Raw genomic sequence first — 110490 nt, 5'->3', positions numbered from 1 at the left:
GGCCATTAGGTCGAGCTCGCTATGCTTATCCAGCACGGTGCGGTAGTCGCGGTCATCGGGTAATAGAACCTTCGAAGACGGCATGGGGCGGAGCATGCTTGTGCCGGCCGCCAGTTGAGTCCTGCAACTCAAGGCCGCGCCCAGGAGGCGACCGGAATCCGATGAACGGTATTGCACCACGAGCGGGGCGTACATAGCATCGGCGTCAGTCATCGGGACTGCTGCGGGTGCGATGTCGTCGAACACGCGGTGGAACAGGGCTAGAACGTCCGCGCGTTCTGCGTCTGAGTCGGCGTGCTTGATCATGGACGTCTTGTCGCCTCGAAGTTCGTTCTTGTTACTGGGTGCGTGAGCCGTTACTTGATCGTGTCATGATCGTGGTGATTTCACGGCTGTCTGCCGGGCGTGACGTGGATGCGGCAACGTGCGAGCTGTGTTTAGAGAGCCGTAAGCTGGCCGCTTGGTTCGCTGACCAGTTCGGATCGGCGGTCGGGATCTGTCGTGATCGGAGCTAGCGCGTTATGAATCGTTGGCCGAACAATGAATGTCTTGCCGGTCCAGTCGATGGCTCGTCGGTTCAGGTTAGGAGTGGCAATCCAGCCAGGATGCTTCCCCCGACCGCCCACGCCGTCTCAAACATAACGGACACAAACTTGCGGATTCTATTAATCATAGAGCCTCCTTCGCTTCGCTTCGTAAGACCATCTGGCTGGGTGCTGCCTAGGGCCAGGCTTGCGGATCTAACAACCACGAGAACGACGAAGGCGAGGAGGAAGCAGAGCCATGTCGGAATCGAACCGAACACTCCAACCCCTAGCCTCAACCTACGAGCGAACGAATCTTCGCATAGACACTCGTTCTCGGCAAGTATCTTTCCTGGTGGCGAAGGTGAGTTCGTTGTGTTCGGGCACCTAAAATGGCGAGTGGTAAGTCGACAAATTTCGGCTCGGGCAGTCGGGATTCGTGTGAGTTTTGGTCAAGCTAGCGGCTTGCGGGTGACTTTCAAACTGTACGAAGCGTCGCTGGATAGGATGCGGTGACGAGCAGGGTGGGTAGTCGCTAGGCACGCCCGCCGACCATCCGTAACTTGGCAGTTGAGAAGACGCAGGTCTGTTGTACGAGCCGTAGCTGGTAGCAGGTGCACTATTTGGCGTGGCAGTTGTGGGTGATGCTGGCTACAGCTCGCCGGTGTTTCGGGTTTCCGGAGGCTGTTCGAGGTTTTGCTGCCGCTTCCGCTGCTCTGATTTGAGTCGGTGTACTTCTTCTACGAACTCTTTGAGTGCGATTTCCTCTGTGTCGCAGTACTTGTAGCGTCCAACGCCGACTTCAAAAGCCTCCCATTCATGTTCGATCGCGTCAGCTGTTTGCTGCAAGTAGAAGCTCCGCTCCTTGTACTTGTAGTAGCCCATGAAGCCGCTTGAGATACCGACAGCTAGCGTCACGCCAAGAACAATCCAGCGTACCGGTCCGCCTGAAGATGAGACGCCAGAAGCAGCCGTGGCGGAGATCGAACCGATGATGAGAATGCCTTGGAGGATGTTGTTCACATGACGATACCTCTTGCTATCGCCACGGAGTCGCTCGATCTCGGTATAGGCCTCGTCCTTGTAGATGAGCCGTCGCGTGTTCTGGTCGAACGTTCCATCTGCAACCTGGAGCTTTCGGGCGTCGCGCTTGGTTGCAATTAAGAGTTCGATCTCCCCCTCGGACCTTCGCCGTACGACTGTCTTACCTAGTCGATCGGTTCTTTCGGACGGGACATTTTTGGGTCCGCCCCCGGGATGGCGTGTCAAGTGATAGGCGGCTATGCCGAACGTGATCGCAATGATAAAACCTGGGACGCCCACTGCAATCAGTGCGTAGCGGTCAAGCCAGGGTAGCCAGAGTAGGGCATAAAGTACAAGAAAGAGCGCTGGTCCGAGTGCGTAGGACGCGATCGAAAGCCTTCGTCGACGCTTGGCGACAACCGCCCAGTGCTCGTACTCGCGGATTTCGGCGTTGAGGCCTAGTAATTTTGCGTTTGCAGCAAGCGCTGCGGCTTTTTCCGCCTGTGTCTGGGTGGCTGCGGTCATTGAAGCGGGTTCGCGGCCTGCTGGCGGCCGTCGCCCGCCGGGTGCACGTGTGCCTGCCATCGATGTGCGGTCCCTTCGCTACGGGTCAGCTCGCTGAGCTGGAAGGCGGTGTCAGGACGAGAACAGTGCTTGTCAGCTGCTGCATAAGGCCACGTGTGGCAAGTGTGAACGCGCTACAGAAGTCGATGAGACGCGCTGCTGTCTCGTGTTCGGACGTGGCCAGATCGAGAATGACGACGCGTCCGGCCCGCAGGTTCTCTACGACTTCTCGCGTCGACTCACGATAAGCGGACGGGCTAAGGCGAACCGCCTGCTGCAGCTGGACTGCGGGGTTAGGAGGTAGGTTCCCGCCGAGCCTGGCCAGCCACTCCGAATCCTCTAGCGCTGCCGCGAGAGGTGTGGTGCCGGCGTGCTCTGCCCAGGCGATGCCGGCCCGAAGGGCTGGCCGCTCATCTCGCTTTCGCATGTTTTCCCTGATGAGCTGCATGCCAATCATCAAAACGACGACTGTCAGCGTTGGCCAGATCAGGATCTGGATGTACTCCAGTATGATTCGCGCTCCCATCACAGAAGCATTCTATAAGCTATCCCGTGACCTGGGTTCAAGTAGTCCATTTTTGTTGATGTCCATACCGCCTAGGCCATTCGGGTGAATTCAAATAAACAAGGTTGCCGAGATGGCGCGGACTATGTAGTGGTATCGGTTGGATTCCCCTGTGTGGGTCGACTTGCAGGTCTTGCGTTCCGGGGCGACTGCTCTAACGGGGCACGGATGCAGTGCGCCTGATCAATGAGGCGTGATGTGCCCAGTCAGGCACTAGGACGAGGAGATGATGGCCGATCTCCCTTGAGCGAGTTGCAGAGAAAGTGGGCCGTCTGAACATTAGACATCTCATGCCGGCCGCCGCGAGCGAGCGGGATGACATGATCGATGGTGGCAGCCAGTGGGTGCGGAACCACGACATCCGTGCGAACTTTCTTGCCGCACAATTGACACACCCAGTTGCATTTTCGGTGCACGATCCACGGGAAGACATGTCCCGCGTAAGTGCCGCGCTGGCGGGCGTTCCGCCTTTGCCTACCTGCCCGCCGAGCGCACGGGGGTGAGCAGTAGCGATCCGCGTCGCCGCCGCGGCTGAGCTGATCAACAGTAAACCAAGTGCCGCACCAGCGGCATCGTCCAGTCACAAACGCAGAAGGTCGGACTTTCGACGCGCTGGATGGTCCTTCGGTATCGTTACTGACAGAGGTGACCGTGAGGGATGCCACGTAGGTACAGGGGAAGACCTAATGGGATGCTTGGCTGGGATCTTCGAAAAGGCGCCGGGCTTGCTCAGGCCGCTGCGACACGGGCTTGAACAGGTCCGGGAGATGCGGCTTCTGGTTGACCAAGTACCGCCGCACCAGGCGCAGACCTTGGTGTAAACGATCGATTCTCGGCGTGCCCTGGCCTGACTGTAGTAACCGACGCCGGTTTCAATCTTATAGTTGTCGCGGAACTTCTTGTTCCGATCGATGTTGAATCGACGTTTACATTCGGCGTTGCCGCACTGTCGCCGACAAGCATTGGACATGGTGACCTCGCAGTAGGGGCATGTCTTCATAAATACTTCCGAGAAAAACGAAGAATTGGCGCCTGGAGGTTGTCGCCCACCGGAAAAAAGGCTCTACGTCGCAATAAATTCAAGGCTTTCGTGAGCGAACGCTTGCCTGGCTGGAAGGGAATTTGTCGACCATCCTTGGTTGAGTGACGCGCCGATTCCCACTTGGTTGCGATGGGCGCTTCGGTGGTTCTGGGTTGTAGCGAACTGGTGATGTTATCCGTTTTCGGATCACACGATGCGTCGCGCCGAGTATCTGTCCTTCACGTACAGGTTGAAGTACTGGCCGTGGCTTGCCGCGTTCAGCAGAGCGGTCGCGGTCGCTTCTGGTACGTCGCTGTACTGGTACACCCTGCAGTTGCGAAACTCGATTTCGAGAGTGCGTGTTTGGGGGTCGTAACCGATGGAGGCGATGTTCGTCGAGGTAACGGGCTGTCTGTTCACCAGGGAACTCTCCGAAGGGGCGAAATTGTCGGTGGTGGGGGGTAGAACTGTAGTGACCGCTCGGGAGGGCAGATGACCAGGCAAGATGGTGCGGGTAGCCCGGCAGGGACTACTCCGAACGGGTGTAGGTGGTGCGGTGCTCCTGAGCGGGGACATTATCGCCGGTGGAAGCCCTCGGTCGGCTGGCATCAGTGGGCCCCGCCGACCGATGAGCAGCGGAAGACACGCATGCTCGCCCGGCGGAGTCCGACAGATCCCGGCCGCGGTGGTCTGTCGTCAGCGGCCCGCCGCATCGCGTAGTTCGCTGAAGAGCATGCGCAGGCTAGCGGGGATGTCGTCTGGGCTGTCGAGGGACAGGGCCAGATCCACCATCATGGCGGTTTTGCCACCTGGTCCGGTAAAGCTGCCGGCTTTCACCATTTCCTTTACTCCTTCACTGAACTTCGTTCCCCGGTGCGTTTCGAACTCGGCGGCGGTCCAGGGCGAATCTTCCCTGGACCACGTGCGGTTCGCGGTCTTGGCCCACTGTTCGTCGGAGAAGAGCTCTTCGAACTCGTTCACCCCTTCGTGTTCGCCCAGGTAGCTGACGTAGTCGGTGACGATCGGACCGAAGAACTGCTGAAGGTTGCTTTCCTTGAACATCGGCAGTCGCTGGCTGTCGGCGTCGATCACGAGCCTTACCTGCCGGTCGTGTCGCACCAGGTATTCCGCCAGGCGGAGTGCGCCGATGTGGCTGCCGCATCCCCACAACGCGATACCGGCGGTCTGGAGGGTGATACCCTCGGAGAGCTTGAACAGCAGGGGGAACGCGGCCATCTCTGTGTCGCCCTCGACAGCGACGAAGCAGCGCTCGTGAAGAAGAACGGAGTTGCGGAGACCGACACTGGCGGAAATTTTGCCGAGGAATCCGTCCACCTCTGCGTGGGTGTCCGTGCCGAGCTGCTCGACCACACTGGCGTCGTCGACCAGTTTGAGGTGGACGACATCGGCGATGTCTACCCCGTCGATGAGGTTCATCGAGTGAGTCGCGACGATTACATGGACGTTGTCGATAGCGCACTGATCGCGGATGAGGTCCATCACTCGCCGCTGGTTCGCGTAGTCCAGATGGGTGTCGGGCTCGTCGTAGACGATGATCGTCTGCACCGGGGACGGCGCGCTTTCACCATGCTCCTCAGGCAGGGCCTCGGTGGCGTTCTGCTCCTCGAGTTGCAGGGTCGTCCACTCCCATACCGCCAGTGACACGCGCCGTCCGCTGCCGAGGCCGGAGCGATTCAGATCGACCTGGCCACCGGTCCCGCGTGAGAAGCGCAGTTCGGTGCGCCGCAGGCCGTGGTGAAGCTGAATTTCGGGTTCCACTTTGATGTCGGTGAGGTCGGGGCAGCGCTGTGCGATGTGGTCGCAGAGGGTCTTCGCGTCGGCGCGCAGACGGTCGGAGATCTCGTCCACCACCTCGGTCAGCTTTCCCTGCAGCCCCGGGTCTTCCGAGTGTGTCTGAAACCGGGCGTTGAGCACCGACTTCACCGTCTCATTAGGGGAGTCGACGTTCCCGTCGAACAGGACGAGCCGGGGCAGACGCCCGGCCACTTGCTTGCCGGCTGGGAGCCAGTCCTCACCCACGGTGTTTCGCAGTGCATGTTCACGAAGAACCGTCAGGCTGTCGGCCTTGCGAGTCGACGTGGCCTTGAGTCCGAGCTCTTTGACGAGCGTCAGCAGTTCGGGCGCGCGCATCGAATCCAGGTCTCGCAGGCGCTCATCCGCGGGCAACGGGAGTAGGCACTCGAGCCGGCTTCCCTCGCTGTCGGCGACCCGGCGGATCCGAGCTTCGGCGGGAAGGTGAAGCGTCTCTTGCTCCCATTCATCGAGCGAGAACGTTCCCTCGATGACGGTCTCCGGACACCGCGCGGAGCGATCTTCCGGGAGGTAGGACCGATCCTGATCTTCGACCGTGCCTTCTCCCAGCAGGAAAGCGAGTGAGTCGAGAAGTGCGGTCTTCCCGCCGTCGTTGTGTCCGGCGATGATCGTCGGGGTGCTCACGGGGATGTCCCGGATGTCGGTCAGCGAACGGAAACCGCTCACCGAGAAGTGGATGAGGTGCACTAAGCCGTTGCTCCGATCGCCTCTAGCGCGCCCCGCTGCCCCGCTTCTCAAGGGGGCATGTGGCGGAAACGCTGCTGCGAAAAGACGGTACGCCTGATAGCTGACAGCGATACGTCACGACACGCGTGGTGTTGACGTTGACATCGATGTTGCAGGAAGTAACCGAAATTCTTGTCGAATATTAACCAACAGCAATAGTCCGCATAAATGTATTGCCGGACAAACATCATCCATGTTGCTTATCGGAGAGATACTGAACGCACGCTGGGGCTCGATGTCACATGATGGTGACTCATGTTGTGTCAGCGATGGCCCTGACGGTCATGACGTTGCTCGTTGCGTCTAGGCATTTGCCGGACTAACCGGAGGCCCTGGAAGTGGCCTGCAGTAAGGCGAGCGCATCGCCGCATAGGTCTGCCGACCTTTGATCATGGATTACTCATCCTGGAGGGCACATCGTAAGTGAGTCAAGGTTCTCTATGGATGGAGGAGTCATGTCGAGGCGATCCGGTGGACGGGTGTTCAAGCGGTGCGGTTGCGTTAACGAGGCTGACGGTCGGCGGTGGGGCTTGCGTTGTCCGAGGCTGAGCGAGCGGGGTCATGGACGGTGGTATTTCACGGTCGAGTTGGCGGCAGGCCGGGACGGCCGTCGTTGTCGGTTGCAGCGCGGCGGCTTTGCTTCGCGGGCCGCGGCGGAACGGGCACGAGGGTTCTGGCTGGGTGATGACGTGGATCCTGGTAGGGCGTTGGTGACGGTGGGTCAGTGGCTGGATGTGTGGCTCGCAACCAGAAGCACGTTACGGCCGTCGACACGGCGGCTCTATGGGCAGTTGATCCGGGATTATCTGCAGCCGCGGCTGGGTCGGCTTACGTTGTCGGAATTGAGCGTTGGGAAGGTGCAAGGTGCGTTCACCGCGTTGTTGCGGGCCAATGCGTTGCGGTCGCGGCCGTTGTCGCCGACCACGTTGCAACGGGTTCGTGAGGTGTTGCGAGCTGCGCTCAACGGCGCGATCCGGCGTGGATTGATCACGAGTAACCCGGCACGCTGGGTGGAGTTGCCGTCAGCGCGTCGCCCTCGTGCCGTGGTGTGGACAGATGGCAGGGTCGAGCTGTGGCGCAGGACAGGGGAGCATCCTCCGGTCGCGGTGTGGACTGCGGAGCAGACCGCGAGGTTCCTCGAGCATGTTCGTGACCATCCGCTCTACCCGCTGTATCACGTTGCGGCGCTGCTGGGGCTGCGGCGCGGGGAGGCGGCCGGCTTGCGATGGTGCGATGTCGATCTAGCGAGTCGGACGGTGTCGGTGGTGCGGCAACTCGTCGAACGAGACGGCAGAGGCGTTTGTCTGCCCAAGACCGACGCCAGCTGCCGAACCGTCGCATTGGACCGCGGTACGACGTCGCTGCTGCGCCGACTTGCCCGACGCGACCCGAACGGAGATTGGGTCTTCTCTCATGATCAGGGGCGGCCGTGGAGTCCGAGCTACGTCTCGCACGCTTTCCGGGCGCTGGTTGGAGAGGCCGATCTGCCGCCGATCAGGTTCCATGACCTGCGGCACGGCGCGGCCACGCTGTCGCTCGCGGCGGGTAACGAGCTGCGGGTGGTGCAGGCCCTTCTCGGGCATTCCAGCATCGTGCTCACCGCCGACACCTACACCAGCGTCTTGCCCTGCCTGGCGCAGCAGGCGGCGGATGCGACGGCGGCCCTCGTCCGGCGCGCGGGGTATCAGCGTGGCGCCAAGATCAACAAGGTAGTGGTGCCCCGGCAGTGCAGCGGGTCACCGCGGGCGCGGCTGGTGGCGGTCACTGACTGAATCGGGGTAGCACGTCGGCTGCACCCGGGCTGCACACAAGATCAAGCCCACCGACGGCACCCGGAAATCCGGGATAAAACCGTTGGTGGGCTTTGCTTTCTTGCTGTGCGCCATCAGGGACTCGAACCCCGAACCCGCTGGTTAAGAGCCAGCTGCTCTGCCAATTGAGCTAATGGCGCCTGCTTGTTCCGCCGCTTTGGTGTTCCCCTCGGCGACGTGGAAAACATTAACACAGGGTTGCTGGGGCCCGTTTCAGGGGGGTCCCCTTAGGCCGCCGTGGGCGTCGCGGGGACGTATTCGGCCATCCGGCCGCAGGCGTTGCGGCCGGTCAGGCAGACTATAGCCAGACGTTGGGGTTGGTACCACGCGAAACGGGCGGTGTGCATGAGGGTCTGGGGAGCGACAGGGCGGTCGCGGGTGGCGTTGGTGGCTGTGGTGGCCGGGTTCACACTCGCCTCGTGCAGCAGTACACCGTCGAGTGAATCGCCGTCTCCGGGCGGCACTCCCGGTGGTTCGCAGCAGAGCAGCGCGGCTCCTGCCCCGAAGCCCGCCGCGATGACGCTGACCCCGGCGCAGGGCGCAGCGGACGTGGCGCCCGGCGAGCCGGTGACGGTCGCCGTCGCCGACGGCAAGGTGGGCGAGGTCAAGCTGGCCGGAGCCGACGGCAAGGTCGTCGCGGGCAAGCCGAAGGAAGACGGTTCGGGCTGGGAGTCGGCGGAGCCGCTCGGCTACGGCAAGACCTACACCGTCACCGCGGCCGCGACCGGGACCGACGGCAAGCCGGTCACCGCGACCTCGACGTTCTCCACGTCCAAGCCGGGCAAGCAGATCGGTGTCTCGATCAACCTGGTCGAAGGCGAGACGGTCGGCGTCGGGCTGCCGCTGATCTTCAGCTTCACCGGCAACGTGCCTGACAAGGCGGCGACCGAGAAGGCGCTGAAGATCGTCACCGAGCCGCAGGCCGAGGGCGCGTTCCACTGGTTCGGTGAGAAGACCGTGATGTGGCGGCCCAAGGAGTATTTCAAGCCGGGCACCAAGATTTCGGTCAACGCGGCGATCTACGGCAAGAACCTCGGCAACAACACCTTCGGTCGCGAGGACAAGCCCGCCAAGGTGGTCGTCGGGGACAAGCTGGTCGCGACCGCGGACGGCGGCACGCACCAGATGAAGGTCGTGGTGAACGACCAAGAGGTCAAGCAGATGCCGATCTCGATGGGCAAGCCGTCGAGCAGCACCCCGGCCGGGACCTACACGGTGATGAGCGAGCACACCGGGTACACGATGGACTCGAGCACCTACGGCGTCCCGTCGGACAGCAAGGCCGGCTACCGGACGTTCGTGAAGTACGCGGTGCGGATGTCGAACAGCGGCATCTTCTACCACTCGGCGCCGTGGTCGGTCGGTTCGCAGGGCAAGCGGAACGTGAGCCATGGCTGCATCAACCTGTCGACCGAGAACGCGAAGTGGCTCATGGAGACTTCGAAGAAGGGCGACATCATCACGGTCGCCAACTCGGGCCCGCAGGTGCTGGAGCCGACCGACGGCTGGTCGGTGTGGCAGATGTCGTGGGACGACTGGAAGACCGGCGGCGACCGGAACTGACGCCAGACCCGGAGGGGTCCCGATAGGACGAATCCGTCCTATCGGGACCCCTTCTGCATTCCAGGACCCGCACACGACACCCACAACACCGCACCGAAACACTCACGGCACCGACGCGATGGGGGTCCGGGGGCGCAGCCCTCCGGCGGGGGCTTGGGGGCTCGGCCCCCAAAAAAGGCGAAACCCCAGCCTGTCGGGAAGGGGCCGCAAGGCCCCCGAACAGACTGGGGTAATGGGGTGAGCGACGGGTTTCGAACCCGCGACCTCCTGGACCACAACCAGGTGCTCTACCAGCTGAGCTACGCCCACCATCGCCGGGCTCGGGAAGCTTCCCCATCACCTCGGCCGCACTATATTAGCGTGCCCGTTTCCGGGGCTCGCAACGGGTTACGGTTCGTGGCGTTCCTGCACTTCAGCGGCCGCGGCCTTGGCCTGTTCGGTGGTCGGGCCGGGCTGCGGGACGAAGGCGGCGCGGCGGTAGTAGTCGAGCTCCCCGATGGATTCCTTGATGTCGGCGAGCGCGCGGTGGGCGAGGCCCTTCTCGGGCTTGGCGTAGTAGATCCGCGGGTACCAGCGCCGGACGAGTTCCTTCACCGACGACACGTCGACCATGCGGTAGTGCAGGTGCCCGTCGAGGGCGGGCATGTCCCGGGTGATGAAGCCGCGGTCGGTGGCGATGGAGTTGCCGGCGAGCGGGGCGACGTTGACCTCGGGCACGTGCGCGCGGATGTACTCGAGGACGCGCTGCTCGGCCTCCTCCAAGCTCACCGTGGAGCGCCGGACCTCTTCGGTGAGGCCGGAGCGGGCGTGCATGTCACGGACCACCTCGGGCATGCCGTCGAGGGTCTCGTCGTCGGTGTGGATGACGATGTCGACGCCTTCGCCGAGGACGTTGAGCTCGGCATCGGTCACCAGCGCGGCTATTTCGATCAACGCGTCCTTGCCGAGGTCGAGCCCCGTCATCTCGCAGTCGATCCAGACTAGGCGGTCGTTCACCCCGAAACCCTAACCCGACCCGGGGATTCACGACGTGCGACGTGCGGGTTCGGCGCGTTGCTGGCAGCGTGTGCATCCTCAGGTGAGCCATATCACAGACCAGGGAGTGACAGTGGCCGAACAAGGTCCAGCCCAGGAGATCGCGCAGGGTTACGTGAGCGAGGGAGCGGCGGTCGAGCTCGGCGCCGTCGTGATCGACGGCAAGGCCGACGCCGGTGCGGCGGTCCGCCTGCCCCTGGCGACGCTGAACCGGCACGGGCTGGTCGCGGGCGCGACCGGTACCGGCAAGACGAAGACCTTGCAGCTGATCGCCGAGCAGCTCTCGGCCGCGGGGGTGCCGGTGGTGCTGGCGGACGTGAAGGGCGACCTGTCGGGGCTCGCCGCGCAGGGCGAGAGCAACGACAAGATCGCCAAACGCGCGGAAGAGCTGGCTGATCAGTGGGCGCCCGCGGCGTTCCCGGTGCAGTTCCTGTCGCTGGGCACCGGCGGCAAGGGGTCGCCGATCCGGGCGACGATCACGAGTTTCGGCCCGATCCTGCTGTCGAAGGTGCTGGGGCTCAACGAAACCCAGGAGTCGACGCTCGGCCTGATCTTCCACTGGGCCGACCAGCGCGGCTTGGCGCTGCTGGACACGAAGGACCTCCGCTCGGTCATCACGCACTTGACCAGTGACGAGGGCAAGGAGGACCTCAAGGGCATCGGTGGCGTCTCGGCCGCGACGGCCGGGGTGATCCTCCGGGCGCTGTCCAATCTGGAGGCTCAGGGCGGCGAGGACTTCTTCGGCGAGCCCGAGCTGGACGTCCACGACCTGATGCGCCAGGTCGACGGCAAGGCGATGGTGACCTTGCTGGAGCTGGACAACCTCCAGTCGAAACCCGCGCTGTTCTCGACGTTCCTCATGTGGCTGCTCGCCGAGCTGTTCGAGGAGCTGCCCGAGGAGGGCGATCTCGACAAGCCGAAGCTGGTGTTCTTCTTCGACGAGGCGCACCTGCTGTTCAACGACGCGTCGAAGGCGTTCCTGGAGCGCATCGAGCAGACCGTGAAGCTGATCCGGTCGAAGGGCGTCGGCGTGTTCTTCTGCACCCAGCTCCCGACGGACATCCCGAACAGCGTCCTGTCGCAACTGGGCGCGCGGGTCCAGCACGCGTTGCGCGCGTTCACCCCCGAAGACCAGGCGGCGCTGACGAAGACGGTGAAGACGTACCCGAAGACGAAGCACTACGAACTGGACTCGGCGCTGACGTCGCTCGGTATCGGCGAAGCGATCGTCACCGTGCTTTCCGAGCGGGGCGCGCCGACGCCGGTCGCCTGGACCCGCCTGCGCGCGCCGCGGTCGAAGATGGGGTCCATCGGCGCCGAAGCCATCTCGGCGGCGACGGCGTCCTCGGATCTGCACGCGAAGTACGCCGAGACGATCGATCGTGAGTCGGCTTACGAGAAGCTCGCCGCGAAGGTGGCCGCGCCGCCCGCAGGCGAAGCGCCGCCGGAAGCTCCTCCGGCTCCGAAACCGGAGAAGGAAGCGCCGGGGATGGTCGAGCAGGCGATGAAGAACCCGGCGGTGAAGTCGTTCCTCCGCTCGGCGGCGAGCGCGCTCGGACGGGAGATCACGCGCGGACTGTTCGGAAACCGGAGGCGGTGAGGAATACCTGACGCGTTCTGTCAGGTATGTGCGGCAGGCTGGGCGTCATGACCAACACCGCGACAGCGTCGTTCACCGTGGACGGCTGGGATCCCCAAGCCACCGAGAAGGCCGAAGACACCGAGTTCTCCCGAGTGGTGCTCGGCAAGACCTTCGCCGGCGCCGTCGAAGGCACCAGCACCGTGGAAATGCTCACGGCGGTGAACGAGACGTCGTCGGCGTACGTCGCCTTCGAGCGCCTGGCCGTGGCCGTCGACGGGCGTAAGGGTGGCTTCGTCCTGCATCACTCGGCGGGGGAGAACGGGCATCACCTGATCGTCCTGCCGGGCTCCGGTCACGGTGACCTGGCGGGCATCACCGGAACGGCGGAGATCGTCCAGGACGACGAAGGCAACCACACCTTCACCCTCACCTACGAACTCTGAAAGCCGTGAGGGCCTCCTTCGCCGAAGGAGGCCCTCACGGACAGTGCCTGCTGGGCCGCCCCCTGACAGCGGTCCAGACGGCCGGATCAGCCGACGATCTGCTCGACGATCTTCTTCGCGTCGTTGATGGGGATCGCGAAGCCGATGCCGATGCTGCCGGTCGAAGACGGGTTGTACAGCGCCGAGTTGATGCCGATGACGTTCCCCTGCGCGTCCACCAGCGCCCCGCCCGAGTTGCCCTGGTTGATCGGGGCGTCGGTCTGGATCGCTGTGTAGCTGGGCCCGCTTTCGTTCGTGGTCCTGCTGTAGGGCGATCGCCGGTCCTGGCCGCCGCCCAGGTCGTCGAGCTTGCGGTTCAGCGCGCTCACGATCCCGGTGGTCACGGTGTTCTGCAGTCCGCCGGGCGAGCCGATCGCCACGACCTGCTGGCCGGCGACGAGCTTGCTCGAGTCGCCTAGCGAAGCCGGTGTCAGCCCGCTCGCGTCCTTCGCCTGGAGGACGGCGATGTCGGCCTTCGTGTCGGCGCCGACCACGCTCGCCTTGTACTGCTTGCCGTTCGAAAGCGTGACGGTGACGTCGCCTTGGGCGTCGGCCACCACGTGGGCGTTGGTGAGGATGCGCCCGTCCGCCGTCAGGATGACGCCGGAGCCGACGGCCTCACCCTGCGCGGTGGTCACGTTCACCTGGACGACGCTCGGCGTCACCTTCGCGGCGACCCCGCTGACGTCACCCGAGGTGTTGTTCCCGACCAGTTGCCCGTTAGCGACCGCGGACGACCCCGTGCCGGACGCCGACGACGCCGAGTCGATGCCGACGAGCGCCGCGCCGCCGACTCCGCCGATCAGGGCGGCGGCGAGCGCCGTCGCGCTGACGAGGACGGCGACCCGGCCGCCCTTCTTGCGCGGCGGCGGGACCGGCGTCGGCGTCTGGGCCTGCTGCGGCGTGAAGAGCGGATTCGGCGCGGCCTGCCAAGGGGTGTAACCGGGGTACTGCTGCTGATGCGGCGGCTGGTGCCCACCGGTGGAGGCGGGGCCGGGCCGACTCTCGTTCTCGGTCATGGAACAAGATTCGCGCCCGTACTTGTGAGCCGCCTGTGGAAAACCCCTTGGCTTTGCTGAGAAGAATCAGCTGAGAAACCTCAGCGTTTTCTCAGTCGAAGAACGCCGGCACGTCCAGTGCGCCGCCCGAAGCTTCGAACTCCTCGTGCACCGCGGCCCGGAGTTCCGCGTCGGCCAGATAATCGACGGCGGTCAGCGCCAGCCCCAGCGCGCCGTCGACGACCGCGCGATCGCCGTCCGGTGAACCGGCGGCGGCCGCGAACTCCTTGGTGTGCAAGGCGGTCGTCGGCCCGGCGATGGCGATCATCGGGTGGATCGCGGGCATCCGGTAGGAGAGATTGCCGAGATCGGTCGAACCGGTGAGGAATTCGGGCACGATCCCCGGCGGCAGCGGTTTGCGGCCGGTGTCGACCTGATGCACGGACCAGCGTCCGGCGAGCGTGGTGTTGAACCGGATCGGCAGGTACGCGGGCTGGGAGTCCCACTGCAGCTCGACTCCGCAGCCGGTCATCTCCGCCGCGCCGCGTGCGATCGCCGAAACGCGCTCGGCGAGATCGCGCAGCGTGTCCGGCTGCGCGGAGCGGAGGTAGAACAGCAGCGCCGCACGTTCGGGAACGACGTTCGGCCGCGCGCCACCGTCGGTGAAGACGCCGTGGACGCGGTCGCTGGAGGGCAGATGCTGCCGAAGCGCCGCGACGCCCTGGTACGCGGCGACGGCGGCGTCGAGCGCGTTGCGTCCCATGAACGGCTGCGCCGACGCGTGCGCGCCGACGCCGGTGAACACCATTTCGAGCTGGCGCCTGCCGAGGAACGGGTGCATGGCGATGTCGTGACTGAACGGGTGCAGCATGACCACGGCGTCGACGTCGTCGAAAACCCCCGCGCGGGCCAGGGTTTCCTTGCCGCCACCGCCTTCCTCCGCCGGCGTGCCGATCAGCGAGACCCGGCCGCCCAGTCGTTCGGCGACCGCCGCCGCGCCGAGGAATCCGCCCGCGCCCGCGGTGCAGATGACGTTGTGCCCGCAGCCGTGGCCCAGCCCGGGGAGGGCGTCGTACTCGGAGAGGACGGCGATGTGCGGGCCGCTTCCGGGAGTGCTCGCGACCAAGGCGGTGTCCAGCCCGCCCGCGCCGATGGTCACCTCGTGGCCGTGCCGCTTGAGCAGATCTCCGAGCGCGAGGACCGAGCGGTGCTCGGCGAAACCCTCTTCGGGGTGAGCGTGCAGGTCTTGGCTCAGTTCCACCAGTTCCGCGGCCAGCGCGCGGACCCCGGCCTCGACGGCGTCCCGTGTGGCGGGATCCGCACCCTCGTGCGGCGAGCCGAGGGGTTCGGCCGCGGCGACGGCGTCCGCGGTCGCCTCGACCAGCGAACGGAGGTAGCTGTCGTCGGGAGGAATCGGCGAAGCGTGCTCAGAGCGGATCATTTCCGGATGTTAACCGGTAGCTCTCCCGTGACGATCTGCGTGACGCCCGAATACCGCTCCTCCACCCGGTCGAAACCGCGCCTGAACAGTTTCAGCGTGATCTCGCCGCGGTCGAACATCCGCTGCCCGCTCAGCCTGCCGAGGAAGGTATCCGCCAGCCGCATCGGCTGATCGCTGTGCCGCGCGCTGGTCAGCATCACCAGCGAGCCGCCGGGTTTCAGCACCCGGGCGAACGAATCCAGCGCCGCGTCCGGATCGGCGAACATGTGCAGCGCGGCGAAGCAGCAGACGGCGTCCACAGTGGAATCGCCGAGCGGCAGGTCGACGGCGTCGGCGCGCAGATAGGTCACCGAAGCCGGGTTGGGCGCGGCGAGTGCCTTGTCCAGCATGGTGACCGAACCGTCGAGCCCGATCGAAAGCCCCTCCGGGCCGACGGCTTCGCCGAACGCGCGGGTGAACCTGCCGGTGCCGCACGCGACGTCCAGCGCGACCTGGCCGGGGCGCAGGCCGAGCGCTTCGACCGCGATGCGGACCTCGTCCGCCATGCTCGGGCCGTTCAGTCCTTTCGCGACCCTGCCCAGTGTCGGGCGCCAGTACCGCTCGTAGATCATCGGCACGGCGGAGGTGCGCATCAGTCGCTGCGCGAGTCCGGTCGGTGGCCCCGCCTGCGGGATTTCGCCCAGCAGATCGAGAAAACCTTCCCTGGCCCCGGCGGGTGTGGTTCCCGGCCGCAGCAGGCTCTCGAGACGTTCGCGATGGTCCGGCATGGCTGCTCCCTTCACGGTGGTCACCCGAGAATCTGCCATGACCGGCCCGTTCGCGACATTCCCGCCGCCGTGACCCGAAACTGTCGGTGGCCGTCTCTAACGTCGGAGGGAGTCGCCGTTCCCCAGCCGAAGGAGCCCGAAATGACCGGCTCGATCCTCCAGCACACCGCCACGACCACGCTGCGCATCCCGGTGCGCGGCCCGTTCGACCTCGACAAGTCCATCCGGTTCCTGACCGATTTCCCGCCCGCGTGCCGCACGGACGCCGCCGCCGAGCCGGGCACCCTGCGCTTCGCCTTCCCCGCCGAAGCGGGGTGGGAGCACGTCGGTGCGGCCGTCAGACAGAGATCGCCCGGCTCGATCGAGGTGGAGGTCTTCGCCGAAGAAGGGCTCGCCGTCGAGGTCGGCGCCCAGGTGCGGCGGATCCTTTCGGTGGACGTCGACGGCACCGGCTTCGCCAAGATCGGCACCGCGGATCCGGTGGTGCGCCGCCTTCAGCAGACGTTCCCCGGGCTGCGGCCCGTTCTGTTCCACTCGCCCTACGAGGCGGCCTGCTGGGCGATCCTGAGCCACCGGACACGGATGTCGCTGGCCGCCGTGGCGAAACGACGGCTCGCCGAGGAGTTCGGCAGGCCGGTGGACGTCGGCGGGAAGATCCTCAGGTCGTTCCCGGCGCCGGACGTCATGGCCGGGCAGGAGGCCGGGCGCGAGCTGCCGGAGATGAAGGCCGAGAGGCTGCGCGCGGTGGCCAACGCCGCCAAGGACGGTCTGCTCGACGCCGCGTACCTGCGCGCGATGCCGGTCCCGGACGCGTTGCGCTGGCTGCAGCGGTTGCCGGGGATCGGCCCGTTCTCGGCGCAGCTGATCCTGATCCGGGGTGCCGGGCATCCGGACGTCTTCCCCGGGGGCGAGCCGCGCCTGCAGGAGGCCATGCGGGCCGCGTACGACCTGCCGCTGGCGCCGCCCGAGGAACTGGAAGAGCTGTCCACGGTGTGGCGGCCGTTCCGCAGCTGGGTGGCGTTCGCCCTGCGCAACGACCGGGAGTTTCGCACGCGCGAGATCGGGGGTTCCATGACCGCCTGACACGGGACGTATCCCCCTTGTGGTGAGCTGGTGAGGTGAGCTCGTCTCCCGCCGAAACGGTTTCCGACATCGCCCAGTCCACCCCGCCCGGCACGATCACCCTGGTCACCGGTGGTCTCGCACTGCTCGTGGTGCTTTCGGGCAGGCCTTGGCGGATCGCCCGCAACCTGGTCACGCTCGTCCACGAGGCAGGTCACGCGCTGGCGGCGATCCTGGTCGGCCGTCGGCTGCAGGGCATCAAACTGCACTCGGACACCTCCGGGGTCACGGTCTCCCGTGGCAAACCGGAGGGTCCCGGGATGGCGTTCACCGCGCTGGCCGGGTACCCGGCGGCCGCGGTGCTCGGACTGGTGTTCGCCGGGCTGCTCTCGTCGGACCTGATCACCGTCGTGCTGATCGTGATGGCCCTGATGCTGCTGGGCGTCCTGGTGATGGTGCGCAACACCTACGGCGTGTTCGCCGTGGTCACCAGTTCGGTGGTGCTCGGCTTGGTCGCGCTGGTGGCGCCGTCGTGGTTCCAGGCGATCTTCGTCTACCTGCTGACCTGGTTCCTGCTGTTCGGCGGCGTCCGGCCGGTGATCGAGCTGCAGATCAAGCGGCGCCGCGGATCGGCGCGGGATTCCGACGCCGATCAGCTCGGCAGGCTCACCGGGGTGCCCGCGGTGCTGTGGGTGCTGGTGATGGCCGTGCTGACGGTGAGCTGTCTCTTCGCGGGCGGGTTGTGGCTGCTGGAGCCGACCGTCGCCTGACCGGGGCGGTGCGGCAGACTGATGGCTCGTTCCGCGCGGAGGGAGTCACCAGATGGACGAGGTCGCCAAGGCCGTCGAGGAATGCGCTCGATCGGCGAAACGGGCCGCACCGTCGCTGGCCGCCGCCTCCGCGGAGGCGATCGACGCCGCGCTGAACGCCATGGCGGGCAAGCTGGTCGAGCACGCCGACGCGGTGCTCGAGGCGAACCAGGCCGACATCGCCAAGGCGCGCGAGGACGGTATGAGCGCGGGCCTGCTCGACAGGCTCACCATCACCCCTGAGCGGCTGACCGGCATGGCCGAGCAGCTCCGCCTCCTGGCCGGAGCGCCGCACCAGGAGCGGTCCGTCGAGGTGTCCACTTTGGACGGAGGGCTGCGGCTGGTGGAACGCCGCCGCCCGGTCGGCGTGATCGGCGCGAACTACGAGGCTCGCCCGAACGTCACGGTCGACGTCGCCTCGCAGCTGGTGAAGTCGCGCAACGGTGGCGTGCTCCGCACGGGCTCCGCCGCGCTCGGCTCGGCCCAGCGCCTGCGCGAGACCGTCATCGCCCCGGCGCTCGCCGAGGCGGGCATCGACCCGGACGTCATCCAGCTGGTGCCGCGCGCCGAGCGCGAAGCGGCTTCCGCGCTAGTGCGGTTCCCCGCGCTCGTGCCGCTGGTCATCCTGCGCGGCAGCGGCGACAGCACCCGGGCGCTGGCCACCGAGGCGGCCGTCCACGGCGTCCGCACGCTGGCCCACGCCGACGGTGGCGGCGTGCTGTACATCGACGAAGCGTCTGACACCGACAAGGTGCGCGAGCTGGTCTTCAACAGCCTCGACAGGCTCGGCGTCTGCAACCGGCTGAACCTGCTGCTGATCCACGAGGCCGCCCACGACCGCGTCTGGCCCGGTATCTCCGGCGCGCTGGCCGAACGCGGTGTCACGCCGTCGCTCGCCCCGCACGAGCACGCAATCGGCTACGAATGGGCGCTCGACTCCGACCGCGAAGCGACCGTCACCGTCGCGAAGGTCGCGAGCCTGCCCGAAGCGGCGGAGATCGCCAACGAGCAGACCTCGGGCCTCGCGGCCGGCATCGCCACCGAAAGCAGCGAAGCCGCCGACGCGTTCTTCGATGCGTACACCGGCACCGGCGTCTTCTGGAACGCTCCCACCCGGCTGCTCGACGGCTTCAAGCTCCTGGCCGTTCCCGAGACCGGCATCAACCTGGACAAGGTCCCGGGCCCGCGCGGCCCGGTCACCTACACCGACCTCTACGTGCGGCAGTACGCCGTGCTGCCCGCCTGACCGGGGCGCGGCGACAGCAAAGGTCCCTTGCTCCCGCGACGAGCGAAGCGATCAGCGTCGCCGACGTCGTTTCGAGCGAGGCCGAGGCGGCAACGAGTCCGCTGTGGCGTCCTCGATCTCCTCGGCGAGCTTCTCGACGTCAGGAGACTCCGAAGCGGCGGTCCCAGGCGCCAGCCCCAGCATCTCCGCGGCGAGTTGCTGCGAAGACGCGAACATGCCCGAAGGCTGTTCCTGCGCCCGCCGCAAGGACGAAGGCCGCAGCCGGTTGTATCCCCGCACCGAAACCGGCCGCCGCGTGCGGACCTCGTACTCCGGGAATTCCGCGAGTTCGGTCGCGAGTTCCTTGTCCACCAGGATGGTGCCCGGCCGCGCGGTCGAGGTGAGGCGGGCGGCGAGGTTCACGACCGAGCCGTAGACGTCGCCGAACCGCAGGAGGATCCGGCCCGACGCCAGGCCGGCGCGGACGGCGGGCAGGGTTTCGTCGGCGTCGGCGCGCTCGGACAGCGTGAGGGCGATCTCGGCGCCGTCGACGGCGGAATCGGCGACGAACAGCACCTCGTCACCGATCATTTTCACGATCCGGCCGTGGTGCTCGGCGACCACTTCGGTGGCGACGGATTCGAACCGGTCGAGGACGGCGCTCAGCTCGTCTTCGCCGATCTGCCTGGTCAGGCGGGTGTAGCCGACCATGTCGACGAAGCCGACGACCTCGGTCCTGGCCTGGAGGTCTTCGTCCGGGAACGCGAACGCGCGTCCGGAGTAGGCGGCCAGGTGCCGCCGCCAGACGAAGTTCTGCACCTGCTCCAGTTCGGGCAGCAGCCTGTCGACGAGCCGCGCGATCTGGCGTTCGCTGGTGCCGATGTCCTTGTTCTCGGTGATCATCGTCCACAGCATGTGGACCTGCCATTCCGCGAGCCGCGAAAGGTGCTGGCCCAGCGCGCGCGTCACCGCCAGCTCGATGCCCGGGTCGATCAGGCCCGAGTTCATCAGCTGGTCGGCGGTGCGGATCGCGTCGATGTCGGCGTCGGTGAAGACGACCTCGTCGTCCTCGACGGTCGCGAAGCCCAGCGCACGCCAAAGCCGCCGAGAACGCTCTTCGGGAACGCCCGCCTTCTCGGCGACTTCGAGCCGGGTGTACTTGCGTCTGCCGCCGAGCAGGATCCGTTCGAGACGCTGCTGAAGCGCGTCGGGCGCGGGCTCGCCGGAATCGGCCATTACGTGGTGTGAACGATAAGCACGTCCACACCCGACTTCCGGGCCACTTCGGACGGCACGGAACCCAGGATGCGGCCGGCGAGCGTGTTCAGCCCGCGGTTGCCGACCACCAGCAGGTCCGCGGAGCGTTCGGAGACGACCTTGCGCAGCGCGTCGACGGGGTCGCCGACGACAGCCGTGGTCTCGATGGCCTTCGCGCCCGCCTTGCCTGCCCTGTCCCGGGCCGACAGCAGGGTGTCCTCGGCCGGGGCCGAGCCGACGACCTGGTACGCCTCGTCACCGAGGGCGTCCTGCGCCTTCTCCACGTCGCCCTTGTTGGCGGGGTAGTAGGCGCACACGATGACCAGGGTGGCTCCGGAGTCGCCCGCGACCCCCGCCGCCCGGTCGACCGCGGCGAACGAGGAATCCGATCCGTCCGTGCCCACGACCACGGTCCGATATGCAGCCATCCGCAACCTCCACCGATCTCCTCTGGCTCGCGCATGCGCGCGAGCAGCGACGATAACCGCTGGACGATCGGCCCGCAGGCCGTCGCGAAGGCGGTCGGGTGAGAAGGTTACTCGCCAGTCGGTTTCTGCGCTGCCGCAGGTCGAGGTGAAGGCTTCGCGCCGGATGTGGCCTTCGGCACATCGGCCGTCCGCAGCTGCACGGTGGCCTCCGGGTCGGAGGACGGCTTCGCCTTCAGATCCGCCGGGACGTGCGGTTCGTCGCCGAGGACGTGCGTCGCCTCGGCGAGCGCGGTCCGCGCGGTGCGGACCTGCTCGGCCAGGCTGGAGCGCACCTTGCGGAGGGATTCGACCCGTTCGGTGGCCTGGGTGATCCGCCGGTTGGACTCTTCGGTGGCCTGCCGGACGCGGCGGCGTGCCTCGTCGGCCGCTTCGGCGAGCCGGGCGTTGGCCTCGGTGATCGAGTCCTGCTTGCGCTTGTTGGCGTCGGCGACGGACTCGCGCTGACGGCGCTCGATGTCGGCCTTGGCCGCTGTCTCCTCTTCGAGCACCTTCGTGCGGATGGTGGCGGCGTCCTCGGTGGCCTCGCGGACGCGACGGGCGGCCTCGGCCTTGCTGGAGGCCTCCTGCTCGGCCAGCGCGTGCATGGCTTCGGTACGCCGCGACGCCATCGCGATCTCGAAGTCCTCTTCGACCTGCGTGCGGCGCTGCTGCGACTCGGCGTCGAGCTTGTCGCGCTCGGCCTTCGCCTTGTCGGTGATGTCCTTCGCCTCGGCGCGCGCGGTCTCCAGGACGCCGCGGTGCTCGGCCTCCATCTCCTTGCGACGGAGGTCGAGCTCGTTGAGCAGCTGCTCGTAGCGGGCCCGCATGGCGCTCGCGTCGGTCTCCGCCTTGGCGCGGATGTGCCCGGCTTCGGCTTCCGCGCGCGCCTTCGTGTCGGCGGACTCGTCCTGCGCGAGCCGCAGCATGCGCTGCAGGCGCTCGGAAAGGCCTTCGACGCTCGTCGGCGGCTGGGCGAGCCTGTCGACCTGCCCGCGCAGGTCCGCGATCTCGCCGCGCGCGGTCTCCAGCTGCCGTGCCAGGTCGCCCGCCTGCCCGATGGCGGCATCGCGATCGGCGGTGAGCATCTTCAGATCGGCGTCAAGCCGCTCGAGATGTTCATCGACCTGCGCACGGCTGTAACCGCGCTTCGCCACGTCGAAGCCGGCTCCCAGCGGCACTAGCTCCCGTTCCTCGCCAAGGCTCATCCTTCTACCGTAGTCGAGCTGGAGTCACGGAAGGGTGAGCACCCACGCAACGCGCGGCGAAAGTGCGTTCTGGCGCGCTAAACGTTCCGGAAGGCGTTGATCCCGTCGATGTGCTTTTCGCGCAGCTCGTGGTTCCGGACGCCCAGACCTTCTTCCGGCGCAAGGGCGAGCACGCCGACCTTGCCCTGGTGGGCGTTGCGGTGCACGTCCAGCGCGGCCTGACCGGTGTCTTCCAGCGAGTAGGTCTTCGACAGCGTCGGGTGGATCAGACCTTTCGCGATCAGCCGGTTCGCCTCCCACGATTCGCGGTAGTTCGCGAAGTGGCTGCCGATGATCCGCTTCAGGTTCATCCACAGATAGCGGTTGTCGTACTGGTGCATGAACCCGGACGTCGACGCGCACGTGACGATCGTGCCGCCCTTGCGCGCGGCGTAGACCGAAGCGCCGAAGGTCTCGCGGCCCGGGTGCTCGAAGACGATGTCCGGGTCCTCGCCGCCGGTCAGCTCGCGGATCTTCTTGCCGAACCGCTGCCACTCCTTCGGGTCCTGGTTGTTCTCGTCCTTCCAGAACTTGTAGTCCTCGGCGTTGCGGTCGATGATCAGCTCCGCGCCGAGCTTGCGGCAGATCTCCGCCTTCTCGGGGCTGGAGACCACGCACACCGGGATCGCGCCGCCGTTGAGCGCGTACTGCGTGGCGTAGGAGCCGAGGCCGCCCGAAGCGCCCCAGATCAGCACGACGTCGCCCTGCTTCATGTCCGCGCCGTTGCGCGAAACGAGCTGCCGGTAGGCCGTGGAATTCACCAGACCGGGGGACGCGGCCTCTTCCCAGGTGAGGTGATCCGGCTTCGGCATCAGCTGGTTCGCCTTGACCAGCGCGATCTCGGCGAGCCCGCCGAAGTTCGTTTCGAAGCCCCAGATCCGCTGTTCGGTGTCGAGCATCGTGTCGTTGTGCCCGTCCGGGCCTTCGAGCTCCACGTTGAGGCAGTGCGCGACGACCTCGTCACCCGGCTTCCAGTTGTGCACGCCGGCGCCGGTACGCAGCACGACGCCGGACAGGTCCGAGCCGACGACGTGATACGGCAGGTCATGGCGCTTCGACAGCGGCGAGAGCCGTCCGTAGCGCTCCAGGAACTTGAAGGTCGAGACCGGCTCGAAGATCGAGGTCCAGACGGTGTTGTAGTTGATCGCGCTCGCCATGACCGCGACCAAGGCCTCGCCGGGGCCGAGTTCCGGGGTCGGGACGTCGTCGACGTGCAGCGACTTGCGCGGGTCCTTGTCCCGGCTTTCGAGGCCCTGGAACATGTCGGCCTCGTCCTTGTGCACGGTCACCCCGCGATAGGACTCCGGCACGTCGAGCGACGCCACAGCGCCGAGGTCATCGTTCAGAATGGCCTGCTGGATCTCGCCGAGCTGCGTCATCGGAACCTCCGCGAATGGGGTGGGACGGCGTGTTGGCGCCACTGCGCCGATGTGGGCTCACCGGCAAAGAGTGGTTCGCCCAAATTACTCACGGGTAACCAGGTCCACAACCGTACGAGACGTGGAGCACGTACACATCCCGAAGTGTTATCGACCGGTCTTGACCGGCCGGCCAACCAAGCGGACCATCGGTAGTGGAGATCTCTCCGACCTGCAGGTTCAGCCGATTTTCGGAGGTGAGCACGCATGAACGAACCCACGACGCGCCCCTGGACACGTCCCCATGACTGGGCGGAGGTGGCCGTCGGTGTCGTGGTCGCGCTTTCACCCCTCTGGATGACCACGGACAACACCGCGATGTGGACGCTCGTCGTCCTCGGCGCGCTGATCGCCCTCGACGGCCTCGCGTCGCTCGCGATGCCTGGCATGGTCTACGGCGAGGGCATCCAGATCATCCTGGGCGCGCTGCTGTTCATTTCGCCCTGGGTGATGGGATACGCCGACTTCATGGGCGCGTCCTGGACCGCCTGGATCGGTGGCGTCCTGACCGTGGTGGCCGGGGCGGCCGCGATGCCGATCGCCCAGGCGACGCACAAGACGGCGGGACAGCACTGACGCTCAAGGAGACCACGTGAAAGAGGATTCGGCGAAACAGCGCATTCTGCGGGCCGCGGAGGCGCTTTTCGCCGAATCCGGTTTCGACGCCACCCCGACCTCCCGGATCGCCGAGCGGGCCGGGGTGCCCAAAGGGCTGGTGCACTACTACTTCCGGCGCAAGTCGGATCTGCTGGCCGCGCTGGTCGCCGAGCTGCCGGACGCCCGGATCGAACCGGCCGTCGTGGTGGTCCCCGGCGATCTCGCGGGCAGCCTGCGCGGCCTCGTCATGGAGCTCGACAGGCGGTTCAACCGGTCCCTGGCGCTGTCACACCTGTTGTGGCGCGAGGCCGACACGCACCGCGCGGTCCGCGACGCGCTGGGCGAACGGTTCCAGCAACTCGTCCGTCAGGTGAAGGCGGTGATCGTCGCCGCGACCGGCGGCGAACTCGCGGTCGCGGACGTCGATTCGGCGTCCGGCCTGCTCGCGCGGGCGGTCAGCCATCGCCACGCGACCGCGCGGCACAGCGAGGACGGGGACCCCGCCGAGATCGATCGCGAGGTCGCCTTCATCGCAGAAGCGTTGACGCGCGGTCAGTGACCGTCTTTCGCGGGCTCGACCAGTTCCACGAGCACGCCACCGGCGTCCTTGGGATGCACGAAGTTCACCCGGCTGTTCGAAGTGCCGCGCTTCGCCTCGTCGTAGAGCAACCGGAGCCCCTGCGCGCGCAGCGCCGCGGCGGCGGCGTCCACATCGGACACTCGGTACGCCAGCTGCTGCAAGCCGGGGCCGCTCTTCGCGAGGAATTTGCCGATCGCCGAGTCCTCACGAAGCGGCGCGAGGAGCTGGATCGCCGTCTCGGTCCCCGCGGTGCCCGGCGCGCGGAGCATCGCTTCGCGGACACCCTGCTCTTCGTTGACTTCCTGGTGCGCCACTTCCAGGCCGAAATGCTCGGTGTGGAAGGCGATCGCGGCGTCGAGGTCGGGTACCGCGATGCCGACGTGGTCGATGGCGGTCACGAAGGGTTTCAGCGCCTGGTTCATGCAAAGCAGGATAGGTCCGCGGGCGGGCGAACCGGCGTGCGCCGCCTCACACTGGCTCCATCAAGAGGCCCTCGCCCCGGGTATGGTCGCGAAGACCGCCTATTGCCCTTGCGCCGATGCTTGGAGGACGCCGTGTCCGGTTCCGTGATCCTGGGTGCCGCCCGTACACCGATCGGGCGATTGCTCGGTTCCCTGAAGGACTTCTCGGGTGCGCAACTGGGCGGATTCGCGATCAAGGCGGCGCTGGAGCAGGCCGGGGTCTCCCCGGACGCCGTCCAGTACACGATCATGGGCCAGGTCCTCACCGCCGGCGCCGGTCAGATCCCGGCACGCCAGGCCGCGGTCGCCGGTGGCATCCCGATGACCGTCCCGGCGCTGACCATCAACAAGGTCTGCCTTTCCGGTCTCGACGCCATCGCGCTCGCCGACCAGCTCATCCGCGCCGGCGAGTTCGACCTGATCGTGGCGGGCGGCCAGGAGTCGATGACCCAGGCGCCGCATCTGCTGCCGAAATCCCGTGCCGGCTTCAAGTACGGCGACACGACGCTCGTCGACCACATGGCTTACGACGGCCTGTTCTGCGCCTTCGACCAGGTCGCGATGGGCGCGTCGACGGAGAAGTACAACACCCGCTACGGCCTCACCCGCGAGCAGCAGGACGAGTTCTCCGCGCGCTCGCACCAGCGTGCCGCCGCCGCCATCGCGGAGGGCCGCTTCGACGCCGAGATCGCGCCGGTGTCGATCCCGCAGCGCAAGGGCGATCCGGTCGTCTTCTCGAAGGACGAGGGCGTCCGCGCCGACACCACCGCGGAAAGCCTCGCGAAGCTGCGCCCGGCGTTCGCCTCCGACGGCACGATCACCGCCGGTTCGGCCTCGCAGATCTCCGACGGCGCGGCCGCGGTCATCGTGGCCAGCCGGGCCAAGGCCGAGGAACTGGGCCTCACGCCGCTCGCCGAGATCGGCGCGCACGGCGTGGTCTCCGGTCCGGACGCCAGCCTGCACGAGCAGCCGTCGAACGCGATCCTGGCCGCGCTGGCCAAGGAGAAGCTGACCGCGGACGCGCTCGACCTGATCGAGATCAACGAGGCCTTCGCGGCCGTCGGCCTGGTCTCGGCCGAGAAGCTCGGTGTCGACGCCGACAAGGTGAACGTCGACGGCGGCGCCATCGCGCTCGGCCACCCGATCGGCGCTTCGGGCGCGCGCCTCGCCGTGCACCTGATCCACGAACTCCGTCGTCGCGGTGGCGGCCTCGGCGCGGCCGCCCTCTGCGGTGGTGGCGGCCAGGGCGACGCGCTGCTCCTCCGCGTTCCGTAAAGCCCTTGCCGGTACAGCTGGACATCGACGAACTGGTCGGTCGCGCGCGGGACGGCGTCCCCCGCGCGATCGCCCGGTTGCTGTCGCTGGTCGAGGACGCGCATCCGCAGTTGCCCGAGGTCGCGGCGAAGCTGACGCCGCACACCGGCAACGCGCGTGTCGTCGGGTTGACCGGCCCACCCGGTGTCGGCAAGTCGACATCGACGTCCGCGCTGCTCACGGCTCTGCGGGCGCAAGGTCTGCGGGTCGGGGTGCTGGCGATCGACCCGTCGTCGCCGTTTTCCGGCGGTGCCCTGCTCGGTGACCGGATCCGGATGACCGAGCACGCCACCGATCCCGGCGTCTTCATCCGTTCGATGGCCACGCGCGGACATCTCGGCGGCCTGTCGTGGGCGACTCCGCAGGCGGTCCGCGTGCTCGACGCGGCCGGGTTCGACGTCGTGCTGATCGAGACCGTCGGGGTCGGGCAGTCCGAAGTGGACGTCGTGAAACTGGCCGACACCACGGTGGTCCTGCTCGCGCCCGGGATGGGCGACGGGATCCAGGCGGCCAAGGCGGGGGTGCTGGAGATCGCGGACGTGTTCGTGGTCAACAAGGCCGACCGCGAGGGCGCCGACGCGACCGTCCACGACCTCAAGCAGATGATCTCCTTGGTGCGCCGGGAGATCCGCGGACCGAGTTGGCGTCAGCCGATCGTGCGAACGGTGGCCTCGCGTGGCGAGGGTGTCGACGACGTCGTCCGCGCGCTGGGCGAGCACCACGACTGGCTGGTCCAGCGGGACGAACTGCCCCGGCGCCGCGCGGCGCGGGCGCGGGACGAGGTCGAGGCGATCGCCGTCCAGCGGCTGCGCGCGGAGATCGTCGACCTGCGCTCCGGCGACCGGCTCGCCGAACTGGCCGAACGCGTGGTCGCGCGGAAGCTCGACCCGTTCGCGGCGGCCGCGGAACTGATCGCGGACCTTCGGGACTCGTGAGTGGTAAGGACGGTTCTAACCGTCTTTACCACTCACGAGGCCTTGTTCAGAGGATTTCGATGACGCGGACCTTCGGCGGACGATTCGGGAAACTGATATCGGTCCACCGGTTGATTCTCACGTCAGCGCCATTGCTGTCGTAATAGATCAGGTCGTTGTTCCCGGTGTAGACCCGGTCGATCCACCAACCCCCGAAACTGATCCTCCCTCGGTTGGCGTAGCAGTCGACACTGCTGCTCCCGCCGAGGTGCGACCAGATCTTCAGGAAGTTCTCCCCGTCCTTGCAGGGGATGTGGTCGATGGCGAACGAGGTCCCGGTCGGCACGAGCATGCTGAACGTGGCGGCAGCGGCGGCCGCCACGGCCAGGATGCGCCGGGCCTTCTTCCTGCTCGAGATCACAGAATTCTCCTTTAGTTAAGGGAAAAGGAGTGTGCTTCGTGCGAGATCGAGCATCTCGATCAACGGGGGCCGGTGTCAATTTCCCGGGTGCGTTGAGGCAACCAAGTCTGGCCGTCCGTGCAGCGGGTCAGAATTCCACGTACATTTTGATGTCGCCGAAGTCGCTGTCGAGATTGTCCAAATGGGCGATCGCGTCCTCTTTCCAGACTTCGAGCTGGTTCGTCTCGCCGTACGTGAGCTGTTCGCCGTCGGCGACCTTGTTGGCGTAGTTCGTGATGGTGACCGTCTGCCCCCGGCAGAACTCGACGCGTTCCAGGAACCTGTCCGCCATGTCCGGATCGAAGACGCGGCCCATCCGGACGTAGCCGTTGTTGACGTGCTCCTCGCAGTAGAAGTGCGCCGCGGCGGAGGCGATCCACTCGGTCAGCGACGGTTCGCCGGGCGGCCACTTCTCGCGGACGTGCGACTTGATCTCCCTGGCGAGGCGGATGACCCGGCGCCGTTCGAGGTCGGTCAGCCCGTCCTCCTTGCGGAAGTCGAGGATCATGTCGTCGACGATCTTGGCGAGCCTGAGGACGCGCGGTTTGTCGAGTTCGGCGGGCTTGTCCGGCGGCTGCCCGGCCATGACCCTCTCGTGCACCAGGACGTACTGCGTGTACGCGTAGAGGAAGGTCAGCGCGTTCAGCTGCCACTGGTGTCGTTCGGCGATCTCCACGGCTCGACCCTAACCGCGGACCTACTTCCGGACCTGTGTAAGCGGCGGGGATTCACCCTATGCTCTCTTCTTCGTCCACGGCTGGGAGGCAGGAACCGTGCAGAGGATCGCGAAAGTCTTTGTGGCTGTGCTGGGCGCCGGGCTGATGCTCGCGGCCGGTACCGGAACGGCGTCCGCCGAGGCCGTTCCCCCAAAGGTCACGAAGGGGCCTTGCCAGTACACGCAGACGCCGGAGGACCCGGCCGCGCGGCCGGTCCCGCTGCCGCCGGACCCCCGTCACACGCCGAACCGGGGCAAGGTGCCGGTGCAGCTGAAGACCAACCAGGGCAAGATCGATCTGACCCTCGATCGGGCGAAGGCGCCGTGCACGGTGCAGAGCTTCCTGCATCTGGCGACGCACCGGTTCTACGACCGCACGACCTGCCACCGGCTGACCGCGTACCCGACGTTGAAGGTGCTGCAGTGCGGTGACCCGAGCGGTACCGGCGAGAAGGGCCCCGGCTACAAGTACAAGGACGAACTGCCCGTCGGCCTGCCGCCCGCGCCGACCGACCCGACCGGCGAGCGCAAGGTGTACTCGCGCGGTGTCCTCGCGATGGCCAACGCGGGCCCGGCGACGAACGGAAGCCAGTTCTTCGTCGTGTACGGCGACTCCGCGCTGCGCCCGAACTACACGATCTTCGGCACCGTCGGCCACGAAGGCCTGGAAACCCTCGACGACGTCGCCGCCGGTGGCATCAAGCCGACCCCGGAGGACCCCGCCCCGGTCGACGGCGCCCCCGTCCTGAAGACCGACATCCTGCGGGCTCGCCCCTGGTTCTGCTAGGTGACTTCGAAGATGGCCTCGCACAGGGCCTGGGTGGCGCCGCCGAAAGCGTGCTTCGCGGCGGCGCCGTACCCGATGATGAGCCCTTCGCGCCGCGGCTCGCCGATCCAGTAGCCGCTGAGCCCTTCGAGCCCGATCGCCCGGCGGCGGCAGGCGGCCATCACCTCCATCTCCCGGGGGAGCTCGCCGGGGAACTGGAGCACCAGGTGCAGCCCCGCCGAGATGCCCTGCGGCAGCACGGAATCCGGCAGGGCCGCGAGCAGCCGGTCCCGCCGCGAGCGGTACTCGGCGCGACAACGGCGGATGTGCTGGTCGTAGGCGCCCGACTCGATCAGTTCGGCCATCGCCAGCTGGTCCAGCAGCGCGGGCCGGGCCCCGCTCGCCACCAGCTCCGCGCGCACCGGTTCGACCAGGAACCGCGGCAGCACCATCCAGCCCAGGCGCAGGGCCGGCGCGAGCGTCTTGCTCGTCGTCCCCACGTACACGACCCGTTCGGGTGCCAGCGCCTGCAGCGCGCCGACCTGCTGATGGTCGAACCGGAACTCGCCGTCGTAGTCGTCCTCGATGACGACGGCGCCGGTCTCCTCCGCCCATCGGGTGAGTTCCGCCCGCCGCCGAGGGGCGAGCGTGACCCCGAGCGGATATTGGTGCGCCGGGGTGACCACCACCGCCGGACTGTCCAAAGCGGACACTGCGATCCCGTGGTCGTCGACGGGGACGCCGACCACCCGCGGGCCGTTGGCCGCGGCGATGTCCCGGTAGAGGTTCAGCGACGGGTTCTCGAACGCGATCTCGTCCGCGCCGCGCGCGTGCAGCACCCTGGCCAGGATCGCCATCGCGTGCGAGAACCCGGAACACACCAGGATGCGTTCGGGGTCGGCGACCACGCCGCGGCTCCTGGCCAGATACGCGGCGAGCGTCTCCCGCAGTTCCGCCGCGCCGGACTCGCCCGGGTAGTCGAACGCCGACGCCGGAGCCTGCTGCAGGGCCCGCCGGGTCGCCGCGAGCCAGGCCGACCGGGGGAACGCGGACAGGTTCGGCCTGCCGGGACGCAGGTCCCAGCGCGGCGCCGGGTCACGGGGGACGGGCCTCGGCGGCGACGCGGGCAGCGCGCCCGCCGTTGCGACGCGGGTCGGGGCGCCCTGCGCGGTCCGCAGGTACCCCTCGGCGGCGAGATCGGCGTACACGCGGGTGACCGTTCCCCTGGCCACCCCGAGGTCCTGCGCCAAAGCCCTGGTCGAGGGCACCGCTGCGCCCGCCTGCCAGCGTCCTTCCCGGATGGCCGCGCGGATCGCGGCGGCGAGCCCGGTCCGGCCGCTTTCGGGGCGCCAGTCCAGGTGGACGTCCATTCCCGAACTGGACCATGATTCTGCCATGTGACTGGACCATACTCGTGGGCCAGTTGCCGCTAGATTCGTAGTCATGACAGAGCGAATCCACCTGGGCAAACGAGTCCCGGAGATCTACCAGGCCATGGCGAAGCTGCAGGCCGAAGTCGAGAAGGCCGCCGCCAACGCCGGCGTCGACCAGAAGCTCCTCGAACTGGTGAAGATGCGCGCGTCGCAGATCAACCACTGCGCCTTCTGCCTCGACATGCACTCCCACGACGCGGTGCAGCAGGGCGAGTCGCCGAGGCGGCTGTACGTGCTCCAGGGCTGGCGCGAGACCGAGCTCTTCACCGAGCAGGAGCGTGCCGCGCTGGCGCTCACCGAGGCGATGACCAACGTCGCCACCCTCCACGAAGTCCCGGACGACGTCTACGAAGAGGCGACCAGGGTCTTCGACGAGGCGCAGTACCGCGCGGTCGCGTGGGAGATCATCGCGATCAACAGCTGGAACCGGATGTGCGTGACCAGCCACGCGCCGCTGCCCGAGCGCGCCGAATGACCGCGGCCCGGCTGCGGGAACTCCACGTCGCGGGGACGCCGCTGCTCCTGCCGAACGCGTGGGACGCGGACAGTGCCCGCCTCGTGGAGGCCGCCGGGTTCCCCGTCGTGGCGACGAGTTCCTTCGCCATCGCCAAGGTTCTCGGGTACGACGACGGGGAGGACGCGCCCGCCGCCGAGATGTTCGAGGCGGCCGCGAGGATCGCGCGGGCGGTCTCGGTGCCGGTGACCGTCGACGCGGAATCCGGCTATGGCCTCGAAGCGGGAGTGCTCGCCGAGAGGCTGGCCGAGACGGGCGCTGTCGGCTGCAACTACGAGGACACCGACCACGCGAACGGAGGGATCCGGCCGCTGGACGAGCAGGCGGAACGGATCGCCCGGCTGCACAAGGCCGCCGGGGACGCGCTGGTGATCAACGCCCGCGTCGACGTCTTCCTGGGCGCGTCCGACGAGCGGGCGGTTCTCGACGACGCTGTCGCGCGGGCCAAGGCCTATCTCGAGGCCGGGGCGGACTGCGTCTACCCGATCCTGGTGAAGTCGCCGGAGGTGCTCGGCGAGTTCGTGAAGGCCGTCGCGCCGGGTGCGGTCAACGCCGCCCCGTTGCCGGGAGGCCCCGATCTCTCCGCGCTCGCCGAACTGGGGGTGGCGCGGATCTCGCTGGGTACCGGCCTGTGGAAGTCCGTTCGCGCGGACATCGAGGCGAAACTGGCCGGGGTGGCGGCGGGGAAGCTGCCGTACTGAAGTGGAACCGGGACGGTGCGGCCGGGGGGCGTTGGATGCCCGGCCGCACCGTCCCGGCGACTAGTGGGAAACCGCCTTTTCGGCGCCCGCGCCGGTGAGGGAGCGGACCTCCATCTCGGCGTACTTCTTCTGGTTGTGTTCCTTGGACAGCACCGTGCCGAGCCAGCCGAGGAAGAACGCCACGGGGATCGAGACGATGCCGGGGTTGTCGAGCGGGAACCAGTGGAAGTCGACGCCTTGGATCATCGAGGCGCTCTTCCCGGTCTTCGCGTCGACGGGCTTACCCGAGACCGCCGGCGAGAACACGATCAGCAGTACACAGACCGCGAGACCGCCGTAGATGCTCCACAGCGCGCCCTGGGTGTTGAACCGCTTCCAGAACAGCGAGTACAGGATGGTCGGCAGGTTCGCCGACGCCGCCACCGCGAACGCCAGTGCCACCAGGAAAGCGATGTTCTGGCCGTTGGCGAGGATGCCGCCGAGGATCGCGACCGCGCCGATCACCAGCGCGGTGATCCGGGCGACCTTCACCTCGGAAGCCGGTGACGCCTTGCCCTTCTTGATCACGTTGGCGTAGACGTCGTGCGCGAACGACGCCGACGCCGTGATCGTCAGGCCCGCGACCACCGCCAGGATCGTCGCGAAGGCGATCGCCGCGATCAGGCCCAGCAGGACCGGCCCGCCGAGTTCGAGCGCCAGCAGCGGCGCGGCCGAGTTCACGCCACCCGGCGCGGCCTTGATCGCGTCGGGGCCGACGAGCGCGCCCGCGCCGTAGCCGAGCACCAGGGTGAACAGGTAGAAGATGCCGATCAGCGCGATCGCCCAGACCACCGAACGGCGTGCTTCCTTGGCTGTCGGCACGGTGTAGAAGCGCATCAGGACGTGCGGCAGGCCCGCGGTACCGAGGACCAGCGCGATGCCGAGCGACAGGAAGTCCAGCTTGGTGGTACCGGTCTTGCCGTACTGGTTGCCCGGCCCGAGCAGCGCTTCACCGGCTTTGCCCGCCTTGTCCACGGCGCCCTGCAGCAGCGCGGAGAGGTTGAAGCCGTACATGCCGAGCACCCACAGCGTCATCGCGAGCGCGCCGGCGATCAGCAGTGCCGCCTTGATGATCTGGACCCAGGTGGTGCCCTTCATCCCGCCGATGAGCACGTAGGCGATCATGATGATGCCGACGATCACGATGATCGCGGCCTGCCCGGCCTTGCTCTCGATCCCGAGCAGCAGCGCCACGAGGCCACCGGCACCCGCCATCTGCGCCAGCAGGTAGAAGAACGACACGGCCAGGGTGGACGTCGCCGCCGCGGCCCGCACCGGACGCTGCTTCATCCGGAAGGCCAGCACGTCGCCCATGGTGAACTTGCCGGTGTTGCGCAGCAGTTCCGCGACCAGCAGGAGCGCGATCAGCCACGCCACCAGGAAGCCGATGGAGTAAAGGAACCCGTCATAGCCGTAGACGGCGATCGCGCCCGCGATCCCGAGGAACGACGCGGCGGAGAGGTAGTCGCCCGCGATGGCGACGCCGTTCTGCGGACCGGTGAACGCGCGGCCCGCGGCGTAGTAGTCGGAAGCCGTCTTCGTGTTGCGGCTGGCCCGGAACACGACGAACAGCGTGACCAGCACGAAGAGACCGAAGATGGTGATGTTGAGTGTGGGGCTGCTGCCCTCGACTCCGGCGGCGAGGGTCATTTGGTCTCACTCTCGATGTCCGTGCGGATCTTCTCCGCGAGGGGGTCGAGTTTCTTGTTCGCGTAGCGGACGTAGAGCCCGGTGATCACGAAGGTCGAAACGAACTGCAGCAGGCCGAAGACGAGCCCGACGGTGATGTTGCCGAACAGCTTCGTGCTCATGAAGCCGTGCGCGTAGTCGGCGAGCAGCACGTAAAGCAGGTACCAGACGAGGAACAGCGCCGAAACGGGGAACACGAACCGGCGCAGCCGCGAACGCAGCTCTTGGAACTCGGGGCTGTCGTGGGCTTTGTCCCAGTCCGTTTCAGGCGGACTGGGAGCGTCCGTTTCGGTGCTCATCGTGCTCTCCTTGCGCCGCGAATGTGTTCCGCGACACGTTAGGGAGGGGGCATGGGGACCGGAACCTTCAGCGGTTCAAACGCCTGCCGAGACGACGAACGGTCGACGAACGGTACTCGGACCACGACGAAGGGGTCTCGGCTGTGCGATCGTCCAGATGCAGCCGCAACATGGCGGCCGTCGACCAGGCGGGAGGCCTGCCCCGCAAGGAAACCACGATCATTACGCCGAATGCCAGCGGAACCGACCACGGCGCGGGCTGGGACACGAGGATGGCGGGCAGACCGCTCAGCGTCGGGGCGAACAGGGCCACGAGGATCGAGCCCGAAGAAGCGACGAGTCCGGTGAGGACGCCGCTGATCGCGCCCGCCGCGGTGAGCCGGTTCCACCAGATGCCGAGGACCAGCAAGGGACAGAAGGTCGACGCGGCCACGGTGAAACCCCAGGTGACGAGGACGCCCGCGTCCAATCTGGCCGACGGCAGCGCGAGCAGCACCATCACCGCCGCGGCGCCGAGCACCGACCACCGCAGTCTCCGCAGGCCACCGGGCGCCAGGTCGTGCGCGATCGCGCCGGAAATCACCAGCAGCAGGCCGAGTGACGTCGCCAGGAACGCGGCGAAGGCGCCCGCCGTCAGCAGCCCGGTGAACAGCGACCCCGCCCAGCCGTCGTCGACCTGCGCCGGCAGCGCGACGACGACGGTGTCCGTCGCGCCGGAGACGTACAGCTCGGGCACCAGCACCCGGCCGAGGACGCCGTAAACCCCTGGGAACAGGTAGAAAACGCCGAGCAGGGCGACGGTGATCGCCGCGGTCCGGCGGGCGGCGCGGCCGTCCGGGCTGGTGTGGAAGCGCATCAGGACGTGCGGGAGGCCCATCGTGCCGAGCATGGTCGCGATCAGGATCGCCCACGTGCCGAGCAGCGGATAACCGTGATCGCCGAGGTCGAGCAACGGCCGCTGCCAGTCCGGCCCGCCCAGCGGGGCGCCGCCCCGGACGGCGGGAACCGGTGCGCCCGCCGCGAATTCCAGCGTTTCGCCACTCCTGGCGATCAGTTCTCCCGGCGGCACGACGTGCCTTTCCGGGCCGAGCAGGGTGGTCGGTTCGCGCAGGGTCAGCGTCACGTCGATCTCGAAGGACAGCTGGGTGTCACGGGCGAAGTGGGTGAATTCCACCGGGTGCACCGAAGCCACCCGTTCCTCCGGGGAGACCTGGGAGACCAGCCAGATCGCGGGGACGATGAACAGCAGCAGTTTCAGCACGAACTGGAACGCCTGGACGTAGGTCGCCGCGCGCATCCCGCCGAGCGCCAGTGTCGCGCTGACGGCGGTGCCCGCGATGACGACGCCCACCCAGTACGGCGTCCCGCCGACGGCGGTCAGCACGAGCCCGGCGGTGCGGAACTGCGGTACCAGGTAAAGGGTTCCGATCACGAGGACGACGAACGCGGCGATACGGCGCAGCGCGGGGGAGGCCAGCCGGGCTTCGGCGAAGTCCGGGACGGTGAGCGCGCCGGAGCGCCGCATCGGCGCCGCGACCAGCACCAGCATCGCGATGTACCCGGCGGTGAACCCGACCGGGTACCAGAGCGCGCCGATGCCGTCCTTCACCACCAGCCCGGCGACACCGAGGAACGACGCCGCGGACAGGTACTCGCCGGAGACGGCGGCCGAGTTGACCAGCGGCGAGATCCGGCGCGACGCGACGAGGAAGTCCGACGTCGTGCGCATGGCGGCGACGCCGCGCAACCCGATCAACAGGGTGATCAGCACGACGGGGGCCACCGAGAGCGCCGCGACCACTAGTCGTCCTCGATCTTTTCCGCCCGGCGCAACTGCCACCACGACAGCAGCGCCATGGCCGGGTACGGGAGGACCGCGATCATCAGCCAGGACAGCGGGATACCCAGCAGCCGCACCGAATCCAGCCCGGGGAACAGCCCGAACACCAGCGGGAGCCCGAAGACCAGGCCGAACATCCCGGCCAGCGCGGGGAGCCCGCGACGGCGCTGGGCCCGGTAGAGCAGGTTCGCGCGTTCGGCGTCGCTCGCCGCCAGCCGGGGGACACGCCAGCGTCCCCGTGCCCGGCGTCGCGAATGCGCGAGCCGGGTCTGCGGGCTGGTGACGGCGACCCGTTTGACGCGGCTCACGGACGGCCCCCTCGGCCGAGTTCGCCGCGTTGCGCGGCGGCGAGCAACCGGTCACGCAGGTCGCGCGCGTGGCGGCGGCTCACCGGGACGTCGCCCGCTTCGGTATGCGCCAGCAGCCCTCCGGTGGTGTCGCTGCGCAGTTCGAGCACCGCGTCCACGGCGAGCAGGAACCCCCGGTGCACGCGGGTGAATCCCGTTCCCTCCCAATACTCTTCGAGCCGGGAGATGGGCATCCGCGTGACATGGACACCGGACTTCGTGTGCAGCCGGACGTAGTCGCCGTGTGCCTCGACGAACTGGACGTCGTCCCGCCGGACGTACCGCGTGCGCCCGCCGGATTCCACCGGCAGCGCGGACATCGCGTCCGGCGCGGGCCGCGGCTCGTCGCCCTGGTTGCCCGCCATCCGGACCACTTTGGACAGTGCGGCGGACAACCGTTCCGCACGGACCGGTTTGAGCAGGTAATCGACAGCGCCGATGCCGTACGCGGCGACGGCGTGGCCGTCGTGCGCGGTGACGAACACGATCACCGGCGGTTCGTTCAGCCGCGCCAGCAACGAGGCGAGCTCGAGCCCGTCGAGGCCGGGCATGGAGATGTCGAGGAAGACGGCGTCGAAATGGCTGCCCTGCAAAATCTTGAGCGCGTTGAGCGCGTCACCGGCCGCGACCACCTCGGCGACTTCCGGTGCCTCGCGCAGCAGGCTGCACAACTCGTCGAGGGCGGGCGGGACGTCGTCGACGGCCAGCACCCGGAGACCGTTCGTCACGGCAGCACCCCCGGCTGGAACCGGGGGACGCGCACCACGACCCTGGTGCCCGCGCCGGACTCGGTCTCGACCGTCAGGCCGTACCAGGGCCCGTAGACGCTGCGCAGTCTTCTGTCCACATTGGCCAGTCCGACGCCGTCGCCGCGCCCGGCCAGTATCGCCGCCGCGCGGGCGGGGTCCATGCCGGGACCGTCGTCCTCGACGCTGATCACGCAGTCGTTCCCTTCCGCCATTCCCTGCACCTGGATGAAGCCCGCCTCGGAGCGGGGTTCGATCCCGTGCCGGATCGCGTTCTCCACCAACGGTTCCAGCACGAGGTACGGCACCGCGACGGCCAGCACCTCCGGCGCCACGCGCACCTGGACCCGCAGCCGTTCGCCGAGCACCGCGCGCTGCAGCGCCAGGTAGGTCTCGATGGCGCGGAACTCCTCGGCGACCATCGTGTACTCGCCGTGCCGGGCGAGGCTGTAGCGGGTGTACTCGGCGAAGTCGAGCATCAGGTCGCGGGCGCGGTCCGGATCGGAGCGGACCAGCGAGGAGATCACGGTGAGCGCGTTGTAGACGAAATGCGGGGAGATCTCGGCCCGCAGCGCGCGCAGTTCCGCCTCCGCGGCCTGCTCGGCGGACGCCTCCAGCCGCCCGCGTTCGAGCGCGTGGACGACGAGCTCGGCGGCCTGGCGGGCGACGGTGTTCGTCCCGCCCGCGATCAGGAGGACGCCGGACAGTTCTTCGTGGACGTGGAGCGGAAGTGCCAGCAGCCCGGGTTCGGACACCGGCGTCTCGGAGTGGAGGACCTCGTCGAGCGCCGACACCACGACGTCGTCGGCCGCCGGGCGGCCGGACCAGATGAGCGAACCGGAAAGATCGGTGAGCCCGAGGCCGGGGACCCCGAACAGCCGCCGGAGGCCGTGCGTCGCGTGGCGGGCGCGGGGCCCGGCGAGGCCGTCCATCAGATCGTCGGAGACGCGCTGGGCGGCGGCGAGCACCGGCACCGGATCCACGCTCGCGGCGGGACGCCAGGGCAGACGGGTGGTCATCCGGCCTCCTCCGCGACGTCGAGGGCTAGATCCTAACGTCGGTGCGTGGTTTCGGCGGTTACGCTCCGGGCATGGTCACCGGTGATGCCGTGGTGCTGCGGTTGGACGTCGTCATGCGACGGCTCGCTTGGGCGGGCTTCGTGGCCTTCGGCGCGGGCGGTGTCGTGTGGCTGTTCTCGCAGGTGGTGTTCGGGCTTTTCTGCGTGGCTTTCGCGGGGGTGATCCTGCTCGCGCTGCGGCGCTCGGCCGCTTCTCTGGTGGTTTCGGCGACGGGGTTCTCGGTGCCGGGCGTGTTCGAGGTCCGGTGGACCGAGGTCACGCGGCTGCGGGTGTGGCGGGAGAAGCGGCGGGTGGGGCGATGGATGCACTGGTGGCACTACCGGCTCGAATGGACCGGTTCCGGGCCTGAGGTGCTGCTTGAAGACGGCGAGTACGCGTACGCGCTGGGGCACCTGGGTGGGGGCGCGGCGCTCTACGCGGCTCTCGCCCGCTTCGCTCCCGCTGGGGTGGTCGAGCTGGGCGAGTGAGTGGGTCCAGGGACGCTATGAAAGGCCCGTTACTTGCAAATTTTGCAAGTAACGGGCCTTTCATGTCACGCGAGGGACCCACCGACCGCGGCTTGCGAGCCCGGCGTCAGCAGCTCTGCTTGTAGAAGTACTGCGCGTTGGCGTCCATGTTGGCCTTGGTGATGGAGTGCAGCGAAGCGGTCAGGTTGCGCGTGACCGGCTTCCCCTCCAGCGCCGCGATGGCCTGCTGCACGCCCTGCTGTCCGATGGCGGCCGGGTCCTGCGCGATGAGGCCCTGGTACTCGCCCTTCTTCAGGCCCTCGATCTCCGACGGCGAAGCGTCGAAGCCGATCAGGTTGACCGCGCCGATCTTGCCCGCGTTCCGCAGGCCGGTCGCCGCGCCCTCACCGGTGTTGAGGTTCGTCGCGAAGATGCCGATCAGGTCCGGGGTGGACGCCAGCGCGGCGGTCACCTTGGACGCGGCCTGGTCCGGCTCGTTCTGGGTGAACTGCACGCCCGCCGACTTCAGGTTCGGGTAGTTCTTCAGCTCGTCCTCGAAACCCTTCGCGCGGGTGTTCGTGGTCGAGGTGCCCGCGATGGTGTCGAGCACCAGCACCGAACCGGTCTTGCCCGCGGCCAGTTCCGACATCGTCTTGGCGGCCAGCTTGCCGCCCTCGGCGTTGTCCGAGGAGATCGACGACTCCGCCACGCTGGTGTCCTTCAGCGCGGTGTCGACCTCGATGACCTTCGCGCCGCGGCTCTTGACCTGCTGGATCGGCGCGAGCATCGCCTGCGCGTCGGTCGGCGCGATGAGCAGCGCGGCGGGCGGGTTGGAGCCCAGCGCGTTGACCAGCTGGGTCTGCATGGCGGCGTCGAACTTCTGCGGCGCCTGCGTGGTGATCTCGTAGCCTGCCTTCTTGGCCTCGGCCTCGGCACCGCACTGCATCGAGATGTAGAACGGCTCGGCCTGCACGCCCGGGATCAGCGACAGCTTCTTGTTGTTGGTCTTCGCGGCGGAGTCACCGGAGGATGATCCGCCGACTGTGCCACCACCGCAGGCGGTCAGCAAGGCAGCTGCGGACAGGACGGCACCGGTGACGAGCAGGGTCTTCTTCATGGGGATTGCACCTCTTTGTGCGTAGGGAAATTCAGCGAGAGTTGCGGCGACGACGGCGCCGCTGGTCGAACCAGACCGCGGCGATCAGCACCGCGCCGACCGCGATCATCTGCCAGAAGTCCTGGACCTGCGTGATGTTGAAGCCCTTCTTCAGCACGGCCGGGATGAACACGCCGATCACCGTGCCCAGCACCGAACCGACGCCGCCGAAGAGGCTCGTGCCGCCCATCACCGTGGCGGCGATGGCGTTGAGGTTGTCCGTGGTGTGCGCCGAAATCGTCGTCGACGCGTAGTACGCCAGCGAAAGGAAACCGGCGACACCGGCGAGGAAACCGGTGAGCGTGTACACCTTCAGCAGATGCGCGGTCACCCCGATGCCCGCCCGCCGCGCGCCCTCGGCGTTGGAACCGACGGCGAAGGTGTAGCGGCCGAATTTGGTGGTGTGCAACAACCAGGCGCCGATCAGCGTGATCACCACGGCCACCAGCACCAGGTTCGGCACGCCGCCGAACGACGTCCCGTAGCCGAGCGTCTTGTTGAGCTCGGTCGGCACGCTGCGCACGTCGGACCCGTTGTTCAGCAGGTACGCGGCGCCGAGCGCGGCACCCATCGTGCCGAGCGTGACGATCAGCGGCGGGATGTTGGCCACCGCGATCAGGAAACCGTTGACGAGCCCCCAGATCGTGCCCGCGACCACAGCGGCCAGGAGGCCGACGAGGATGACGTCCCAGCCCGCCTTCGTCGCGTCACCGCCGGGGCTCATCGCCTCCATCGTCTTGCCCGCCACCATGCCCGCGAAGATCAGCACGGAACCGACCGACAGGTCGATGCCCGAGGTGATGATCACGAACGTCATGCCGACCGAGAGCACCAGCAGCACCGAGGTCTCGATGAGCAGCGTCTGGAAGGTGAACAGCGTCGCGAATTCGGCGGGCGCGATCGCGGTGAACACGATGATGAGCGCCAGCAGCACCAGCGCGATCCAGAACGTGTTGGCCCCGATCAGCCGCTGGCCGATCGACCGCTTGCCGAAACCACCGTCCACGGAGGACTGGATCCCGGGGTCCTTCTTCGCCGGAGTGGACACGGTCACGCCGCCTCCTCTTGTACGAGGGCGCCCGTCATCGCGGCGACCAGGTCTTCCAATTTCGTGTCGGCGCCGGTGAATCGGGCGACGCGCTTGCCGAGCCGCAGCACCTCGATGCGGTCGGACACCGACAGCACCTCGGGCATGTTGTGGCTGATCAGCACGACGGCGATGCCCTTGTCCCGCACCTTCTTGATCACGTCGAGCACGCGTTCGCGCTGCACGACACCGAGCGCGGCCGTCGGTTCGTCCATGAACACGACCTTCGACGCCCAGACGACCGACCGCGCGACCGCGACGCTCTGCCGCTGCCCGCCCGAAAGCGAGCCGATCGGGACGTCGGTGCTCTGCAGGGTCACGCCGAGCCGCTGGAACTCCTCCACGGCCTGGCGGCGCATCTCGGCCTTGTCGAGCATCCCGAGCTTGCCGAGGATCCCCTTGCGGTGGATCTCCCGGCCGAGGAACAGGTTCGCGGCCGGGTCGAGCTCCGGTGCGACCGCGAGGTCCTGGTACACCGTCTCGATCCCCATCCGCCGGGCGGTGGTGGGGGAGTCCAGGTGCGTTTCCTCACCGTCGAGCAGGATCTTGCCCGACGTCGGCTGCTCCGCGCCGGACAGGCATTTGACCAAAGTGGACTTCCCGGCGCCGTTGTCGCCGATCAGCGCGGTGACCTCGCCCGCGCGCGCCTGGAACGACGCGCCGCGCAGCGCTTCCACCGAACCGTAGCGTTTGACCAGGTCCTGTGCGTCGAGCAGGAGTTCGCTCACGACCGCTCCCTCTTCTCGGGGGCCGGCGGACGGCAGCGGATGACCGTGACGTCACCCTCCACAGTGGATTGACCGGCGTCGTGCGGGATCACGTAGGTCTCGCCCTTGCGCAAGGCGTACTCGCCGCCGTGTTCGGTGCGGAGCGTTCCCGAACCGTCCATGACGACCAGCACCGCGAAGGACGGGTCGAGTGACAACGTTGTCGCAGCACTTGAAACAACAGAGCCGGAAACAGCGGGACGGAGCTGGTCGGCACGGAAGAACGCGTCACTGCCGTCGGCGAGAAGATCCACAGTGGACGCTTCGTCGCCCGCGGTGCGCTTGACGATCGAGCCGAGCCGTTCTTCGTCCCAGCCCGAGGTGTCGAGGGTTTCGATGGCCGTCTCGAAGCCGATCCCGAGGTGTGCCTTCTCCGGGTCCGCCAGGAAGTCGCGCCATTCCAGGGTCAGCGAGAAGTCGGTCGGCTGCTGGAGTTCGACGACGAACACGCCCTCGCCGATCGCGTGCGGCAGCCCGGCCGGGATGTAGACCGTGTCGCCGGGGGTGACCGCGACGCTGTTCAGCGCCTCGAGCATGGCGGGCGCGTCCTGGGACCGGGCCCATTCGTTGACCGTCGCTTTGTCGACGGTCTCCTTGAAACCGGGGTAGACGCGCGGGTCGTCGCCGTAGGTGCCGACCACGATCCACGCCTCGGTCTTGCCGAAATGCGAGTCGAAGTGCCGCCGGGCGAACGAATCCGACGGGTGGAAGTGCACCGGCAGGCGCTGGCCCGCGTCGAGCAGCTTCACCAGCAGGCCGGTCGAGTCGCCGAGTGCCTCGACGTGCTTGGCGCCCAGCCAGGCGGAAGGGTTCTCGCGGACGGCGTCGCGCAGCCAGGCTCCGTCGGGGAGCTTGGTCAGGCCGTTGGTCTCCTGGCCGAACATCGTGGTGGCCGAGCCGACCCAGTCTTCGGGCCCGAACTTGGACTCGGAAGTGGCGCCCCGCAACGCGGCGATGGCGTCGCCGCCGCGGTAGAACTGCGGCGGCTGGTTCGCCGGCAGGCGGATCGGTTCGAGGTGACCACTCATGAGGGCGCGACCTCCCCGGAACCGCGGGCTACGAGATGCACGGGCAGAACTACCTTTCTCGGTGCGGATTGATCTCCCTGGACCCGGGCGAACAGCAGTTCCGCGGCCGCCCGGCCCAGCGCGCTCACGTCGTGCGCGATCACGGAGACCGGCGGATCCAGCAGATCCGCCAGTTCGAAGTCGTCGAAGCTGATCATCGCGGGACGCCGTTCCGCGTGCGCCAGCGCGCGCAGCAGATGGACGGCGACACGGTTGTTGCCCGCGATCACGGCGGTGGCGGGGTTCGGCCCGGTGAGCAGCCGCCGCACGGCGTCACCGACTCCTTCGGCCGTCGGCGTCCGCATCACGACGAGGCTCTCGTCGTAGGGGATCCCGTTGCGGACGCAGCCTTCCCGGAACCCGCGCAGGCGCTCGCCCGCGGTGAAGATGTCCGGGCTGTCGGCGAGGAACGCGATCCGGCGGTGACCGTGCTTCGCCAGGTGGGCGACCGCTTCGACGGTGCCGCCGATGTTGTCGACCAGCACCGTGTCGGCCACGATGTCGCCGGCGGGCCGGTCGAGGAACACCACGGGCGTGCCCGCGCGCATCTCGGGGACCAGGTAGCCGTGCTGCATCCCGGCGGGGACGACGAGGATGCCGTCGACGCGGCGGGAACAGAACTCGAGGACCAGTTCGCGTTCGCGGTCGGAGTTCTCCTCGGACGAACCGGTCAGCACCTGGCGGCCGAACGAGGTCGCGATGCGTTCGACGGCGCGGTTGAGTTCCGAATAGAAGGGGTTCCCGACATCTTCGACGATCAGGCCGATCGTCCCGGTCGTCGAGCCGCGCCGCAGGTTGCGCGCGCCGAGGTTCCGCCGGAACCCGAGCTGCTCGATCGCCGCCATGACGCGCTCCGCGGTGTCCGGATGGACGGCGGGCTCGTCGTTCACTACCCGCGAGACGGTCTTGATGCTCACGCCCGCGAGGCGGGCCACGTCACTCATCGTGGCCCGTCGGCTGGTGGTGCGGTGGCCGTTGTCCGGTCCGCTGGAAGACAACGTTGTCATAGTGGCGGGAATTGAACGCGAGCGACGCGATGATGTCAATGCCCGGTTCGTCCTGGAGACGCTTTCCGAGTTCGAACCGTTACTGCCGGGTGTATCCGATGCGGCCGTTCGCGTGGTCCTTGTCCTGAATCGGACAGGGTTTGGCGGACCTCTTGACCAAGTGGTCTGTTCTTGCCGAAGGTGAACAAGCAGCGACAACGTTGTCAGGAGGCGGCCTTTCCCATGCCCGCAAGCACTTCGACCCGCGTCGCCGGGTTGCTCATCGCGCTCACCGTCCCCGCCGGGCTGCTCGCGCCCGTCGCGGCGGCGGCGCCCGGTGGCGACCCCGTGGACGCGGTCAACACCTTCATCGGCACCAAGGACGACGGCAACACCTTCCCCGGTGCCTCGGCCCCGTTCGGGATGACGCAGGTCAGCCCGATCTCGTCGCATTACGCCGGCTACCGCTACGACGACACCGCGATCCGCGGCTTCGGGCATTTCTTCCTGTCCGGCGCGGGCTGCTGGGAGCAGGGCGGTCTCGTGTCGTCCCTGCCCACGACCGGTCCGGTCGGGCCCGGCGCGGCGTTCGACACGACCAAGGCCGACACCTTCGACCACAAGAAGTACGCCTCGCCGTACACACACGAGGGCGAGGTCGGTAAGCCCGGCTACTACAAGGTGCGGCTCACCGGCTACGGCGGCGTCGACGCGGAGACCACCGCGACCACGCGGACCGGGGTCGAGCGGTACACCTTCGCGAAATCGGGCGACGCGAACGTTTTCGTCAACGTCGGACAGGCCAACGACAAGGAACCCGTGACGGCGAGCCAGATCCGCGTCGTCGGGGACCGGACGGTCGAAGGCATGGTGGAGTCGCAGGCGTTCTGTGGCGGGAAACCGTACAAGACCTGGTTCACCACGACGTTCGACAAGCCGTTCAAATCCTTCGGCACGTGGTCGCCCGCCGGCGGCACTCCCGGCTCGAAGGAGTCCGCCGGCGGCGAGGGCCTGCGCGGTGCTTGGCTGACCTTCGGCGGCGGACAGGTCACCGCGACGACGGCGATCTCCCATGTGGACGCTTTCGGCGCCAAGCTCAACCTGGCCTCGGAGAAGGGCCGTTCGTTCGACGCGGTCCGCGACGGCGCCCAGCGGGCCTGGCGCAAGGAACTGTCCTCAGTGGACATCAAGGGCGGGGCGAAGGACGACCGCACGGTGTTCTACACCTCGCTCTACCACGCGCTGCTGCAGCCGCTGACCGGCAACGACGCCGACGGCCGGTATCGGGGGTTCGACGACAAGATCCATCGCGCGCTGGGCTGGACGTACTACGAGTTCTTCTCGTTGTGGGACACCTATCGCACGCAGAACCAGTTACTCGCGCTCTTGCGGCCGTCGCGGGCGAAGGACGTCGCGAAGTCCGTGCTCGCCATTCACGATCAGGGCGGCTGGCTGCCGCGCTGGGCCTACGCCAACCAGGAAACGAACACGATGACCGGCGATCCGGTCACCCCGTTCCTGGTCGACCTGTGGCGCTTCGGCGCGCTGTCCGGGCAGGAGCTCAAGGCGTACCAGGCACTTCTGCAGAACTCGCGGGAGATCCCGCCCGCGTCTTCGCCGTTCCAGGGCCGTGCGGGGAACGCCAGCTATCAGAAGGACGGGTTCGTCCAGTACGACAAGGACTTCCCGAAGAAGGGGCAGGACACCGATCCGGATCACGGCGCTTCGGCGACCTTGGAATACGCGCTCGCTGATTGCTCGCTGTCGATCATGGCCGCCGGTCTCGGCAAGAAGGACGACGCGAAGGCCTTGGCGGAGAAGGGACGCAGCTATCGCACGCTGTGGGACTCGTCGGTGACCGACCGCGGCTTCACCGGTTTCTACCGGCCCAAGCTCGAAGGCGGCGAGTGGTTCAGCCCGGTGGGCAAGCCGTTCAACCCGCAGAGCCAGGACGGGTTCCACGAGGGCACGTCGTGGCAGTACCAATGGCTGACCCAGCAGGACGTCCCCGGTCTCGTCGACCGCATGGGCGGCAAGGAGAACGTCGGCAAGCGGCTCGACGACTTCTTCGCATATGGGGATCTGGTCAAGGATCCGGCGAAGACCGTGCGCGAGGAATGGGTCGTCGGCCCGTACAACTACTACAACCAGTTCCGCTACAACCCGAACAACGAGCCGGATCTGCATTCACCCTGGATGTACACGCTGACCGGGCAGCCGTGGAAGACCTCGGCCGTAGTCCGCGCGGCGCACACGTTGTTCACCAACGCGCCCAACGGTGTCACCGGCAACGACGACCTCGGGACCATGTCCGCGTGGTACGTCTTCAGCGCGCTCGGCCTGTACCCGGCGGTGCCGGGCACCGGGCAGTTCGTGCTCAACGCGCCGCGGTTCGAGAAGTCCGTGGTGCGGCTGGAGAACGGCCGCGACATCACGATCAAGGCCGCGGGCGCGGATCCGTCGAAGCTCCAGTACGTCCAAGGACTGGGATCCGGTTCGCAGCGGGCTTATGTCGGGCTGGAACAGCTGACGCGAGGGACCACTTTGGACTTCAAGCTCACCGAAGACGCTGCGAAGGCGACGTGGGCGACCGGTCCCGAAGGGGCGCCGAAGTCGCCCTGCGCCGGGTGATCCGAGTGGTTTAGACCGGTTCGTGCCGGGGGTCGTGAGGAGCATCACGGCCCCCGGTGTTCCGGTGAGGGCCGTCACGCCTCACACTGGTATTACCACGTCCGACAGCGCTGTTGACGTCCCTGGCGAGTCCGCCTTGGACAGTGCTCGTCGGACGTAGTCATGTGAACACACGTAGTGGTGAGACCCCACAGGAGGAGAAAGTGTCCAGCAAGGCCGCTCTAGTATTCCGCGTGGCCGCGGTAGCCGAAGCCCTCTCCTGGGCCGGGCTGCTGGTCGGGATGTTCCTCAAGTACGCCGTCGAGCTCGGCGAGGGCGGCGTTCCCGTCCTCGGCATGGTGCACGGCGTCGTCTTCGTCCTCTACGTGCTGGTCTCCCTCTCCGTGGCGAAGCCGCTCGGCTGGCGCCCGAAGACCCTGATCCTCGCGCTGCTCTCCAGCATCCCGCCGCTGTTCACCTGGCTGTTCGAGTCCTGGGCGCTGCGCAACGGCAAGCTCGACGGCCCGCAGCGGCTGTCGCACGGCGGTGTCGGCCTGTTCGACCGGACCCCGGAACCCGCCGCCGTCTGATCTTTCCTTGATCGCGTCAAGGCCCCCTTTCCTCGGCTCAACCGAGGGAAGGGGGCCTTCACGCGCTCGCGGGGTTATTCGGTGAAGTCGCCGGTGGCCTTGCGGACCTTGGTGAGCAGATCGGTCAGCTGCTCGGTCTGCTTGCCGGTGAGCCCGGTCAGCCCGAAGTCGATCTCGGTGACCGCCTTCGTGGCCTCTTCGCGGCGTGCGCGGCCTTCGCCGGTGATCTCGACCAAGGTGGTCCGGCGGTCGGTCGGATGCGGTACGCGCTTGACCAGCCCGTCCTTCTCCAGCCTGTCGACGATGTTGGTGACGCTCGTCGGATGCAGCTGCAGCCGCTCGCCCATCACGCGCATCGGCAGGTGGGAGGCGCGGGCGAAGGTCAGCAGGACCAGCGCCTCGTACCGGGCGAAGGTCAGCCCGTGCGGCTTGAGCGCCCCGTCCACCGCGGACTGGATGATCTGCTGCACGCGCATGATCCCGGTCACCGCGGCCATGGTTTCGGACGGCCCGATGCGGGCCTCCCACAGCTGCGCCGCGCGGGCGATCGGGTCGAACGGCAACGGACGGCTCATGGCGATCGAAGTTACCAGCGGGTACCCGTGCCATGCCGCACGACCGGGTGTTATGCGTGGGAAAAGTGTCTGAACGAGGAGCAGAAGATGATCGTGGCCTTCAGTGTCAGCCCGTCCGCGACCGAGGAAGACGGCGGTGTCAGCGAAGCCGTCGCCCGTGCGGTGAAAGTGGTGCGCGAGTCCGGCCTGGCGAATTCGACCAACGCGATGTTCACCAACATCGAGGGTGACAGCTGGGATCAGGTCATGGACGTCGTCAAGCGGGCCGTCGAGGCCGCGGGTGAAGGTTCGTCACGGGTCGGTCTGGTGCTCAAGGCCGACATCCGGCCGGGCTACGAAGGCCAGCTGACCGCCAAGGTGGAGCGCGTCGAGAAGCACCTGGGCGACTAGGTCAGCGCTTCGTCATGGCAGCGGCGGGGTGAGGGAGAGCAACCACAGCTTGTCCTTGACCGCGACCGCCACCGGATAGCCGAACGCGCTGCCGTCGGCCAGTTTCCCGCTGACGGTCGCCGAAGTCGGCGCGAGGTCGTCCGGTGCGAACTTCACCGTGACGTCGTGGAAACCGCGGCCGGCCAGCGCGTCGACATAGGACTTCGCGAAGTCGCCCGCCGACGCGGGCGGATAGTCGACGAGCTCGGAGAAGGCCTCGGCGTCGTGCTCGTTGAGCGCGGCGGTGAGGTCCTCTCGAAGCTTTCCCGGGCTTTCGACGCCGGGGTCGGGCTGATGGGCGATCAGCACGGTGATGACGCTCACCCAGGTGACGGCGATGGCTATCGCGACGGCCACGGTGGCCGTCCGGCGTGTCGGAATGTCGATCACCTCCTCGCAGCGAGCCTGCCGGACCGGGACCGTCCTGCCAAGCGGGCACCCGGGGGCATGCGGTGAAACGCTCGGGTATGCGTGCCAGGATGGAACCGTGACACACCCACGCGGATCAGCAGCGAAGACGGCGGCCCTTTCCGCCGCGCTTTCCGGCGCGGTCGACCTTTCCGCGCTCAAGGCGCGTGCCGAGGCGCCCCAGAAACAGCCTCCCGCCCCACCGAGGGCTCCCGCGGCCGATGGCGCCGCACCGGCCGGTGCGGCGCCATCGGCCGGTGCCGTGATCGAGGTCACCGAAGCCACTTTCCAGACCGATGTCGTCGAGCGATCCATGCAGCAGCTGGTGGTCGTCGACCTGTGGGCCGAATGGTGCGGGCCCTGCAAACAGCTCAGCCCGGTGCTGGAGCGCCTCGCCGCCGAGTCCGGCGGCGCCTGGGTGCTCGCCAAGGTGGACGTCGACGCCAACCCGCGCATCGCGCAGCTCTTCGGCGCGCAGTCGATCCCGACGATCATCGCCATCGGCGGCGGCCAGCCGGTCGACGCGTTCTCGGGCGCGCTGCCCGAACCCGAGATCCGCAAGTGGCTCGGTTCGCTGCTCGACGCGCTGCGCGACCGGCTGCCCGGCATCAAGGCCGCCGAGGAGAACGGCGGCGGTGTCGAGGTCCCGGAGGACGTGCGGTTCACCGAGGCCGAAGAGGCCTTCGAACGCGGTGACTTCGCCGCGGCGCAGGCCGCCTACGAGCGCATCCTCGACGTCGAGCCCGCGAACGAAGACGCCAAGACCGCGCTCGCGCAGGTCAAGTTCACCGCCCGCGCCGAGGCCGCCGGCCCGGACGCGATCGCGAAGGCCGACGCCGCCCCGGCCGACCTCGACGCCCAGCTCGCCGCGGCCGACCTCGAAGTCGCCGGGCAGGAGCCCGAAGCGGGCTTCGCGCGGCTGATCGCGGCCGTGCGGCGTACCGCGGGCGACGACCGCAACAAGGTGCGGGAGCACCTGGTGGCGCTGTTCGAGCTGTTCGACTCGGCGGACGAGCGGGTCATGAAGGCGCGGCGGGACCTGGCGAGCGCGCTGTACTGACGTTTCGCCGCTCGGGTTTCGAGACCCCCGGACGCTATGAAAGGCCCGTTACTTGCAAATTTTGCAAGTAACGGGCCTTTCATGTCACTTCAGGGAGCCATGACCGGACCGGTCACGATCAGCCGTACTGCGTCGAGCACACCGAGGAGCTCTCCAGGTAGCCCTTCCGCAGCGCCTCGATCCGCTCGAAACCGTTCTCCACGCGCTTGCCGTTGACGTCGGCCGAGACCAGGCTCTCCGGGCTCAGCAGGTCCGAGATGGCCTCGTCGAGGTCACCGGCGGAAAGGCGCAGCGTCGCGCCGGGCACGGAGCTGGCCTTCGCCCACGCGCCGACCAGGCACGCGGTGCGCAGTCCCGCGTTCGCGTTGTCGATCGACGCGCCGACACCCTTCTGGATGCCCATCGCGTAGCGGGACGCGATTTCCGAGAACGCGGCGAAGTCGCCCTTGCCCTCGCTGTGCCCGCTTTCCCATTCCGCCTGCTGGTCGACCGGCTGGGCGAGTTCGCGCAGCTTGGCCATGTCGATGCTGACGGTGTTGTTCGACGGGCAGTACGACGCGGGCGGGGTGCTGGGGCCGCCGGAGCAGCTGCCATTGCCGTCTTCGGTGATCTCCGGGCCCGGGACGCCGGCGCCCTTGAAGGCGTCGTCGAGGCTCTTCTTCAGGATCCCGATGATCTCGGCGTCGAGCTTCGCGTCGCCCTTGCCCTTGTCACCCTTGTCGAACGGGCGCTCGGTGATCCGCGCCTTGATGTTCTCCTCGTTCATCGCGGCGCATTCCTTCGGGCCCTTCTCGAACCCGACCTGGAACGCGTACGTGCGGTCGAACGCCGTGCCGTGCGCGCCCTGTTTGGTCGCGCTGGTGCCCGCCTGGTCGCGGATCAGGAACAGCGACGCCATGACCTGGTTGAGGCCCTCGGAGGTGGAGACGCGGTAGAACTTGCTCTTGTCCTCGGCGACCCAGCGGAAGTAGCCGCCCGCGAAGCAGTCGGCCTGCTGCTCCTTGACGATCGACGGGGTGTTCTTCTTGATGCTGGCCTTCTCGCCGAGCCGGTACTGCACGGCGTGCCCGAGTTCGTGCGCGAGCACGACGGCGCTCGCCATCTTCCCGAACCGCTCGCGCAGCATCGGCAGCAGCACGCCACGGTCCCACGCCACCGAGTCGTCCGGCGGGCAGTAGAAGGCGTTGATGAGGCCCTTGACGCTGCCGCATTTGGTGTCTTCGTCGTCGGTCCGCGCGCTGTAGGACAGCAGCGACTTCAGCGGCTCGTACTGCTGGCCGAAGTCGCGCGGCATGACCTCGGTCCAGTAGGTCTGCGCGTCGGCGATCGCGGCGATGGCGAGCTGGTCGTCTTCGGAGCCGTCCTCGTTGCGGACCTGCAGGTCCGGCTTGGGGGCGTCCGGCTTCAGCCCGCTTTCGAAATGCGTGATCGGCAGCCCGGCGACGTCACCGGCGCCCGGCTGGCTGCCTTCCTTGCCCGCCGTCGAGCTTCCCTTGTCGTTGCACGCGCTCAGCCCGAGGGCCAGCGCCACCACGACCGCGATCAGAGCCGGGCGGCGAAAGCCCCGCACTCCCCCTTGGATCATGTTCACTCGCTTGTCGTCAGGGCCCCGACCGGGCCGCGTAAACCGGCAAGCAGGGACCCTACCCAGCGCTTATGGCCCGCGTGCAGGTAATCCCCGAAGTGGGTCTTGAGCGGGGTGGGGGCGGTCCCGATATGGTCGCTCCTCATGAGAGCAGTCCGCCGGTTCACCGTCCGCGCGAGCCTGCCGGAGTCGCTCTCCGGCCTCGGTGACCTCGCCACGAATCTGCGCTGGACCTGGCATCCGCCGACCCGCGACCTGTTCGCGTCGATGGACGCGGAGCTGTTCAACCGCGTCCGCGACCCCCTTCGGATGCTCACCGCGCTGCCCCCGGCCCGGCTCGACGAGCTGGCCGTCGACGACGACTTCCTCGCCCGCGCGCGCGAAGCCGTCGCCGATCTGGAGCGCTACCTCGCCGAGCCGCGCTGGTACCAGAAGCAGGACGACCCCGATCTCCCGCCCGCCGTCGCGTACTTCTCGATGGAGTTCGGCGTCACCGAGGCGCTGCCGAACTACTCAGGCGGTCTGGGCGTGCTCGCCGGGGACCACCTCAAAGCGGCGTCGGACCTCGGCGTGCCGATGGTCGGCGTCGGGCTGCTCTACCGCGCCGGGTACTTCCGGCAGGCGCTGTCGCTCGACGGCTGGCAGGTCGAGCACTACCCGGTCATCGACCCCAACGCCTTCCCGCTGGAACTGCTGACCGACGGCGGCGAGCCGGTGCTGGTGAAGGTCGCGATGCCCGCCGGGCGGACGCTGCACGCGCAGATCTGGAAGGCCCGCGTCGGCCGGATCCCGTTGCTGCTGCTGGACACCGACACCGAGGCCAACGACGAGGACCTGCGCGCCGTCACCGACAGGCTCTACGGCGGCGACGCCGACCACCGCATCCGCCAGGAGATCCTGTCCGGGATCGGCGGCTTCCGCGCGGTGCGGCGCTACTGCGAGCTGACCGGGCATCCGCAGCCGAAGGTGTTCCACACGAACGAAGGCCACGCCGGTTTCCTCGGGCTGGAACGCGCCCGCGAGATCATCCAGGCCGACGGGCTGGCGTTCGACGAGGCGTTGCCCGCCGTCCGCGCCGGGACCGTGTTCACCACGCACACGCCGGTCAGCGCCGGGATCGACCGGTTCCCCGTCGACCTCGTCCAGCGGTACTTCACCGACGGCAGGCTGGTTCCGGACGTCGACCCGCGCCGGGTGCTCGCGCTCGGCGCGGAGGACAACCCCGGCCTGTTCAACATGGCGCACATGGGACTGCGGCTCGCGCAGCGCGCGAACGGCGTCTCGGCGCTACACGGCCGGGTGTCGCGGCGGATGTTCTCCCGGCTGTGGCCCGGGTTCGACTTCGACGAGGTGCCCGTCTCCTCGGTCACCAACGGCGTCCACGGGCCCACCTGGGTGGCGCGCGAACTGAGTGCGCTGCTCGGGCGCAACCACGAGGAACTGGGCCTCGACGGCACCCAGGGCAGGCCGCTGCGGGACGGCGTCAGCGACGAGCAGCTGTGGGGGCTGCGGCGGGAACTGCGGGAGAAGCTGGTCGCCGAGGTGCGGCGGCGGGTGCGGGCCGCGTGGATGCAGCGCGGCGCGTCCGCGCTCGAACTCGGCTGGACCGACACGGTCTTCGACCCGGACGTGCTGACCGTCGGCTTCGCGCGCCGCGTGCCGACGTACAAGCGGCTGACCCTGATGTTGCGCGACCCGGACCGCCTGCGCGCGCTGCTGCTGGACGAGCGGCGCCCGATCCAGCTCGTCGTCGCGGGCAAGTCGCATCCGGCGGACGAGGGCGGCAAGCAGCTGATCCAGCAGATCGTCCGGTTCGTCGACGATCCCGAGGTCCGGCGCAGGATCGTCTTCCTGCCGGATTACGACATGTCCATGGCGCGCTACCTCTACCGCGGCTGCGACGTCTGGCTGAACACTCCGGTGCGGCAGCTGGAGGCGTGCGGGACCTCGGGGATGAAGTCCGCGCTCAACGGCGGCCTCAACCTCTCCATCCGCGACGGCTGGTGGGACGAGTGCTACGACGGCAGCAACGGCTGGGCGATCCCGACCGCGGACGGCGTCACCGACCCGCTGCGCCGTGACGAACTGGAGGCCGCGGCGCTCTACGACCTGCTGGGCCACCAGATCGCGCCGCTGTTCTACGACCGCGACGCCGAGGGCGTGCCCGGCGGCTGGCTGTCGATGGTGTGGCACACGCTGGAGACCCTCGGGCCGCGCGTGCAGGCCGCGCGCATGGTGCGGGAATACGTCGAATCGGGCTACCTGCCCGCCTCGCGGATGGTCGCGGAGGCGACGGGAGACGGGTACCGCGGCGCGCTTTCGCTGGCCGACTACCGGACCAAACTGGACGTTTCCTGGCCACGGGTGCGGATCTTCGACACCGAACTGCTCGTCGAAGACGCCGCGCCGATGGTCACCGGCACCGAGGTGACCATCCGGGCGCGGATCGACCTCGCCGGCCTCGAACCGTCCGAAGTGGACGTCCAGGCCGTCGTCGGGAAGGTGGGCGACGGGGACGAGCTGAGCGATCCCGTCACCGTCCCGATGTCCGGTGACGGGATCGGCGCGTTCGCGGCGCGGCTGAAGCTGCCGCATCCGGGCTCGATCGGCTACACCGTCCGAGTGCTGCCGAAACACCGCCTGCTGGCCACCCCGGCGGAACTCGCCAGGGTGGTCCACGCGTAGCTCATCCCAAGAAGGGCGGGCTAGGGCGAGGTGGGTGCCGGTAGGTCGAGACGTACTCGACGTACCGCGCGTATTCCCACGCCGCCTGCGCGAACTGGATGTTCGCCTGTGCGAACTGGACTAGTTCTGCCCGGCGTCGCTGATGCCATCGTGACGAAGCCAGCCAGGCCGACCCGGCGCCCACCAGCATCGCCAACCCGACGATCACGGCGATCTCCATCCCGTACTCCTTGTTCTCGGGCCACTCGACGCGGCCGGTGTTGCGAGCCTAAGCAGCGTGATCGTCTTCGCGCACCTATGTCGATCTCCTGGTCAGAAATTTGACAAGGACGTACGTACGGTTTTCGTTTTTGCCTCTGATTGGTCAACGCCGTTCGCCTATCCGTCAGGTGGCAAACAATTGACCAAATCGATCTTGGGGCTTGTCCATAAAATGGCAAAGATACAGGTTGGAGCGCTTTTTCCGAGGCGATCGCCGAAGTCTTTGAACGACGTTTCTCAACCCTGGGGGTGACTCGCCTATCGAATGGCGGTCGCCTAAGCTCTTCGTCCTTGGGGTCGGTAGGGGAGGAATAGAAGCTTTGGCGAGGAAGAGAGAAAAGCCGGAAGACCGCGTACATCGCATCCATGCCCGTAACGGCCTCTGGCAGGATGGGCTCGCCCAGGCGATGGGATCGGAACTGCTTGGCCGCTGGGGTATCCCCGAAGACGCCGAGGCGTCTCGCGTGCGAGAGATCGTGCTTCTGCGGCTGCACGGCGTCCTGGCCCAGTTCTCGAAACCCGAGATGCCTGCGATCGTCTGGGCCGCGTACAACCTCGGCGTCGCACCGGCCGACGAGGAAAGCGGCGTCGTCCAGCGGCTCGAGCAGTTGGTCGGGGAGGGTCGTGTCGGGTGCAGTTTCCGGACCTGTACCCGCCGGTTTTACGAGAAGTTCCTGCCTGCCGTCGAAAAGAGCTTGAGCGCCACCCAGGCGGCGATCACCGACGAGGACCTCGACTGGGCTTCGCGCTGGTTGACCGGGAACATCCGGCCCGGCGCCCGGAAGTCCGCCGCGGCCTCCGATCGGCTGTCCACGGCCATTCGACGACTGCGGGAGCCGGTGGGGCCGGTGCTGAAGATGTTCCTCGACGACACTGTCCTCGGACCCGCGAGCGGTGACGACGTCCCGCTCGCAGCGAAGCTCGGCCCCGGAGGTGAATGGTTCTGTGTCTTCACCGACGAAGGGTTGCTGGCCAGGTATCGCGAGGCCACCGGGGCGGCCTGGCCCCAGATCGGCCGGTGGACCGGTCGTGACGTGGTGCGGACCGCGGCGGGCCGGATCTTCCCGACCGGGGTGTTGATCAACCCGAGTCCGGCGCTGGGTGCCGGGATCGAAGCCACGCTGCCGCTCGAACCGGACCAGATCGCCCGGCTCGCCCGCGAGTGCTGATCGAACGACGAGGATGCCGGACATGTTCAATTTCGAGGCCGTTCCCGACGAGCTGAACCGGGCGGGAGACCGTCTCCGCGATATCGCGGAGATCTTCACCACGCAACCGGCCCTGGGATTCAAGGCCACCGCGAGCGAAGCGGGGGATCCCGTACTCGCGGAAGCGCTGGAGAGCTTTCAACAAGCTTCCGCGCACAGCGTGGCCGTGCTCGCCGAGGATGTCCGGCGGCTTGGCGATCGGCTGGGCAAGGCCGCGCGTGAGTACCGGGCAGGGGAAGAGATGGCGGTAGAGAAGGTGAAGACGATCGAGGCTGTCGAAAGCCAGGTTCGGCCTGCTGTCGCCACCTCTGACACCAAGACCATTCAGTCCGTTCTCGGCTGAACCGAAGAGGACGAACGATGGAACCGGAAGACCCGGACGGCGTGAACGTGCCGTGGACGGCGGGAATGGTCAACGTCCTCAGGAGTGAGGCCGAACGCTTTCGCGTGGTTTCCCGGTCCCTGGAGGACCACGCGGTCGATCTACGTCAGATCGATCCCCGTGGCTGGTCGGGTCGGGGACACGACGCCTACTCGGCCCGGCGGACCGAGGTGGCCGCCCAGTTCCGGATGGTCGCCGAGGAGCACGCGCGCGCGGCGCGGGCCTTGGACGACTTCGTCGCCGTTCTGGAACAGCTGACCAGGCACGCGCGATACACCGCCGATCCGTCGCTCCTGGACAGGCTTGTCGCTCAACGGGCCGAGGCGTCTGCGCGGGCGGCGAGCGCGCTGACCGCGGCGGGCAAGGAACTGGCCAAGCTGAGGACGATGCTCGGAGACTTCGGCGAGCAAGCTCCCCAGCGGTCTTTGCCTCCACTGCGGTCGGCCTCAGCGAAGCCATCGCCTCGGACGGCCGAGGCTCCCCGGCAATCAAATTCGGCTCCGGCCTTCGGCTTGGCCAACCGAATCGAGGGCGACCGGCAGATGCAGGAGCTCAGCGACGCCATCTGGCGCTTCTGGTCGAGCCCTCCCCGAAGGCCGCAAGAAAGCGTCGTAACGCGATAACGCCCTTTGTCAAGTCGGCGCCGAACAAGGGAAATCCCTAATCTTCGATTTCCGCCGAACAAAGACGAACATGCAGGTGAAATACACTCTGCCGGTGGCTTCGGCGAAGGAAACGAAAGCGTCGCGCAGGGCCAAGGACCGGCTGCACCATATCCACGCCCGAGCCGGGATCCAACAGGACGGGCTGCGCCGTGCCCTGGGGCCGGAATTGCGTGCCATCTGGGGGATCGCGGAGGACGCCGAACCCGGCCGGGTGCGCGAGATCGTCCTTTTACGGCTGAATCGCGTTCTCGAGCGATTCGCCGATCCGCTCATGCCCGAGATCGTCTGGACCGCCTACAACCTCGGCGTCGATCCGGTGAACGGCGGGGCGGGCATGGTCGGCCGGATCAGGACCATGGTCGGCCGCGGCCGGGTGGCGGTTTCCGAACGGACCTGCACCCGGCGGTTCTACGACTTCCTGGGGAGCGTCAAGAACAGCCTGGACGGCTTCCAGGAAGACCTCACCGGCGAAGACTTCAGGCTCGCCTCGCGGTGGATCACCGGCAACGTCCGTCCGGAGCGGGAGGACCCCGCCGGCGGGCTGCGCGAACCCGTCCCCTCGGTCATGCGGATGTTCCTCGACGGCACGGTGTGGGGCCCGGCGGACGAGGCGGGCGCGCCGCTCCCCGCCCGGCTCGGCACGCACGGCGACTGGCTCTGCGTCTTCACCGACGAGCGCCTGCTGGCCGAGTACCGCGCGGTCACCGGCGCGGGCTGGGTGCGGGTCCGTCACCGGACCGGCCGCGAGGTCGTGCTCGCGGCCGCCGGGCGTGACGTGGCGACGGGTGTCCTGGTCAACCCCCGGCCGGTGCGCGGCGCCGGGATCCACGCGGCCCTTCCGCTTTCACCGGACTCGATCGCCCGGCTGGCCGTCCGGCGGTAGGCGTCACGGGACGGCGGGGGTGCCGCCCTCCCGGACCGGAAGGCCGGCCGAACGCCAGGCGCGGAACCCGCCTTCGAGGTCGGTCGCGCCCGGCAGGCCGAGCCGTCGCAGGTCGGCGGCGGCCAGGCTCGACGAATACCCCTCGTTGCACACGACGATCACCGTCGAGTCCGGTCGCACCTCCGGCAGCCGCCATTCGCTGTCCGGCGCGAGCCGCCACTCGAGGTGGATCCGCTCGACGACCACCGAACCGGGGATCTCGCCCTCTTCGAGCCGGTTGACGTGCGGGCGGATGTCCACGATCAGGGCACCGTCACGCTGCAGCCGTTGTGCCTGCCCGGGCTCCGCCCGGTCCAGTCCGGACCGGGCGGCGGCCAGCAGGTCGTCGATCGCGCTCATCGGCCCAGTATCGGGGCCAGCGAGGGGATCTCGGCGGGGACGTCGGCGAGCGTGCCGTATTCGCGGGTCGCGACCAGCGGCGGCGAGTAGGCGTGGACGCTGGCGGCGGGCTCGGTGCCGATGCCGGTCACCTGGTGCGCGCGCCCCGCGCCGAAGCCGATGCCCTCGCCCGCGACGTGCGTGCGGCGCCGGACCGGGCCGCCGGGGTAGCGATACTCCTCGCCGAGTTCGCCCTGCAGCACGGTGAACGAGCCGGACGCGCCACCGTGGTCGTGCGGTTTGGTCTGCTGGCCGGGCAGCCAGGACAGCAGCCACAGCTCGACGCCGTCGGTCAGCGCGAGCCGAGCCCACCAGCGGTGGTCCTCGTCGAAGCGCAGCAGGCCGCGCAGGCCCGCGGTCAGTTCGGTGGTGACGGTGGAGGTCAGGTCTGCCAGCTCCCGCGGCGTCCAGAGCAGGCGCTCGGGGTGCAGCAGCTCCGGGAGCAGCGGGTCGATCAGCTGCGGATGGATCTCGAAGTCCTGGCGGGGCGAGACGGACGTGGTCAACTTGGGGCTCCTCGTGAGGGATCGCGGGCTCGGAAACAGGGCCGAACGCGGCGCGACACGGGTGCCGGTAAAGAGAGCGGGACTCAGCCGTGTCGCGCGGTGGTACACCCGGACGAGGCGACGAGGAGCAGGTCGATGGTGCGACGGCGCCAGAAAGAGCCCCCGATGACGGGGAAGGCGGCGGCCACGGACCTGATCACGTCTTCGATGCTGCCACAGCCCGCGCTCCGGCGGTTACTCCGGAGAGCTCCGTCCCACTCCCTGGACCAGCCGCTTTCTCCCGACCGGCGGCCCGGTGCACACGCGCGCGCGTGTGCGGACACAATGGGCTCGTGAGCGAGCCGATCCAGCCCAGCGAACTTGACGACCTCGTGGTGAGGATGACCGGTGTCGGGGTCCGCCGAACAGGCAACGACCTCCTCGCCGACCTCGACTGGAGCGTGGAACTGGACGAGCGCTGGGTGGTGCTCGGCCCGAACGGCGCGGGCAAGACCACCCTGCTCCGGCTGGCCGCGGCCGAACTCCACCCGACCTCGGGAACGGTCGACCTGCTCGGCGACCGGATCGGCAAGGTCAACATCTTCGAACTGCGCCCGCGGATCGGGTTCACCTCCGCCGCGATCGCCCAGCGGGTGCCGGGCGAGGAGCGCGTCGTCGACGTCGTGGTGAGCGCCGGGTATGCCGTCGTCGGCCGCTGGCGTGAGGAATACGACAGTCTCGACACCGACCGCGCCCGCGAACTGCTGGCCGCGCTGGGCATCCCGCACCTGGCCGAGCGCACCTTCGGCACGCTTTCCGAAGGCGAGCGCAAGCGGACCCTGATCGCGCGGTCGCTGATGACCGACCCGGAGATGCTGCTGCTCGACGAGCCCGCCGCCGGACTCGACCTCGGCGGCCGCGAGGACCTGGTCGCGCGCCTGTCCGAGCTGGCCCTCGACCCGGAGGCCCCGGCGATGGTGCTCGTCACCCATCACGTGGAAGAAATCCCGCCGGGCTTCACCCACGCGCTGCTGCTGCGTGACGGCCGCGCGGTCGCTTCGGGCCTCGTCGACGACGTCGTGACCAGCGACAACCTGTCCAAGACGTTCGACCAGGACCTCCTGCTCGAACGCTCCGGTGATCGCTTCTTCGCCCGTAGGCGCTGACGAGTCGTACTGACCGGTAGCCTGCAATCTGTCTTGGACGGTTAAGGAGGACGGCGTGGGAGAGTTCGTAAGCCTGGAGGTCGAAGGCGGGGTCGGCACGATCCGGCTGGACCGCCCGCCGGTCAACGCGCTGAACAACCAGGTGCAGGCCGAGCTCGCCGAGGCGGCCCGCGAGGCATCCGAGCGCGACGACGTGCGCGCCGTGATCCTGTACGGCGGCGAGAAGACCTTCGCGGGTGGCGCGGACATCAAGGAGATGGCCGAGCGCACCTACCCCGAGATCGCGAAGTTCGGCGCGGCGCTGACGGCGTCGCTGGCCACCATCGCGAACATCCCGAAGCCGGTCGTCGCGGCCATCACCGGCTACGCGCTGGGCGGCGGCCTCGAACTCGCGCTGACCGCGGACCGCCGGATCGCCGGCGACAACGTCAAGGTCGGCCAGCCGGAGATCCAGCTCGGCGTCATCCCCGGTGCCGGTGGCACGCAGCGCCTCGCGCGGCTCATCGGCCCGAGCAAGACCAAGGACCTCGTGTTCACCGGCCGGTTCGTGAAGGCCGAAGAGGCGCTGGCGCTGGGCATCCTCGACGAGGTCGTCGCGCCGGACGACGTCTACGCCGCCGCGCACAAGTGGGCCGCCCAGTTCGCGAACGGCCCGGCCGTGGCGCTGCGCGCCGCGAAGGCCGCGATCGACGGCGGTCTCGACACCGACCTCGCGAGCGGCCTCAAGCTCGAATCCCACCTCTTCGCCGCGCTGTGGGCGACCGAGGACCAGCGCAACGGCATGAAGTCGTTCATCGAGAACGGCCCTGGCAAGGCCACCTTCGAGGGGAAGTAAGCACGTGACCCAGGTGAACGACCCGGCGCCGAACCCGCACGCCACCGCCGAAGAGGTCAAGGCCGCCTTCGCCGACCCCAAGCTCGCCAACGTGCTCTACCACGACTGGGAAGCCGGGACCTACGACGAGAAGTGGTCCATTTCCTACGACGAGCGCTGCATCTCCTACGCGACCGACGTGTTCAACGCCGTCGCCGGTGACGACGACGGCCAGCCGTACCCGACCGCGATGGAACTGGGCAGCGGCACCGGTTTCTTCCTGCTGAACCTGATGCAGGGCGGCGTGATCAAGAAGGGGTCGGTCACCGACCTCTCGCCGGGCATGGTCCAGGTCGCGCTGCGCAACGCCGAGAACCTCGGCCTCGACGTCGACGGCCGGGTCGCCGACGCGGAGCGCATTCCCTACGAGGACAACAGTTTCGACCTCGTCGTCGGGCACGCGGTGCTGCACCACATCCCGGACGTCCGCGCGGCGTTCGCCGAGGTGCTGCGGGTGCTCAAGCCGGGCGGCCGGTTCGTCTTCGCGGGCGAGCCGACGAAGGTCGGCGACCTCTACGCGCGCAAGCTCGGCCAGTTCACGTGGTACCTCACCACCAACCTGACCAAGCTCCCGGTGCTCAACGGCTGGCGCCGCCCCCAGGAGGAACTCGACGAGTCCTCCCGCGCGGCCGCGCTGGAGGCCGTGGTCGACATCCACACGTTCGACCCGTCGGAACTCGAGCTGATGGCTCGCGGTGCCGGGGCGCAGGACGTCCGCGCGGTCACCGAAGAGTTCGCCGCCGCGCTCGCGGGCTGGCCGATCCGGACCTTCGAAGCCGCCGTGCCGCAGGAGAAACTGACCCTTCGCTGGCGTCTGTTCGCGTACCGGCTGTGGCTGCGGCTGTCCGCTTTGGACAAGAAGCTGCTCGCCAAGGTGCTGCCGCGCGAGCTGTTCTACAACGTGATGATCACCGGTACCAAGCGTTCCTAGGTGCCTTACGCGTTCACTCTCGACGACGTCGCCTTCCTGCGCTCCGGCGCGGGAAGCGCGGCGCTCGCCGAATGCTCGTCCCTGCCGCTGACCGACAAGACGCGCATCGCCGACGTCGCCGCCGTGCGCCGGATCGCCCCGGAGCACGCGGCCGCGGTGCTGGAAACGGTGGTGCTGCGGCGGAAGTCGTCGTCCAAACTGGACTCCTCAGGATCGTGGCTGTTCACCGGTGACGCCCTCCAGCAGGCCAGCGCCACCGCGGTCGCCCGGCACCGGGCCTCGCGGCTGACGGGCCGGGACGTCCACGACGTGACGTGTTCCGTCGGCGCGGACCTGATCGAGATCGCCCGCGTCGCCTCCCGTTCGCTGGGCTCGGACCTGGACGAGGTCCGGCTGGCGATGGCGCGGCACAATTCACTCGAGGCCGGTGTCGCGCCGGTGCTGGTGCGGGCGGACGCGTTGCGGCCGGTCAGCCGCTCCTCGGTCGTCGTCGCCGATCCCGCCCGCCGCGACTCGGCCGGACGGCGGGCGTGGAAACCCGCGGACTTCCTGCCGCCGCTGGACGGCCTAGTCGAGGCGTACGCGGGCCGTGAGCTGTCGGTCAAATGCGCGCCGGGCCTCGATTTCTCCATCGCGCCGTGGGCGGACGAGGTCGAACTGGTCTCTTTGGACGGTCAGGTCCGCGAGGCGTGCCTGTGGCGCGGAGTGGGCTCCACCGTGTCCCGGCGCGCGACGGTGTTGCGTTCGGACGGTACACAGTGGACGGTCACCGACGCCGATTCCGACGAGATCCCCGTGCGGGAGCCGGGTGAATGGATCATCGATCCCGACGGCGCCGTCGTGCGGGCCGGGCTGGTGCGGCATTACGCCGCGCGGCACGGTCTTTGGCAGCTCGACGAGCGCATCGCGTACCTGACCGGAGACGTCCCGCCGCCGGGAATCCGGGCGTTCCGGGTGTTCGAGCACGGACCGTACAGTGAGAAGAATCTTCGTGTACTGCTGAAAAAACACGATATCGGACGACTCGAGATCCTCGTCCGCGGTCTCGACGTAGATCCGGATGCCTTGCGGCGCAAGCTGAAACCGCGCGGTGGTGAAGAAGCTACTTTGGTACTGACCAGAATCGGCCGTTCTGGAGTAGCGTTCCTGTGCCGCGCACAGCTGACGTGAGGAGTATTTCGTGAGCCGATTCACCGGTCTGCTGAAACTGGCCGCCGCCGCGGCCGCCGGAGCCGTCCTCGCGGGCGGTGCCACCGCTGTCGCGAACCAGGACGACGCCGACTGGAGGCGGGGCCACGAGCCCGCCAACATCGGTCAGGTCAAACTCGACGTCAAGGCCTATTACGGCGACGTCGTCGGCCCCGATGGCAAACACGGGTACTCCGAGAACAGCAGGTTCGTCTCCGACACCAAACGCCAGGTCTCGGACGCCAAGCGCTACCTCACGCGGCGGCTGGACCGCGGCGTGAAGAACCCCGCCGTCGTGTTCGATGTGGACGACACCGCCGAGGTCACCTACGGCTGGGAGGTCGACAACGACTTCGGCTTCGACCCGGTGAAGCAGCAGGAAGCGATCGACAAGGGCACGTTCGTCGCGAACAAGCCGGTGCTGGAACTGGCGAACTGGGCGGCGCAGCACGGTGTCAAGGTCTACTTCCTGACCGGCCGCAACGAGTTCCAGGGCCCGCAGTCGCTCAAGAACCTCGCGAACGAGGGCTACCCGGCCCCGGCGGGCGCGTTCTTCAAGCCGAAGACCACCGCGCCCGCGTACCTGCCGTGCGGGCTCACCTGCACCACCGTCCAGTACAAGGCGGGCACGCGGAAGCACATCGCCTCGACCGGCGCGACCATCCTCGCCAACTTCGGCGACCAGTTCAGCGACCTCGAAGGCGGCTACGCGGAGTTCCCGGTCAAGCTGCCGAACCCGATGTACTACCTGCCCTGAGGGGAATATCCGCGGCCGCGGCGTTGCTGTGCCCGGTATCGGAAACCCCCGAGGGAGCTGATCCATGCCTGACAAGAAGGTGCTGAAGCCCAGCGCGTCCCACCCGATCACCGTGTCGCCGAACAAGGGACGCGTGGTCGTCACGGTCGGCGGGAAGGTCGTGGCGGACAGCGCGAACGCGCTCACGCTGCAGGAGGCGAACTACCCGCCTGCGCAGTACATCCCGCGTGCCGACGTCGACTTCGACGTGCTGGAACGGACGGACCATTCGACGTACTGCCCGTTCAAGGGCGACGCGTCCTACTACAGCATCCGCACCGGCGACGGCGTCGCCGAGAACGCCGTCTGGACCTACGAGGCGCCGCACGACGCTGTCGCCGAGATCAAGGACCACGTCGCGTTCTACCCGTCGAAGGTGGACGCGATCGACGAGCGCTGACCCCGCTTACGCGCGCTATGAAAGGCCCGTTACTTGCAAATTTTGCAAGTAACGGGCCTTTCATAGCGCGTGAGGGGGGTTCTTTCAGGTCGCGGGGTGGTGGTTGATCCGGTCGGCGTCCGCGGCGAGTGAGGTGTCGGGTTCGATCCGCCAGGCCTCCAGGCCGGGCGCCTTGAGAAGCGCGTCGATCAGACCCTCCTCGCCCGCGACGAGGGTCGAATCGAAGTCGATCTCGGTGGCCACGCACCACGCGCGGTCGTCCGGCCAGAACAGGTTGGGCGACTGCGCCTCGAACCAGTTCGGCCGCGGCCGCCAGCCGAGTTCCGTCGCCGAGGCCAGCGGCCCGCCGAACACCAGGTAGTCGCGGCCGGGATGCCGCAGGCGCGGGGCGTCGAGGTGCTCGCGGGACAACGTCGCCTCGTCGGCCCAGCCGTAACCGTCCCAAAGGCAGAACCAGGTCTCCGAAGTGGAGGTGTGGTCGCCGAGGACGGCCAGCAGCGCGGTGAGGCTGTGCGACGGCAGAGTGCCGCGTCCCGGCGGGGAGCCCCGCCAGAGCGAGCCGGTGAGGTTCACCGGATCCGGGGAGCCGACGAGCGCGTGCCACTGCATGGCGCCATGGGCGCGCCGCCCCGTTTCGGCCGCCGCTTCGCGCCAGCTCGCCCAGCCGCCGCGGTCGCGTTCGGCGGGGTGGCAGATCCGGGCGTAGGCGGCGTACCCGTGCGGGACCGTGCGGCAGGCCGCGCCGAAGGTCCCACCGAGCCTGGGGGAGATCCACTCGGCGGGGGACGGGTCGAGAACCGGCCGCAGCACGCTGGCAGTCTTCATCAAGATCAAGTGGAGCGCATCTTGTCGGCGGGCGGGGGCATACTGCCGGACGTGGGTGTTCCGCTGCGTCGGCGATCGGGCCGTTCGGTCTACCGCGAAACCACGCCGGCCGCGGCGGTGGCAAGCGTGGTCGAGAGTGCTTGGACGGGCCGGGTGGGCAGCAGCCGCCCGCTGCGGGTGTTCCCGGACGGCTGTGTGGACCTCGTCTGGGACGGACGCGCGCTCGCCGCGGTCACCTCGGTCCGCGGGGTGCTCCGGCACGACCTGCCCGCGGTGGACTGGACAGTCGGGCTCCGCCTGCGGTGCGGCGTCGGCGGCGCGGTGCTGGGCCTGCCGATGACGGACCTGACGGCGAGCGCCACCCCGTTACGCGAACTGTGGGCCGCGAGGGCCCGCCGCGCGGAATCCAGGCTGGCCGAATGCGCGACGCCCGCCGAGGCTCGCTCGGTACTGGAGGCACTGGTCGCCGAAAGGCTCCGGGATGTCGAGCCGGACAGGCTGCCGATCGAGGCCGCCCGCGCGCTGCGTGCGCCCGGCGCTCGCACCGACAGGGTGGCGGCGGCGCTGGGCGTCAGCGAGCGCGGGCTGCGGCGGCACGTGCGGCACGAAGTCGGCGTCGGCCCCAAGGAGCTGCAGCGGGTCCTGCGGTTCCACCGGTTCCTCAAGCGGATCGAGGGTGTGGCGCGAGAGCATGCGTCACTCGCCGGTGTCGCCGCCGATGTGGGGTACGCGGATCAGTCCCATCTCGGACGGGAGTGCCGGCGGCTGTCGGGCGCCTCGCCCGGTGCGCTCGTGCGGTCTTGGGCTGGCCGAAATGTTCCAGACTGAGGCGGTCTGCCGAGGTGAGGATCGGGGAGTGCTCGAACCCTTCCGCGTCACCATCGACATCCGCACCGACGACCTCGACCTCAACGGCCACGTCCGCGGCCCCGCCTACCTCGCGTACGCCGATCACGCGCGCTGGGAATGCGTGTGGGCCGCCGGAGTGGATCCGCTGGCGCTCCAGGCCGGGAACCTCGGCCCGGTCAACCTCGAAACGACGATCCGGTTCCGCCGCGAGCTGCGGGCCCGCGCGCGGATCGACGTCCTGACCCGGTTCACCTGGGAGCCGGGCAAGGTGTCGCGGGTCGTCCAGGAGTTCGTGGCCCCGGACGGCGCCGTGGTGGCCGAGGTGGAGAGTCTTTCCGGACTGCTGGACCTCGAACTGCGGCGCCTGGTCCCGGATCCCGGACGGCACTGGCGGAAGTACGCGGCGCGGCCGGAGATCTTGGGGCTGACGTGATCAGATGATGCCGGTCGCGAGGAAATCCATCTGAGGAGAACGTCGACTGCGACGCCGTCCTTCTTCTCTGGGAGGAGGCGATGCGAGCCTCGGACAGCGAGGAGTCGCCGGTATGGCTGCACGCCGATCTGATGCCCGGCAACCTGCTGGTGGACGGCGACCGGCTTTCCGCGGTGATCGACTTCGGCTGCCTGGGTGTGGGCGATCCGGTCTGTGCTGGGCGTGGACGACGCGACCTGGAGCCGTGGCCGCGGACGGACACTTTCCCAGGCGCTGATCGCACCGCTGCACTATCGGAAGATCAACCCGGCGATGGCGGATAACGCGCGGCACGTGATCCAGGAGGTGACTGTTCGGCCTATGTCCTGAGGTGCATGGTGTTGCGTCGGGGTTGGCCGGTGGGGTCGAGGTAGGCGGGTGCGGTGAATTCGGGGAGTCCGTCTTGGGCGATCTGGACTTTCCAAGTGCTGTGGTGGATCAATCGATGGTGCTTGGTGCAGAGCAGCACGAGATTGTCGATTTTCGTTTCGCCGTGGTGTCGCCAGAAAACAATATGGTGAGCCGTACAGCGAGGCACGGGCATATCACAGCCCGGGAAGGCGCACCCTCCATCGCGGATGGTGAACGCGTACTTCTGCGCCAGTGACACGGTGCGTTTGGACCGGCCGATATCCAAGGGTTCGCCCGCGGTGCCGAGGACTCCGGGGCGGACGCGGGCGTCGCAGGCGAGGATGCGGGCGTCGGTGGCGCTGATCGGCCCGACCAGATCGAGGTGGGCTTCACCGATGTCTCGGATCAGGTCCTCATACGACATGGTGACCAAAATGTGGGTGGCTTCCCCGGCCTGGCCGGGAAGGTTGCGGCTGGTGGTTTTCAACCGGACGTAGTCGGTGAAGGCGTCCCCGTAGCGTTCGTCTTGGGTGCGGGAGTCGCGGACTCCGTCGATGGCCTTGTGGGGTTTGGCCATCGGGTCCAAGTCGGACTTCAACCGTGCGTAGGTTTCCAGGTCGAGGGTGCCTTTGAGGCCGAGGGTGCCGTTGCGGTGTTTGACGAACCGTAACTCCGGTCGGGTGTCTTTGGGGTTCTCGTCGCGGGGTTCTTTCCCGTCGGGATCGAGCTTGTCCAGGAGTCTTCGTCCGGCTTGGGCGATCGTGCGGGGCCCGGCGTGCCGGGCCAGATCCACGAGAATCTTCTCCCCGCCCCGCACCTTTTCCTCCGGGACGAAAGACGGGATCCGCGCCAAGGTGCGGATGATCGCGTCGATCTGCGAACCACCGATCGCACCCTCCGCAGCGGCATCAGCGGTCAACGGAGCCAGTGGCGGTACCCGATCACCACCCACCGCCACACCGGCGTGCAACGCCAGCACCCGATCAGCACGAGCATCGGCTTCTTTGCCAGTGACGTGGAAGTCCTCGAAAATCATCGCCGACAACGTCGCATGACCCGAAGACCCACGAACCCCACGGATATTGATTTCCGCGAGAATCGCGTTCTGCTCAGCATCCAATTGACGCTTCAGAACTTCGAGTTCCTGTTTACGGGCATGCAGCGTCGCGGTATCGACACGCCACCACTCGGTGCGCGTCGTCTGGGGTCTGTTGTCGCTGGCCACGGCATCGACATTACCTGCGTTCGAACACCTGTGCTATAGCATGTTTATGTGACACGGCTTCACTCGATAGGGAGTAAGAATGCGCGGCGAAGCGCCTTTAGGGACGCTTAGGAAGAAGGTGGGTGCGGGACAAGTCGACCTTGTGCTAGCCTCGTCCCCGAGCCCCGTATGGGCCTACGCATGGAGGTAGCGGCTACTCAGCCACCAGAGGTCGGCACACACCGTCTCTCGCATTCACTCATCCCCGCTTCGTGGGATGACGCCTCCATGCGGTGTGCTCGAAAACCCCTGTGTACCAGTGGGTTGCTGTCGTCGTGCCTTCTTCCGGTGGTGGTTCCGCGCCCTCCTGTCGACACAGCGACGGGAAAGGACCGCATTGACCGGCTTCAACGACCAGGTGATCGAGGAATTCAGGCGTAACAAGGGAAAGCTCGGCGGCATGTTCGAGGGGTGGGAGCTGATCCTGCTCACCACCATCGGCGCCAAGAGCGGTAAGCGGCGGACGAATCCGTTGGGGTACCTCGAAATCGACGGCAAGACCGTCGTCGTCGCTTCGAACATGGGGGCGCCGAGGCATCCGGACTGGTACCACAACCTTCGGCACGACCATCGGGTCACGATCGAGACGGGGACCGAGAGCTACGAGGCGATCGCGGCCGTTCCGCCGCCGGTTGAGCGCGACGCGTTGTTCGCGAAGGTCGTCGCCGAGGATCCGGGATTCGCCGAGTACCAGGCGAAAACGACGCGGGACCTGCCCGTGGTGATCCTGCACCGGATCGACGACAGGGTGCGGGGGATGGGGGACTTCGTGGTGGAAGTCCACGACTGGCTCCGGGAGGAGCTCAAGACGTTGCGGGCCGGGGTCGACGACATCGTCGCGGGCCGCGCGGATTCGCTCACCATGGAGAAATCCCTGCGGGCGCACTGTGTTTCGTTCTGCGAGGCGCTGACGAAGCATCACACCGGGGAAGACCTGGGTGCGTTTCCCCTGTTGGCGCAACGGTTTCCCGCGCTCGCGCCCGCGTTGACGAAGCTCGGGGAGGATCACGTCGTCGTCGCGGCGCTGCAGAAGCGGATCCGGGACCTCGTCGAGGGTTATGTCCACGGCGAGAGTGATCCGGTCCGGTTGCGTGACGACTTCGACGCGCTCACGGGCAAGCTCGAAGCACATTTCGCCTACGAGGAGCGAACCGTCGTCGCCGCGCTCAACGTGACTGCTCCGGCGCCGGCCTTCGGCTGATCGGGGTGGACGCCCTGGGGTTTCGGCCCCAGGGCGTGTATCCTCGGAGGTGGCGACGCTCTCTCAGCGTGACGCCGATCTCAGTGCGAGCCGGGCGGAATTAGCCCCTGGCCTCGCCGCAGACCGCGAACGAGCGGTCCCATTCGAAAGGTTTCATCGTCAAAACTCACAGCACGGACAGTGCGCTGTTCAGCCACCCGCTCGACCCGCAGGACGAGCGCTACGACCCCGCGACCCCGCAGGGTGACCGATACGTGGATCTTTTTCGCGAACCCTCTTACCCCACACCGGAACCTTCGGCCGACGCCATTCGTTGACGAAGCGGTCCAACGTTTTGGGTGTCGTGTTGTCCAAGCACGCTCGCGCAGAATTCGTCGCGGGCATTGCCTTTCGTGCGCCGCGTCTTCATCAGGCCATCGACAAGAAACGGCGACATGACCTCAGTCCTAAGACCCCCGGACAGCGAAGAGCGGCAGATACCGCAACCCCTGTTGTCCGGGGAGCAGTCCAACACCGAAAACCTTCTCGTCAAGTTGTTCGCGGTGGTGCCCCTGCTGGCCTTGGCCGCTTCCGTCCCCTTCGCGTGGGGCTGGGGCCTCGGCTGGGTGGACCTCGGCCTGGCCGTCGGGTTCTACTTCCTGACCGGCCTCGGCGTGACCATCGGCTTCCACCGCTACTTCACCCACGGAGCCTTCAAGGCCAACCGCGGCCTGCGGATCGCGCTCGCGGTCACCGGCAGCATGGCGATGCAGGGCCCTGTCATCGGCTGGGTGGCCGATCACCGGCGCCACCACGCCTTCGCCGACCGTGAAGGCGACCCGCACTCCCCGTGGCTGTTCGGCACCGGCCCGGCCGCGCTGGCCCGCGGCTTCTGGCACGCCCACATGGGCTGGCTGTTCGATCGCGAGAAGACCAACGCGCAGCGGTTCGCCCCGGACCTGCTCGCCGACCGCGACATCGCCCGCGTCGATCGACTGTTCCCGCTGCTCACCGTCGTGACACTGCTCGCGCCCGCCGTGCTCGGCGGTCTGATCACGATGTCCTGGTGGGGCGCGCTGACCGCGTTCTTCTGGGCGAGCCTCGTCCGTGTCGCCTTGCTGCACCACGTCACCTGGTCGGTGAACTCGCTCTGTCACCTGATCGGCGACCGCCCGTTCGCCGCCCGCGACAAATCCGCCAACTTCTGGCCGCTCGCCATCGCCTCGATGGGCGAGTCCTGGCACAACTCCCACCACGCCGACCCGACCGGCGCCCGGCACGGAGTCCGCCGCGGCCAGCTCGACATCTCCGCGCGGCTGATCTGGCTGTTCGAGAAGGTGGGCTGGGCGACGGACGTCCGTTGGCCGAAGGCCGACAGGCTCGGCCGCAAGCTCAACCCCGGCCACTCCTTGTCACTACGACGGAGCAGCTGAGCCGGTCAGCCCACGATGGCGCCGACCAGCTCCGGCCCGGCTGAGAACGCCGGGTCGTTGTGGTCGGCGCCGGGGACCTCGATCGTCCTGGCGCCGGCCGCCCGCGCCACTTCGCGGCTCTGCTCGGCAGGGACGACGGAGTCCGAGGACCCATAGACGACGGTGACCGGGGCTGTCACTCGCGCGACGTTGTCCCGCGTCGGGAACTCGTCCCGCAGCAGCCACCGGACCGGCAGGAACGGGTAGAGCCGCTGTCCGACCGACGCGAGGTCGACGAACGGCGAGCGCAACACGAGCGCCGACGGCGGATGCTCGGTGGCCAGTTCGGTGACGACGGCCGAGCCGAGGCTTTCGCCGAAGTACACCAGCGGCACCCCGGCCTCTCGGATCAGGAAGTCCCGTGCGGCGCGGGCGTCCAGTGCGAGCCCCGCTTCGGAGGGGTCACCTGGGTTGTCGCCGTAGCCGCGGTACTCCAGGAGCAGCACCGAGAGCCCGCGTGCGGTCAGCGCGCGGGCCAGCGGCGCGCGGAACGACCTGTTCCCGGCGTTGCCCGGTGCGACGAGCACGGCCGTCTTCGCGCCGGCGACCGGGAAGTACCAGCTCGCGAGGCTCAGCCCGTCCGAGGTGGTGAGCGTGACGTCCCTGCCACCGGGCAGGATGTCGGCGGCACCGGGCGGCGGACCTCCCTCGGGGAGGTAGATCAGCTTGCGCTGGAAGGCGAACGCGCCACCGAAGACCACCCCGACGAGGGTGACGGCCACCGCCAGCGCGGTCAACACCTTCTTGCGCATGCCCCCATCATGCTCATCCCGCGTCCGGTTTGCCGTGTTCGGTGATCGCGCCGGTCACCACCGCGACCACGACGCACAACGCGATGACGACCTCGGCCCACAGGAAGGCCGTGTAGTCCAGCAGTGAGCCGATCGGTGGCGAACCCGGGGCGAGATTGCGGAATCCGGCGAGCGCGAACAGCGTCGCCGCCATGAACCCGAACGACGGCCAGACCAGGCCGCGCCGTCGCGCGATCAGATGCCGCGCGCCGAAGAACACCGCGATGGCCAGACCCCACATGGTGATCATCATGAAGAGGGCGAAGACCAGCACGCTGGTGGACCGGCTGAACCGGACGTCGAGGCCGCCTTGGTCGTCTGAGGCGCGATAGTCCTTGACGGAGAAGGAGAACAGACTGTCCACTTTGTCCAGTGTGAACAGCACGGGCGCGGGTTCCCCGTTGTGGGCGGCCGCGAACTCGATCCGCGCCTCGTAGCCGTCGAAGGGGTAGTCGGTGACGGCTCCGCCGGTCAGCGCGATCGGGAGATCGAGACTGGAGATCCGCTGGTGCGCGGGGAAGACGTGGTCGCCACGGAGGCTGGACGAGTTCAGCAGCCGCAGCTCGCCGGTCGGCGCGACGCCGTCGTCCTCACCGAACCGGCCGAGCGGGACGACCAGCACACGCAGCACGGCCTCCCGCGCGGCGGCGTCCACCTTCAATACGGAGGCGTTGACCTCGATCCGGTCCGGGTCGTGCGAGCCGACCCAGTGCCCGGTGTCGCCCGCGGTCCGGTCCGCGGCGTGCAGCCACAGGCCGAGTCCGGCGGCGATCGCCACGCCCAGCACGGTGGCGACGGCCTTGACCACCGGATTGATCTTTCGCATGGCGGCCATCGTGGCAGCCCGGGGCCGGTTCGGCCGCCGTTGTCATGCTGAGGGGTGATGTCGGCGCTCGCAGTCGACGATTGTGCCCTTACTTGGCGCGAAGCGCGGTGAGGGCCGGAGTGAACATCGTCGTCTTGATCGCGGACAGCGTGCCGCGGTCCTTTCCGGCGAGCGGGCGGACGAGGTCGGCCGCGTACTCCAGCAGCGAGGACTTCTCGGCGACGGCGTCCACGAGCCCCAGGTCCCGCGCGTCCGTGCCGCCGAAGCGCCGTCCGGTGGTCATCGACGCGATGGCGGCCGAGGGGGTGAGCTTGCCCTGGATGAGCCCGGCCATCCCGGGGGTGAACGGGATGTTGATGTCGGCTTCGGGGAAGCAGAAGTACCCGCGATCGGCCCGCATCACCCGGAAGTCGTGCGCCATCGCGAACATCGCCCCGGCACCGAAGGCGTGCCCGTTGATCGCGGCGACCGTGTGCACGCCGAGGGTGAGCACACGGGCGAGCAGTTCGTGGACGTCGGCGACGTACTGCGCGGCCTGGGCGGGGTTGTTGGTGATCCAGTCGAGGTCGAGGCCGTTCGAGTAGAACTTCCCGGAGCCGACCGTGACCAGTACCGCGGGATCCGGATAGGCGACGACGGTGTCCAGCTGGGAATGCACGGTTTCCAGCCAGGCAGGGGAGAAGCGGTTCTCGTCGTCTCCGAGGTCCAGCAGGAACACCGGCGCGTCGTGACGCAGAGTCGGCATTGTCAGTCCTTTCGTGGGGGTGGGAGCAGGAGTATGGCGTGGACCGCGGCGGCGAGCCGGACCCGGGAGTCTTCGGGGATCGGCTCGCCCGCGGTGAACGCGCGGCGGAACAGGGCCGTCGGCAGATCGACCACACAGGTCGTGAGTACCTCGACGGCTTGGGAGTCACACCTGTCCCAAAGCCTCTCGGCGAGCCCGACCAGGAGCGTGACCAGCCGTTTGTCGAGCGCCAGAAGGCGGCCGGCGAGGTCTTCGGGGACCTGCGGGCCGAGGAGGTGCTCCTTCTTGACGGTGAGGAGCAGGCGGGCCGCGTCCATCCTCCGGACGGCGAACGCGGCCGGCGTGTCCGCCGCGGCCACGACCGCCGATGCCGGGTCTTCCGCCTGGGCGGCCCGTTCGGTCTGGAGATCGAGGAAGTCGCTCGCCGCGCGAAGCCAGACGCGGGCCAGAAGCGCGCCGACCGAGCCGAAAGCGTGGTAGATCGTGCCGTTGGGGACTCCCGCGGCGGCCGCGAGGGACCGGACGGTGACGCCCCGGACGCCGACCTCGACGACGAGGCGCTCGGCTGTGTCGAGCAGCCGGTCCAGGTCGTGCACGCGGGGGCGAGCCATCGGGCGAGAGTAACAGAGCGCTTGCTCTAAAATGGTGCCGGGTGGGCCTTCATGAGGTTGTGACGTGGTTCACGCGCGGTGCGTGCCAAGTGGGTCGTGCAGCCGCTGGCCGACCACGGCGTTCCGTACGCCTGGTGGAACCTGCTCGGCCTCGCCAAGGCCGCGGGCACGCTCGGCCTGATCGCCGGCCTGTGGGTGCCGGCGATCGGCGTCGCGGCCTCGCTGGTGCTCGGCTTCGCCGCCTGAGGTCAGGAGTCCGGGGTCCACACCGCGAGTTCGGAGCCACCGGGCTCGCGGAAGTGGAACCGGCGCCCACCGGGGAACGAGAACGGCTCCACCGTGACGATCCCGCCCGCGGCCTCGACGGAACCCCTCGCCTGGTCGAGGTCGTCGGTGCGGATCGTCACCAGCGGCGCGGCCGTCTGCTGCGCGGTGTCCTGCTGGAAACCGAACGAGACCACGCCGCCGTTCTGGACGTCGGTGTACTTCGGGCCGTACGGCGTCGCCGTCCAGCCGAAGGCCTTCTCGAAGAACTGGCTCGAGCCCGCCGCCGAGCTCGACGGGAACTCGACGAAGTCGATTTCGTACATGGGCCGGAAGGTACTCCAGCCCACCGACAGAAACTCCTCAGACGCTGCGCAGGACCGAGACCACGACGCCCAGCACGGCCGCGCGATCCCCGTCGATGACCTCGTAGGCGGGGTTGCGCGGTTCGAGGTACACGTGACCGTCGCGGCGGCGGTACACCTTGACCGTGGCCTCCTCGTCGATCATCGCGGCGACGATCTGGCCCGAGTGCGCCTCCTGCTGCTGCTTCACCACGACGATGTCGCCGTCGCAGATCGCCGCGTCGATCATCGAGTCACCGCGCACGCGCAGCCCGAAGACGTTGCCCCGCCCGGTGAGTTCACGCGGAAGGGTCATCACGTCGTCGACGTGCTCGACGGCCGAGATCGGCGTTCCCGCGGCGATGTCGCCGACGACGGGAACCGGCACGGAGTCCTCTGTGGATTCCCGCGACGTGGTGCCGTGCAGGAAGGCGCGGACGTCGATGGGGCGGGAGATCGAGCTGCTGCGGCGGAGGAAACCCTTCTCCTCCAAGGCCGCCAGATGCTTCGACACCGAGGACGTCGAGCGCAGGCCGACCGCTTCGCCGATCTCGCGCGTGCTCGGCGAGTACCCGTGCTCCACCACCCATTCGCGGATGGTCAGCAGAATCTTCTGCTGACGCTCCGGCAGGGAAGCGGCTTCCTCGAACACGTCAAGATCGTGGTAGGCGGTCATCAGCGGAATGGTAGTTCGTGCAGGCCGCCGCGATCGCCGCGGTGTCCCAGTAGAACGGCCGCACCTCGGCGATGCGACCGTCTTCGACGGTGATCGTCTGCAGGATCGGGAAGTCCAGCTCGCGGCCGGTGGTCCTGGCGCGGACGTGCACGTGGGTCAGGACGACCAGTGGGCTGGTCTCGCTCAGGAAGCTCTGCTCCACCATGTCGAAAACGTCCCAGGTGGCGCCCATGGCGAGGAAGAACCGCTCCATCCCCTCGTGGCCGCGCCAGATCCCGCCGTACGGCAGGCCGTCCGCCTGATGCAGCACCACATCGGGGGAGAAGAACGGGGCGAGCGGCGCGAAGGTCGCCTTGCCGGGACCTCCCGCGGCGAAGTAACCGGCTTCCGCCGCGTACATGCCTTTGAGTACGGACAGGGCGTCCGTTGTCGATGTCACGACGACCACTGTGGTCCGGCGGGCCCGCGAGCGCTGGCGGATATCCGCCGTGAAGATCGGCCGGATGGCCGCCCCGGCGGGACCGAAAGTCCGATCCCGTGCGCGCTGCGGCGAGGTTGACTCGATCGTATGAACACGAAGATCACGGCGGCGGTACTGGCCGCGGCGACGGCGACGGTCGCCCTGACCGGATGCGGTCTCAAGGAAGGTTTGACCGAGAGGGCGAACGGCCACGTCAAGACGGTCGGCTACCCGACCGGCGTGGAAGGCAAGCGTGACAAGGACGCGCGGGTGCCGGACTGGGTGCCGGACCGGGCGATGTCGATCACGGAGGTCATCCGGACCACGGGCTCGGAGCGGATCCTGCGCTTCGCCGGCGGGGAACTGCCCTCGACCTGCGTGCCGGGGCCGGCGGCGACGCAGGCGGCCACGCTCGCCGCCCCGTGGTGGCCGCAGGGGCAGGAGAGCAGGACCGACAAGGTCTGCGGGGAATGGCACGTGCTCGTCCAGGATGGCGACGTCTACGCCTTCAAGCCGGAGACGCTCGTGAACACGAGGTCTTGAGCTACTCCTCGGGCGCGAGCGCGGCGGTGCAGGCGGCGAGATCGGTCAGGAGCCGGTCCTGATGAGCGGCTGAAAACGGTTCGAGCATCCGTTTCTCCACTACGCGCACGGCGATGCTGGCCACGTGGAGCTGCGCGCGTCCGGCGGGGGTGAGCGTGCTCGGCAAGGCGCGGCCCTGGGGCGCGGTCGGCGGCCGGGTGACCAGTCCGCGGTCCTGGAGCCCGCGCAGCACCAGGTTCATCGACTGCCGGGTGACGAACACGGCTCGCGCCAGTTCCGCGTTGGACAGTCCCGGTCGTTGCGAGAGCACTTCGAGACAGGAGTACTGCGGCACGGTGAGATCGAGAGGGCGCAGAGCGGTGTCCATGGCCGTGCGAAGCGCCGTCGCCGCTCGCTTCAGCATGTATCCGACCGCTCGGTCCAGCGGTCCGACCTGCTCTGCCTGATCAACCTCTGCCTGATCAACCTCTCCTCGATCAACCTCTCCTCGATTAACTCCGCCTTGACTCATGTCAGCATCATGACATACGTTTCGGATGTCAACACACTGACATAAGGGAGACGACAATGACCGTGACCGGACTCGATTTCCTTTCGCTGCAAGTGCGCGATCTCGACCGGGCGGCCGAGTTCTACGAGACCCGGCTCGGCCTGCGCAGGCTGCCCGTCGCGCCGCCTCACGCGGTGGTGTTCGGCACCGGGACGATCCCGTTCGCGGTGCGGGAACCCGTGCCGGGGATGGATCTGGACGCCGTGTCCCCGGGGCCGGGATCAGGAGTGGCGCTGTGGCTTCACGCCGATGACGCGCAACCGCTGCACGACCGGCTGGCCGCGGCGGGCACTCCCATCGTCACGGAGCCGTTCGACGGGCCGTTCGGCCGTACGTTCGCCTTCTCGGACCCGGACGGTTACGTGATCACGATCCACGACAAGGCCTGACCGTGCCTGCCCGAGCAGCTTGAGCCCTTGCTCACCGGGGGAGCCGGCGGGGGTCGTGCACACGATGAGCAGCTGGTCCGGTGAACGGGCGATCGACAGGGTCTGCTGGGTGACCGTCACCGGGCCGACGACCGGATGGTGCAGCTCGTAGGCCGCGGCGTCGCAGGGCTGCACGCGATGGTCGCCCCAGAGCGCGACGAACTCGGTGCTCTTCATCGTCAGTTCGCCGATCAGTTCCGCGAGCAGCGGATCGTCGGGATGCCTGCCGACGGCGATCCGCAGATTGCCGACCACCGCGCGGATCTTCCGCTTCCAGTCGACGTACAGCTCCCGGCTGTGCGGGTCCAGGAACAGCATCCGGCTCATGTTCGGCCGTCGCGCCGGATCCTCCGGGGCGTGGAAGCCGAGGTGCCCGGCCAGCAGCGCGTGGCCGAGGCCGTTCCACGCCAGGACATCCGAGCGACGGCCGAGCACCAGTGCGGGAGCGGCGACTGTGCGCAGGAGATCCCGGGTCTCGTCGTGGAGCTTCTCGGGCCGGGGGCGGCGTGCCCGCGGCGCGCGGCGGGCGGCACCGGCGAGCCTGTCGAGGTGTTCGCGTTCGTGGCCGTCCAGCAGGAGCGCGCGGGCGATCGCGTCGAGCACTTCGGCCGAGGCGCCGCGCGACATGCCCTGCTCCAGCCGCGCGTAGTACGAGACGCTGACGCCCGCGAGCTGGGCCAGCTCCTCACGCCGGAGCCCGGCGACCCGGCGGCGTGGTCCGAGATCGCGGAGGCCGACGTCTTCCGGCCGCAGCCGCGCCCGCCGTGCCTGCAGGAAGTCGCCGAGCGGTCCTGGTCCGTCCATGATCCCGAGTATCCGTCGCGGGGCGGGTCTCAGCCACACCCTCCCGGTGGGAGGACAAGCGGGGCGTGGTCCGGGCGCGCCCCGGTGTCCAGGCTCGGTCACATGGACGAGATCACCATCGGGGACGTCACGGTCACCCGGGTCAAAGAGTTCTACGGTTCGCTCGGGATGACCCCGGCCGAATTCCTGCCCGACAGCCCCGACGGCGCGTGGGACGAACACCGCGGCTGGCTGGCGCCCGACTTCTGGAACCCCGAGACGAACGAGTGCCACGCGGCACTCCAGTCCTGGGTGCTGCGCAGCGAGGGGCGCACGATCCTCGTCGACACCGGGGTCGGCAACCACAAGGACCGGCCCTACGCGGCGGTGTGGAACCGTCTCGACACCGCCTACCTCGACAACCTCGAGGCCGCCGGTGTGCGGCCGGAGGACGTCGACGTCGTGGTCAACACCCACCTGCACATCGACCACGTCGGCTGGAACACCCGGCTCGACGGCCGCACCTGGGTGCCGACCTTCCCGAACGCCACGTATCTGATGCCGCGGCCGGACTTCGAGTTCTGGAACCCCGCGGAGGAGCACGATTCCGTGCTGGGACGCGGAAATCAGAACGTCTTCGAGGACAGCGTCGCGCCGGTGCACGAGGCGGGCCTGACCCACCTGTGGGACGGGACCCACCGGATCGACCGGAATCTGCGGCTCGATCTCGCCCCCGGGCACACCCCCGGCTCGTCCGTGCTCACCCTGGAATCCGGTGGGGAGAAGGCGTTGTTCGTGGGGGATCTCGTGCACACCGCGGTGCAGATCGTGGAGCCGGACAGCAACTCGCCCTATTGCGAGGATCCGGCCGGATCCCGGGCCAGCCGGCACAAGGTGCTCGGTGACGCCGCCGACAGCAACGCGCTCGTCTTCCCCGCGCACTTCGGCGCGCAAGGCGCCTTGAGGGTCGAGCGCCGGGGCCCGAAGTTCGCGATCTCGCGGTGGGCGGGTTTCTCCCACCTCTCCTGAGAGGAGTTTTCGTGTCTCCGCAAGTAAAAACCCCCGCGGGCGCCGTGCGCGGCCTTCGCGACTCCTTCGGCGAGCTCTACCGCGCCATCCCGTACGCGGCGGCGCCGATCGGGCCCGGCCGTTTCCGGCGGCCCGCGCCGCATCCGGGCTGGTCCGGCGTCCGCGACGCGACACTGCCCTCACCGACGGCTCCCCAGCCCGTCCGCGACTTCGGCCGTCTCGACATGACTCCCTACTTCGGCCCGGGCTGGGTGCGGGGCGAGGAGTACCTGACCGTCGACGTCCGGACGCCCGCCGCGGACGACGGCGGACGGCCGGTGATGGTCTTCGTGCACGGTGGCGGTTTCGTCACCGGCTCGACCCGCGCCGCGCTCTACGACGGGAAGGCCTTCGCCCGCGACGGCGTCGTCCTGGTGACGGTGAACTACCGCCTCGGCGTCCCCGGATTCCTCGACCTGGACGGTGCGCCCTCCAACCGGGGGCTGCTCGACGTGCTCGCCGCGCTCGGCTGGGTGCGCGACACGGTCGCGCTCTTCGGGGGCGACCCGGACAACGTCACCGTCTTCGGGCAGTCCGCAGGTGCCACGCTCACCGGGGCGCTGCTGGCGACGCCGGAGGCGACGGGCTTGTTCCGGCGGGCGATCGTCCAGAGCGGCAGCGGTACCGGCGCCTTCACGCCGGAGCAAGCGCGCCGGGTGACCGCCGCCGCGGCTTCGGCGCTGGGAGCCGAACCTTCCGCCGAAGCGTTCGGGGAGATCCCGGACGAGCGGTTCCTGGAAATCCTGCCCGCCCTGGCCGGTCTCGATCTGCGGACCGAGACAGCTTCGGATCCCTTGGCCGGGCTGAGTCCGTTCAGCCTCGTGCTGCCGGTCCAGCCCGCCGACAGTCTCGTGGCCGAGGCGGAGCTGCTCATCGGCACCAACACCGAGGAAGGAAACCTTTACAGCGCGGCGAAAGACGAGGCCACCGCGCTCGGGGACACGCTGTTCGGGACCGGTACGGCACGTCTGGCGCGTGCTCACGGCCGCGCTCACGTCTATTCGTTCGGCTACCACTCGACGGCGCTGGACGGACGTCTCGGCGCCGCCCACACCGTCGAGCTGCCGTTCGTTTTCGACCTCGCCGACGAGCCGTGGCTGCACGGGGATACCGGTCTGCTCGGCCCTGATCCCGCCCCGGCGGGCCTCGCGGCCAAGATGCACGGCGCGTGGGTCGCGTTCGCCAGGACCGGGGACCCCGGCTGGACACGGGACGCTGTCGAGTTCTTCGGCTGACAGGGCGTGCCAGGCCGGTGCCAGCGTCGTGTGCGTGGCCTGCCAGCGGTCCGCGACAGTCTCTGGAATGTCATTCCAGTCGCGAACTCGAGGAGTCACCATGCGCACACCGGTCACGATCATCGGAGCCGGACTCGGCGGCCTCACGCTGGCCCGTGTCCTGCACGTCCACGGAATCCCGGCGGAGGTCTACGAAGCGGAAGCGTCCCCCACCGCGCGCTTGCAGGGCGGGATGCTCGACATCCACGACTACAACGGGCAACTCGCCCTCGAGGCGGCGGGCCTGAGGGACGAGTTCCAGGGCATCGTCCTGGAGGGCCGCCAGGCGTTGCGGGTCTTCGACATGGACGGGACCGTCCTGTTCGAGAGGGAAGACGACGGCACGGGCGGCCGTCCCGAGGCGCAGCGCGGCGATCTGCGGCGGATGCTGATCGATTCGCTCCCCGAAGGCACTGTCCGGTGGGGGTACAAGGCCGTCGGCGCCCGGACGCTCGAAGACGGCCGCCACGAGGTGACGTTCGACGACGGCCGCACCGTCGTCGCCGAGCTCCTGGTCGGCGCCGACGGCGCTTGGTCACGCATCCGGCCGCTGCTCACGGACGCCATCCCCGAGTACGCCGGCACGTCGATCGTCGAGACCTATCTGTACGACGCCGACACCCGGCACCCCGGCGTGGCGAAAACGGTCGGCGGCGGGTCGATGTTCGGGAACGGGGGAGAACAGGGGTTGAGCATCAACGCCCATCGGGAATCCGGCGACACCCTGCACGCCTACGTGGAACTCGGCAAACCGCTGGACTGGTTCGGCACCGTCGACTTCGCCGACGCCGAGGCCGCCAAGGCGCGGATCGCGGCGGAGTTCGAAGGCTGGGCTCCGGAACTCACCGCGCTGATCACCGACAGCGACATCGCGCCGATCCACCGGCCCGCCTATGCCCTGCCGTTCGGGCTGCGGTGGGATCGCGTCCCGGGGGTGACCCTGCTCGGCGACGCCGCGCATCTCGCGCTGGCGAACGGCGAAGGCGCCAACCTGGCGATGCTCGACGGCGCCGAGCTCGGCAAGACCCTCGCCGCGCGTCCCGGCGACGTCGAGGCAGCGCTCGCCGAGTACGAACAGGCCATGTTCGTCCGCTGTGAGACGCCCCTCGACGAGGACTTCCTGCTGGAAAGCATCTTCGGTGATGAAGTCCCTGAGCGGTTGCTCGTCATGTTCGAGGCCGTGCAGCGGAAGTCCTAGGCGGTCACACCGTTCCCGTCACGATGAGCACCAGGATCGCGGTGAGCAGGGCCAGCGTGGCGGACGAGAGGATTCGCACGATGTGTCCTTTGTGGACGATCAGTCGCCCGCTCGTTCTTCCAGCCGGTCGAGGCGATCGAGGACGGGACGCAGTTCCTGACGGACCGCGGCGGTGATCATGGCCGCGGCGTCCGCGGGTGCCTTGGCGCTCGTCTGGGCGCGGAGGTGGGTGTAGCCGGTGAGCGCGGCCACGACCGTCCGGCGCGCGGTGCGCAGGTCGACGCCCGACTCCCGCAGGACGTGCCCGGCCGTTCCGTCGGGTTCGCTGACGAGGCCGAGCAGGAGGTGTTCACAGCCGACGTAGTTGTGCCCCAGCGCGAGAGCCTCGGTCACGGCCAGCTCCAGCGCGTTGGCCGCGGGGCCGCTGAACCGTGTCGCCGGCGCGGCTTCGGCGGCCTCCGGTGTCGCGGAGGCGGTGGCCAGCGCGCGTGCCACGTGCGCGGGATCGATCTCCATCGCGCGCAGCACGTGCAGGGCGAGATTGGTCCCTTCGGTGAGCATTCCGTGCAGCAGGTGTTCCGTGCCGACGTCGGCGGCGCCGCTCGCCCGGGCCTGCTCGATCGCGAGTTTGAGCACGCTGCGCGTGCGTTCAGTGAACTGCGAGAGCTGCGCCGTCGTGTCCTCGGTCTCCAGATCGCCCAGCACGGTCGCCCGGATCGCCGTCACGCGCCGGACCGACTGCTCCAGCGCCCGCTGGCAGATCGCCGAGACCGGCACCCCGGCCGCCTTGACCCCTTCGGCCAGCTCGTCGGGCAGATACACGTTGATCTTCGGCATCGCGGCCGCTCCTCCCGGTTGCTTGTAACCCCATTTATAACCCTACTTGGGGTTAGAGGCAACTGGCGGCGGGTGTTCTGGGCCTTCCGGCTGGTCAGGCGGCCGGGCGGCCCGCTCCGGCGTAGTCGTCGCCCTGCTTCCGGTAGGTGTGCACCTGCACCGCCTGCCCGGTCTGCGGGGCGTCGATCATCTGCTGGTTCCCGATGTAGAGCCCGACGTGGTGGATCTTCGTGTTCGGCTCGCCGTAGAAGATCAGGTCGCCGAGCTGGGGATCGTTCACCTTGCTCACGCTGTGGTACTGCGTGTGGGCGGTGCGCATGAGCTTGACGCCGGCGCTGGCGTACGCGGCCGTCGTCAGGCCGGAGCAGTCGAAGCCGGGGTCGCCGCCGCCGGTGCCGTTGCCGCCCCAGACGTAGGGCAGCCCGATCTTGTCGATGGCGAAGTTGACCGCGCTCAGCGCCGCCGTGTTCGGCGGTTGCGGGCTTTGGCCGACGGTGCCGTAGACGTTCACCGTCGCGAGCGTGCGGTGCATCAGCAGCGGCGCGGGCTGCAGCGTGCTCACCGCGTTCCACCACGTCTGGCCCTGGCCGAGGTCGCGGCCGTTCGCGCACAGGGCACGTCCGGCGGTGAGCGTGGCGTCGTCGATGTTCTGCGGATCCGGCTTGGCGCCGCTCGCCGAAGCCTGGAACTGGCCCCAGACCGACGGCGCCAGTTGCAGCGGTCCGCTCGCGTTCGGGGTGGACACGACCTTGTTGTAGAAGTCGCGGACCTCGACCGTGCCGAGCGGAACGGTCATCACCCCGGCGTCGTTGAGGCTCGACCCCTTGGCGCGGCCGTGGTCGGAGCCGATCTTCCCGAGTGCCGCGAGAGTCACCCAGGACAGGCGGCAGCCCGGCGTGTCCTTGCTCAGTGTCACGGTGGTCTTCGCGTAGCCGGTCATCGCGCGCAACGGGATGTCGAGCCAGCCGCTGGTCTTCGACACCCAGGCGTCGAACTCCTTGCCCATCTGCTGCGGGACCTTCGGCTGTTCCTTCGGCATCTCCGCGGGCGCGGACGACGACGTCGGCGGCGCGGGGACGACCGACGACTGGACGGCGGCGGCTTCCGGCTTCGGTTCGTCCTTCGGCGCGAAGGTGATGGCGGCGACCAGGGCGGCGCCCGCGACGACGACGGCGGCGATGATCACCGGAAGTCTGCGGCGGCGGGAGGTTTCCTGCTCCATCACAGACCCCCGACGATGCGGCTGAGCACGAACTCGCGGAAGGCGTCGACGTCGGTGGTCAGCGCGACGTCGATGGTGCGGCCCGGCACGGCCTGCGGATCGGTGCTCCGCAGCCTTCGCCGGTCCACCAGTGTCGCCCCGCGCGCGGGGCCGAAGCCGCACTCGACGTCCACGGGGTACGACTCGGTGCCGAGGATGCCCGGCCGGATCGCCTCGGCCACCGCGACCGCGTCGTGCATGACCATCCCGGGGAAACCGAGGACGGGGGTGTAGTGCTCGACGTACGTGGGCGTGAGCGCTTCGAGTGCCGCGCCGAGCGGGCCGGACGCGGCGAGTTTGCCGAGCCAGGCCGTGTCGACCGAGCACTGGTGCGTGAGGTCCAGCGGGACCAGCACCGTCGGGATGTCCCCGTCGACCAGTACCCGGCGGGCGGCCTCGGGATCGCTCCAGATGTTGAATTCGGCGGCCGTGGTGGAGTTCCCCTTGGCCACCCCGCCGCCCATGATGACGATCCGGCCGATCTTCTCGCGGATCTGCGGATGGGCCGCCAGCAGCAGCGCGATGTTCGTGAGCGGGCCGATCGGGGCGATGGTCACCGGCTCGTCGGCGGCTTCCAGCAGATCCACCAGCAGGCGGACGGCGCCGCGTTCGTCGAGCGCGCGCTTCGCCTCCGGCAAAGTGCCCGCGTGCCCGGAAAGACCGTCCTGACCATGGACGAAACCGGCGGGTTTGGCGTTGTCGTACACCAGCGGCCGCTCCGCGCCGGCGGCGACGGGGACGTCCTCGCGGCCGAAAAGCTGCAACAGGTTGCGGGCGTTGGCGGTGGTGTGACTCAACGGCACGTTGCCGAACACCGTGGTCACGCCCAGCAGGTCGACGTCCTCGGCTTGCGTGGCCAAGGCCAGCGCGAAGGCGTCGTCGACCCCCGGGTCCGTGTCGATGATCAGCTTGGTGCCCATACGCGTGCTCCCCTTTGCGGTCGGCGGCCTGATCACAGGTTACGGTCACCGGTATGACGTCCATGTGGGGTGCGCCCGCGTTGTCCCGGCTCCGCGCTTGGGGCCAGGCCCGTCGTGATCCGCGTCAGGCGAAGTTCCTGACCAAGGATTCGCTGCGCTGGGTGCTGCGAAACCGCGCCTACACGCCTTGGTACCTGGTCCGGTACTGGCGGCTGATGAAGTTCCGCGTCGCGAATCCGCACATCATCCTGCGCGGCATGGTGTTCCTCGGCAAGGACGTCGAGATCCACTGCCGTCCCGGCTACGGGCGGCTGGAGATCGGCCGCTGGGTGCACATCGGCGACGGCAACGCGATCCGCTGCCACGAGGGTTCGCTGCGCATCGGCGACAAGGCGGTGTTCGGGCGCCAGAACGTCCTCAACGGCTATCTCGACATCGAACTCGGCGCGGCCACACTCGTCGCGGACTGGGTGTACATCTGCGACTTCGACCATGTCACCACCGACATCACCGTCCCGATCAAGGATCAGGGCATCGTGAAGTCGCCGGTGCGGATCGGGCCGGACACCTGGATCGGCACCAAGGTCTCCGTGCTCAAGGGCACGCGGGTCGGCCGCGGCTGCGTCCTCGGTGCGCACGCGGTGGTGCGGGGCGACATCCCGGACTACTCGATCGCCGTCGGCTCGCCCGCCCGCGTGGTGCGGAACCGGCAGGACGACTACGCCGCCGACGCCGCGCGTCGCGAGGCTGTCGCGGACATGGCACGCAAGGCGAACAAGGCGCTCCAGAAGACCCTGGGCGTCGACAACTAGCCGCGCAGCTGCTCGCGGACCTCCATGAGCGCGAAGCCCAGGAGGTTCTGCCCGCGCCAGTAGTCGGGGCGCGTGGCGTTCTTGTCGTCACGGGCGACGCCACTGCCCCAAACCAGGTCCATCTTCGACGCCTCGACGATCACCTTGTCGCCCGTGCTCAGCAGGAACTCGCTCAGTTCGGCGTGCTGGCGGAACTTCTCCAGGTTCCCGTCGACGACGATGTCGAAGCGGTGCCGCTCCCACTTGTCCCCGTCGAAGCCCGAGACCTCGCGGCCGAGGATCTTGGCGGTTTTGGGGTCCGGCGCCTGACGGATGTTCTCCGCGGCCTCGTAATCGCCGAACAGTTCGGCCTTGCTCGCCATCATGTAGTGCTCGGCCGTCGGGTACCGCTCGCCGCCCGCGACGAACGGCGCCAGCCACCACTGGCTCAGGCAGGCCGCGTTGACCCGGCCGCTCTTGAGCGGGGTGTGGCCGTAGAAGAGCTGGTACTCGGGCTCCGCGCCACTGTGGACCAGCTCGCGCAACGCATCGAGACTCCGGACTCCGTCGACCTTGCTCACCATGGCGTCCAGTGGACCACAGGCCACCGACATCCCGCGCACCCACTGGACCACTCTCCGACGTGGCCCGAGGTGGTAGGTACATTCAGCATTCGTGCAAGGGATCGAAACGGTGAGCGCCCGAACGGTCGAAGAGGCCGCGAAACGACTGGCCGGGGTGGTGACCCGCACGCCGCTGGAACCGAACGAGCGGCTCTCGGCACGGGTCGACGCCCGGGTCTGGCTCAAACGCGAAGACCTCCAGACCGTGCGCTCGTACAAGATCCGCGGTGCCTACAACTTCATCGTCCAGCTCGACGCGGCGCACCGGGAACGCGGCGTCGTCTGCGCGAGCGCGGGCAACCACGCGCAGGGTGTCGCGTACGCGTGCCGCCGTCTCGGCGCGACAGGCCGTGTCTACGTGCCGGGCACGACTCCCCGGCAGAAGCGTGAGCGGATCGCGACGCTGGGCGGTTCGCATATCGAGGTCATCGTCGTCGGCGAGACCTACGAAGACGCCTTCACCGCCGCGAAGCAGGACGCGGAGAGCACCGGCGCGACGCTGGTCCCCGCTTTCGACGCGCCGGAGACGGTCGCCGGACAGGGCACGGTCGCGATGGAGGTCGTCGCGCAGCTCGGGTTCGTCCCGGACGTCATGGTGGTGCCGGTCGGCGGTGGCGGCCTGCTCGCGGGGATCGCCGCGTGGGCCGCGGAGCGGGCGCCGGAGATGCGGATCGTGGGGGTCGAACCGGCGGGCGCGACCTGTATGGCCGCCGCGCTCGCGGCGGGCGAGCCGGTGCGGCTCGAAGGCGTCGACACGTTCGTCGACGGTGCGGCGGTCGCGCTGGCCGGATCGGTGACGTATCCGCTGGTCCGCGACGGCGGCGTCGAACTCACCGACGTCGCCGAGGGCGCGGTGTGCACGGAAATGCTCGCGATGTACCAGTCCGACGGCGTGATCGCCGAACCCGCGGGCGCGCTCGCGGCCGCGTCGCTGGGCTCGACGGTGAAGATCGACCCCGGCCAGATCGTGGTGTGCGTCGTGTCCGGCGGCAACAACGACGTCAGCCGCTACGGCGAAGTGCTCGAACGGTCGTTGATCCACGAAGGACTGAAGCATTACTTCCTGGTGGGATTCCCGCAGGAGCCCGGTGCGCTGAGGCGGTTCCTCGACGAGGTCCTCGGGCCGGACGACGACATCACGCGGTTCGAGTACGTGAAGCGCAACAGCCGCGAGACCGGCCCCGCGCTGATCGGCATCGAACTCGCGCGGGCCGGTGACCTGGAGGGCCTGCTGCACCGGCTGGACGTGAGCCCGCTGCAGGTGGAGCGCGTCGAACCCGGCAGCCCGCTCTTCCACTTCTTGGTCTGACGCTGCCTGGTCTGACGCCCGCGTTTCGTCCTCTAGTTGCGGTCCTTGCGCGTGCAACTACCGCAACTAGAGGACGAATCGCGGCTAGCGGAAGGCGGCGAGGTGGGTACGCGCCCAGGCGGCGAACGGCCGCGGCTCCCGTCCGGTGAGGTCCTGGACGGCACCCGTGACCTCGGAGTCGTCGAACTCGCCCTCGGCGAAGAAGCGGAAGAAGGCGTCGACGTACTTCTCCGGCATCTCCGCGCTCATCTTCACACGGGCTTCGGTGTTCGACAGCGGCTCCAGCCGCAGGTCGCGGCCCAGCAGTTCGCCCAGCACCCGCAGCCTGTCGGCGGGCAGGAGCGAGCCGGGACCGGTGATGGCGTACGCCCGTCCCTCGTGCCCCGGCGTGGTCAGGGATTCCGCGGCGACGGCGGCGATGTCGTACGGATCGATCGTCGCCACCGGCACGTTCGCGAACGGCTCGCGGACGACGTCACCCGCCCGGAGCTGCGCGGCCCACTGCAGCGTGTTCGACATGAACCCGCTCGGCCGCAGGAACGTCCACGCCAGCTCCGACGCGCGCACCGCCGCCTCGGCCGCCATGTGCGTCCCGGCCACGGCGTTGTCCGCGTGCGCGCCGGCGACCGAACGCGACGACAGCAGGGTGACCTGCTCGACGCCCGCGTCCCGCATCACCTCGAGCGCGCCCGCCATGTGGTCGTAGCCGCCGAGCAGGAACACCGCCCGGACACCGTCCAGCGCGGGTTTCAGGCTCGCCGGTTCGTTGAGATCGCCCGGCACGCCTTCGGCCCCGTCCGGCAGCGGGCGCGGCGTGCGGACCAGCGCCCGGACGGGATGCCCGCCGCGCGCCAGGATTGTGGTCAGTTCCGTGCCGACGTTCCCGCCTGCTCCGGTCACCAAGATCATGAAGTTCTCCCCAGTGCGGTGGCCGCCGTCACAGGCGACGGCCGTCGTCGGCAACCCTGCCAGGGAGATCAAGACGGCTCAAGGCGCCTTGGGCACCGCCGGGTACGGGACGAAGGTGCTGGTGTTCTCGTCGACGGTCAGCTGCTTGCCGATCGTCGGGAACGCGCGCTGCGAGCAGGCCGGGCGTTCGCAGACTTTGCAACCCATGCCGATCGGGGTGGCCGCGTCACGGTCGTCGAGATCGAGCCCGGTCGAATAGATCAGCCGTTTCGCGTGCCGTAGTTCGCAGCCGAGACCGACGGTGAACGTCTTGCCGGGGCTGCCGTAACCGCCGATGTTGCGGGACACCGTCCGCGCGATCCAGAAATAACTCTTGCCGTCGGGAAGCGTCGCGATCTGGGTGAGGATCTTGCCCGGCTGGGTGAACGCCTCGTAGATGTTCCACAGTGGACAGGCGCCGCCGACCCGGGAGAAGTGGAAACCGGCCGCGGACTGGCGTTTCGACATGTTCCCCGCCCGGTCGACGCGCACGAACGAGAACGGCACGCCGCGGTTCTTCGGCCGCTGCAACGTCGAGAGCCGGTGGCAGACCGTCTCGAAGCCGACGCCGAAGTGGTCGCACAGCCGCTCGATGTCGTAGCGGAAGCGTTCCGCGGTGGAGAGGAACGGTCCATAGGGGAGGATCAGGGCGCCCGCGAAGTAGTTCGCCAGCCCGACCCTCGCCAGCGAACGCGCGGCGGGACCGGAAAAGGCCCACGAGTCGGCGAGCTCGGTGATCAGGTCGTCGTAGTCGAGCAGGGCGATCTGCGAAGCCATCCGGAACGCCTGCTGCCCGACGCGCAGGCTCGGCGCCAGCCGCAGCACCCGCGGCCCCGGTTCGTACCGGTGCTGCTCGCCGTTGGCCTCGTCGATGCCTTCGTTCGTGACATCGACGCCGTAGCGCTGGATCAGCGTCTCCTTCAGCGCCGCGAGCACCCGGCCGCGCTGCAGCGGGATGTCGTGCGCCATCCGTTCGGCGCGTTCGTCCAGCTCGGCGACGTAGTTCTCCCGCTCGTAGAAGAAGTCCCGGACCTCCTCGTGCGGCAACGACCCGGCCGCGCTGCCGTGCATGCCCAGCCCGTTCTCCGTGGTCAGCGCGGCGGTGTTCTCGACCGAGTTGCGGTAGCTGCGATGCAGTTTGACCAGTGCTTGCGCGATCGTCGGCAGGTTCGTGGCGAGGTCGTTCAGCTCGCTGGTGGTGACGTCGATGCCGAGGACCTCGTCGAGCAGCGCCTCTTTCACATCCGCCACCAGCCGTGCGGTGTCGTTGTTCGCGAAGAACTCGGTGTCCACTCCGAACGCTTGAGTGATGCGAAGCAGCACCGGGACGGTCAACGGACGCGAGTTGTGCTCGATCTGGTTGAGGTAACTGGGTGAGATCTCCAGCACACGAGCGAGATCCGCCTGGCTCATCGACCGGCTTTCGCGCAGATGCCGAAGCTTCGCTCCGGCGAAGGTTTTGTCCACGCTGGCCTCTCTGTCCGCAAGGTTTCCGGGCCTGAACGATTCAGTTAACGGTCAAGCCCGTGGATTTTCGCTCGGCTTGCGAACCTGCGATTCGCAACCTTTGCAAGATGCTACGGAAGCTTCGCAGAAATTGGCAAATTGGAGGCCTGGATTGGATTTCCCCTGTCATGTCAGGGTCGGATCAGGAAAGGCGATCACTCGCAAACTTCGCAACACCGGGAGAATCCGATGACTGAGCACGCGCAGCAGCTCGAGAAGGCGGCGGCCGAACTGACCAAGCAGTGGGAGACCGACCCCCGCTGGGCGGGAGTGAAGCGGTCGTACTCGGCCGCTGACGTGGTCAAGCTGCGCGGCAGCGTGGTCGAGGAGCACACGCTCGCCCGCCGCGGTGCCGAGAAGCTTTGGGACCTCCTGCACACCGAGGACTACGTCCACTCGCTGGGCGCGCTGACCGGCAACCAGGCGGTGCAGCAGGTCCGCGCCGGCCTCAAGGCCATCTACCTGTCCGGCTGGCAGGTCGCCGCCGACGCCAACCTCTCCGGCCAGACCTACCCGGACCAGAGCCTCTACCCGGCCAACTCGGTGCCCGCCGTCGTCCGCCGCATCAACAACGCGCTGGGCCGCGCCGACCAGATCAACTGGGCCGAGGGCAACACCGAAACCGACTGGTTCGCCCCGATCGTCGCCGACGCCGAGGCCGGCTTCGGTGGCCCGCTCAACGCCTTCGAGCTGATGAAGGGCATGATCGCCGCCGGTGCCGCGGGTGTGCACTGGGAGGACCAGCTCGCGTCCGAGAAGAAGTGCGGCCACCTCGGCGGCAAGGTGCTGATCCCGACCAAGCAGCACGAGCGCACGCTGAACGCCGCCCGCCTCGCCGCGGACGTGCTGAACGTGCCGTCGCTGATCGTCGCCCGCACCGACGCCCAGGCCGCGACGCTGATCACCAGCGACGTCGACGAGCGTGACCGCAAGTACGTCACCGGCGAGCGCACCGCCGAGGGCTTCTACAACGTCACCAACGGCATCGACCCCTGTATCGACCGCGGTCTGGCCTACGCCGAGTACGCCGACCTGCTGTGGATGGAGACCTCCAAGCCGGACCTCGAGGTCGCCCGCCAGTTCGCCGAGGCGATCAAGGCGAAGTACCCGGACCAGATGCTGGCCTACAACTGCTCGCCGTCGTTCAACTGGAAGAAGCACCTGGACGACGCGACGATCGCGAAGTTCCAGCGCGAGCTCGGCCACATGGGCTACAAGTTCCAGTTCATCACCCTGGCCGGCTTCCACGCCCTGAACTACTCGATGTTCGACCTGGCGCACGGTTACGCCCGCGAGGGCATGACCGCCTACGTCGACCTGCAGGAGCGCGAGTTCGCTTCGGAGGACCGCGGTTACACCGCCACGAAGCACCAGCGCGAGGTCGGCACCGGCTGGTTCGACAACGTCGCGACCGCGCTGAACCCGACCAGCTCCACGACCGCGCTCGCCGGCTCCACCGAGGCCGAGCAGTTCTGATCCCTCGCAAGTAGGTGAGGAGGTGGCGGTCTTTCGACCCCGGGAGACCGCCACCTCCCCTCTTCCCCTCTAACTCTCTTTCGCGAAGCCCAGCGGAGGCACACCATGGTTGAGAAGCTGAACTACCGGATCGACGTCTGCGGACCCGCCGGAGCCCGGTTCGACGAGATCCTCACCCCGGCCGCGCTGGACTTCGTGGCCAAGCTCGACAACGCGTTCGCCGGTCGTCGCCGCGAGTTGCTCGACGCGCGCCGCTTGCGCCGCGAAGAGCTGCAGTCCGGCGAGAAGCCGCTGGGCTTCCTGCCCGAGACGCGCTCGATCCGCGAAGACAGCAGCTGGTCGGTCGCCCCGGCCGCGCCCGGTCTCGAAGACCGCCGCGTCGAGATCACCGGCCCGACCGACCGCAAGATGACGGTCAACGCGCTCAACTCCGGCGCCAAGGTCTGGCTCGCCGACTTCGAGGACGCGACCTCGCCGACCTGGCACAACGTCATCGACGGCCAGCTCAACCTGTTCGACGCGATCCGCCGCAACATCGACTTCACCACCGAGGCGGGCAAGCGCTACACGATCGGCGACGAGCCCGCGACGATCGTCGCCCGCCCGCGCGGCTGGCACCTGGTGGAGAAGCACATCCGCATCGACGGCCGCCCGGTTTCGGCGAGCCTGGTCGACTTCGGTCTCTACTTCTTCCACAACGCACGCCAGCTGCTGGCCCGCGGCAGCGGCCCGTACTTCTACCTGCCGAAGCTCGAAAACCACCTCGAAGCGCGGCTGTGGAACGACGTCTTCCTGCTGGCGCAACGGGAACTCGGTATCCCGCGCGGCACCATCCGGGCGACCGTGCTGATCGAGACGATCACCGCCGCGTTCGAGATGGAGGAGATCCTCTACGAACTGCGCGAGCACGTCGCCGGGCTCAACGCCGGCCGCTGGGACTACATCTTCAGCGTCATCAAGAACTTCTCCTCGCACGGCGCGGACTTCGTGCTCCCGGACCGCGCGCAGGTGACGATGACCGTCCCGTTCATGCGTGCCTACACCGAACTGCTGGTGAGCACCTGCCACCAGCGCGGGGCGCACGCCATCGGCGGCATGGCCGCGTTCATCCCGAGCAAGGACCCGGAGATCAACGCGACCGCGCTCGACAAGGTCCGCCAGGACAAGGAACGCGAGGCGAACGACGGCTTCGACGGCTCGTGGGTCGCGCACCCCGGCCTCGTCCCGGTCTGCCGCGAGGTGTTCGACGGTGTCCTCGGCGGCTGGCCCAACCAGCTCGGCAAGCTCCGTGAGGACGTCGTCGTCACCGCCGAGGACCTGCTCGACGTCGCCAGTGCCGGTGGCGAGGTCACCGAAGCCGGTGTCCGCGCCAACATCAACGTCGCGCTGCGCTACATCGACGCCTGGCTGCGCGGGACCGGCGCGGCGGCGATCCACAACCTGATGGAGGACGCCGCCACCGCCGAGATCGCGCGCTGCCAGATCTGGCAGTGGATCCGCAACGGCACCAAGCTCGAAGACGGCACCGCGCTCACCCACGAGCTCACCGTGTCCTATTTGGACGAAGAGCTGGCGTCGGTGCGGTCCGAACTGGGCGAGGGCAACCGTCTCGGCGACGCGTACGAGATCTTCACCGAGACCGCGCTGGGCGAGAAGCTGCCGAGCTTCCTGACGACCGGTGCGTACGCGCGGTACCTGACCACGCACTGACACGAGGCTCCGGCCGCCCCTACCTGACGCGGGGCGGCCGGGTTCCACACCGGTTTGGGACGGTGTGGCCCAACGGGTCCGGTGGCGGAGGCTCCCCGCCGCCGGACCCGATTCACGCGCGCGCTCCTTCCGGTAGCGCTGTCGGGCGCGCGTTGTCGCGGAGGCCCCGCTCACCACCACACCCCGGTGGGCGGGGCCTTCGCGTTCCGCCGACGGCGAAAGCGGCGGCGGGAGGGGCGCGGGCCCGGTCATCATCACGGGTATGACGATCCTCAAGTTCAGCGGCGAGGTCGCCGAGTTCTATCAGCGCTACCGCCGCGGCTATCCGGCCGGAGTCCTGGACGCGCTGGTGGCGGAATTCGGGCTCACCGCCGATGACGCGGCACTGGATCTCGGCTGCGGCACGGGTCAGCTGACCTTGCCGCTCGCCGGCCGGACGCGCGTGGCCGTCGGCATGGATCCCGAGCCGGACATGCTCGCGCAGGCCAGGAAAGCGGCCGCGGGGATCGCCAACGTGACGTGGCTCGTCGGCGCCGACAGTGACGTTCCGGCCCTGGAAGCCTTGCTGGGCAAAGAGAAGCTCGGCGTGGTCACCATCGGGCAGGCACTGCACTGGATGGACCGCGAAACGCTGTTCCCCGCCCTTCATTCCCTGGTCCGGCCCGGCGGCGGGATCGCCGTGATCACCAACGGCGCGCCGATGTGGCTGCACGACAGCCCGTGGTCGAGGGCGTTGCGCGAGTATCTGTCCGGTTGGCTGGGACAGCCGCTCGTGCGCACCTGCGGGGCCGATCAGGAGGAACAGGACCGCTATTGGGCGAGCCTGGAAGCGGCCGGGTTCACCGCGGGAGAGACGGTCGTCGAGTACGAGGACGAGATCGACCTGGAATTCGTCATCGGCGCGGTCTACTCCGCGACCCCGGAGGACAGGCTGCCGAAGCCGGACGAACGAGCCGGGTTCGAGGAGCGGCTCAGCGCGGCGATCTCCCCGCACGCGCCTTTCGTGGAGCCGGTCCAGGTGAGGATCCTGACCGGCAGAAAGGGATGAACCGGTCACGGACCGCGATTAGGTAGCGGTACCTAGTGATACCCCCGTTGTTTCCGCGGCGGGTCGCGCGGATGCTCGGCGCCGGGTGGGAAATCCGCCCGGATCTCCGAGGAGCCACCATGAAGAAGCAGTTGAGAAGGGCCTTGGCCACAGCTTTCGCCGTCCTCGCGGTCGCCCTCGCCGTACCGGCCGTGTCGGCTTCGGTGACGGTCTCGGCGCAGCCGGACTGTGTCCGCCCCTGTCACTTCTGATCTTCGTCACCTAGAGCAGTCCCGGGGGTCGCGCCCCTCGCGACCCGCGACGCTCGTGGAGGGGGGTCCGGGTCCCCCGACGGCCCGGATTCCCCTCCGCCCCGTATCGCGTGGGTCGTGAAGGGCCCCTTCATCGCGTCTAGCGCCAGGGTTCCGGCAAAGTCGGCTGTCCGCTGGTCGCAGCGGTGACGGAGTGGGCTCGTCATCCGTGGCCTGACACGCTCCTCGAATGTCCACTGAGGACGCTTCCGGCGCATCTTTGCCCGATTTGGGCGGTTTGCGGGGAGGTCGTGAGTGGTAAAGGTCGTTCTAGCGCTCTTTATCGCTCACGACCCCGGTGCTAAACCGCGCAAAGCGCTTGAATCGGGCATTGGAACCCATTCTGTAGTCCCTTGTGGACCTCTGAATGCGCGGCCGATCACGGCTCGAACGCGTTGCCCGTCGCGATCTTCGGGCGGCCCAGTTCCACCGGTTCCCCGACGCGAGTCCGCCGGTAGACCGCGGCGGTCGCCTCGGCGATCCGGCCCCAGTCGAAGTCCGCGGCCAGGCGCGACTGCGCGGTCAGCGCCCGTCGCGCGGCAGCGACCTCGTCGTCCAGCACCGCTTCGACGGCGTCCCCGAGCGCGTCGACGTCGCCGGGGCTGAACGCCAGGCCGGTCTCGCCGTCGACGACGACCTCGCCGAGCCCGCCGGCGGTTGACGCCACGAGCGGCGCCTTCGCGGCGGCGGCTTCCAGCGCGACGATCCCGAACGGTTCGTACCGGCTGGGCAGCACGACGGCGTCGGCCGCGGCCAGCACGGCGCGCAGTTCACGGTCGGACAGGTGCCCGACGAAGTCCACCGCGCGGCGGACGCGCAGCTTGCGCGCCTGGTCGACCAGTTCCTCCAGATGCCTGCCCTTGCCCGCGACGACCAGCCTGGTCCCCGGTTTGGCGCGGCGGATCCGGGGGAGCGCGGCGAGCAGGTCCTGCACGCCCTTCTCCCATTCCAGCCGTCCGAAGTAGAGCAGCAGCGGCGCGCCGGAGGGGCTGTAGACCTCCCGCGCGTGCGCGACCTCTTCCGCGGGCACCTGCCAGGTGCGTTCTTCGATGCCGTTGTGGATCACGGTGACCGCGTCGCCGTCGACCTCGAACAGCTGCGACACCTCGCGGCGCATGGCCTGCGAACAGGTGATCAGCGCGTCCGAGCGGTTCGCGAGCCACCATTCGACCGAGTGAACCTGCTGGTTCAGCGGATGCGAGAGCCAGCCGGAGTGCCGTCCGGCCTCGGTGGCGTGGATCGTGCCGACCAGCGGGACCCGCGCGGCCTCGGCGATCGCGATCGCGGGGTGGGTGACCAGCCAGTCGTGCGCGTGCACGACGTCCGGCTGCCAGCCTCGCAGCAGGTCGGTCGCGGCGCGGACCATCGCGTGCCCCATGGCCAGTGTCCACGCGACGAGGTCCCGTTCGAAGGTCACGTGCATCGGATCCTCGGCGACCCGGATGATCCGCACGCCCTCGACCACGCGATCGGTCCTCGGGTGGGTCTCGGCGTCGGTGCCCGCCGTGTGACGGCACAGGACGACCACGTCGTGCCCCTGCCGGACGAGATGCCTGGCCAGGGCGTGGACGTGCCGTGCGAGTCCGCCGACGACCACGGGTGGGTACTCCCACGACAACATCAGCACGCGCATGGGTGGAGGTTACTCGTGAGTCGGTCTGCGCCGCCGGGGCGATCGCCCCCGGCGGCATCACCGCCCGCGACCGCGCTGTCATCGAGGCGGGTCAGTCCGGCCGGGCTTCCACCGGACCGTCCGAGTCACGGACCCGGACGGGCACCCCGAGCAGCTGAGAAGGCAGCTGCCCGGGGTCGTGACCGGGGGTCACCCACACGTCGATCGTGGGTGCCCCCTCGGCCTCGCCCTGTCCGACCCCCACCACCCCGGGGACGTCGTCGAGCCAGCGCGACGCGGTGATCAGCGCGGCGTCGACGGTGTCGGCACTGTCGTCGGCCACTACGGGTGCACCCGGATGCCGAGCGAGGCCTCGACCAGCGTGATCCGGTTGATCACGGTGACCACGGGCGAACCCGCGAACAGCAGGCCGACGGCGTTTTCGCTCAGATCCGCCACGAGGCTGCCCGAGTCGCCACCGGCCGACATGTCGGTGGTGAGCAACTGCTGCGCGAACCGGGCCACCCGGCCGCCGCCGTAGTTGACGTCCACCGTCGCGTTGATGTTGGTGATCCGCCCGGTCGTCCAGTTCGTGGTCCGGCCGGTCTTCTGCACGATCGTGCCGACCGCGGGCGCGACGTTGGTCCCCTTGATGTCGCCGACCCAGAAGATCCGCCGGTCCAGGTCGTGGAACTGGCCCTCGGCGATGGCCGCGTCGACGAAGTTCACCGGCACCGGCTGCCCGGAGGTGATGAACTTGATCGGCACGAACCGGCTCAGCCTGGCGATGACGTCGGCGGGTGTGGTGCCGCCGTCGAACGGGCCGGGCTGCAGGATCGGGTCCCCGATGGCGGCTGCGTTGGAGTTCGCCAGCACGTGGTTGTTGCTCAGGATGTAGTACCTGGGCGGTTTGCCCGGCAGCGCGGTGGCGTCGTAGACGGCGGTGCCGTAGGTGCCCGCGGTGATCTTGAAGTGGCCGACGCTCAGCCCGCCGAACGCCGGGCGGAACCGCTTGGCCAGGGTGAACGGGCCGACCTGTTCGCGGGCGAGTTCGTCGGGCCTGCTCAGCATCTGGGCCGGCGGGTCTTCGAGCAGGGTGGGGGAGCCGTTCACCTTCGGCGGCGCGATGCTGCGGCCCGCCTGCAGCACGCCGACCTCCTGCACGTCGACGGGGACACCCGCCAGCGTCGCGGGGACGAGGTCGTCTTCGCGGACCATCTCGTGCGGCAGTTTCGTGTCGACCAGGACCGTGATCGCCTTTTCCCCGGTGTCCGTGCCGCCCGACCATTTCGTGCCGAGCGCGACACCCACGACGTTCTGTCTGCTGAGCAACGCGTCCTCTTCCGCGGCCTGCACACTCGCGAGGGAGAGGAACTCGTCAGGGATCATATTGTTTTCGATCATTTCAGCCACACTTTTCCTGGTTGTCGGCGTTGACAAGTGCGGGAGCCCCGACGAAAGAGTCTTCCCCTGCGCGAGGGGTCGCGCCATAGTGCAATCGGGTAGATCGCTTCATTCTCGTATGTCAAGATTTCCCTTGTGTGGCAAGGGTTTGTGATCGATCCACCGGCCATCGCGCGAGACGGCGGGGCATTCGGGGACTTTGGTCCTCAGTGTGCCGGAAAAGGAAACGGGCGGGTTCGGAGAGAACACTCCGAACCCGCCCGTGGCAAAGAATCGATCAGGCGCCGACGGTGGCCTCGATCGCCTTGGTGATCGTTTCGTCCTCGGGTTCGGTGCGCGGGCGGAAACGGCCCACCACTTCACCGGACGGGGAGACGAGGAACTTCTCGAAGTTCCACTGCACGTCGCCCGCGGCGCCTTCCGCGTCGGCAGCCTTGGTCAGCTCGGCGTAGAGCGGGTGACGGCTTTCCCCGTTGACGTCCAGCTTCGCGAACAGCGGGAACGAAACCCCGTACGTCGTCGAGCAGAAGGTCTGGATCTCCTCGGCGGTACCCGGCTCCTGGCCAGCGAACTGGTTGCACGGGAACCCGACGACGGAGAAACCCTTGTCCGCGTAGCGTTCCTGCAGCTTCTCCAGTCCGGTGTACTGCGGCGTCAGGCCGCATTTCGACGCCACGTTCACCACCAGCAGCGTCTTGCCCTCGAGCGCGCCGAGCGTGGTGTCCTCGTCCGCGAGCGTCTTCAGCGGAATGTCGTGGATCCCCATGATTCCCCTTTCGTCATTTCCTCAGCAGATCACGCGCGTCGACGTGCCCGAACGGCCCGTCGTCGCGCCGGAACGCGGCCGCCGTCTCCCTGGCCCGCTCGTGCGCGCCGTCGCGGAGCAGCCCGGCCAGCGTGTCGAACCGGTCGGTGTGCGCCTTCGCCCGCCGCCGCGCGTAGTCGGCGGCGGAGTCCTTGGTGACCATGAACGCCCAGTCGCTCGAAAGCGCCAGCATCGCCTCGGCGACGGCCTGGTCGCGGACGGCGTCACGGGTCGTCGTGTCCATCCCGGTGACGAGGTCGAGCATCCGGTGCTGCAGCGCGGTGTTGTCCCGCACCATGTCGGCGACCTGCTCGCCGTCCCAGACCCGCCAGTCCTTGCCCGAGCCCCACGACGACGCCGGGAGATCGACCTTCCCGCCGAGGTGGCCCGCTTCGAGCGCGCCCTTGAGCGTGGTGACGCGGACGCCCGCCTCGGGCAATGCGCGCAGGACACCTTCGAGCCAGGCCGGTCCCTCGTGCCACCAGTGCCCGAACAGTTCCGTGTCGTACGCGGCGACGACGAGCGACTCGCGGCCGTGCTCGGCCTTGAGCGAGCGCAGCCGCGCGACGACGGTGTCGACGAAGTCCTGGACGTGGCCGCCGAGGACGCCCGAGGCCATCGCCGGATCATAGGGCGCCTTGTCCGGCGGCTCGATGGTCTTGCCGGTCACCCGGGACGGCTTGAGGCCGACTTCGTGCGCCCAGGTGTGGAAGTCGCGGTAGGCGGCGTTGCCGGGGTAGCCGGCCTTCGGCGACCAGACGCGGTAGGTGACTTCGAGGTCGCGGCCGAAGCAGACGACGTCGGAGTCGCCGACGGTGCGCGCGGCCGAGGTGTCACCGTGCAGGGAAGGCCCGTCGACCATGAACCGCCGGACGCCCGCGGCGGCGTACCCGGCTTCCATGCCGGGCGCGTACCCGCATTCAGGTGCCCAAATGCCCTCGGGGCGCTGTCCGATCCGCAGCGCGGTGTCGGCGAGGCCGCCGCGCAGCATGAAGTCCCGGACCGCCGGGTCGAGCAACGGCTGGAACGGATGCGCCAGCGGGCCGCCGAGAAGTTCGATCGTTCCGTTGTCCACAAAGGACCGGAGGATCGGCGAGAAGCCGTGACGCCAGCGGGTTTCGAGTTCTTCGGCCGCCCTGGTCGCCGTCCGGTACTCGCTCGCGGCGAGATCGCGCAGCAGCGGGTCGCCGCGCCAGAGCGTGGACGCGTGCCACGCGCGCAGCTGCCAGTGCCCGAGCCAGTCGTGGAACGCGTCGATGCAGTAGGGGTCATCGAGCTGGGCGGCGAGGATCGGGGTCATGCCGAGGGTGAGGACGTCTTCGCGGCCCTCGTCGGCGAAGCGGCGCAGAAGGTCGACCATCGGCAGGTACGAATGCGCCCAGGCCTGGTAAAGCCATTCTTCGCCGACCGGCCAGGACCCGTGGTGCGGCAGCCACGGCAGGTGGCTGTGCACGACGAGGCAGAACGTGCCCTCGTACTCGCTCATCGCCGCACCGCCACGGCGACGAGGTCGAGGCTGGCGTCGAGGTCTTCGCCGTGGATCGCGAAGTCCGCGGCCTGGATGCCTTCGACGTCGGCGAGCAGTGCGGGCGGCCAGGTCGCCTGGCCGGGCAGTTGTCCCATGACGACGTCGAGCTGCGCGTCGATGATCGAGCCGCCGTACTCGGCGTCGAGCTTCGCGACGCCTTCGCCATGGTGGAGACCGTGCAGCGTCTCGACCTCGAACCCGGCGTCACGCAGCAGTTCGTCCAATTCGGACGGTGCGAGTTCCCTGGTGTGGAACGGGTTGAGCGGGGTGTCGCTGTCCGGGGTGAAGGTCAGCCGGTTGGGCGTGGTGACGATCAGCCGTCCGCCGGGAGCCAGCACGCGGCGGCACTCGGCGAGGAAGGCGCCCTGATCCCAGAGATGCTCGATCACCTGGAAGTTGGCGACCACGTCGATCGAGGCGTCCCGCAGCGGCAGGAACACCAGGTTCGCCCTGGCCACACCGATGCCGGGGTAGCGGCGGGCGACGTGCTCCGTGGTGGGCACGTCGTAGTCGAGCGCGAGCACCCGCGCGGCGACGGTGGCGATGAGCCCGGCGCCGTAGCCCTCGCCGCAGCCCGCCTCCAGGACGGTCTTGCCTTCGCACAGCGGGAGGAGATGGTGATACGCCGCTTCGTGGCGGCGAAACCAATAATTCTCCTCGGCGATGCCCGGCACGGTGCGTTCACCCGTGAGGTGCAGCGCTTCGGCCCTGGTGGCTGGGGTGGTCACGCCGCGACCCTACCGGCCGGTCACTTCCATCCCGTCCGCAAGTCGTCCTCTGGTTGCGGTGTCACGTTTCGCGGCGCTGTCCAGTCCAGGAGGTATGCAACGGACACTCACTCGCGTACTGCTCGTCGTCTTCGGTCTCATCGAACTGCCCGTCGGGCTCTGGCCACTGTTCAGCCCTCGCGGTTTCTACGACGACTTCCCCGGTTTCCGCACCGGCTGGGTGGCGATGGACGGCCCCTTCAACGAACACCTGCTCCGCGACTTCGGTGGCCTCAACCTGGCGCTTTCCGCCATCCTGATCGGCGCGGCCGTGATCGGGACGACCGCCGTGGCCAGGCTCGCGGCGCTGGCGACCTTCCTCTTCGGACTGCCGCACTTCCTCTATCACCTGGGCCACGTCTCGCATTTCGAGCCGGTGGACCAGGTGCTGATCGTCGCGACGACGGCGCTGGGCGCGGTTCTCCCGCTGGTTCTGGTGCTGATCCCGGGGCTTGAGCCGAATTCGAAAGAAGGACCTACACCGGGGACACCGTGATGCCGATCGCGCCGGGACCGAGGTGGGCGCCGAGGATCATGCTGGCGTCGACCAGGGTGCTGTCGACCATATGCGGCAGCCGGGCCCGCAACCGCCCGCCGATCTCCAGGTCGCGTTCGTCGGGGCCGAACCGGGTGATGGCGACCTCGACGTCCTGATCACCCGCGCAGTCCACCGCGAGGTCGACGAGTTTGTTGAGCGCCCTCCGCTGGCCCGGCACCCTGGTCAGTGGGGCGACCTCGCCGTTCTTCAGCGTCAGCAGGGGTTTGATCGAGAACGCGGAGCCGAGGAACGCCTGCGCCGCGCCGATCCGGCCGCCGCGCCGCAGGAACTCCAGCGTGTCGACGTAGAGGATCTCCCGGCTGCCCCGGAACCGGCGCTCGGCCGCGTCGATCACCCGAGTGGCCTGCCCGCCGGCGGCGGCGACCTTGGCCGCCGAGGTCGCCGCGAAACCGAGGCTCATCCCCGTGGTCCCGCTGTCGAGGACGTGGACGGGGATGTTCACCTGCTGGGCGGCCTCGCGGGCGGCGTTCACCGTCTCCGACATCCGTCCCGAGATGTGGACGCTGACGATCGCCGAGGCGCCCTTGCTCGCGGCGTCCTGGAACGCCCAGAAGAACGCGGCGACCTCCGGAGGCGCCGTCTTCACCGGGGTCCCGGCGCGCAGCTGTCCGATGACTTCGTCGCGGTCGTAGCGGTTCTCCTCGTCGAACTGCTCGCCGACCTGTAATTGGACCTGAACGACGCCGATTCCCCAGCGTTCGGCGACCGGGACGGGGAGGCAGGAGGTCGAGTCCGTGATCACGGCGACAGGGCCGGGCATGGAACGCATGGTGGGGCACGTTAGCCCGTCACCCTCGCCGGGAGTACCCCGGAATACGGCCGTTCGGGTTAGTCGGCCGGTTACACTCACTTCCGGGTGAATTACCTGGACGATGGTCCCACTAAAACGTGCATCCAGGTGAATGAGGTCACCTCGGCGGGCCGCGGCGCCGAAATGGCCCTAATCTACCGGCCAGTAGAGCTGTTGCCCCGTGGCCGACGCCGGCCACCAACGGGAGGTCGAAGTAGACCCATGACGAACATCGTTGTCCTGGTCAAGCAGGTACCGGACACCTACTCGGAGCGGAAGCTCTCCGGTGCCGACAACACTCTTGACCGCGAATCCGCCGACGCCGTGCTCGACGAGATCAACGAGAAGGCCGTCGAAGAAGCCCTGAAGATCAAGGAAGCCGGCGAGGGCGAGGTCACCGTCGTCTCGGTGGGTCCCGACCGCGCGACCGACGCGATCCGCAAGGCGCTGTCCATGGGCGCCGACAAGGCCATCCACGTCTCCGACGAAGCGCTTCACGGCTCCGACGCGATCGCCACCGCCAAGGTGCTGGCCGCCGCGATCGGCAAGGTCGAAGGCTACGACCTGGTCATCACCGGGAACGAGGCCTCCGACGGCCGCGGTGGCGCCGTGCCGGCGATCATCGCCGAGCTGCTCGGCCTGCCGCAGCTGACCCACGTGAACGAGCTGACCGTCGACGGCACCTCGATCAAGGCCGACCGCTACACCGAGGACGGTGTCACGCACCTCGAGGCGAACCTGCCCGCGCTGGTGAGTGTCGGCGAGAAGATCAACGAGCCGCGCTACCCCTCCTTCAAGGGCATCATGGCCGCGAAGAAGAAGCCGGTCGAGACGCTGACCGTCGCGGACCTCGGTCTCGACGCGGGCGAGGTCGGCCTCGGCAACGCCTGGTCGTCGGTGCTCGAAGCCACTCCGAAGCCGCCGCGCACCGCCGGTGAGCGCGTCGAGGACGAGGGTGACGGCGGCAGCAAGGTGGCCGCTTACCTGGTCGCGCAGAAGCTCATCTGAGACAGGTTTCGAGGAGGAATAGGGAAATGGCTGAAGTACTCGTCCTCGTCGACCACGTCGACGGTGAAGTCAAGAAGGTCACGCTCGAGCTGCTGACCGCCGCTCGCGAGCTCGGTGAGCCGTCCGCGGTCGTCGTCGGCCCGACCGGCACCGCCGCCAAGGCGAAGGAAGCTCTCGCCGCACACGGCGCCGCCAAGGTGTACGTCGCCGAGGGCGACAACGCCACCGGCTTCCTGGTCACCCCCAAGGTGGATGTCCTCGCCGCGCTCGCGGAGCGGACCTCCCCGGCCGCCGTGCTCGTCGCGGCCAGCGCCGAGGGCAAGGAGGTGTCCGCCCGTGTCGCGGTCCGCCTCGGCTCCGGTCTGCTGTACGACGCCGTCGGCGTGAACGGCGACGGCAGCGTCGACCAGTCCATCTTCGGTGGCGCGTTCTCCGTCAAGGCCAAGTCCACCAAGGGTGTCCCGGTCATCTCGGTCCGCCCCGGCGCTGTCGAGGCGTCCCAGGCCGAGGGTGCGGCCGCCGAGGAGACCGTCGAGGTCCCCGCGGGTGACCCGGCGAAGTCCGCCAAGATCACCGGCATCGAGCCGATCGTCGGCGGCGACCGTCCGGAGCTGACCGAGGCCTCGGTCGTCGTCTCCGGTGGCCGCGGTGTCGGCTCGGCCGACAAGTTCGACGTCGTCGAGACGCTCGCCGACTCGCTCGGTGCCGCCGTCGGCGCTTCCCGCGCCGCCGTCGACTCGGGCTACTACCCGGCGCAGTTCCAGGTCGGCCAGACCGGTAAGACGGTCTCGCCGCAGCTGTACATCGCGCTGGGCATCTCCGGGGCGATCCAGCACCGGGCGGGCATGCAGACGTCGAAGACCATCATCGCGGTCAACAAGGACGCCGAGGCGCCGATCTTCGAGATCGCCGACTTCGGTGTGGTGGGCGACCTGTTCAACGTCGCGCCGCAGCTGACCGACGAGGTCAAGAAGCGCAAGGGCTGAGTTTCACCCTGAAGGGGCCGTCCGGGATTTCTTTCCCGGGCGGCCCCTTTTCTGTGATCCGAAAGTGATGTTCCACCCTGAGAGAAGCCTGAGAACCCGCATTTAACTGAACGTGCACTATTCGGCCATCGGGCGCATTGTCGTTGGTACCCCCCGAGGGGTAGACCTTGCTTATGACGACGTCACAGCTCCTCGTCAGTACTGACCAGGCAGGTGTCGAACTCCCGGCCGACGCGCCGCGCTACTCGCTCCTCGTCGCCAACGGAAACGAAGAAGTCGTTGCCGCGCAACGCCTTCGTCACCGGGTGTTCGCCGAGGAAATGGGAGCGACGCTCAATTCGCCCGTACCCGGACTCGACGTCGATTACTTCGACGAGTTCTGCGATCACCTCGTGGTGCGGGACGACAACACCGGCGAGATCGTGGGCACGTACCGGATGCTGCCGCCCGATCGGGCGACGCGGGCCGGAAAGCTCTACTCCGACAGCGAATTCGACCTCACGGCACTCGATTCACTGCGTCCTTCGCTGGTCGAGACGGGCCGCTCGTGCGTGCACCCCGACCACCGCAGCGGCGCCGTGGTGAGCCTCGTCTGGGCGGGCATCGGCCGCTACATGCTGCTGGCCGGGCACCGCTACCTCGCGGGCTGCGCGTCCGTGCCGCTGACCGGCGGCGGGGAATACGCGGCGGGCGTCTGGGATGTCCTGCGCGCCAAGCACTACGCGGACGAGTCGCTCCGGGTGACCCCGCTGAACCCGTGGCGGACCGAGGGCGTCGAGCGGCCCGCGCGGGCGATCCTGCCGCCGCTCATCAAGGGGTACACGCGCCTGGGCGCCAAGGTCTACGGTCCGCCCGCGCTGGACGAGGATTTCGGTGTCGCGGACTTCTTCGTCCTGCTGGACCTGCACAACGTCGACGAGCGTTATCTCAAGTTCTTCCTGGGAGTACAGGGATGACTCACGCCTGGATGCCGAAATCGCCGTGTGGCGACGGATGTCTGAGCGAAGGGGCGCCGACGGTGGCGTTCCCGCGGCGCGTCCTGCGCTTCGCCGCGGCGATCGGCGTCATCGCCGGGGCCTTCCTGACCGCGCCGCTGGTGCTCGTGCTGCGCGGCAGGCCCCGGGAACGGTTGGTGCGCCTGCTGTTCGCAGGGATCCTGAAGTCCTTCGGGGTACGGCTGCGCGTCCTCGGCGACGAACGTTTCCGCGCCGTGCCCGGCCGTGGCGCGCTGGTGGTGAACAACCACATCTCGTGGCTGGACATCATCGCGGTGAACGCCATCCAGCCGATGCGGGCGCTCGCCAAGAAAGAGGTCGGCGCCTGGCCGGTACTCGGCCTGCTGGTCCGCCGCGGCGGCAGCATCTTCCTCGACCGGGAGAACCTGCGCAGCCTGCCCGCGACGATGGACGAACTCGCCGGCGCGATGCGCGGCGGATCACTCGTCAGTGTGACGCCGGAGGGCACCACCTGGTGCGGACTGGGCTCCGGCCGCTTCCGCCCGGCGGCGTTCCAGGCCGCGATCGACGGCGGTGTCCCGGTGCGGCCGCTCGCCCTGCGCTTCCGGCTCGCCGACGGACGCGAAACCACGCAGCCGGCGTTCATTGGACCGGAGTCGCTCATCGCCTCGCTGCGGCGAGTGGCGGCTTTGCGCGGTCTGGTGCTGGAGGTGCACGTGTGCCCGGAGATCGCGCCGGGACGCGCTTCGGACCGGCGGGAGCTGGCGCTGCTGGCGGAATCCGCGGTGCAGGCGGCGCTCGGGCGGGTGCAGATCCCGGTGCAGACGCGGCGGCGCCGCACTGCCTCCGCTCCCGCTGTGCCCGCTCCCGCTCCTGCCGCTGCTCCGGTCGCCCCTGTCGTGAAAGTCCCTTCGCCGTAACTCGCGCGCGCTATGAAAGGCCCGTTACTTGCAAAATTTGCAAGTAACGGGCCTTTCATAGCACCCCCAGGTGGACACGCGGCGGCATCACGCCAGCGTCAGCGTGATCTTCCCGCTCGCGTGCCCGGTCGCGCTCTCCCGGTGCGCTTCCGCGACCTCCGCCAGCCTGTAACTCGACCCCAGCTTCAACTTCAGCTCCCGAGAGACCAGATCCTCCAGCACGGCCGGAGTCTCCGAGCCGCCCGCCGAGAACGTCAGCCCCTGCGCGAACGCCGCCGGGTCGGCGATGGTGACCAGCCGGTCGGGTGAACCGAGCAGTGCCACGGAATCGGCCAGCACGCCGAACCCGGCCGCGTCGAACACCGCGTCCACGCCGCCCGGGGCCGCCGCCCGGACCCGCGACACCCACCCGTCGCCGTACTGGACCGGCAGCGCGCCGAGAGCCTCGACCTCGTCCAAGGTCGAAGTCCCGGCGAGCCCGATGACCGTGGCCCCGAGCGCGACGGCGGCCTGCGTCGCGATCCGGCCGACCTGGCCGCTCGCCCCGTGAAGCACCAGGGTTTCCCCGGGCTTGACCTCGAGTTCGCCCAGCACGCGCAACGCCGTCTCACCGACGATCGGCAGCCCGGCGGCTTCGGGCCACGAAAGCCCGGCCGGCTTGCGGATGACGTTGGTCGCCAGCGCGTACTCCGCGTACGCCCCGGTGTCGGACCAGCCGAAGACCTCGTCGCCGACGGCGAATCCGGCGCCTTCGCCGACCGCGTCCACCACGCCCGCCAGTTCCAGGCCGAGGATGTGCGGGAATTCGACCGGCCGCACCTCCGCCATGGCGCCGGACCGGATCTTCCAGTCGACCGGGTTGACGCCGGCGGCCTTGACCGCGACCCGCACCTGACCCGGGCCGGGCTCCGGCAGCGCGACCTCGGTCTCCTGGAGGACGTCGGTGTCGCCGTACTGGGTGATGGTGATCGCTCGCATGTTCACTCCTCATCGGACTTTCTTCGCTGCGATCAGTCAACCGGCGGCCCGGCCCCGCCCGAACCAGCCGGACGAGCAGTGTTCACTAGCCGGGCGAGCAGCGTCGCGGACCGGGAACGCGCTTACTGTGGAGTCATGGACGAGTGGTCGGATCCGCTGTACGTGCTGAGCCAGGTCGAGTACATGCTCGCCGCCCGGCGTCACGAACTCCTGCCGCGGTTCTCGGCGACGGCCGCGGCCGTCCTGCCGCACCGGGCCGCCGCCATGGAGACCGGTGACTGCTCCCGCCTGCCGATCAAGGTCGACGGCGATCCGGCGATCACCGGCGCCGTCACGAGCGCGGAGCTCCGGCGGCTCGCCGCGCTCGGCGTCCCCGGCGAGGCCGCGGTGGTGGAGGAGACACTCGGCGGCGAGCGCCGGAAGCTCGTCGTCCTGAGCTCGGCCCCGGTGATCGGCAAGGGCGCGATGATCGCGCTCGTCCCCACCGGGGACGCGCCCGACGACCGTGCGCTCGGGATCGTCGCGAAGCTGTGGGACATCGTCAGCGTGAACGCCGCCCAGCGGGCCACCGATCCCGAACCCGAGATCCTCGCGAGCAACCTGGCGGCCGCGACCGCGCGGGCGCGGGCGATCACCGATCTCGGGCAGACCCACGCGACGGCCTTGGCGTCGTTGCTTTCGGTGCTGCGGTCCCGGCGTCTCGGCGACGCCGCCGCCCGCCAGGCCGCGACCGACCTCGCCGCGGCTTCGCTGGTCGAACTGCGCTCGATCGCGGACCGCGACCAGGAGCTTTCGGCGGAACCGGCGTCGGCGGCCTTCGACACTCTCGTCGCGCAGCTGGATCCCTTGGTACGCCACAACGACGTGACCGTCGACCTCGCCGGGCCCGGCGACGAACGTTCGCTCCCGCAGGACATCGCGCACACCGCGCGCACGGTCACCCGCGGGCTCGTGCTCGCCGCGCTGGAGCGGGGCAGCACCCGCGTCCGCGCGTCCTGGCAGCTCGACGGCCAGGCCCTCCGGATCACCGTGCGCGACGACGGCCCGGACGTCGCCCGCGCCGTGCCCGCGGCCGGTCTCACCGAACGGATCACCCCGCTCGGCGGCCGCTGGGAGGTCGACGCCGTCCCCGGCTGGGGCGCCACGATCACCGCCGTGATGCCGCTGGAAGTCCAGGAAACCCCGGAGCTGCGCCCCTTGGACCGGCTGAACCCGCGTGAACTCGAAGTCCTCGCCGGGATCGCGCGCGGGAAGCGGAACCGGCAGATCGCCGAGGAGCTGCTGCTGACCGAGCACACGGTGAAGTTCCACGTGCGGAAGATCCTCGGGAAGCTGGAAGTCACCTCGCGCGGCGAGGCCGCGGTGCTGGCGCGGGAACTGCGCCTGGAGTCCGTCGGCGCTTGACCTCCACCCAGCTGGAGGTTGCAGGCTCGTCGTATGACGATCACTGGGGACAAGGCGGCGCCGAAGCCGAAAGGCGTGCTCTGGACACCGGAGCACCGCGTGACCACGATCGGGCTGCTGCTCATGGTCACGCTCATCGCGTTCGAGAGCATGGGCGTCGCCACCGCGATGCCGACGATGGTGGCCGACCTCGACGGTCTCGCGCTGTACGCCTGGCCCTTCACCACCTTCCTGGTCGCCAGCGTGGTCGCGACCGTCCTTTCCGGACGCCTCGGCGACCGCAAGGGCCCGGCGCCCGCGCTGCTCGCCGGTACCGCGCTGTTCGCCGCCGGGCTGCTGGTGGCGGGGCTCGCGCACGACATGCCGTTGCTCCTGCTCGGCCGCGGGTTGCAGGGCTTCGGTTCCGGGCTCCTGCTGGTCTCGGTGTCCCTGCTGATCGCGCTCACCTTCAGCGACCGCGAGCGCCCGGTGATCTACGCCGCCAACGCCGCCGCTTGGGTGCTGCCCGCGGTGATCGGGCCGTCGGTCGCGGGCGTGGTGACCGTGAGCGTCGGCTGGCGCTGGGTGTTCCTCGGGCTCATCCCGCTGACCGGGATCGGGCTCGCGCTGCTGGTGCTGGTCACGCGCAAGCTGCCCGCCCACGTGCCCGGCGAATCCGCGAGCCGCGCCGGGGTGGTGCCCGCGGTGGTCGCCGCCCTCGGCGTCGCCGCGCTCACCTGGGCGGCGCAGCATCCGTCTCTCGCGGCACTGGCCTACGGCGGCGCCGGGCTCGTCGCCCTGGCGTACGCACTCCGCAAACTCCTGCCCGCCGGCACGCTGACGTCGCGGCCGGGGTTGCCGACAGTGATCGCCTCCCGCGCGCTGATCGCGGGCGCGTACGCCGGAATGGAGGCGTACCTGCCGCTCACGATGACCGAGGTCCACGGTTACAGCCCCGCGCTGGCCGGGCTGCCCCTGACGGTGACCGCGCTGGGCTGGTCGGCGGGGTCGATGCTGCAGGGCCGCAGGCTCGACTGGTCGCGCGAGACGTCCCTGCAGGCCGGGTTCGCGCTGGTCGCGGCCGGTCTGGCGATCTTCGTCTTCGTCCCGCTGCCCTCGTTCCCCGGCTGGATGGCGTTCGTGGCGTCGGCGGTCGGCGGCGCCGGGATGGGCATCGCGATGCCCGCGATCTCGGTTCTGCTGCTGCGCTACTCGCCGGAGGCCGAACGCGGGTTCAACACCTCGGCGCTGCAGCTCGGCGACTGGGTCGGATCGGCCCTGACCATCGGTTTGGGTGGAGTTCTGCTCGCCTCGGTGGCGTCGGCGAAGGAGCCTTCGGTGGCGATCCTGGTGCTTTCGGTGCTGCTGACCGGCATCGCGCTGCTCGGCGTGCGGCTGACCGGCCGGTGGCCGTCGGCTATGAGCGGCACCACCCGCTGACACAGGGTGGGCTTGGTCACGCCCCGGAGCGGTCTACCCTGGTATGGCCATGACCTATCTCGACCACGCGGCGACCACCCCGATGTTGCCCGAAGCCGTAGCGGCGATGTCCGAGGCGCTGTCCACAGTGGGCAACGCCTCCGCGCTGCATTCCTCGGGTCGCCGGGCCCGCCGCAAGGTCGAAGAGGCCCGCGAGGTGATCGCGGAGGCGCTGGGCGCCAGGCCGTCCGAGGTGATCTTCACCGGCGGTGGCACGGAGAGCGACAATCTCGCGGTCAAGGGCATCTTCTGGGCCCGCAACGGCGAGGACCCGAAGCGCCGCCGGGTGCTGTGCAGCACCGTCGAGCACCACGCCGTCCTCGACTCCGTCGAATGGCTGGAGCAGCACGCGGACGCCGAGATCGTCTGGGTCGAGGTCGACCAGGACGGCCGGGTGTCCCCGGAGTCGATGCGCGCCGCCATCGGCGACAGCCCCGAGACGGTCGCGCTGGCCACCGTGATGTGGGCGAACAACGAGGTCGGCACGGTCAACCCGATCGCCGGGCTCTCCGCCGTCTGCGCCGAGCACGAGATCCCGCTGCACACCGACGCCGTCCAGGCCGTCGGCGCGGTGCCGGTCGACTTCGCCAGGAGCGGGGCCGCCGCGCTGACCCTGACCGCGCACAAACTGGGCGGCCCGTACGGCGTCGGCGCGCTGCTGCTCGGCCGCGACACCGCCTGCGTGCCGGTCCTGCACGGCGGTGGCCAGGAGCGCAGTGTGCGTTCGGGCACCCTCGATGTGCCCGCGGTGATCGCGTTCGCGACGGCGGTGAAGGCCACGGTCGAAGGCCGCGAGGAGTACGCCAAACGCGTCGCCGAGCTGCGGGACGACCTGGTCGAGGCCGTCCGGCGCGAGGTGCCGGACGCGCTGCTCAACGGCGGTGAAGGCGAGCGCCTGCCGACGCACGCCCACTTCACTTTCCCCGGTTGCGCGGGTGACAGTCTGTTAATGCTTTTGGACGCCAAGGGCATCGAATGTTCCACTGGATCGGCGTGCACGGCGGGTGTCGCGCAACCGAGCCACGTGCTGCTGGCCATGGGTGCCGATCCGGCGGCCGCGCGCGGGTCGCTGCGGTTCTCGTTCGGGCATACCTCGGCACCGGAAGACGTTGAAGCGGTTTCGAGGGAGATCGCGGGCGTCGTCGACAGGGCGAGGCAGGCGGGACTCGCCGGAATGCGCAAGCAGACGCAGAAGCAAGAGGTGTGAGGAAGATGCGCGTACTGGCCGCGATGAGCGGGGGAGTGGACTCGGCGGTGGCCGCCGCGCGCGCCGTGGACGCCGGGCACGAGGTCGTCGGCGTGCACCTGGCGCTGTCGGCGAAGCCCGGCACGCTGCGCACGGGCTCCCGCGGCTGCTGCACGATCGAAGACTCGGGCGACGCGCGGCGAGCGGCCGACGTCCTCGGCATCCCCTTCTACATCTGGGACTTCGCCGAGCGCTTCACCGAAGAGGTCATCGAGACCTTCGTCGGCGAGTACGCCGCCGGCCGGACGCCGAACCCGTGCGTCACCTGCAACGAGAAGATCAAGTTCGAGGCGCTGCTGGACAAGGCGATGGCGCTCGGCTTCGACGCGGTCGCGACCGGGCACTACGCCCGTCTGTCCGTTGTGGACGGTGTGCCGGAGCTGCGGCGCAGTGTGGACTCCGGCAAGGACCAGTCCTACGTTCTGGCCTCGCTGACCCCGGAGCAGCTGCGGCATTCGCTGTTCCCGCTGGGTGATTCGTGGAAGACCGACGTGCGCGCCGAGGCCGAGAGCCGCGGCCTGTCGGTGGCGAAGAAGCCGGACAGCCACGACATCTGCTTCATCCCGGATGGCGACACGAAGAGCTTCCTGGAGAAGCGCCTCGGCCAGCGTCCCGGGCAGCTCGTCGACGCCGAGACCGGCGCCGTGCTCGGTGAGCACACCGGCGTGCACGGGTTCACCGTCGGCCAGCGCAAGGGACTCGGCATCGAGGCGCCGGCGCCGGACGGGCGGCCGCGCTACGTGCTGTCGCTGGAGCCGGTTTCGGGCACCGTGAAGGTCGGTTCCGCGCGGGATCTCGGCGTGAACGTGATCGAGGCGAACCGCCCGATCTGGCCGAGCGAGCGGCCGCTGGACGGCCCGACCGAATGCGTCGTCCAGGTGCGCGCGCACGGCGGGATCGTGGAGGCCGTCGCCGAGGTTTCGGGCGACTCGGGTGACTCCGTGACGGTTCAGCTTCGCGAGCCGCTGCGGGGGGTCGCGCCGGGACAGGTCGTCGTGCTGTACCGCACCGACGCGGCCGAAGGCGATCTCGTGTTGGGAAGCGCGAAGATCTCGGGGACCCGCTAACTCCCTTCCGCAAGTAGTCCTCTAGTTGCGGTCCTTGCGTGCAACTACCGCAACCAGAGGACTACTTGCGGCGGGTCAGCGGTGCCATCGCTCCGGCGGTAGGGAGCGAGGCGTGTCGCGAAAGCCACTTTCGCGACGTGTGGTGTCCCGAAAGTGGGGCGGATTCATGCGGTCGTTGCAACATCCTTCGTGAGCTGGGAGTTTGTGGTGGCTGGCGGGTTCGTGTTGCCGCGTTCGGTGCGGGTGCGTTTTTGGGGTGCGGTGCGGGCG

The 110490-nt window shown here is 68.6% G+C and carries 115 protein-coding genes, 2 tRNA genes and 1 pseudogene (1 of these 118 only partly in view); 56 read left to right on the top strand and 62 right to left on the bottom strand.

The genetic code is table 11. The annotated features are described in order from the left end of the window. The 6 genes from ACLJRM_RS40250 to ACLJRM_RS40225 all read right to left on the bottom strand — a co-directional run. Positions 1–306 carry the 5' portion of a GNAT family N-acetyltransferase gene (locus ACLJRM_RS40250; protein ID WP_410666042.1) on the bottom strand. 288 nt of this gene lie to the left of the window's left edge, so the window shows 306 of its 594 coding nt (coding positions 1–306); it begins with the start codon at positions 304–306; its stop codon lies beyond the left edge, outside the window. A gap of 869 nt (positions 307–1175) precedes the next feature. Then, a complete protein-coding gene (locus ACLJRM_RS40245) occupies positions 1176–2072 on the bottom strand; it encodes a DUF4231 domain-containing protein (RefSeq protein ID WP_410666041.1) in 897 nt (298 codons plus the stop codon). An 85-nt stretch (positions 2073–2157) separates the two neighbouring features. After that, on the bottom strand, positions 2158–2538 hold the full coding sequence (locus ACLJRM_RS40240) for a cell division protein SepF (protein ID WP_410666070.1): 381 nt from the start codon (positions 2536–2538) through the stop codon (positions 2158–2160). A gap of 344 nt (positions 2539–2882) precedes the next feature. Beyond that, positions 2883–3071, bottom strand: coding sequence for an HNH endonuclease (locus ACLJRM_RS40235; protein ID WP_410666040.1), 189 nt, complete (start codon positions 3069–3071; stop codon positions 2883–2885). Between the two features lie 833 nt (positions 3072–3904). Continuing rightward, positions 3905–4117, bottom strand: a complete 213-nt coding sequence (locus tag ACLJRM_RS40230; RefSeq protein WP_410666039.1) for a KTSC domain-containing protein — start codon at positions 4115–4117, stop codon at positions 3905–3907. 276 nt (positions 4118–4393) lie between these two features. Next, positions 4394–6196 carry an ATP-dependent nuclease gene (locus ACLJRM_RS40225; protein WP_410666038.1) on the bottom strand — a complete coding sequence of 601 codons (1803 nt, stop codon included), beginning with the start codon at positions 6194–6196 and terminating at the stop codon, positions 4394–4396. Between the two features lie 500 nt (positions 6197–6696). On the opposite strand from ACLJRM_RS40225, the gene ACLJRM_RS40220 reads away from it, so the two are divergent. After that, positions 6697–8028, top strand: coding sequence for a tyrosine-type recombinase/integrase (locus ACLJRM_RS40220; RefSeq protein WP_410666037.1), 1332 nt, complete (start codon positions 6697–6699; stop codon positions 8026–8028). A gap of 106 nt (positions 8029–8134) precedes the next feature. Here the strand turns inward: ACLJRM_RS40220 and ACLJRM_RS40215 are convergent. Then, positions 8135–8207, bottom strand: a tRNA-Lys gene (locus ACLJRM_RS40215). Between the two features lie 205 nt (positions 8208–8412). Between ACLJRM_RS40215 and ACLJRM_RS40210 the strand changes: the two genes are divergently transcribed. Then, positions 8413–9630: a L,D-transpeptidase gene (locus tag ACLJRM_RS40210; RefSeq protein ID WP_410666036.1), complete on the top strand. Its 1218-nt coding sequence runs from the start codon at positions 8413–8415 to the stop codon at positions 9628–9630. A gap of 233 nt (positions 9631–9863) precedes the next feature. On the opposite strand, the gene ACLJRM_RS40205 is transcribed toward ACLJRM_RS40210, so the two are convergent. Both ACLJRM_RS40205 and orn read right to left on the bottom strand, forming a co-directional pair. Then, positions 9864–9939 (bottom strand) — tRNA-His (locus ACLJRM_RS40205). A gap of 78 nt (positions 9940–10017) precedes the next feature. Then, on the bottom strand, positions 10018–10626 hold the full coding sequence (orn, locus tag ACLJRM_RS40200; RefSeq protein WP_101610086.1) for an oligoribonuclease: 609 nt from the start codon (positions 10624–10626) through the stop codon (positions 10018–10020). Between the two features lie 112 nt (positions 10627–10738). Between orn and ACLJRM_RS40195 the strand changes: the two genes are divergently transcribed. After that, positions 10739–12265, top strand: coding sequence for a helicase HerA-like domain-containing protein (locus ACLJRM_RS40195; protein ID WP_410666035.1), 1527 nt, complete (start codon positions 10739–10741; stop codon positions 12263–12265). 47 nt (positions 12266–12312) lie between these two features. Next, complete coding sequence (locus ACLJRM_RS40190; RefSeq protein ID WP_101613456.1) at positions 12313–12690, top strand: DUF3224 domain-containing protein; 378 nt, start codon at positions 12313–12315, stop codon at positions 12688–12690. A gap of 86 nt (positions 12691–12776) precedes the next feature. Here the strand turns inward: ACLJRM_RS40190 and ACLJRM_RS40185 are convergent, their stop codons facing one another. The 3 genes from ACLJRM_RS40185 to ACLJRM_RS40175 form a co-directional block, all read right to left on the bottom strand. After that, entirely contained in the window at positions 12777–13748 is a 972-nt protein-coding gene (locus tag ACLJRM_RS40185; RefSeq protein WP_410603181.1) for a trypsin-like peptidase domain-containing protein, read from the bottom strand. Positions 13749–13839: 91 nt separating this feature from the next. Continuing rightward, a complete protein-coding gene (locus ACLJRM_RS40180) occupies positions 13840–15168 on the bottom strand; it encodes a M20 family metallopeptidase (RefSeq protein WP_101610083.1) in 1329 nt (442 codons plus the stop codon). Continuing rightward, entirely contained in the window at positions 15165–15935 is a 771-nt protein-coding gene (locus tag ACLJRM_RS40175) for a class I SAM-dependent methyltransferase (RefSeq protein ID WP_410666034.1), read from the bottom strand. The genes ACLJRM_RS40180 and ACLJRM_RS40175 overlap by 4 nt, the downstream gene beginning before the upstream one ends. 141 nt (positions 15936–16076) lie before the next feature. Between ACLJRM_RS40175 and ACLJRM_RS40170 the strand changes: the two genes are divergently transcribed. The 3 genes from ACLJRM_RS40170 to ACLJRM_RS40160 are packed head-to-tail and all read left to right on the top strand — an operon-like array spanning position 16077 to position 19052. Continuing rightward, positions 16077–17018 (top strand): DNA-3-methyladenine glycosylase family protein, encoded by a 942-nt coding sequence (locus tag ACLJRM_RS40170; RefSeq protein ID WP_410666033.1) that lies wholly within the window; start codon positions 16077–16079, stop codon positions 17016–17018. A gap of 35 nt (positions 17019–17053) precedes the next feature. Next, positions 17054–17767: a M50 family metallopeptidase gene (locus ACLJRM_RS40165; protein ID WP_101610080.1), complete on the top strand. Its 714-nt coding sequence runs from the start codon at positions 17054–17056 to the stop codon at positions 17765–17767. Positions 17768–17819: 52 nt separating this feature from the next. Then, complete coding sequence (locus tag ACLJRM_RS40160) at positions 17820–19052, top strand: aldehyde dehydrogenase family protein (RefSeq protein ID WP_101610079.1); 1233 nt, start codon at positions 17820–17822, stop codon at positions 19050–19052. 51 nt (positions 19053–19103) lie between these two features. Here ACLJRM_RS40160 and ACLJRM_RS40155 read toward each other — a convergent pair whose 3' ends face one another. The 4 genes from ACLJRM_RS40155 to ccrA all read right to left on the bottom strand — a co-directional run bounded on the left by ACLJRM_RS40155 (position 19104) and on the right by ccrA (position 23378). Then, complete coding sequence (locus ACLJRM_RS40155) at positions 19104–20267, bottom strand: adenylate cyclase regulatory domain-containing protein (RefSeq protein ID WP_410666032.1); 1164 nt, start codon at positions 20265–20267, stop codon at positions 19104–19106. Then, positions 20267–20716: a universal stress protein gene (locus ACLJRM_RS40150; RefSeq protein WP_101610077.1), complete on the bottom strand. Its 450-nt coding sequence runs from the start codon at positions 20714–20716 to the stop codon at positions 20267–20269. The genes ACLJRM_RS40155 and ACLJRM_RS40150 overlap by 1 nt, the downstream gene beginning before the upstream one ends. Positions 20717–20823: 107 nt before the next feature. Then, positions 20824–21933, bottom strand: coding sequence for a chromosome segregation protein (locus tag ACLJRM_RS40145; RefSeq protein WP_101610076.1), 1110 nt, complete (start codon positions 21931–21933; stop codon positions 20824–20826). Between the two features lie 104 nt (positions 21934–22037). Beyond that, a complete protein-coding gene (gene ccrA / locus ACLJRM_RS40140; RefSeq protein ID WP_410666031.1) occupies positions 22038–23378 on the bottom strand; it encodes a crotonyl-CoA carboxylase/reductase in 1341 nt (446 codons plus the stop codon). Positions 23379–23624: 246 nt separating this feature from the next. On the opposite strand from ccrA, the gene ACLJRM_RS40135 reads away from it, so the two are divergent. Together ACLJRM_RS40135 and ACLJRM_RS40130 are read left to right on the top strand one after the other, a co-directional pair. Beyond that, on the top strand, positions 23625–23993 hold the full coding sequence (locus ACLJRM_RS40135; protein ID WP_101610074.1) for an SPW repeat protein: 369 nt from the start codon (positions 23625–23627) through the stop codon (positions 23991–23993). A gap of 16 nt (positions 23994–24009) precedes the next feature. After that, positions 24010–24573, top strand: coding sequence for a TetR/AcrR family transcriptional regulator (locus tag ACLJRM_RS40130; protein ID WP_410666030.1), 564 nt, complete (start codon positions 24010–24012; stop codon positions 24571–24573). On the opposite strand, the gene mce is transcribed toward ACLJRM_RS40130, so the two are convergent. Continuing rightward, positions 24567–25016: a methylmalonyl-CoA epimerase gene (gene mce, locus ACLJRM_RS40125; RefSeq protein ID WP_101610072.1), complete on the bottom strand. Its 450-nt coding sequence runs from the start codon at positions 25014–25016 to the stop codon at positions 24567–24569. The genes ACLJRM_RS40130 and mce overlap by 7 nt on opposite strands. Before the next feature lie 132 nt (positions 25017–25148). Here mce and ACLJRM_RS40120 point away from each other — a divergent pair, with 132 nt between their 5' ends. Both ACLJRM_RS40120 and meaB read left to right on the top strand, forming a co-directional pair. Continuing rightward, positions 25149–26330, top strand: a complete 1182-nt coding sequence (locus ACLJRM_RS40120; RefSeq protein ID WP_410666029.1) for an acetyl-CoA C-acetyltransferase — start codon at positions 25149–25151, stop codon at positions 26328–26330. 5 nt (positions 26331–26335) lie between these two features. Then, entirely contained in the window at positions 26336–27304 is a 969-nt protein-coding gene (gene meaB / locus ACLJRM_RS40115) for a methylmalonyl Co-A mutase-associated GTPase MeaB (RefSeq protein ID WP_101610071.1), read from the top strand. A 46-nt stretch (positions 27305–27350) separates the two neighbouring features. On the opposite strand, the gene ACLJRM_RS40110 is transcribed toward meaB, so the two are convergent. Then, positions 27351–27704 (bottom strand): beta/gamma crystallin domain-containing protein, encoded by a 354-nt coding sequence (locus tag ACLJRM_RS40110; protein ID WP_101610070.1) that lies wholly within the window; start codon positions 27702–27704, stop codon positions 27351–27353. Between the two features lie 127 nt (positions 27705–27831). Then, positions 27832–28419 (bottom strand): hypothetical protein, encoded by a 588-nt coding sequence (locus tag ACLJRM_RS40105; RefSeq protein WP_101610069.1) that lies wholly within the window; start codon positions 28417–28419, stop codon positions 27832–27834. A gap of 145 nt (positions 28420–28564) precedes the next feature. Between ACLJRM_RS40105 and ACLJRM_RS40100 the strand changes: the two genes are divergently transcribed. Continuing rightward, complete coding sequence (locus ACLJRM_RS40100; RefSeq protein ID WP_101613454.1) at positions 28565–29245, top strand: peptidylprolyl isomerase; 681 nt, start codon at positions 28565–28567, stop codon at positions 29243–29245. On the opposite strand, the gene ACLJRM_RS40095 is transcribed toward ACLJRM_RS40100, so the two are convergent. Next, entirely contained in the window at positions 29242–30621 is a 1380-nt protein-coding gene (locus ACLJRM_RS40095; protein WP_410666028.1) for a PLP-dependent aminotransferase family protein, read from the bottom strand. The two genes, ACLJRM_RS40100 and ACLJRM_RS40095, sit on opposite strands and share 4 nt — an antisense overlap. Positions 30622–30667: 46 nt before the next feature. Between ACLJRM_RS40095 and ACLJRM_RS40090 the strand changes: the two genes are divergently transcribed. After that, positions 30668–31132, top strand: coding sequence for a carboxymuconolactone decarboxylase family protein (locus ACLJRM_RS40090; protein WP_101610066.1), 465 nt, complete (start codon positions 30668–30670; stop codon positions 31130–31132). Further along, positions 31129–31872: an isocitrate lyase/phosphoenolpyruvate mutase family protein gene (locus tag ACLJRM_RS40085; RefSeq protein WP_101610065.1), complete on the top strand. Its 744-nt coding sequence runs from the start codon at positions 31129–31131 to the stop codon at positions 31870–31872. Before ACLJRM_RS40090 ends, ACLJRM_RS40085 begins: the two co-directional genes overlap by 4 nt. 60 nt (positions 31873–31932) lie before the next feature. Here the strand turns inward: ACLJRM_RS40085 and ACLJRM_RS40080 are convergent, their stop codons facing one another. The 6 genes from ACLJRM_RS40080 to ACLJRM_RS40055 form a co-directional block, all read right to left on the bottom strand. Beyond that, positions 31933–33561: a cation acetate symporter gene (locus tag ACLJRM_RS40080; RefSeq protein ID WP_101610064.1), complete on the bottom strand. Its 1629-nt coding sequence runs from the start codon at positions 33559–33561 to the stop codon at positions 31933–31935. Next, entirely contained in the window at positions 33558–33899 is a 342-nt protein-coding gene (locus ACLJRM_RS40075; RefSeq protein WP_410603152.1) for a DUF485 domain-containing protein, read from the bottom strand. The genes ACLJRM_RS40080 and ACLJRM_RS40075 overlap by 4 nt, the downstream gene beginning before the upstream one ends. A 67-nt stretch (positions 33900–33966) precedes the next feature. Beyond that, complete coding sequence (locus ACLJRM_RS40070) at positions 33967–35700, bottom strand: cation acetate symporter (RefSeq protein WP_410666027.1); 1734 nt, start codon at positions 35698–35700, stop codon at positions 33967–33969. Then, positions 35700–36047, bottom strand: a complete 348-nt coding sequence (locus ACLJRM_RS40065) for a hypothetical protein (RefSeq protein ID WP_101610061.1) — start codon at positions 36045–36047, stop codon at positions 35700–35702. The genes ACLJRM_RS40070 and ACLJRM_RS40065 overlap by 1 nt, the downstream gene beginning before the upstream one ends. Then, positions 36044–36814, bottom strand: coding sequence for a LytR/AlgR family response regulator transcription factor (locus tag ACLJRM_RS40060; protein ID WP_410666026.1), 771 nt, complete (start codon positions 36812–36814; stop codon positions 36044–36046). The genes ACLJRM_RS40065 and ACLJRM_RS40060 overlap by 4 nt, the downstream gene beginning before the upstream one ends. Continuing rightward, a complete protein-coding gene (locus ACLJRM_RS40055) occupies positions 36811–37851 on the bottom strand; it encodes a sensor histidine kinase (RefSeq protein ID WP_168214387.1) in 1041 nt (346 codons plus the stop codon). The genes ACLJRM_RS40060 and ACLJRM_RS40055 overlap by 4 nt, the downstream gene beginning before the upstream one ends. 71 nt (positions 37852–37922) lie before the next feature. On the opposite strand from ACLJRM_RS40055, the gene ACLJRM_RS40050 reads away from it, so the two are divergent. Continuing rightward, positions 37923–38378 (top strand): hypothetical protein, encoded by a 456-nt coding sequence (locus ACLJRM_RS40050; protein WP_410666025.1) that lies wholly within the window; start codon positions 37923–37925, stop codon positions 38376–38378. A 106-nt stretch (positions 38379–38484) separates the two neighbouring features. Here the strand turns inward: ACLJRM_RS40050 and ACLJRM_RS40045 are convergent, their stop codons facing one another. Genes ACLJRM_RS40045 through ACLJRM_RS40025 form a run of 5 tightly spaced genes read right to left on the bottom strand, consistent with a single transcriptional unit; the run spans position 38485 to position 43378 of the window. Then, positions 38485–39474 carry an ABC transporter substrate-binding protein gene (locus ACLJRM_RS40045; protein ID WP_168214386.1) on the bottom strand — a complete coding sequence of 330 codons (990 nt, stop codon included), beginning with the start codon at positions 39472–39474 and terminating at the stop codon, positions 38485–38487. 31 nt (positions 39475–39505) lie between these two features. Next, positions 39506–40567, bottom strand: coding sequence for an ABC transporter permease (locus tag ACLJRM_RS40040; RefSeq protein WP_410666024.1), 1062 nt, complete (start codon positions 40565–40567; stop codon positions 39506–39508). Continuing rightward, the gene (locus ACLJRM_RS40035; RefSeq protein WP_101610056.1) at positions 40564–41328 is read right to left on the bottom strand and encodes an ATP-binding cassette domain-containing protein; all 765 of its coding nucleotides are present in this window, start codon (positions 41326–41328) and stop codon (positions 40564–40566) included. The genes ACLJRM_RS40040 and ACLJRM_RS40035 overlap by 4 nt, the downstream gene beginning before the upstream one ends. After that, positions 41325–42395 carry a class I mannose-6-phosphate isomerase gene (locus ACLJRM_RS40030; protein ID WP_410666023.1) on the bottom strand — a complete coding sequence of 357 codons (1071 nt, stop codon included), beginning with the start codon at positions 42393–42395 and terminating at the stop codon, positions 41325–41327. The genes ACLJRM_RS40035 and ACLJRM_RS40030 overlap by 4 nt, the downstream gene beginning before the upstream one ends. Then, positions 42392–43378: a LacI family DNA-binding transcriptional regulator gene (locus ACLJRM_RS40025; RefSeq protein WP_101610054.1), complete on the bottom strand. Its 987-nt coding sequence runs from the start codon at positions 43376–43378 to the stop codon at positions 42392–42394. Before ACLJRM_RS40025 ends, ACLJRM_RS40030 begins: the two co-directional genes overlap by 4 nt. Before the next feature lie 285 nt (positions 43379–43663). Between ACLJRM_RS40025 and ACLJRM_RS40020 the strand changes: the two genes are divergently transcribed. Both ACLJRM_RS40020 and ACLJRM_RS40015 read left to right on the top strand, forming a co-directional pair. Continuing rightward, positions 43664–46051: a GH92 family glycosyl hydrolase gene (locus ACLJRM_RS40020; RefSeq protein WP_410666022.1), complete on the top strand. Its 2388-nt coding sequence runs from the start codon at positions 43664–43666 to the stop codon at positions 46049–46051. 203 nt (positions 46052–46254) lie between these two features. Next, entirely contained in the window at positions 46255–46620 is a 366-nt protein-coding gene (locus ACLJRM_RS40015) for a DUF3817 domain-containing protein (protein WP_101610052.1), read from the top strand. Between the two features lie 74 nt (positions 46621–46694). On the opposite strand, the gene ACLJRM_RS40010 is transcribed toward ACLJRM_RS40015, so the two are convergent. Next, positions 46695–47195 carry a MarR family winged helix-turn-helix transcriptional regulator gene (locus ACLJRM_RS40010; protein ID WP_184894533.1) on the bottom strand — a complete coding sequence of 167 codons (501 nt, stop codon included), beginning with the start codon at positions 47193–47195 and terminating at the stop codon, positions 46695–46697. A gap of 87 nt (positions 47196–47282) precedes the next feature. On the opposite strand from ACLJRM_RS40010, the gene ACLJRM_RS40005 reads away from it, so the two are divergent. Continuing rightward, positions 47283–47585: an MTH1187 family thiamine-binding protein gene (locus tag ACLJRM_RS40005; protein WP_101610051.1), complete on the top strand. Its 303-nt coding sequence runs from the start codon at positions 47283–47285 to the stop codon at positions 47583–47585. A gap of 12 nt (positions 47586–47597) precedes the next feature. On the opposite strand, the gene ACLJRM_RS40000 is transcribed toward ACLJRM_RS40005, so the two are convergent. Further along, positions 47598–48014 carry a hypothetical protein gene (locus ACLJRM_RS40000; protein WP_101610050.1) on the bottom strand — a complete coding sequence of 139 codons (417 nt, stop codon included), beginning with the start codon at positions 48012–48014 and terminating at the stop codon, positions 47598–47600. A gap of 97 nt (positions 48015–48111) precedes the next feature. Between ACLJRM_RS40000 and ACLJRM_RS39995 the strand changes: the two genes are divergently transcribed. Then, a complete protein-coding gene (locus ACLJRM_RS39995; protein WP_410666021.1) occupies positions 48112–49092 on the top strand; it encodes a tetratricopeptide repeat protein in 981 nt (326 codons plus the stop codon). Between the two features lie 118 nt (positions 49093–49210). On the opposite strand, the gene ACLJRM_RS39990 is transcribed toward ACLJRM_RS39995, so the two are convergent. Continuing rightward, positions 49211–50683, bottom strand: coding sequence for a neutral zinc metallopeptidase (locus tag ACLJRM_RS39990; protein ID WP_101610048.1), 1473 nt, complete (start codon positions 50681–50683; stop codon positions 49211–49213). A gap of 138 nt (positions 50684–50821) precedes the next feature. On the opposite strand from ACLJRM_RS39990, the gene glgP reads away from it, so the two are divergent. After that, positions 50822–53362, top strand: coding sequence for an alpha-glucan family phosphorylase (glgP, locus tag ACLJRM_RS39985; RefSeq protein WP_410603127.1), 2541 nt, complete (start codon positions 50822–50824; stop codon positions 53360–53362). Between the two features lies 1 nt (position 53363). Here glgP and ACLJRM_RS39980 read toward each other — a convergent pair whose 3' ends face one another. Next, positions 53364–53582: a hypothetical protein gene (locus ACLJRM_RS39980; RefSeq protein WP_410666020.1), complete on the bottom strand. Its 219-nt coding sequence runs from the start codon at positions 53580–53582 to the stop codon at positions 53364–53366. Between the two features lie 505 nt (positions 53583–54087). Here ACLJRM_RS39980 and ACLJRM_RS39975 point away from each other — a divergent pair. The 4 genes from ACLJRM_RS39975 to ACLJRM_RS39960 all read left to right on the top strand — a co-directional run bounded on the left by ACLJRM_RS39975 (position 54088) and on the right by ACLJRM_RS39960 (position 56761). Then, positions 54088–54792 (top strand): hypothetical protein, encoded by a 705-nt coding sequence (locus ACLJRM_RS39975; protein ID WP_410666019.1) that lies wholly within the window; start codon positions 54088–54090, stop codon positions 54790–54792. A 22-nt stretch (positions 54793–54814) separates the two neighbouring features. After that, the gene (locus ACLJRM_RS39970; protein WP_410666018.1) at positions 54815–55174 is read left to right on the top strand and encodes a hypothetical protein; all 360 of its coding nucleotides are present in this window, start codon (positions 54815–54817) and stop codon (positions 55172–55174) included. 17 nt (positions 55175–55191) lie between these two features. Further along, positions 55192–55836, top strand: a complete 645-nt coding sequence (locus ACLJRM_RS39965) for a hypothetical protein (protein ID WP_410666017.1) — start codon at positions 55192–55194, stop codon at positions 55834–55836. 94 nt (positions 55837–55930) lie between these two features. Next, the gene (locus tag ACLJRM_RS39960) at positions 55931–56761 is read left to right on the top strand and encodes a hypothetical protein (RefSeq protein WP_410666016.1); all 831 of its coding nucleotides are present in this window, start codon (positions 55931–55933) and stop codon (positions 56759–56761) included. 3 nt (positions 56762–56764) lie between these two features. Here ACLJRM_RS39960 and ACLJRM_RS39955 read toward each other — a convergent pair whose 3' ends face one another. Continuing rightward, positions 56765–57160, bottom strand: coding sequence for a rhodanese-like domain-containing protein (locus ACLJRM_RS39955; protein ID WP_101610045.1), 396 nt, complete (start codon positions 57158–57160; stop codon positions 56765–56767). After that, positions 57157–57705 (bottom strand): cysteine dioxygenase, encoded by a 549-nt coding sequence (locus ACLJRM_RS39950; RefSeq protein ID WP_101610044.1) that lies wholly within the window; start codon positions 57703–57705, stop codon positions 57157–57159. Before ACLJRM_RS39950 ends, ACLJRM_RS39955 begins: the two co-directional genes overlap by 4 nt. A 332-nt stretch (positions 57706–58037) precedes the next feature. On the opposite strand from ACLJRM_RS39950, the gene ACLJRM_RS39945 reads away from it, so the two are divergent. The 6 genes from ACLJRM_RS39945 to ACLJRM_RS39920 all read left to right on the top strand — a co-directional run bounded on the left by ACLJRM_RS39945 (position 58038) and on the right by ACLJRM_RS39920 (position 63039). Beyond that, positions 58038–58850, top strand: coding sequence for an ABC transporter ATP-binding protein (locus tag ACLJRM_RS39945; RefSeq protein WP_101610043.1), 813 nt, complete (start codon positions 58038–58040; stop codon positions 58848–58850). Between the two features lie 55 nt (positions 58851–58905). Beyond that, positions 58906–59685 (top strand): enoyl-CoA hydratase/isomerase family protein, encoded by a 780-nt coding sequence (locus ACLJRM_RS39940; protein ID WP_020630952.1) that lies wholly within the window; start codon positions 58906–58908, stop codon positions 59683–59685. 4 nt (positions 59686–59689) lie between these two features. Continuing rightward, entirely contained in the window at positions 59690–60655 is a 966-nt protein-coding gene (locus tag ACLJRM_RS39935; protein WP_101610042.1) for a class I SAM-dependent methyltransferase, read from the top strand. After that, positions 60656–61825, top strand: coding sequence for a THUMP-like domain-containing protein (locus ACLJRM_RS39930; protein ID WP_410666015.1), 1170 nt, complete (start codon positions 60656–60658; stop codon positions 61823–61825). It begins immediately after the preceding gene. Between the two features lie 10 nt (positions 61826–61835). Next, a complete protein-coding gene (locus ACLJRM_RS39925; RefSeq protein WP_101610040.1) occupies positions 61836–62600 on the top strand; it encodes an HAD family acid phosphatase in 765 nt (254 codons plus the stop codon). Positions 62601–62664: 64 nt separating this feature from the next. Continuing rightward, positions 62665–63039, top strand: a complete 375-nt coding sequence (locus ACLJRM_RS39920) for a DUF427 domain-containing protein (RefSeq protein ID WP_101610039.1) — start codon at positions 62665–62667, stop codon at positions 63037–63039. An 84-nt stretch (positions 63040–63123) separates the two neighbouring features. Here ACLJRM_RS39920 and ACLJRM_RS39915 read toward each other — a convergent pair whose 3' ends face one another. Continuing rightward, complete coding sequence (locus tag ACLJRM_RS39915) at positions 63124–63864, bottom strand: hypothetical protein (protein WP_233222988.1); 741 nt, start codon at positions 63862–63864, stop codon at positions 63124–63126. 51 nt (positions 63865–63915) lie between these two features. Between ACLJRM_RS39915 and ACLJRM_RS39910 the strand changes: the two genes are divergently transcribed. The 3 genes from ACLJRM_RS39910 (at position 63916) to ACLJRM_RS39900 (ending at position 65469) form a co-directional block, all read left to right on the top strand. Next, complete coding sequence (locus ACLJRM_RS39910) at positions 63916–64692, top strand: helix-turn-helix domain-containing protein (RefSeq protein WP_410666014.1); 777 nt, start codon at positions 63916–63918, stop codon at positions 64690–64692. 28 nt (positions 64693–64720) lie between these two features. Further along, positions 64721–65146: an acyl-CoA thioesterase gene (locus ACLJRM_RS39905; protein WP_174720455.1), complete on the top strand. Its 426-nt coding sequence runs from the start codon at positions 64721–64723 to the stop codon at positions 65144–65146. 80 nt (positions 65147–65226) lie between these two features. After that, positions 65227–65469, top strand: coding sequence for a phosphotransferase (locus ACLJRM_RS39900; protein ID WP_410666013.1), 243 nt, complete (start codon positions 65227–65229; stop codon positions 65467–65469). Between the two features lie 35 nt (positions 65470–65504). Here ACLJRM_RS39900 and ACLJRM_RS39895 read toward each other — a convergent pair whose 3' ends face one another. Continuing rightward, positions 65505–66761 (bottom strand): DUF222 domain-containing protein, encoded by a 1257-nt coding sequence (locus ACLJRM_RS39895; RefSeq protein WP_410666012.1) that lies wholly within the window; start codon positions 66759–66761, stop codon positions 65505–65507. A 376-nt stretch (positions 66762–67137) separates the two neighbouring features. On the opposite strand from ACLJRM_RS39895, the gene ACLJRM_RS39890 reads away from it, so the two are divergent. Both ACLJRM_RS39890 and ACLJRM_RS39885 read left to right on the top strand, forming a co-directional pair. Beyond that, the gene (locus ACLJRM_RS39890) at positions 67138–68001 is read left to right on the top strand and encodes a nitroreductase/quinone reductase family protein (RefSeq protein ID WP_410666011.1); all 864 of its coding nucleotides are present in this window, start codon (positions 67138–67140) and stop codon (positions 67999–68001) included. Between the two features lie 434 nt (positions 68002–68435). Continuing rightward, complete coding sequence (locus ACLJRM_RS39885; RefSeq protein WP_174720454.1) at positions 68436–69413, top strand: acyl-CoA desaturase; 978 nt, start codon at positions 68436–68438, stop codon at positions 69411–69413. A 5-nt stretch (positions 69414–69418) separates the two neighbouring features. Here ACLJRM_RS39885 and ACLJRM_RS39880 read toward each other — a convergent pair whose 3' ends face one another. From ACLJRM_RS39880 to ACLJRM_RS39865, 4 genes are all read right to left on the bottom strand, one after another. Then, positions 69419–70204: an alpha/beta hydrolase gene (locus tag ACLJRM_RS39880; RefSeq protein WP_410666010.1), complete on the bottom strand. Its 786-nt coding sequence runs from the start codon at positions 70202–70204 to the stop codon at positions 69419–69421. A gap of 13 nt (positions 70205–70217) precedes the next feature. Next, positions 70218–71069 carry a DUF4436 family protein gene (locus tag ACLJRM_RS39875; protein ID WP_233222990.1) on the bottom strand — a complete coding sequence of 284 codons (852 nt, stop codon included), beginning with the start codon at positions 71067–71069 and terminating at the stop codon, positions 70218–70220. Positions 71070–71157: 88 nt separating this feature from the next. Then, positions 71158–71814, bottom strand: a complete 657-nt coding sequence (locus ACLJRM_RS39870; RefSeq protein ID WP_410603103.1) for an enoyl-CoA hydratase/isomerase family protein — start codon at positions 71812–71814, stop codon at positions 71158–71160. Between the two features lie 2 nt (positions 71815–71816). Then, positions 71817–72425 (bottom strand): TetR/AcrR family transcriptional regulator, encoded by a 609-nt coding sequence (locus ACLJRM_RS39865; protein WP_101610033.1) that lies wholly within the window; start codon positions 72423–72425, stop codon positions 71817–71819. 78 nt (positions 72426–72503) lie between these two features. Here ACLJRM_RS39865 and ACLJRM_RS39860 point away from each other — a divergent pair, with 78 nt between their 5' ends. Beyond that, positions 72504–72671 (top strand): DoxX family protein, encoded by a 168-nt coding sequence (locus ACLJRM_RS39860; RefSeq protein ID WP_410666009.1) that lies wholly within the window; start codon positions 72504–72506, stop codon positions 72669–72671. 2 nt (positions 72672–72673) lie between these two features. On the opposite strand, the gene ACLJRM_RS39855 is transcribed toward ACLJRM_RS39860, so the two are convergent. From ACLJRM_RS39855 to ACLJRM_RS39845, 3 genes are read right to left on the bottom strand one after another with little or no spacing between them, the layout of a single operon-like run. After that, a complete protein-coding gene (locus ACLJRM_RS39855) occupies positions 72674–73015 on the bottom strand; it encodes a VOC family protein (RefSeq protein ID WP_101610030.1) in 342 nt (113 codons plus the stop codon). Positions 73016–73052: 37 nt separating this feature from the next. Next, positions 73053–73709 (bottom strand): transcriptional repressor LexA, encoded by a 657-nt coding sequence (gene lexA / locus ACLJRM_RS39850; protein WP_093935513.1) that lies wholly within the window; start codon positions 73707–73709, stop codon positions 73053–73055. Continuing rightward, the gene (locus ACLJRM_RS39845; RefSeq protein WP_233222991.1) at positions 73687–74148 is read right to left on the bottom strand and encodes a nuclear transport factor 2 family protein; all 462 of its coding nucleotides are present in this window, start codon (positions 74146–74148) and stop codon (positions 73687–73689) included. The genes lexA and ACLJRM_RS39845 overlap by 23 nt, the downstream gene beginning before the upstream one ends. Positions 74149–74277: 129 nt before the next feature. On the opposite strand from ACLJRM_RS39845, the gene ACLJRM_RS39840 reads away from it, so the two are divergent. Further along, positions 74278–74712, top strand: a complete 435-nt coding sequence (locus tag ACLJRM_RS39840) for a hypothetical protein (protein ID WP_101610027.1) — start codon at positions 74278–74280, stop codon at positions 74710–74712. A gap of 1 nt (position 74713) precedes the next feature. On the opposite strand, the gene ACLJRM_RS39835 is transcribed toward ACLJRM_RS39840, so the two are convergent. Next, on the bottom strand, positions 74714–75115 hold the full coding sequence (locus ACLJRM_RS39835; RefSeq protein WP_233222992.1) for a MarR family winged helix-turn-helix transcriptional regulator: 402 nt from the start codon (positions 75113–75115) through the stop codon (positions 74714–74716). A gap of 164 nt (positions 75116–75279) precedes the next feature. On the opposite strand from ACLJRM_RS39835, the pseudogene ACLJRM_RS39830 reads away from it, so the two are divergent. Then, a pseudogene (locus tag ACLJRM_RS39830) lies at positions 75280–75570 on the top strand (VOC family protein); the annotation flags it as partial. On the opposite strand, the gene ACLJRM_RS39825 reads toward ACLJRM_RS39830, so the two are convergent. Beyond that, entirely contained in the window at positions 75484–76494 is a 1011-nt protein-coding gene (locus tag ACLJRM_RS39825; RefSeq protein WP_410666008.1) for a helix-turn-helix domain-containing protein, read from the bottom strand. The pseudogene ACLJRM_RS39830 and the gene ACLJRM_RS39825 overlap by 87 nt on opposite strands. Before the next feature lie 102 nt (positions 76495–76596). On the opposite strand from ACLJRM_RS39825, the gene ACLJRM_RS39820 reads away from it, so the two are divergent. From ACLJRM_RS39820 to ACLJRM_RS39810, 3 genes are all read left to right on the top strand, one after another. After that, positions 76597–77502 carry an MBL fold metallo-hydrolase gene (locus tag ACLJRM_RS39820; protein ID WP_101610022.1) on the top strand — a complete coding sequence of 302 codons (906 nt, stop codon included), beginning with the start codon at positions 76597–76599 and terminating at the stop codon, positions 77500–77502. Between the two features lie 11 nt (positions 77503–77513). Further along, on the top strand, positions 77514–78776 hold the full coding sequence (locus ACLJRM_RS39815; RefSeq protein WP_410666007.1) for a carboxylesterase/lipase family protein: 1263 nt from the start codon (positions 77514–77516) through the stop codon (positions 78774–78776). Between the two features lie 100 nt (positions 78777–78876). Then, on the top strand, positions 78877–80013 hold the full coding sequence (locus tag ACLJRM_RS39810) for an FAD-dependent oxidoreductase (protein WP_410666006.1): 1137 nt from the start codon (positions 78877–78879) through the stop codon (positions 80011–80013). A 99-nt stretch (positions 80014–80112) separates the two neighbouring features. Here the strand turns inward: ACLJRM_RS39810 and ACLJRM_RS39805 are convergent, their stop codons facing one another. The 3 genes from ACLJRM_RS39805 to ACLJRM_RS39795 form a co-directional block, all read right to left on the bottom strand. Beyond that, a complete protein-coding gene (locus tag ACLJRM_RS39805) occupies positions 80113–80850 on the bottom strand; it encodes a Clp protease N-terminal domain-containing protein (RefSeq protein WP_410666005.1) in 738 nt (245 codons plus the stop codon). Between the two features lie 94 nt (positions 80851–80944). Then, a complete protein-coding gene (locus ACLJRM_RS39800; protein WP_410603085.1) occupies positions 80945–82072 on the bottom strand; it encodes an NlpC/P60 family protein in 1128 nt (375 codons plus the stop codon). Next, positions 82072–83031, bottom strand: a complete 960-nt coding sequence (locus ACLJRM_RS39795; protein WP_101610015.1) for a nucleoside hydrolase — start codon at positions 83029–83031, stop codon at positions 82072–82074. Before ACLJRM_RS39795 ends, ACLJRM_RS39800 begins: the two co-directional genes overlap by 1 nt. 53 nt (positions 83032–83084) lie before the next feature. Here ACLJRM_RS39795 and ACLJRM_RS39790 point away from each other — a divergent pair, with 53 nt between their 5' ends. Continuing rightward, positions 83085–83843: an acyltransferase gene (locus ACLJRM_RS39790; protein ID WP_101610013.1), complete on the top strand. Its 759-nt coding sequence runs from the start codon at positions 83085–83087 to the stop codon at positions 83841–83843. Here the strand turns inward: ACLJRM_RS39790 and ACLJRM_RS39785 are convergent. Continuing rightward, a complete protein-coding gene (locus ACLJRM_RS39785) occupies positions 83840–84406 on the bottom strand; it encodes an NADAR family protein (RefSeq protein WP_174720453.1) in 567 nt (188 codons plus the stop codon). The two genes, ACLJRM_RS39790 and ACLJRM_RS39785, sit on opposite strands and share 4 nt — an antisense overlap. Positions 84407–84497: 91 nt before the next feature. Here ACLJRM_RS39785 and ilvA point away from each other — a divergent pair, with 91 nt between their 5' ends. Continuing rightward, positions 84498–85754 (top strand): threonine ammonia-lyase IlvA, encoded by a 1257-nt coding sequence (gene ilvA / locus ACLJRM_RS39780; protein WP_101610012.1) that lies wholly within the window; start codon positions 84498–84500, stop codon positions 85752–85754. Positions 85755–85838: 84 nt separating this feature from the next. Here the strand turns inward: ilvA and ACLJRM_RS39775 are convergent, their stop codons facing one another. Beyond that, positions 85839–86663, bottom strand: coding sequence for an NAD(P)H-binding protein (locus ACLJRM_RS39775; protein WP_410666004.1), 825 nt, complete (start codon positions 86661–86663; stop codon positions 85839–85841). Positions 86664–86741: 78 nt separating this feature from the next. Then, positions 86742–88169 (bottom strand): short-chain fatty acyl-CoA regulator family protein, encoded by a 1428-nt coding sequence (locus ACLJRM_RS39770; protein WP_101610009.1) that lies wholly within the window; start codon positions 88167–88169, stop codon positions 86742–86744. A gap of 228 nt (positions 88170–88397) precedes the next feature. On the opposite strand from ACLJRM_RS39770, the gene aceA reads away from it, so the two are divergent. The 4 genes from aceA to ACLJRM_RS39750 all read left to right on the top strand — a co-directional run bounded on the left by aceA (position 88398) and on the right by ACLJRM_RS39750 (position 92693). After that, a complete protein-coding gene (aceA, locus tag ACLJRM_RS39765; protein WP_410666003.1) occupies positions 88398–89684 on the top strand; it encodes an isocitrate lyase in 1287 nt (428 codons plus the stop codon). Positions 89685–89789: 105 nt separating this feature from the next. Continuing rightward, positions 89790–91394 (top strand): malate synthase A, encoded by a 1605-nt coding sequence (gene aceB / locus ACLJRM_RS39760; protein WP_410603076.1) that lies wholly within the window; start codon positions 89790–89792, stop codon positions 91392–91394. 262 nt (positions 91395–91656) lie between these two features. Then, a complete protein-coding gene (locus tag ACLJRM_RS39755) occupies positions 91657–92442 on the top strand; it encodes a class I SAM-dependent methyltransferase (RefSeq protein WP_410666002.1) in 786 nt (261 codons plus the stop codon). A gap of 119 nt (positions 92443–92561) precedes the next feature. Beyond that, entirely contained in the window at positions 92562–92693 is a 132-nt protein-coding gene (locus ACLJRM_RS39750) for a hypothetical protein (RefSeq protein ID WP_410666001.1), read from the top strand. A gap of 418 nt (positions 92694–93111) precedes the next feature. Here ACLJRM_RS39750 and ACLJRM_RS39745 read toward each other — a convergent pair whose 3' ends face one another. The 6 genes from ACLJRM_RS39745 to ACLJRM_RS39720 form a co-directional block, all read right to left on the bottom strand. After that, entirely contained in the window at positions 93112–94365 is a 1254-nt protein-coding gene (locus tag ACLJRM_RS39745) for a glycosyltransferase family 4 protein (RefSeq protein ID WP_101610000.1), read from the bottom strand. A gap of 91 nt (positions 94366–94456) precedes the next feature. Beyond that, positions 94457–94687 carry a hypothetical protein gene (locus tag ACLJRM_RS39740; RefSeq protein ID WP_410666000.1) on the bottom strand — a complete coding sequence of 77 codons (231 nt, stop codon included), beginning with the start codon at positions 94685–94687 and terminating at the stop codon, positions 94457–94459. After that, entirely contained in the window at positions 94687–95748 is a 1062-nt protein-coding gene (locus ACLJRM_RS39735) for a hypothetical protein (RefSeq protein ID WP_101609996.1), read from the bottom strand. The genes ACLJRM_RS39740 and ACLJRM_RS39735 overlap by 1 nt, the downstream gene beginning before the upstream one ends. 277 nt (positions 95749–96025) lie before the next feature. Next, positions 96026–96514, bottom strand: coding sequence for a glutathione peroxidase (locus ACLJRM_RS39730; RefSeq protein ID WP_101609995.1), 489 nt, complete (start codon positions 96512–96514; stop codon positions 96026–96028). A gap of 13 nt (positions 96515–96527) precedes the next feature. After that, positions 96528–98039: a 1,4-alpha-glucan branching protein domain-containing protein gene (locus tag ACLJRM_RS39725; RefSeq protein ID WP_410665999.1), complete on the bottom strand. Its 1512-nt coding sequence runs from the start codon at positions 98037–98039 to the stop codon at positions 96528–96530. Further along, positions 98036–98809 carry a class I SAM-dependent methyltransferase gene (locus ACLJRM_RS39720; RefSeq protein WP_101609991.1) on the bottom strand — a complete coding sequence of 258 codons (774 nt, stop codon included), beginning with the start codon at positions 98807–98809 and terminating at the stop codon, positions 98036–98038. The genes ACLJRM_RS39725 and ACLJRM_RS39720 overlap by 4 nt, the downstream gene beginning before the upstream one ends. A gap of 94 nt (positions 98810–98903) precedes the next feature. On the opposite strand from ACLJRM_RS39720, the gene ACLJRM_RS39715 reads away from it, so the two are divergent. Beyond that, positions 98904–99344, top strand: coding sequence for a hypothetical protein (locus ACLJRM_RS39715; RefSeq protein WP_101609989.1), 441 nt, complete (start codon positions 98904–98906; stop codon positions 99342–99344). Here the strand turns inward: ACLJRM_RS39715 and ACLJRM_RS39710 are convergent. Continuing rightward, positions 99325–100176 (bottom strand): DegV family protein, encoded by an 852-nt coding sequence (locus ACLJRM_RS39710; RefSeq protein WP_101609987.1) that lies wholly within the window; start codon positions 100174–100176, stop codon positions 99325–99327. The two genes, ACLJRM_RS39715 and ACLJRM_RS39710, sit on opposite strands and share 20 nt — an antisense overlap. Positions 100177–100419: 243 nt before the next feature. Here ACLJRM_RS39710 and ACLJRM_RS39705 point away from each other — a divergent pair, with 243 nt between their 5' ends. From ACLJRM_RS39705 to ACLJRM_RS39690, 4 genes are all read left to right on the top strand, one after another. Beyond that, positions 100420–101205 carry an electron transfer flavoprotein subunit beta/FixA family protein gene (locus ACLJRM_RS39705; RefSeq protein WP_101609985.1) on the top strand — a complete coding sequence of 262 codons (786 nt, stop codon included), beginning with the start codon at positions 100420–100422 and terminating at the stop codon, positions 101203–101205. A gap of 26 nt (positions 101206–101231) precedes the next feature. Then, positions 101232–102191, top strand: a complete 960-nt coding sequence (locus ACLJRM_RS39700) for an electron transfer flavoprotein subunit alpha/FixB family protein (RefSeq protein ID WP_101609984.1) — start codon at positions 101232–101234, stop codon at positions 102189–102191. A 173-nt stretch (positions 102192–102364) separates the two neighbouring features. After that, positions 102365–103147, top strand: coding sequence for a GNAT family N-acetyltransferase (locus tag ACLJRM_RS39695; protein ID WP_101609983.1), 783 nt, complete (start codon positions 102365–102367; stop codon positions 103145–103147). Further along, positions 103144–104067 carry a lysophospholipid acyltransferase family protein gene (locus ACLJRM_RS39690; RefSeq protein ID WP_101609981.1) on the top strand — a complete coding sequence of 308 codons (924 nt, stop codon included), beginning with the start codon at positions 103144–103146 and terminating at the stop codon, positions 104065–104067. Before ACLJRM_RS39695 ends, ACLJRM_RS39690 begins: the two co-directional genes overlap by 4 nt. Before the next feature lie 87 nt (positions 104068–104154). Here ACLJRM_RS39690 and ACLJRM_RS39685 read toward each other — a convergent pair whose 3' ends face one another. Next, positions 104155–105045: an NADP-dependent oxidoreductase gene (locus ACLJRM_RS39685; protein ID WP_410665998.1), complete on the bottom strand. Its 891-nt coding sequence runs from the start codon at positions 105043–105045 to the stop codon at positions 104155–104157. Between the two features lie 135 nt (positions 105046–105180). On the opposite strand from ACLJRM_RS39685, the gene ACLJRM_RS39680 reads away from it, so the two are divergent. From ACLJRM_RS39680 to mnmA, 4 genes are read left to right on the top strand one after another with little or no spacing between them, the layout of a single operon-like run. Then, complete coding sequence (locus ACLJRM_RS39680; RefSeq protein ID WP_410665997.1) at positions 105181–106449, top strand: LuxR C-terminal-related transcriptional regulator; 1269 nt, start codon at positions 105181–105183, stop codon at positions 106447–106449. A gap of 33 nt (positions 106450–106482) precedes the next feature. Beyond that, on the top strand, positions 106483–107868 hold the full coding sequence (locus ACLJRM_RS39675) for an MFS transporter (protein WP_410665996.1): 1386 nt from the start codon (positions 106483–106485) through the stop codon (positions 107866–107868). Between the two features lie 49 nt (positions 107869–107917). Further along, positions 107918–109114 carry a cysteine desulfurase family protein gene (locus ACLJRM_RS39670; RefSeq protein WP_410665995.1) on the top strand — a complete coding sequence of 399 codons (1197 nt, stop codon included), beginning with the start codon at positions 107918–107920 and terminating at the stop codon, positions 109112–109114. 5 nt (positions 109115–109119) lie between these two features. Further along, the gene (mnmA, locus tag ACLJRM_RS39665; protein WP_410603047.1) at positions 109120–110220 is read left to right on the top strand and encodes a tRNA 2-thiouridine(34) synthase MnmA; all 1101 of its coding nucleotides are present in this window, start codon (positions 109120–109122) and stop codon (positions 110218–110220) included. Positions 110221–110490: the final 270 nt, after the last annotated feature.

Origin of the sequence: Amycolatopsis sp. lyj-84 (assembly GCF_046549075.1) — a bacterium.
Classification (GTDB): domain Bacteria; phylum Actinomycetota; class Actinomycetes; order Mycobacteriales; family Pseudonocardiaceae; genus Amycolatopsis.
Note: the sequence above shows the minus strand (reverse complement) of the source record. Positions and strands in the feature narration are given on the sequence as shown.

What these genes read in the sequence shown, in the direction of transcription:
- ACLJRM_RS40180 (WP_101610083.1), bottom strand. Translation starts at nt 15,168, where the DNA reads ATGATCCGCTCTGAGCACGCTTCGCCGATTCCTCCCGACGACAGCTAC.
- glgP (WP_410603127.1), top strand. Translation starts at nt 50,822, where the DNA reads ATGAGAGCAGTCCGCCGGTTCACCGTCCGCGCGAGCCTGCCGGAGTCG.
- ACLJRM_RS39835 (WP_233222992.1), bottom strand. Translation starts at nt 75,115, where the DNA reads ATGCTGAAGCGAGCGGCGACGGCGCTTCGCACGGCCATGGACACCGCT.
- ACLJRM_RS40075 (WP_410603152.1), bottom strand. Translation starts at nt 33,899, where the DNA reads ATGAGCACCGAAACGGACGCTCCCAGTCCGCCTGAAACGGACTGGGAC.
- ACLJRM_RS39800 (WP_410603085.1), bottom strand. Translation starts at nt 82,072, where the DNA reads ATGGAGCAGGAAACCTCCCGCCGCCGCAGACTTCCGGTGATCATCGCC.
- ACLJRM_RS39810 (WP_410666006.1), top strand. Translation starts at nt 78,877, where the DNA reads ATGCGCACACCGGTCACGATCATCGGAGCCGGACTCGGCGGCCTCACG.
- ACLJRM_RS40030 (WP_410666023.1), bottom strand. Translation starts at nt 42,395, where the DNA reads ATGAGTGGTCACCTCGAACCGATCCGCCTGCCGGCGAACCAGCCGCCG.
- ACLJRM_RS39685 (WP_410665998.1), bottom strand. Translation starts at nt 105,045, where the DNA reads ATGCGAGCGATCACCATCACCCAGTACGGCGACACCGACGTCCTCCAG.
- ACLJRM_RS40050 (WP_410666025.1), top strand. Translation starts at nt 37,923, where the DNA reads ATGGTCACCGGTGATGCCGTGGTGCTGCGGTTGGACGTCGTCATGCGA.
- ACLJRM_RS39955 (WP_101610045.1), bottom strand. Translation starts at nt 57,160, where the DNA reads ATGAGCGCGATCGACGACCTGCTGGCCGCCGCCCGGTCCGGACTGGAC.
- aceB (WP_410603076.1), top strand. Translation starts at nt 89,790, where the DNA reads ATGGTTGAGAAGCTGAACTACCGGATCGACGTCTGCGGACCCGCCGGA.
- ACLJRM_RS40170 (WP_410666033.1), top strand. Translation starts at nt 16,077, where the DNA reads ATGACCGGCTCGATCCTCCAGCACACCGCCACGACCACGCTGCGCATC.
- ACLJRM_RS40055 (WP_168214387.1), bottom strand. Translation starts at nt 37,851, where the DNA reads ATGACCACCCGTCTGCCCTGGCGTCCCGCCGCGAGCGTGGATCCGGTG.
- ACLJRM_RS39965 (WP_410666017.1), top strand. Translation starts at nt 55,192, where the DNA reads ATGGAACCGGAAGACCCGGACGGCGTGAACGTGCCGTGGACGGCGGGA.
- lexA (WP_093935513.1), bottom strand. Translation starts at nt 73,709, where the DNA reads ATGACCGCCTACCACGATCTTGACGTGTTCGAGGAAGCCGCTTCCCTG.
- ACLJRM_RS40245 (WP_410666041.1), bottom strand. Translation starts at nt 2,072, where the DNA reads ATGACCGCAGCCACCCAGACACAGGCGGAAAAAGCCGCAGCGCTTGCT.
- ACLJRM_RS39695 (WP_101609983.1), top strand. Translation starts at nt 102,365, where the DNA reads ATGACGACGTCACAGCTCCTCGTCAGTACTGACCAGGCAGGTGTCGAA.
- ACLJRM_RS40020 (WP_410666022.1), top strand. Translation starts at nt 43,664, where the DNA reads ATGCCCGCAAGCACTTCGACCCGCGTCGCCGGGTTGCTCATCGCGCTC.
- ACLJRM_RS39775 (WP_410666004.1), bottom strand. Translation starts at nt 86,663, where the DNA reads ATGATCTTGGTGACCGGAGCAGGCGGGAACGTCGGCACGGAACTGACC.
- ACLJRM_RS40210 (WP_410666036.1), top strand. Translation starts at nt 8,413, where the DNA reads ATGAGGGTCTGGGGAGCGACAGGGCGGTCGCGGGTGGCGTTGGTGGCT.
- ACLJRM_RS40025 (WP_101610054.1), bottom strand. Translation starts at nt 43,378, where the DNA reads ATGAGTGACGTGGCCCGCCTCGCGGGCGTGAGCATCAAGACCGTCTCG.
- ACLJRM_RS40175 (WP_410666034.1), bottom strand. Translation starts at nt 15,935, where the DNA reads ATGCCGGACCATCGCGAACGTCTCGAGAGCCTGCTGCGGCCGGGAACC.
- ACLJRM_RS40220 (WP_410666037.1), top strand. Translation starts at nt 6,697, where the DNA reads ATGGATGGAGGAGTCATGTCGAGGCGATCCGGTGGACGGGTGTTCAAG.
- mnmA (WP_410603047.1), top strand. Translation starts at nt 109,120, where the DNA reads ATGCGCGTACTGGCCGCGATGAGCGGGGGAGTGGACTCGGCGGTGGCC.
- ACLJRM_RS39915 (WP_233222988.1), bottom strand. Translation starts at nt 63,864, where the DNA reads ATGAAGACTGCCAGCGTGCTGCGGCCGGTTCTCGACCCGTCCCCCGCC.
- ACLJRM_RS39920 (WP_101610039.1), top strand. Translation starts at nt 62,665, where the DNA reads ATGCCTGACAAGAAGGTGCTGAAGCCCAGCGCGTCCCACCCGATCACC.
- aceA (WP_410666003.1), top strand. Translation starts at nt 88,398, where the DNA reads ATGACTGAGCACGCGCAGCAGCTCGAGAAGGCGGCGGCCGAACTGACC.
- ACLJRM_RS39750 (WP_410666001.1), top strand. Translation starts at nt 92,562, where the DNA reads ATGAAGAAGCAGTTGAGAAGGGCCTTGGCCACAGCTTTCGCCGTCCTC.
- ACLJRM_RS39725 (WP_410665999.1), bottom strand. Translation starts at nt 98,039, where the DNA reads ATGAGCGAGTACGAGGGCACGTTCTGCCTCGTCGTGCACAGCCACCTG.
- ACLJRM_RS39705 (WP_101609985.1), top strand. Translation starts at nt 100,420, where the DNA reads ATGACGAACATCGTTGTCCTGGTCAAGCAGGTACCGGACACCTACTCG.
- ACLJRM_RS40155 (WP_410666032.1), bottom strand. Translation starts at nt 20,267, where the DNA reads ATGGCCGATTCCGGCGAGCCCGCGCCCGACGCGCTTCAGCAGCGTCTC.
- ACLJRM_RS40160 (WP_101610079.1), top strand. Translation starts at nt 17,820, where the DNA reads ATGGACGAGGTCGCCAAGGCCGTCGAGGAATGCGCTCGATCGGCGAAA.
- ACLJRM_RS40150 (WP_101610077.1), bottom strand. Translation starts at nt 20,716, where the DNA reads ATGGCTGCATATCGGACCGTGGTCGTGGGCACGGACGGATCGGATTCC.
- ACLJRM_RS39820 (WP_101610022.1), top strand. Translation starts at nt 76,597, where the DNA reads ATGGACGAGATCACCATCGGGGACGTCACGGTCACCCGGGTCAAAGAG.
- ACLJRM_RS40090 (WP_101610066.1), top strand. Translation starts at nt 30,668, where the DNA reads ATGACAGAGCGAATCCACCTGGGCAAACGAGTCCCGGAGATCTACCAG.
- ACLJRM_RS39735 (WP_101609996.1), bottom strand. Translation starts at nt 95,748, where the DNA reads ATGATCGAAAACAATATGATCCCTGACGAGTTCCTCTCCCTCGCGAGT.
- ACLJRM_RS39885 (WP_174720454.1), top strand. Translation starts at nt 68,436, where the DNA reads ATGACCTCAGTCCTAAGACCCCCGGACAGCGAAGAGCGGCAGATACCG.
- ACLJRM_RS40080 (WP_101610064.1), bottom strand. Translation starts at nt 33,561, where the DNA reads ATGACCCTCGCCGCCGGAGTCGAGGGCAGCAGCCCCACACTCAACATC.
- ACLJRM_RS39875 (WP_233222990.1), bottom strand. Translation starts at nt 71,069, where the DNA reads ATGCGAAAGATCAATCCGGTGGTCAAGGCCGTCGCCACCGTGCTGGGC.
- ACLJRM_RS39785 (WP_174720453.1), bottom strand. Translation starts at nt 84,406, where the DNA reads ATGGTGAGCAAGGTCGACGGAGTCCGGAGTCTCGATGCGTTGCGCGAG.
- ccrA (WP_410666031.1), bottom strand. Translation starts at nt 23,378, where the DNA reads ATGACGCAGCTCGGCGAGATCCAGCAGGCCATTCTGAACGATGACCTC.
- ACLJRM_RS39755 (WP_410666002.1), top strand. Translation starts at nt 91,657, where the DNA reads ATGACGATCCTCAAGTTCAGCGGCGAGGTCGCCGAGTTCTATCAGCGC.
- ACLJRM_RS39865 (WP_101610033.1), bottom strand. Translation starts at nt 72,425, where the DNA reads ATGGCTCGCCCCCGCGTGCACGACCTGGACCGGCTGCTCGACACAGCC.
- ACLJRM_RS40010 (WP_184894533.1), bottom strand. Translation starts at nt 47,195, where the DNA reads ATGAGCCGTCCGTTGCCGTTCGACCCGATCGCCCGCGCGGCGCAGCTG.
- ACLJRM_RS39870 (WP_410603103.1), bottom strand. Translation starts at nt 71,814, where the DNA reads ATGCCGACTCTGCGTCACGACGCGCCGGTGTTCCTGCTGGACCTCGGA.
- ACLJRM_RS39690 (WP_101609981.1), top strand. Translation starts at nt 103,144, where the DNA reads ATGACTCACGCCTGGATGCCGAAATCGCCGTGTGGCGACGGATGTCTG.
- ACLJRM_RS39710 (WP_101609987.1), bottom strand. Translation starts at nt 100,176, where the DNA reads ATGCGTTCCATGCCCGGCCCTGTCGCCGTGATCACGGACTCGACCTCC.
- ACLJRM_RS39700 (WP_101609984.1), top strand. Translation starts at nt 101,232, where the DNA reads ATGGCTGAAGTACTCGTCCTCGTCGACCACGTCGACGGTGAAGTCAAG.
- ACLJRM_RS39790 (WP_101610013.1), top strand. Translation starts at nt 83,085, where the DNA reads ATGACGTCCATGTGGGGTGCGCCCGCGTTGTCCCGGCTCCGCGCTTGG.
- ACLJRM_RS39880 (WP_410666010.1), bottom strand. Translation starts at nt 70,204, where the DNA reads ATGCGCAAGAAGGTGTTGACCGCGCTGGCGGTGGCCGTCACCCTCGTC.
- ACLJRM_RS40240 (WP_410666070.1), bottom strand. Translation starts at nt 2,538, where the DNA reads ATGCGAAAGCGAGATGAGCGGCCAGCCCTTCGGGCCGGCATCGCCTGG.
- ACLJRM_RS40045 (WP_168214386.1), bottom strand. Translation starts at nt 39,474, where the DNA reads ATGAAGAAGACCCTGCTCGTCACCGGTGCCGTCCTGTCCGCAGCTGCC.
- ACLJRM_RS39805 (WP_410666005.1), bottom strand. Translation starts at nt 80,850, where the DNA reads ATGCCGAAGATCAACGTGTATCTGCCCGACGAGCTGGCCGAAGGGGTC.
- ACLJRM_RS39840 (WP_101610027.1), top strand. Translation starts at nt 74,278, where the DNA reads ATGAACACGAAGATCACGGCGGCGGTACTGGCCGCGGCGACGGCGACG.
- ACLJRM_RS40185 (WP_410603181.1), bottom strand. Translation starts at nt 13,748, where the DNA reads ATGACCGAGAACGAGAGTCGGCCCGGCCCCGCCTCCACCGGTGGGCAC.
- ACLJRM_RS39680 (WP_410665997.1), top strand. Translation starts at nt 105,181, where the DNA reads ATGGACGAGTGGTCGGATCCGCTGTACGTGCTGAGCCAGGTCGAGTAC.
- ACLJRM_RS39855 (WP_101610030.1), bottom strand. Translation starts at nt 73,015, where the DNA reads ATGTACGAAATCGACTTCGTCGAGTTCCCGTCGAGCTCGGCGGCGGGC.
- ACLJRM_RS40190 (WP_101613456.1), top strand. Translation starts at nt 12,313, where the DNA reads ATGACCAACACCGCGACAGCGTCGTTCACCGTGGACGGCTGGGATCCC.
- ACLJRM_RS39745 (WP_101610000.1), bottom strand. Translation starts at nt 94,365, where the DNA reads ATGCGCGTGCTGATGTTGTCGTGGGAGTACCCACCCGTGGTCGTCGGC.
- ACLJRM_RS40095 (WP_410666028.1), bottom strand. Translation starts at nt 30,621, where the DNA reads ATGGCAGAATCATGGTCCAGTTCGGGAATGGACGTCCACCTGGACTGG.
- ACLJRM_RS39730 (WP_101609995.1), bottom strand. Translation starts at nt 96,514, where the DNA reads ATGGGGATCCACGACATTCCGCTGAAGACGCTCGCGGACGAGGACACC.
- ACLJRM_RS39670 (WP_410665995.1), top strand. Translation starts at nt 107,918, where the DNA reads ATGACCTATCTCGACCACGCGGCGACCACCCCGATGTTGCCCGAAGCC.
- ACLJRM_RS40005 (WP_101610051.1), top strand. Translation starts at nt 47,283, where the DNA reads ATGATCGTGGCCTTCAGTGTCAGCCCGTCCGCGACCGAGGAAGACGGC.
- mce (WP_101610072.1), bottom strand. Translation starts at nt 25,016, where the DNA reads ATGAACCAGGCGCTGAAACCCTTCGTGACCGCCATCGACCACGTCGGC.
- ACLJRM_RS39795 (WP_101610015.1), bottom strand. Translation starts at nt 83,031, where the DNA reads ATGGGCACCAAGCTGATCATCGACACGGACCCGGGGGTCGACGACGCC.
- ACLJRM_RS39900 (WP_410666013.1), top strand. Translation starts at nt 65,227, where the DNA reads ATGCGAGCCTCGGACAGCGAGGAGTCGCCGGTATGGCTGCACGCCGAT.
- ACLJRM_RS39675 (WP_410665996.1), top strand. Translation starts at nt 106,483, where the DNA reads ATGACGATCACTGGGGACAAGGCGGCGCCGAAGCCGAAAGGCGTGCTC.
- ACLJRM_RS39980 (WP_410666020.1), bottom strand. Translation starts at nt 53,582, where the DNA reads ATGGAGATCGCCGTGATCGTCGGGTTGGCGATGCTGGTGGGCGCCGGG.
- ACLJRM_RS39715 (WP_101609989.1), top strand. Translation starts at nt 98,904, where the DNA reads ATGCAACGGACACTCACTCGCGTACTGCTCGTCGTCTTCGGTCTCATC.
- ACLJRM_RS39825 (WP_410666008.1), bottom strand. Translation starts at nt 76,494, where the DNA reads ATGGACGGACCAGGACCGCTCGGCGACTTCCTGCAGGCACGGCGGGCG.
- ACLJRM_RS40100 (WP_101613454.1), top strand. Translation starts at nt 28,565, where the DNA reads ATGCTCGCGGCCGGTACCGGAACGGCGTCCGCCGAGGCCGTTCCCCCA.
- ACLJRM_RS40135 (WP_101610074.1), top strand. Translation starts at nt 23,625, where the DNA reads ATGAACGAACCCACGACGCGCCCCTGGACACGTCCCCATGACTGGGCG.
- ACLJRM_RS39970 (WP_410666018.1), top strand. Translation starts at nt 54,815, where the DNA reads ATGTTCAATTTCGAGGCCGTTCCCGACGAGCTGAACCGGGCGGGAGAC.
- ACLJRM_RS40085 (WP_101610065.1), top strand. Translation starts at nt 31,129, where the DNA reads ATGACCGCGGCCCGGCTGCGGGAACTCCACGTCGCGGGGACGCCGCTG.